The following is a 114050-nucleotide window of genomic DNA, read 5'->3' on the forward strand; positions in this document are numbered from 1 at the left end:
ACCGGCCCGAACCGGAACGTGCGCTGCACCGGTCCCTGACAGGGGCGGCCGCCGCCCTGGCGGGGCGGCGGCCTTCTCTCACCTCACCATGCCGTGCGGGTCGAGCACGTACTTACGGGCCGCGCCCTGGTCGAACTCCCGGTAGCCCTGCGGGGCCTGGTCCAGGGGAATCGGCGTGGCGTTGACGTTCTTCGCGATCTGCACCCGGTCATAGAGGATCGCCATCATCAACTGATGGTTGTACTTCATCACCGGGCACTGGCCGGTGACGAAGGAATGCGATTTCGCCCAGCCCATGCCGAGCCGCAGCGAGAGGGAACCGACCTTCGCCGCATCGTCGACGCCGCCCGGGTCGCCGGTCACATAGAGCCCGGGGACGCCGATCGCGCCGCCCGCCCGAGTCACGTCCATCAGCGAGTTCAGCACGGTCGCCGGCATCTCGGTCCCCGCGTCGCGCCCATGGCCGCGGGCCTCGAACCCGACCGCGTCGACGGCCGAGTCGACCAGCGGCTGCCCGATCGCGGGAGCCGCCCTGCCGAGGATCTGCTGCACCTGATCCACCGGGTCGCCCTGGGTCACGTTGATCGTCTCGCAGCCGAAGCTGCGAGCCTGCGCGAGCCTTTCGTCGTTGAGGTCGCCGACGATGACGACGGCCGCGCCGAGCAGGAACGCCGAGGTGGCCGCGGCCAGCCCGACCGGTCCGGCGCCGGCGATGTAGACGGTGGAACCGGTTGTCACACCCGCGCTCACACAACCGTGGTAGCCGGTCGGGAAGATGTCGCTGAGCATGGCCAGGTCAAGGATCTTCTCCAGCGCCTGGTCACGGTCGGGGAAGCGGAGCAGGTTCCAGTCGGCGTACGGCACCATCACGTACTCCGCCTGACCGCCGACCCAGCCGCCCATGTCGACGTAGCCGTACGCCGAGCCCGGCCGGTCCGGGTTGACGTTGAGGCAGACGCCGGTCTTGCGCTCCTTGCAGTTGCGGCACCGGCCGCAGGAGATGTTGAACGGCACCGACACGATGTCGCCGACCTTGGCGAACTCGACGTCCGGCCCGACGTCGACCACCTCACCGGTGATCTCGTGGCCGAGCACCAGGCCCTCGGGGGCGGTGGTCCGCCCACGGACCATGTGCTGGTCGCTGCCGCAGATATTGCTGACGACGGTCTTGAGGATCGCGCCGTGAGGTGTCCGGCGGCCCACGTTCATCTTGTTGACGCCGGGGCCGTCGCGCATCTCGTAGCCCGGGTAGTCGATCTCGCGGACCTCGACACGTCCGGGGCCCTGGTAGACAACCGCTCTGTTGCCCATGCTGCCTCCTTCGGTCACGGCCAGTCTTCACCGCAGAGTCACGCGAAGAGAACCGTCCGTAGTAGCGCATGCTGAACCACGCGCCGGCCATACGTCCCAGGTGGCATCCGGGATGCCTCCCCAGGGTGGATGACGCTTAGTGGTCCGCTCGACCAGAGTGGACGCGTGACCGGTTTCCGGAGTCGTGACGTGGCGGGCGCGTTGGCGCCGTGCTCGCTGCTGATCGCGTGGACGCGATGGGCCGCCCCGCACATGCCGGCCGGCCGGGCGATCGACGCGATCGCCTACAGCCTGGTCGCCGTCAACGCGGTGGCGCTCGCCTGCCGACGGGCCGCCCCGCGCCGGGTCCTGGCCGTCACCACGGTCGTCAGCACGGCCTACATGTTCCTCGCCTACCCTTACGGCCCGGCGTTGCTGCCGTTCGCGATCGCCGTCTACACCGTCGCCCGTCACCTACCGTGGCGCACCGCCGCGATCGCCGCCGGGGCCGCGCTACCGGTCCTCGCCTCGCACAACGTCAGCGACGGCGTGAACGTGAGCGACCTCCTCGGCGTCTTTCCCGCCAGCGGATGGGTGGTGATGCCGTTCGCCCTCGGCAGCACCCTCGCTCTGCGCCGCGCGTCGGTCGCCCGGGACAGGCGCGAGGCCATCGAACGCGGCGTCCATGAGGAGCGGCTCCGGATGGCGCAGGAGGTGCACGACATCGTCGGCCACGGTCTCGCCGCGATCAAGATGCAGGCCGACATCGCCCTCCACGTGCTCGCCAAGCAGCCGGGCGTGGCCCGCCCCACGCAGGAGGCGATCAGCACCACCAGCGCCCTGCGGATCAGGGTGACCAGCGCCTTCCGCGAGATGACGCCGCTCGACGGCGGCACCGGCATCGCCGGCATGTGTGAGCGCATCGCCACTCTCGGCGGCCGGCTCACCGCCGGCCCGGCGCCGGATGCCCGTTTCATCGTCGACGCCTGGCTCCCCGCAGTGGGCACCCCATGATCACGGTCCTGGTCGCCGACGACCAGAATCTGGTGCGGCTTGGTCTGCGCACCCTGCTGACCAGCGAAGACGACCTCACGATCGTGGGTGAGGCGGCCGACGGGCTGGCCGCCGTCGAGATGGCCGAGAAACTGCGGCCCGACGTGGTGCTGATGGACGTCCGGATGCCCGGCATCGACGGCCTGGAAGCCACCCGCCGCATCACGACCAGCGCGTTCCTGACCGCCACCCGGGTCATCGTGCTCACCACGTTCGAGCGCGACGAGTACGTCTTCGAGGCCTTGCGGCTCGGCGCCAGCGGATTCCTGCTCAAGGACATCCCGCCCGTCATGCTGCTCGACGCGATCCGCACGGTCGCCGACGGTGGCGCGCTGCTCTCGCCGTCGGTCACCCGCACCCTGGTTCGCGAGTTCGTCACCAAGGGCCCACGCCGGCTGATCCCCCACCCACGGCTCGACCGGCTCACCGACCGGGAACGCGAGGTGGTGACGCTGACCGCTGAAGGCCTGACCAACCACGAGATCGCCGGCCGGCTGGTGGTCAGCCCGGCGACGGCCCGCACCCACGTGAGCCGGGCGATGGTCAAACTGGGCGCCCGCGACCGGGCCCCAACTGGTGGTCTTCGCCTTCCCGTCAGGCCTGGCCTCGTGACAGCTCAGGAGGCCGCGCCGCGCAGGACCGCGTCGACCACGGTCTCGGCGAACTTCTCCTCCGGCACCCCCAGGTTCAGCCGCAGCATCGACTGCATCATCCCCGGCGCGGACAGCATCAGCTGCGTCATCTCGACGTCGAGGTCGGCACGCAGCTCGCCGGTCTCGACACCACGCCGCAGCACCTGGCGGGTCATCTCACGCCGGGGCTCGACGAATGCCTCATACATCCGGCCCAGCTCGGTGTCCTTGAGCAGTTCGGGGAGCAGGCAGGCGGTCACCTTGCTGTAACGCTGAGCGCGAGGTGTGCGGTGCGCCCGGACCAGGGCGATCAGGTCCTCCCGCACCGATCGGCCGGACGGTTCGGGCAGCGGCCCCTTCATCGCGCGGACTGCGTCGATGAGCAAAGCCTCCTTGTTGGGCCACCGGCGGTAGATCGTCGCCTTGCCGACGCCGGCCTTGGCTGCCACCGCCTCGATCGAGATGGCGGCGACGCTCTGCCCATCGCTCAGCAACGCCAGAACCGCGTCGAGGATGCTCTCGTCGGCTTGGGCGTTGCGGGGCCGACCAGCGGCTTTGCGCTCCTGGCCGGCCCCGGTGCTGGTGCTCATGGCGTTCATTGTTACCGAGCGGTTTACGCGTCGGCCAATTCCCGGCCCGGCACTTCAGCCGGACCCGCCGCCGTCGTGGGCGCCGAGGTGTCCGCCGGCCGCCTGCCTGGCAGCCAGAGCACCGCCACGAGGACGCCCAGCACAGCGAAGACGGTCGACCCGACAGCCGCGTAGTGCATCGCGGTGACGAACGCGGCGTTGGCCTCGTTCAGCAGCGCCGGCGCGGCCGGGCCCGCCTGGCCGGCCACCGCGTAGGCGCCGGCGATCGACTCACGGGCCAGGTCGGCGGCGGCTTCCGGCAGCCCCGCCGGCTCGGCCAGCCGGCTGCGGTAGACCGAGGAGACGACCGCGCCGAGGACCGCCACACCCAGTGCTCCGCCGAGCTGGCGGATCGTGTTGCTGATCGCCGAACCGACGCCGGCCTTCTCCCGCGGCAACGCCGACATGATCGCCTCGGTAGCCGGCGGCATCACGTTCGCCATGCCGACGCCTTGCACGAAGAACGCGACTGCGACCAGAGCGATCGGGGTTTCGATGCCGATGAACGTCCAGATGGCGAGACTGCTCGCGACCAGGATCAGACCGACGGTGCTGACCGCTTTCGGGCCGAACCGCTTGACCATCGAGGCGCTGGCCGGCGCGAAGATCATCTGGCCGAGCGCGAACGGGACGAAGAGCGCGCCCGAGGCGAGCGGACCATACCCACGGACCATCTGCAGGTAGAAGGCGCCGAAGAACATCGAGCCCATCGCTGCGAAGAAGACCAGGCCGATGATGCCGGTGGAGGCGGAGAACTGCCGGTTCGCGAAGAGGCGGACATCCAGCGACGGGAAGGCGATCCGGCGCTCGTAGAACACGAACCCGATGAGCACCAGCACGCCCGTGACGAGGGTGGACCAGGCGGCCGGCTCGCCGAAGCCGTCCTCACCGCCCTTGATCACACCGTAGGTGAGCAGGGTAAGGCCGACGATGGAGAGCAGAACGCCCAGCACATCGATCCGGCCCGGCTTCGGGTCGCGGGACTCCGGCACGAGCACGCCCACCAGCACCACACCGGCGATGACGATCGGCACGTTGATCAGGAAGACCGAACCCCACCAGAAGTGCTCCAGCAGCACGCCCCCGAGCACCGGCCCGATGGCGACGGCCAAGCCGACGGCGCCGGCCCAGACTCCGATGGCGCGGGGCCGCTCCCGCGGGTCGAAGACGTTCGCGATGATCGAGAGGGTCGCCGGCATGACGGCTGCCGCGCCGAGGCCCATCACCGCGCGGGCGGCGATGAGCTGGTCGGGCGACGACGAGTATGCCGAGATCAGCGACGCGACACCGAAGATGACGAGACCGGCGATCAGGCTGAGGCGGCGGCCCCACCGGTCGGCCAGGATGCCGGCGGTGAAGAGCAACCCGGCGAAGACCAGGGTGTACGAATTGATTGCCCACTCGAGTTCGCTCTGCGTGGCGCCGACCCCGCGGACCGGGTCAGCGATGGTGCTCATCGCGACGTTGAGCACGGTGTTGTCGAGCACGACCACCAGCAGGCTGATGACCAGCACTCCGAGAATCGCCCAGCGCCGGGGGTGCCCGGTCTGAGGTTGAGCTTGGGTCTTCATGAACGGCGTCCCCCGATACCTTTCCGAGACGGAATCGTTCCGTATCTCAGGGCAACCTATCGCCGCCCCCAGAAAAACGGAACGGTCTCGTATCGAAAGTGTCCCCGGTCACCCTGGTTACTTCTCCGCCTCGGCCCGCACTCAACCTCAAGCCCGTCCCGGTCGCCGCTCCACCCGGCCGGCTCTCACTCGGCCCGCACTCAACCTCAGACCGTCCCGGTCGCCGCTCCACCCGGCCGGCTCTCATCGTGCTCCCCCCTCGCAGCCCGGCCCGTGACCCCAGCTGGGCCGCCTCTTCCCGACGGCCCACCCCTCCCACCCCGGCACGGCCCTCCCACTCTCCACGCCCGCCTCCGGGATCCCGGCCCGCTTTCCCCGCACGGCACGGCCCTCCCACTCTCCACGCCCGCCTCCGGGATCCCGGCCCGCTTTCCCCGCACGGCACGGCCCTCCCACTCTCCACGCCCGCCTCCGGGATCCCGGCCCGCTTTCCCCACGCATGGTCGGCACGGGGCGGGGGCGGCGCAGCGGAAAAGGCAGGCCGAGTCGGCAAGGCAGTCGGACGGCCGATTCGGGCGAACGGGCGGGCACGCGTTTGGGTAGACGGACGGACGGGCTGGCTGGATGGCGGACGGCCAGGCGGACGGGCAAACGCCCGGGCAGACGAGCGGACGAGCGGACGGACGACCAGACCGCCAGGCCGGCGGACGGACGGCCGCGCGGGCAGGCTGGCGGACGGACGGCCAAGCGGGCAGACGGGACGGCCAAGCAAGTGGTCTGGCCAGGGCAGACCCGGAAGCGTGTCCAGACAAGGACGTCCCCGGCTGCGGCTGGCCGGGGACGTCAGGGGCGGAGCGGGTAGCCGGCGGCGGTCAAACGGTGACGCCGCCAGTGGTCGGGGCCGGTTCGGTGGTGGCGAGAGTGACACGCTGCGGCACCCGCACCCGTGGGATCGACGCTGCGCCCGCACCGGCGGTCGGCCGGGGCCGGCGCGGCTGGACGCGACCGGCACTGCCGCCACGCCCGGGGTAGATCAGCAGGCCATTGACCGGGTCGGGGACGGCGTCGAATGCGGCCCGGACAGCCGGCAACTCACGGAAGTCGGTCCAGGAGCCGGAGGAGAGTGAAGCATCCGAGGGACTGAAGGCGATCTCGAACAGGACGCCCCAGGAGAACGCCCGCCAGGTCCAGTCGCGGGCGCCGAAGGCGATGGCCCCGGAGACCATGATCTCCTCGTGCGTGTCGCGCCAGTGGGCCGCGGACGAGTGCGGCCCGTCCAGGACTTCGATTGACCACCAATGCAGGCTCATATCGACCACCATCGCGCCATCTAAGGTGACCCGATGCTACTGCCGCGCGGTGATCAGCTGGGCGATTCGGCACATCCGGCGGTGAAGTTGGCACCCGGCATGGCCGCAATGCCGGCAGCGGCCGCGACCTGGTCGAGCGGGCGCGTCGGCTGGGAAGACGTCCGGGAAGAGATCCAGGACGCCACAGTGGGCAAGGATCCGCCGGGGGGCGCGTCGGCCTCGGCGGACATCAACACGTCTGCGAACGCTTTCACCATCGCCCGCAGTAGATCAGGGATCGCCGATTCCAGACGATCGCGCAACAACGCGGGGACGCTCACACTCGATTCTGCGGCCATCGCAGTCTCTCCTTCGTAATCTCGACAATCCGAAGGATGTGCGGTGGCCGCCTCATTCATTCCGACAGTCCAGGTCATACACCACTTCGGTGGAGGTGACCGGCGGACGCCGACCGGGGGCACCGGAGCTACCCGGCCAGACGGCAACCCAGCCATGAGCCGCCCGGACAAGCGGCGACCCAGCCGAGGAGCAGTCCGGTCGGGAGGCGATCCGGCGGGGAACAGCCGGTCAGGAGACGACCCGACTGAGGAACCGCCAGCCGACCGGAAGGGTGCGTCGACGGGCGCACGGTGGCCAAGTCGACCCTGGCCAGCTGGTCGTGAGCGCGGTTTTCCAGCGGGTCGAGACGGTCCTCACCGCCAACTGCCAGAACTGGCCAAGATCGAACCTAGTTCGGGTGCTTCCCATGATCGCGGCCTCCTTCGCCGGTTGTAGATCTGCTGGCCGTGCGAATCCGCGGTCAAAACGGCCGTGAGACAGCGCTTCCGCACGGCCAGCAGATCAACTCACCTGAAAGCCAACAGGCGAAGGCTGGTGTCGCGCTTACACCGTTACCAAGGCGTTCCCGGCCAACCGACGACCCGGCCGGGAAACGTTGCGGTCAACGGCGACACCGCCGGAGAACGATCCGATCAATCGGCACGCTCGCCGCAGACCGGCCCAGCCCACAGCGACACCGCCGGGGAGCGTTGCGGTCAAACGGCGGGCCCGCCGCAGACCGGCTCGGCCAAGGAGGGACCCCGCCAGAGAACGGCCCAGCCAAAACAGCAAACCCGTCGAGGAACGGTCTGGTCAACGGTGATCCAGCCGAGGAGCGGTCCGGCTAAACAGCGACCTCCCCAAAGAAGGGTCCGGCCGGGCGGCGGTGCGGTTCGGTCAGGCGGCGGTGCGGCCGGAACGACCCGGCGGCAGGGCCGCATGCCGGGCCGGCAACCGGCGAGCCCGGCGGAGAGCGGGCCGCGCCGCGCTGGCCGTGCGCGCCTCCGGCAGTTGCGGGCCGGCCCAGGCCGGCAGGGCGCCGGGCGGGCTGAGGGTGCGGTCCGGCGGGATCCACAGTGGCTGTGGCGCGGACGGCGAACCCCACCACCGGAATGTGCCGTATCCCCGGACGAGCGGCGGCTGCAGGGCCGGCCAGTATGCCTCGGCGGGGATGGCGAGCCGCCAGGCCTCGGCGGGCATGAGAGCGAGCCCGGCGCGTGGCGGCGGCACCATGACAGTGCCGGGCCGGACGCCGATGGTCGCCGGTTCCTCGCCGGCCGGGGCGACGGCCGCGGGCGCCGAGGCGAGGACGATCGCCGAGCCGACGGTGACCAGGCCGGCGGCGAGGGCGGGCAGTTCCCATCCGGGACGGACGGTGTCGCCGATCAGGGTCAGCGCGATGATCGACGGCAGGACGACCTCGCCGGTCCAGTGGACGGCGGTGACCCGGCCGACCTCGCCGCCCTGCAGCGCGCTGGCGTAGAGGAGCATGCCGGTCAGGGCGAACAGGATCATCGTCCAGGTGACGGGCTCGGTGACGACGGCGACGACGGCGGTGGACGCCTGCCGCATCTCCTCCTCGGGGAACTGCAGGGCGCGGCCGGAGATCGCGGCGCCGCCGAGCGAGAACCCGCCGATCATGGCGATCAGCCCTGGCCTGCCGGTCTTGGTGGCGCCCCACCCGAGCAGCCAGAGGCACAGCAGCGCCGACACCAGGCCGATGCGGACCTGCATGGACGGCAGCATCTCGTGCTGCTGGCCGGCGGAGAGCGCGAGGACGCCGAGGGCGCCGGTGGTGCAGATGATGGCGGCGACGTCACGGCCGCGCAGTTTGGAGCCGAGGAACAGCCAGGCGGCGACCGCGGTGACGGCGAGCGAGCCGGCGAGGACCGACTCGACCACGTAGACGGCGAGGTGCTGGAGGGCGACGACCGCGCCGATCCAGGCGACGATGTCGAAGCCGATGCCGACCAGGTAGAGCGGGTGGCCGAGGGTGCTCGCCGTGCTGTGGCTGCGCTTGGCGCCGATCGCCTGGAGGATCGAGCCGATCGCATAGCTGAACGCGCCGAACACGGCCACACCCAGCGCGAACCAGCTCATGGAGGTCATCGCCAACCCCCACCAAGATCACGCTGAGTGGATCGATCGGTCACGCTCAGATCATATGACCGGAAAGAGATCCATGCGACCCCGTGTTCACCACCTCCGCAATCCGCCGCAGATCGCCCGGTCCACATCGGTGGTCGACGGGCAGGGTCAGCATCCGGTCGCCCAGGTCCGCGGCCTCGCGGTCGCCACTCCAGAACCCGGACCGGTCCTGCCGCCAGTGCACCGGCGCGAAGATCCGGTTGCCGGCCAGGAACGCCAGCAGCTCATCGCGCGCCCCGGCCGACGGGCACGTCAACTGCACCCGGAAACCCCCACCCCCAAGGATCTCGAAACCATCCGGGGTACGCCCGGCGAGCGCCGCCTCCACCTCGGCCCCGTTGCGGGCGCTTGCCGCCCGTACCCCGTTGATGTCTAGAAGCGCAAGCATCGCCGCGGTGAAGGCGGACGCCGGCGCCGCGCTGCCGAGAAGCTGGTGTTCGCCCTGCTGTTGCAGGGCGCGGAAGCGGTCCTTGGGCACCGGCCGCCCCTCCAGCCAGGCGGCCTTGAGCAGCATCGCCGCCAGTTTCAGGTCGGCGCCGGCGGACGTCGCACCGGACGGCTCCGGCAGGTCGAGCCCGCGCGGCGACCACAGCAGGCCGCCGTCCGGCAGCGGCAGCGTCTTGCGCAGCGAGGCGACCGCGTAGGCGGCCGTGCTGGCGCAGGCCCAGGTGCTGAACGGGTCGTGTGAGTGGTCCTCGATCACCGTGACGTCCGGGTGCGCCCGCATCCACGCGTCCCACGCCGTGCCGTCGTCGCGGCCGAACAGGTTCTGTGCGAGGACGACGTCGCCGCCGGTCACGCGCAGCGTCTCCCAGTGCGGCCCGCGCCGGTCCGGCAGGTGCCGGTACCAGGCGATCGGCGCCTGGTGGGCGAGCGTTTCGGCGACGCCCATGCAGAAGTAGGTGGGCACGTGCAGCCGCCCGGCCGGGGCGAGCAGCCGCAGCAGCGCGCTGAGCGCCCCGCACCCGGTGGCGAAGAGCTCCCGCCGGGCCGGCAGCCAGCCGGGCAGGCCGCCCCGCTCGGGATCGAGCAGGGCGGCCGGGTCCCAGTGGTACTCCGAGCCGATCTCGCGGGGCGGCTCAGGCGGCACGGCTGACCTCGTGCTGCGGCGCCGGTTGGGGTTGGGGTTGGGATTCGGCTGTGGCCCGGGTGATGTTGTGCTGGTCGACGTGGACCGGCGGCTCGCCCCGGTTCAGGGTGACCGCGGTCCGCCAGAGGATGCTCAGGTCGAGCCGGGGCGACCAGTTGTCGACGTACCAGCGGTCGAGTTTGAAGCGCTGCGGCCAGTCGATGTCGTCGCGGCCGTTGACCTGGGCCCAGCCGGTGATGCCGGGTTTGACCTCGAGGCGGCGGGCGTCCTCGGGTGAGTAGCCGGCGACCTGCGGGAGCACGTCGGGGCGCGGGCCGACCAGGTTCATCTGGCCGAGCATCACGTTGATCAGCTGGGGCAGCTCGTCGAGGCTGGTCCGACGCAGGAAGCGGCCGCACCGGGTGATCCGCGGGTCGTTCTCGACCAGGCCGAACGGGTCGTCGATGCCGAGTTGGGCGCTCATCGCGACCGCGTCGTGCACCATCGAGCGGAACTTCAGCATCCGGAACGGCACGCCGTCCTTGCCGGCCCGGTCCTGGACGAAGAGGACGCCCTTGCCGTCGGCCGTCCGGATCCAGGCGGCGAGAGCCAGCATCACGGGGCTGAGCAACAGGAGCATGACGAAGGCGATCAGCCGGTTGAGGCCGTTCCAGAGCAGGCGTTCGAGGTCCACGATTACCTCCGGGGAGAGAGCTAGAGCGACTCGACGGCGGGTCCGGTGAGGCGGTGCCGGGTGTCCAGCACGTAGCGCGCGTGTTCGAGGACCAGGTCCAGGTCGAAGTCGTCGTGGTCGGCGAGCAGGACCACGGCGTCGGCGGCGGCGATCTGGTCGGCGGTCAGCGGCACCCGCTCGACCCGGCTGTCGACGTGGGAGTCCTCGACGACATGCGGGTCGGCGGCCCGCACGACCGCTCCCATGTCCAGCAGCAGGGTGGCGACCCGCCGCGCCGGCGACTCCCGGGCGTCGCCGCTGTTCTTCTTGTAGGCGAGGCCGAGCAGCAGGACCGTGGCGCCGTTGACCGACTTGCGCCGCTGGTTGAGGGCGGCGACCAGGCGGCGTACGACGTAGTCCGGCATGTGGTTGTTGATGTCGTTGGCGAGTTCGACGAACCGGAAGCTCTGGCCGAGGGTCCGCTGCACCCGCCACGACAGATAGGACGGGTCGATCGGCAGGCAGTGCCCGCCGACGCCGGGGCCGGGCACGAACCGCATGTAGCCGAACGGCTTGGAGCTGGCGGCGCTGATCGCCTCCCAGACGTCGATGCCGAGGTCGTGGGCGTACACCGCGAGTTCGTTGACCAGGGCGATGTTGACGTGCCGGAAGGTGTTCTCGAGCAGCTTGGCCAGCTCGGCGACCTTGGGATCGGAGACCGGGACGGTCTGCTCGACGACGGAGGCGTAGAAGGCCTGGACCGCGGCGAGCGAGGCCGGGTCGATGCCGGAGACCACCTTGGGGGTGGTGACCAGGTTCCACTCCTTGTTGCCCGGGTCGATGCGCTCGGGGCTGTATCCGAGGTGGAAGTCGACGCCCGCGATCAGCCCGGAACCCTCCTCCAGCAGCGGCGCCACCAGCTCGGTGGTGGTGCCGGGATAGGTGGTCGACTCCAGCGCGACGGTCGCGCCCGGCCGCAGGTAGCGGGCCAGGGTGCGGGCCGAGTCCTCGATGTAGGTCAGGTCGGGGCTGCCGTCGCGCAGCGGCGTCGGGACGGCGATCACCGCGATGTCGAATCCGGCGCACGAGCGCGGGTCGGACGACGGGTGGAACGAGCCGTTCGCGAGGATCCGCTGGAGGGAGGCCGAGGAGACGTCGTCGACGTACGACTCCCCGGCGGCCAGTCGCTTGATCCGCTCGTCGTCGACGTCGAACCCGACGACCGTGTGCCCGACCTCGGCCGCGCGGACCGCGAGCGGCAATCCCACGTATCCCTGACCGGCGATGACGACCCGCATGGGCGTGCTCTCCTTACGACTCTTCTCCGACCGGAACTTGCGTCTGCGGTTCACGACCGCAGGCCCGGCGGGACGGCGACCGACTCGGGACGGCGCTGTTTGCCGGCGATGACGGGATGCGGCTTCTTGGGCAGGGCCGGGCTCGCGGAGAGCCAGTGCAGGACGGCGATCAGGTCCTCGCGCGGCGCCGACGCGTCGAGCAGTGAGAGGACGGCTCCGTCCAGCGGCGGCACCGGCGCCTGGGAGATCAGCGGATGGTTCGGCCGGTGGTCCGGCTCGCCCGGTCCGAGCAGGATCTCGGCGATCTTCTCGCCCGGGCGCAGTCCGGTGTAGACGATCTGGATGTGCTGCTCGGCGGCTTCGGCGATGCGCTTGGCGACGTCGGCGATCCGGACCGGCTCGCCCATGTCCAGCACCAGCACCTCGCCCTTGCTCTCCAGCGCGCCCGCCTGGACGACCAGCCGCACCGCCTCCTGGACGGTCATGAAGTACCGGTTGACGTCGGGGTGGGTGACGGTGATCGGGCCACCGGCCTCCACCTGCGCGGCGAACGCGGTGAGCACGGAGCCGCGGGAGCCGAGCACGTTGCCGAACCGGACGCTGCAGTAGGTGCCGGACGCCGCGGCGTCGGCGGCCGCGGTCAGCCGCTCGGTGATCCGTTTCGAGTAGCCCAGGACGCTGCACGGGTCGGCGGCCTTGTCGGTGGAGATGTTGACCAGCCGGTCGACGTTGTGCCGGATCGCGGTCTGCAGGATCTGGTACGTGCCGATGATGTTGGTCTTGAGCGCCTCGGACGGGTGCATCTCCAGCAGCGGCAGGTGCTTGAGAGCCGCGGCGTGGAAGACCACGTGCGGCTTGTGCTCGGCGAACACCTCGTCGAGGCGCTGCTGGTCGCGGATGTCGGCGACGACCAGGTTGCGGTCGTCGAGCATGCCGCGGCCGTCCAGGGAGAGCTGCACGGCGTGCAGTCCCGACTCGTCGCGGTCGAGCATGACCAGCTTCTCCGGGTTGAACCGGGCGACCTGCCGGCACAGCTCGGAGCCGATCGAACCGCCGGCGCCGGTGACCAGCACCCGGCGGCCGGACAGATAACCGGCGACCGCGGCCAGGTCGATGCCGACCTCTCGGCGGCCGAGCAGATCCTCGTGGCTGACCGGGCGGATGTCCTCGACCCGGACGGTGCGGCCGAACAGCTCGACCACCGGCGGAACGACCTTGAGGTCGACGTTGAGCGGCTGCGCCAGATCGGTGAGCTTGCGGATCAGGTCGGCGCTGGCGCTCGGAATGGCGATGACCACCGCCTCGGCGCTGAACCGGCGGACCACCTCGGCCATGTCGTCGCGGGTGCCGACGACCGGGACGCCCATCACCCGGAAGGTGCGCTTGGCCGGGTCGTCGTCGAGCAGGGCGACCGGCACGTACCGGCTGCGCGGGCTGCGCAGCATCGCCCGGATGACCTGGGTGGCGCCCTCGCCGGCGCCCATCACCACGACCCGGGCGCCGTGCTCCGGCGACGGCCGCAGGCGGCTGTCCTGCATGGAGCGGACCATGTAGCGGACACCGGCGGTGAGCACCAGCGCGATCAGCCCGGCGCCGATGATCGCCGAGCGCGGCACCAGCCGGCCCAGCACGGTGTCCAGGAGCAGGATTACGGGTGTGGCCACCGCGGCGGTCTTCACCAGTGCGGCGATCTCCTCGAAGCAGCCGTACGCCCAGCGGCCGGTGTAGAGGCCGAAGTGGATGCCGGCCGCGGTGTGCACCACCGCCGCGACCGCGGAGAGCGCGATGAGGCCGAAGAAGCCGACCTCGTTGATGTGGCCGTCGTGCCGGAGCAGCGTCGCGATCAGCAACGCGGCGGCCAGCGCCAGCGCGTCGATGACCGCCCGCGCGGCGCGGCCCGGCAGAGCCCGGCGGTACCACGGGACCGGGCTCGGGCCCGGGCCTGGCCACTCGCCGGGGGTCGCGTCGGCTCCTGTGCCGCCGGACGCGCGTCGCCGTACCTGCATGGATTCCCCCTCGTACGATGCCGGCGCAGCCGGCCGCGGATCCTTCGCTCGTGCAAGGCTGAAGTCGAGAACAAAGAAGAGCGAGCGCTGGCAAACGCATTCCCTCGGACAGTGAAATGCGGCCGCGACTCGCTTACGCAACGCCCCTTCCGGCCTTTCGCAAAATCAGCGTTCCAGTCGGAGAGAGCGGTTTACAGTAGCAATTGTCATACGGTACGTGAGGAATCCTCATTTTCACCGTTTCCGCGTGAGCAGGCCCTTGATCGGCATTTCCTTCAGATACTTTCGGGCGCCCGGCATGGCCATTCGGCGGAGGATGTCATACCGAGCGTGAGAACCTCTCGCCTTAGGCGTGACATCTGCGACTTCCGTCGCGACGCCGTTTCCGGCAGCGTCTTTACGGCGGGTTTCACAAGCGTTCTGTCGAGAATGCGACCGGGGGACAAAGAATGAGGGTGCTGCACGTCATCAGCACGCTGGGTCCGGGTGGGGCCGGGCACCAACTGCGGTTGCTGGTACGCCGGCTGCCGTACGAGAGCGAGATCGCGACACTGGGGCCGCCGGGCGCCGACGCGGAGATCATGGACGCGCGGGTGCACCGCGTCACCAGCACACGTGACCACGACCCCGCCGCGGTCCGGCGGCTGCGCCAGCTCATGCACACCGGCCGGTACGACATCGTGCACACCCACCTCTACCGGGCCTGCGTGCAGGGCCGGATCGCGGCCCGGCTGGCCGGGGTGCCGCACGTGGTAGCGACCGAGCACCACCTGGGCACCGAGGTCATCGAGGGGCGCCGGGCCTCCGCCGCCGTCCGCGCCCTCTATCTGGCCGGCGAACGCCTCGGCCAGATCACCATCGCCCCCTCCCCGGTGATCGCCGGCCGGCTGCGCGCCTGGGGGGTACCGGAGCGGCGGATCACCACGATCCCCAAGGCGATCGACACCGACGAGTTCCGGTACGACCCGGCACTGCGCGCCGCCGCCCGCGCCCGGCTCGGCATCGCGCCGGAGCTGCCGGTGATCGGCGGTGTCGGCCGGCTCGAACCGGACAAGCGCTTCGACCTGCTGATCCGGGCGATCACGGAGGTGCCGGAGGCGGTGCTTCTGCTGGCCGGCGACGGGTCCGCGCGGGCCGACCTGGAGCGGCTCGCACAGATCGAGGGCGTCGCCGACCGGGTGCTGTTCACCGGAGCGGTCACCCACCCCCGCGAGACGCTCTGCGCCATGGACGTCTTCGCCTCCCCCGGCCAGGCGACGTTCGGGCTGGCCACGCTCGAGGCGGTGGCCGCTGGGCTGCCGGCCGTCTACGGCTCCTGTGTGCCGCTGGAGGAACGCGCGGCCGCCCGCGCCGCGATCCGCGGCACGCACCGGCTCTCCCAGGACCGGGAGTCGCTGCCGCGGGCGCTGCGCGCCGAGATGCTGTGCCTCGCCGAACGGCGCGGCGCGCGGTTGCCGTCGCGATCAGCGGGCGTACGGTACGACGCCGATCATCTGGTCGCCTCGGTGGGCCGCCTCTACGAGGGGATCTCGGCCCGGCCGGTGCGGCGCCGGGTCATCGGGCCGCTGCTGACGTATCGCGGGCGGTTCGCACGGTTCGGACGAAAGAACAGCTTTCCACTGCCCGGCGGAAGTGTGCGGAACGCATGAGCCGCCGGAACCCCAGACAGCCGAGCCAGGTGCCGAGGGTGTTGGACATCAGGTCGTTGACGTCGGCCCAGCGGTTGCCGTCGACGGTGAACAGCATGACCAGCTGGATCGTCTCGATGGCGAGGCTGATGAGGAACCCGGTCCGCACCAGCCGGCGCTCCTCGCGCATCCCGAAGAGCAGATAGAGGAGCCCGGCCAGCGGCAACGTCATGATCGTGTTGAGCGCGAAGTCGAGCGGCCGCATCTCCAGCAGCGGGATGAACATGAACCGGTAGTGGTCGGGGTCGTAGTCGCCACCCCAGGCCATGTGCATCGGCAGCAACGTGGCGCCGAGCACGGCCACCGCGTACCACCCCGCGAACCAGCCCAGGAGCAGCCGGCCGGCGGTCAGCAGCCCCCGGCGGCGCAGAAACAGCCCAGTGAAGATCATCAGTGCCACGCCGAGGGGCAGGAGCACGGGCAGCGCCGGGATGTCGATCTGATGGGTTGGCATCCGTTTCCACGGTACCTTCGCCGGCGATTCTCAGCGGAGCCAGCCCTGCTTCCGGGCGATACGGATCGCATCGAGACGGTTACGCGCCCCGGTCTTGGAAATGATCGCGGAAAGGTAATTGCGGACCGTTCCGCCGGACAGATACAGCCGCCCCGCGATCTCCTTCACCGAGTCGCCTTCCGCCGCCAGGCCGAGCACCTCCAGCTCGCGTGTGCTCAGCCCGCGGTCGGTGTTGAGCGACGCCGCCTGCAGCATCGGCGACACCACCCGCTCGCCACGGGCCAGGCGCCGCACCGCGTCCGCCAGCATCGTCGGCGAGCTGTCCTTGACCAGGAAGTTCAGCCCCCCGTTCCACCGGCGCGGCGGGAGCATGCCGCGCTTGGACGGATCGCACAGCAGCAGCATCGAGCAGGACGGGATCGCGGTGTGCAGCGCGTCGGCCATCGGCAGGACCTGACTCACCATGTACTGCGTGTCGATCACGACGACGGTGGGCCACAGCTGCGCGGCACGCTGCGCCAGATCACCGTTGATCGGCAGGGTGTCCACGTAATGCATGTCCGGTTCGGTCTCGAGCAACGCTCTCACGGGGACACCGAAGTATCCCTCGTCTCTCACCACAACGACCCGGATCATCACACCACCTCGCCGATGGACGCCGGCGCCGGCCGGTTCGTCGACCTTCGCAGAACGTCGGACGCACTTACCTTTCTATCGCCCCGTGTCCATTCGGTGGACCTCGGGGCGACAGATCTTCCGGTGATCCAGGAAAACAGATGTCCTCCCAGTTCAGCGACGATCCGTGCCAATGAAGATCACCATTGGTCACACACATAACGTAACTGGCCGACGCGCTCTGCGCACCTGTCCATAGCCGATCGAACGAGTCAGGTATGCCGGATCAACTTAACGGGAGTCGGAAATTTCCTGGACATCGATCATTTACTCCTCGGAAACCTGGCGGATGTCCCGCTATATCTGGACCAAAGGTACCGGGAACTGATCGATTTTCGCCATTCCGATCACCTGAAAGTGATAACGGTTCCCCCTTCGCAACCGGACCGTTATGCCGCCCATTCTTGATCTTCGGAAAACGAGAAAACCTCATCCGACCGAAAACGATTATGTCCATCCCTCGCCCGAGTGGCTCACGGCCGCTCTCCTCCGGGGTGTACGGCCGCAGCGGCGTCCGGCCCGTGCCCGGGCTCACCGAACCGGCCCGGCGTCGCCGACGGAAACCGGGTCACCCCGGGCGCCGTCTTACCTGGTCCGGCACAGCAGCCGGCGGGGAGGCGGACGGTGGCACCGGCGCGGAGGCGGTTGCGGTCCAGTGCTGGGGCACACCGGCGCGCCAGTGCTGGGGCACACCGGCGCGGGACATGCCCGAAAGACGCGCCGGGGCCGTGCCCCGCGCGGGCCTCGCGGGGGACGGGCGGGACGGGATGAGTGCGGTTGACGGCTGCGCCGAGCGTACGAAAGCGGATTGATCGGCCCTTGAATTTCGGGCTGACAAGGCTTGCGCCGAGGATGTACGCTCCCCGGCAATGGATACCTTCGCGAATGGAACGGGGGTCTCGTTCACAAAAGGTGAGTGCTGATGCGCTCTCTTGCGGTGAACGGGAAGGCCCGTCTTCTCCACTGGCGGCGCGTGCGGAATTTCGCCGTGCCGGCCTCGATGATCGAAACTGCTACCGCCCGCCGGCTCGCCGGGGATTGGGCCGGGGCGTGCGCTGCCGCCCGCGTCGATGTGGATCTTGATTTCCGTGCGGTGACCCGTGCCCGTGGACGTGCGTTCGCGGGAGTCCTTCGTGCCGACCTGCGGCGGCTCGCACCTGACCTGCTGCGATGGCATCTGCCACGAGCCGCCGGGGACGGCCTGTTGCGGCCGGGCCTGACCCTGTCGCTGGCCCGCTACGCCGATCCCGGCCATGAGCTGCACCTGGTCGTCCGGACCGCGCCGGCCTGGGCGGACGCCGGGCAGCGGATCAGCCTGGCGTTGTGGGATTCCACTGCCGACGATCCGGGGCCGCACCCGCGGTCACGGCCCGACCGGCGGTTCCGGCTGGACCTGCATCAGCACCTCTGGGCCGCGGACCGCGTCGTGGACCTGCGCGAACGATGTGGCATCGCGCGCGGCTCGGGCTCGTCCCACGAGACGATGACGGCCGACGAGATGGGGGCCGGAGCGCGAGCTCCGGAAACCTGGACCACAGAAGCCTGGACCGCCGAGGCTCGGACCGCTGAGGCCTGGATGGCCGAGGTGCCGGCGAGTCACGGTTATGCCGTGCACCGGTGGCGGGCAGAGGCGGAGATCCTGCGCGTGGCCGACCGGTATGACGGGCCGGTCGTCGTCCGGCTCGGCGGCGGGCGTCGCCTGCTGCTGGACGAGGACGGCCGTGGCACCCGCTTCACCGACGCGCGGGAGAGGACGACGGGCGCGGTCCTGCCCTATGCGGCCACCTGTCTGCCGCTCGACCTGGAACTCCTTCACGCCGGGCTGATCGGCGTGGACGACCTTCACCCTCTCGTCGCGGAGGCGCTCACGGACGAGGCCTCGCCGGGCTTCGCGGAACCGCGGGCCACGACGAACGCCGAGACGCCACCGATCACCGTGGGATTCGCGGGGTCGCGCGCTGACCAGGGCGCCCGGCCGGGGACGCGCCGCCACGGCGAGACCCGCCCGCCGGGGGTGAGCGAGGGCGTCCGGCTGGTCGAGTGCTGCGGCCGGACGCACCGGCTCGCGCTCACCGACGGGGTCTTCGTGCCGCTCGACCACTCGTCCGAGGACCTGCGCCGGGAGGAACTGCTGGCTTCGCTCGGCGGGCCGCCGCTGCCGTGCCTGCGGGTGATCGCCTCCGAAGCACGCAGCCCGGATCGCCTCGACGAGATACGGGCCCGGCTGGACCACGGTGATCACGCCGGCGCGCTGGCCATCGTCGAGGCGCTGCTCGGGCCCGGGGCCCGGCTGCCGGACGGCCCGTTGCTGGACGCTTTCACTGATGCCACCGAAGCCCGGATCACGCACGGCCTCTACCGCGCCGGGCTGACCACACGTGTCCCGGCCTGGGCGAACGCCCGGGTGCCGGCCTGGTTGCGGGTCGCGCCCCACCTGCGGTCGGCCCGCACCGGCCGCACCTGCCGCTCCAGCCGCGACGGGCGGCCCCACCGCGCCGGACGCACCGGGCGGGCCGGGCGATCCGGCCGGGTCAACGGGGTCCGGCGCGCCTGCCGGGCCGAGCGCGCCGACCGGGCCGGCCGGCGGGGACGGCATCACCGGCTGCCGAAGTGGGCCGTCGCAACCTCGTGACCGGGACGTTCGCCCCGCTTCGTGCGGGTGCCCTCCCCCGCACACCCTCCTCCGTGGCCGCCGTGCGGCCACCCGTCTCCCCCAAGGTGATCGACGTGATGCTGACCGACCCCACCCTGCCCGCCGCCGCCGAACTGCTCGCGCTGCTCACCACCACCGGCACCGAACCACGGCCGGACCACCAGCTCGAAGCCCTCGCCCTGGCCGTCGCCGCCGACCTGCCGGTGCTGCTCTGGGGCGAACCGGGCATCGGCAAGACAGCCACCCTCAACCAGCTCGCCGACGGCCTCGGGCTGCCGCTCACCACGGTGATCGCCAGCGTGCACGAGCCGTCGGACTTCGCCGGCCTGCCGGTCGTCGGCGACGACCCGGCGGTGCAGGGTGTGCCGATGGCGCCGCCGGACTGGGCGGTGAAGCTGGTCCGGACCGGGCACGGCCTGCTGTTTCTGGACGAGCTGTCGACCGCGCCGCCGGCGGTGCAGGCGGCCCTGCTGCGGGTGGTCCTGGAGCGGCGGGTCGGCGCGTTGCGGCTGCCCGACGGAGTACGGATCGTGGCCGCCGCCAATCCACGGTCGTCCGCCGCCGACGGGTGGGAGCTGAGCCCGCCGCTGGCCAACCGGTTCGTGCACCTTCAGTGGGCTTTCGAGCACGACGTGGTGGTCCGCGGCCTCGGCGGAACCTGGCCCCGGGCCACGCTGCCCCGGCTCGACGCGGCGGGACTGCCGCAGGCGGTCGCGCGGGCACGGCGGGCGATCTGCGGATTCCTGGAGGCACGGCCGACGCTGGTGCACCGGTTGCCGGACAGTGAGACCCGCCGGGGCGGGCCGTGGCCGTCACCGCGCAGCTGGGACATGACGTTGCGGCTGGTCGCGTTCGCCGTCGCCGCCGGCACGTCCCGCGAGGTGCTGTCGATGCTGGTCCGCGGCACGGTGGGCGACGGGCCCGGCCTGGAACTGCTGGCCTTCATCGACCGGATGGACCTGCCCGACCCGGAGTCGCTGCTCGCCGACCCCGGCTCGGCGATCCTGCCGGAACGCGGCGACCTGCGGCAGGCGACGCTCGACGGTGTGGTCGAGGCGGTCCGTAAGCGGCCGGAGCGGGCCCGCTGGGACGCGGCCTGGGCGGTGCTGGTGCGGGCGCTGGAGACCGGCGCTCCCGATCTGGTGGTGGTGCCGGCGTCCACTCTGGCCTCGCTGCGCCGCGACGACTGGTCGGTGCCGGCGGCGATCGAACGGCTCGCCCCGGTGGTGACGCTCTCCCGGCGGGTGGGTGCGAGCCGATGACCACCGTGGAAGCTCCCCGGCGGGCGGAACTCTCGACGGAGCAGGCGGAGAAGCTCTATGCCGCGCGGCTGTTCGCCGCACAGAAGAGGCCCTATCTGGCGACGGCGCTGTTCGCGTTGAGACCGATCGTGTCGTGGAGCGTGCCGACGATGGCGGTCGACCGGTTCTGGCGCTGCTATGTCTCCCCCGCCTTCGTGACCGTCACCCCGATGCGGGAGCTGGCCGCGGTCTGGGTGCACGAGGTCTCCCACCTGCTGCGTGACCATCACGGCCGGGGCGAGCGGCTGGCGGCGGCGAAGGACCTGACCGAGCCCGGCGACCGGTTGCGGATGAACATCGCCGCGGACCTGGAGATCAACGACGACGCGTACGGCGACGGCCTGCCCACTCCCACCGGGGCGCCCCATCCGGGCATGCTGGCGCTGCCGGCCGGCCGGCTCATGGAGGAGTACCTGCCGCAGATCTCGATCCGCCGGTACTCCCGGCACCTGATCTGGCTGGACTGCGGCAGCGGCGCCGACGGTCTCGACCGGGCGTGGGAACTCGGGCCGGACGGCGCGCACGGCCTCGACGAGCAGGAACGAGCCCTGGTCCGCCACCGGGTGGCGCAGGGCATCATCGGCCACCCGGGCAGCGCCCCGGCCGGCTGGCGACGCTGGGCGACGAAAGTGGTCCACCCGCCGCAGCAGTGGCGGCGGCTGCTCGGCGCCGCGATCCGGTCGGCCGCGTCGGCTCCCGGCGTCGGCGAGGACTACGTCTACAGCCGCCCGGCCCGCCGGTCGGCGAGCCTGCCCGGGGTGATCCTGCCGAGCCTGCGGCGCCGCCCACCCCGGGTCACCGTGGTCGTCGACACCTCCGGCTCGGTGAGCGACAGCGAGCTCGGCAGCGCTCTCCTGGAGGTCGCCGCGATCGCCCGCGCGGTCGGCGGCGGGCGCGACATGGTCCGAGTGCTGTCCTGCGACGCCGCCACGCACGTCGCGGGCCCGGTCTGCGCCGCCGAGGGGATCTCGCTGATCGGCGGAGGCGGCACCGACATGCGTTCGGGGCTCGACCAGGCCCTCACCGCCCGTCCGGCCCCCGACGTGGTGGTGGTCCTGACCGACGGCCAGACTCCGTGGCCGGGCCGGAAGCCGCCGTGCCGGACGGTGGTCGGCCTGTTCCGCCGGCCCGTCCACGTCGACGAGGACAACCCCGACTACCACCCGGAAGGTCCGCCCGACTGGGCCCGGGTGGTCACCATCGGCTGACTCCTCGCCGTGCCGCAGACGCGCCGCCAGGCGGCTCACCCGCGACGATCCACCGGGATCGGCCGCGGGGATCGGGGGGCCGCCTGGTGGCGTCACATCACCAGGCGCTGGTGCGGGCCGGCGAGGACGGCGGCGCCCTCGTCCACGCCGAAGGGCGGAGCACCGGCCCGCACTCCGGTAGCCGACCGCTTCGAGCCGTCGCCCTCGACGGAACAGGCGAGGCCGCCCGGCAGCGGTGGCCGGGCGGCCTCGTGGTCAGGCCGGGGCGGGACGGCCCCGGACGGTCAGTGCAGGACGACCGGCGGGGCGGTGGCGCCCTTCTCCGCGTCGGCGAGGTGGACCACCTCGCGCTTGCGGGGCAGGAACAGCGCCGGGACCAGGGTCAGCGCGGTCAGGACGAAGCCGACCACGAACGTGGTGGCGAACGAGTCGGCGGCGAAGTCCAGGCCCCGCTGCAGCAGGCCGGGGTCGGGGATGGTGGCCGCCACCTTCGGGTCCATCTGGGCGGCGATCGCGAGCCCGGCCTCGGTGATCGGGTCGCCGGTCACCGGGTTGGTCATCCCGGGGATGGCGGGCGACTCGTTCAGCCTGGAGGTCAGGATCACCGACATGACGGCGCCGCCGACCGAACCGGCGATCTGCTGAAGGATGTTCAGCAGGGTGGAGCCGCGGGCGACCTCGTGGTTGGTGAGGGTGCGCAGCGCCGACGTCATGATCGGCATCATGGTGCCGCCCATGCCGAGGCCCATCACGAACAGCGAACCGCACAGCAGGACGTAGGACGTGTCCGTGTCGACCTGGGTGAACGTGAAGAACCCGGCCGCGATCAGCAGCAGCGCGAACGGCACGGTCCGCCCGACCGGCACCTTGTCGGCGAGCATGCCCGCGATCGGCATGGTCACCATGGCGCCGATGCCCTGCGGCGCCATGAGCAGGCCGGCGTGCAGCGTCGACTCGCCGTGGATCTGCAGGAAGTAGCTCGGGAAGAGAAGGCCCGCGCCCATGAAGGCGACGGTGAAGACGGAGAGCGTGATGGACGCGACCGTCAGGTTGCGGTTGCGCAGCAGCCGCAGGTCGAGCAGCGGGTGCCTGGGCTTGAACGAGTAGAGGACGAACCCGATCACCAGCAGGCCGCCGGCGAGCATCGGGATCCACACCTTGTTCGCTGTGATGGTCTGCTCCTCGGGCAGCGTCGAGACGCCGTAGAGGAAGAGCGCGAGGCCCGGCGAGAGCATGAGCATGCCGATGAAGTCGAACGACTCGGACGGCTCGGGGTTGTCCTTCGGCAGCACGATCTGGGCATAGATCAGCGCGATCACACCGATGGGCAGGTTGATCAGGAAGATCCATTCCCAGCTGTACGAGTCGATCAGCCAGCCGCCGAGGATCGGGCCGCTGATCGGGCCGAGCAGCATCGGGATGCCGAGGACCGCCATCAGCCGGCCGATCCGCTCCGGCCCGGCCGCCCTCGTCATGATCGTCATGCCGAGCGGCATGAGCATGCCGCCGCCGAGGCCCTGGAGAACCCGGTAGGCCACGAGCTGGCCGATGTTGTCGGCGGTGGCACACAGCACGGAGCCGAGGGTGAACAGCAGGAGCGCGGTCATGTAGAGCCGTTTGGTGCCGAACCGGTCGGCGGCCCACCCGGAGAGCGGGATGACCGTGGCGAGGGCCAGCGTGTAGCCGGTCATCGTCCACGCGACCTCGGCATAGGTCGCGTTGAACACGGTCTGGAACGTCGGGATCGCGACGCTGACCACGGTCACGTCGAGGATCGACATGATGGCGCCGAGGACGACTACCCCGGCGATCTTGAGAACGGCGCCGTCCAGCTTTGCCGGCGCCGCCACGGGTTGACTCTTCACAGCATCTCCACAGGTAGGGCGGCCACGGGGAGCCTAGCGACGGGGTACGACGCCCACCTGAGATTTATCGTCGCCACCGGAATCTCCCGGCCCGGATCGGCGCGCACCTGCCGAAGCGAGTATTCCCAGGCCATTGGCGGTCCAGTGCAGCACGAACGGGGCGATGAGACCCCCGCCGACCTCCCGCAGGAAGCTGAGAACAAACCCCGCGAGGGTGGTGAACGCCACTTCTGCCGGGGCGGGCAGATGCCACAGCCCGAACAGAACCGCCGTCACCACGTAGGCCCAGACCGCTCCGTGATCATGATAGAGCAGGGTCCACAGCACTCCGCGGAACGCGATCTCCTCGAAGATCACCGTCGCGAGCGGCACCCCGAGCAGCGCCTTGCGGACCGGGTTCGGATGGTTGCGGGCGCCGAGAGCCCGGCGCGCCGCGGGGATCAGCAGCGCGATGCCGTATCCCGCCGCGACGATCAGGAACGCGACCAGCGCGTACCCCCAGCCGGCCCGGGTGAGGCCCACCTCATCGGGCGTGAGCCCGGAGACCGCGACCAGCAGAGCCGCGGCGAGCGGCCCGGTGAAGGGTTGCGCCCGGGCCGGGCCGCGGCGGTTCCAGACGCGGACCGCCACCATGATCAGCAGAACTCCGGCGATGACCACACGTAGACGTTAATCGCTGGACGCGGGTACGGGGCCTCTCTACGGTTGGCGCATCATCGCGACCCGGAGAGGAGACACGGCCATGCGCTACCGCACCGCCGTCGTCATCCCCGTGTCGCGTTTCGAGCTGATCCTCGTGTCTGGTGTGCCCGGCTCCGGCTGCGCCACCGGGGCTGGTCGCTGCCTGTAACAGGCGCAGTCCACCGTCCGATCAGACTCGAAAGACCTCAGAGACATGCATGCCCAGAAGATCCGGAACATCGGCATCCTCGCCCACGTCGACGCCGGCAAGACCACCCTCACCGAGCGGATCCTGTTCGCCACCGGCACGACCTACAAGACCGGTGACGTGGACAGCGGCAACACCGTCACCGACTTCGACCCCCAGGAACGGGATCGTGGCATCACCATCTTCGCCGCGGCGGTCAGCTGCGACTGGGCCGGCCACCGGCTCAACCTGATCGACACGCCCGGCCACGTCGACTTCTCCGACGAGGTCGAGCGGTCGCTGCGTGTCCTGGACGGCGCGGTCGCCGTCTTCGACGGCGTCGCGGGGGTGGAGCCGCAGTCCGAGAGCGTCTGGCGGACCGCGGACCGGTACGGCGTACCCCGCATCGCCTTCGTCAACAAGCTCGACCGGCCGGGCGCCGACCTGGAAGTGGCCGTGGCCTCAATCCGGGACCGGCTCGACGTGACGCCGCTGGTGGTGCAGATGCCGATCGGCCGTGAGGGCGACTTCGCCGGTGTGGTCGACCTGGTCGACCAGCCACCGCCTGCGATGAGGGAGGCCCGGCGGAGGCTGGAGGAGGCGGTCGCCGAGCTGCATCCGGCAGCCTTGGAAGAACTGGGCGACATGTCCGACTCGACGCTCAAGGATGCCATCCGGGACCTGACCCGAGCGGGTACGGCCGTGCCCGTCCTGTGCGGCTCGGCCTACCGCGACAAGGGTGTGGAGCAGTTGCTCGACGCGATCGTCGACTATCTGCCCGCGCCGGCTGGCGACCCGGAGAAGGATCCCGTCGCGCTCGTCTTCAAGAAGCGGGACCGGCTCACCTACCTGCGCGTCTACGACGGAACGATCACGAAGGGAGATGTCGTGTGGGACGCGGGCTCCGGCCGTACCGAGAGGATCTCCCGCATCCTCCGCGTGCAGGCCGACCGGAACACCGACGTCGACCGGGCGGTCGCCGGCGACATCGTCGCCGTCACCGGGCCGAAGTCGGCCCGGACCGGCGCGACGTTCTCCACCAGGCGGCGCCCGGTGGTACTGGAGGCGCCCCGGGTGGCCGAGCCCCTGGTCTCGGTCGCGGTCGAGGCCCGCACACCGGCCGGCGCACAGCGTCTGCCCGGCGCCCTCGCGGCGCTCGCCGTCGAGGATCCGTCGCTGAGCGTGCGCACGGACCCGGAAACCGGTCAGGTCCTGCTGTCCGGCCTGGGCGAGTTGCACCTGGAGGTGGCCGTGGAGAAGCTGCGCCGGACGACCGGCCTGGAGATCACCACCGGCCGCCCGCAGGTCGCTTTCCGCGAGGCCGTGACCAGCGGCGTCACCGGATTCGTCCACCGGCACGTCAAACAGGACGGTGGCGCGGGCCAGTTCGCGCACGTCGTGCTGGACGTCGCGCCACTCGACGGCACGGGCTTCGTGTTCGTGTCGGCGGTGACCGGCGGCCGGGTGCCGGCCGAGTTCGTACGTGCCGTCGAGGCCGGCTGCCGAGATGCTCTCACCGACGGTGACCATCCGGTGGTCGGCCTGCGGGTGACGCTCGCCGACGGTCAGACCCACGTGAAGGATTCGTCGGAGATGGCCTTCCGGGCGGCCGGCCGGTTCGGGCTCCGCGCGGCGCTGCGTGCCTGCACGCTCACCCTGCTGGAACCGGTCGCCGAGGTCACGGTCAGCGCGCCTTCGGACACGCTCGGCGCGGTGCTCGGCGATCTCGCCGCGCGTCGCGGTCAGGTCACCGATTCATCGGTACGCACGGTGACGGCGACCGTGCCGCTGGCGGAGCTGTTCGGGTACGCGACCCGGCTGCGCAGCCGCACGCACGGCCGGGGGACGTTCACCAGCCGCCCGGCCGGTTACCGCCCGGCGGCGTGAGCGAGGGGCGGGCCCGGGATCACTCCCGGGCCCGCCCGTTCGCCTGATTTCACGCCAGGTCGGCCTGATAGAGCAGGCTGCGGTGCGTCGGCCGGTAGCCGAGCCCCTCGTTGACCCGCCGCATCGCCGCATTGCTGTCCGCGGTGTCGGCGAGCAGCCCCGCCAGTTCCGGGAACCGGGCCCGGACGTGCGCGATCTGCTCCGCCTTCATCCACCGGGCCAGCCCACGCCCGCGGTGTTCCGGCATCACCCCGGTGCCGTAGTGCTGGCCATCGCCGGTCCCGGCCCCGGCCACCACCACCTCGGTGAACCCGGCGATCTCCCCGTCCGCCGCGATCGCCGCGGTGGTCAGCAGGATCTCGCCGCGCGCGGCCACCGCCTCGGCGACCCAGTGCAGCCGGGCCACGTCCCACACGTCCGGTTCGAAGGCGGCGTCGTCCATTGGCATGTCGTCCATCGCGACCCGGGACCGGGCGTAGGTCTCCGCCCACTCGTCCGGGACGGTGCCCTCCCAGTGCACGAGCCGGTAGCCGCTCACCGCCTCATGCGGGGAGGGGGTCAAGGAGAGATCCAGGCGGGTGTACGTCAACGCCAGCACCCGCCGCAACCCGGCCGCCGCACAGAACGCGTCGCCGTCGGACCCCTCCCGGACCGGTTCGCCGAGCAGCGCTGTCAACCCGCGCCGGGTGCCCGCGTCGATCGCCTCTCGCAGCAGCCGCGTCCCGACCCCGGCCCGGCGTTCGGCCGGATGCACGCTGATCCGCAGATCGGCGGTCCCGCCGGTGGGCGGCACCCGCAGGAAGGCGGTCCCGAGCGGACGGCCGTCGCCACCTTCGGCGATCCATGCCGGAGAGTCGTTGTCGGGGTTCACGAGCGCGGTGACACGGAAGATCATGCGACGCATTGTCACCTACGTGATACGAACGGGTGCCATCATTTTTGGATGCGTTCAACGGTGGCAGCGGTGCACGACGTGGTGACGAGGCTTCAACCGATCGACAATCTCGAAGGCGAACACCGCGGGCACACGCTCGGCTGGCTGCGCGCGACCGACGACGTCTACCGCCGCGTCAAGCCGGCCGAACCACCCCGGCACCTGGTGTCCTACGTGGTCCCGGTCGACCCGGCCGACGGCGGTGTCCTGCTGGTCGAGCACGTCAACGCCGGCCTGTGGCTGCCACCTGGCGGGCACGTCGAAGTCGACGAGGACCCGTCCGTCACCGCGGCCCGCGAGATCGAGGAGGAACTCGGCGTCGTCGCCGCGGTGTCCGGCGCTCCCCTCTTCCTGACCGTCACCGAGACCGTCGGCATCGACGCCGGCCACACCGACGTCAGCCTCTGGTACGTCGTCGAACTCTCCCGTGACCAGGTTCTGAAACCGGACACCGGCGAGTTCCACAGCGTCCGGTGGTGGACCCGCGACGAGATCGCCGCGGCCGACCCGAAACTGTTCGACCCGCACCTCTCGCGGTTCTTGAGGAAGCTGCCTATCTGAGCACCCGATAGGTCAGGTGGGTGACGCCCCGGCTCTCGATCACCTCGGGATCGCTGAGCCGCACCGGCGTCACCACCTGCGCCCCGAAGAAGGCGGTCCCCTCGCCGAGCAGCACCGGCACCAGCGACACGGTGATCTCGTCGAGCAGCCCGGCGTCGAGGTACTGCCGGGTGAGCGTGGGCGTGGACACCGACACGGCCCGGTCCCCCGCTTCCTTCCGCGCCGCCTCCAGCGCGGCGATGGCATCGGTGTAGAAGGTGGTCCGCGAATCCTCCCGCGGCCAGCCGCCCGGCACCGAATGACTCACCACGAAGACCGGACATCCCGCCGGATGCCTTCCACCCCATCCATCGGTACGGTCGAACAGCCGCCGTCCACAGATCAGCGCCCCCGCCTCGCCCAAGGTCGTCCGCAGGAACCGCTCGCTCTCCTTGGTCACATGGACCACCCAGCGCGGATCCGCGGTCGCCACCTCGACGGCGCCGTTCTGGTACCAGCCGAACAATTCGCTCACGCTGTCGTTCTCATCCGCGACGAAGCCGTCCAACGACATGGACAGAGCAGCGACGACCTTGCCCATGGCAGGCCTCCTCAAGCGCATCCCTCCCCGCAGGTTTCCTCCTCCGGGCGGTTCACGCAAGCCATTCATGAAAGCATTCCCCCTGCTCAGGCCTTCGCGCGCAAGCCTGGAGGGTATGTACTCCCCGCGGACGACGTACTGCGGAGGCGACGGGACGCGAACCCGCCGGGCGCGTGCCCCGCCCCGTCGGGACGATGCCAGGCGGCTTTCCTCAAGTCCGCCGTGGCATTGCCGATGTTTGTCGTGGAACGCCGTTTTCCGCCCTGCTCAGGGGAGTTCGGAGATGCTCGCTGCGCCAGCAGGCCGGCACGGGGTTCACCCTGCCCTCGGCGCGGACCCACGGGACGTCACCGACCACGGGTTCACGCTGATCGAGGTGCTGGTGTCCCTCGCGCTGATCGGCACGATGATGACGGCGCTGGTTCCCTTCCTGGTCCGATCGGTCACCGTCGCGGAGGAGGAGCGCACACGGCAGGTCGCCGTCCAACTCGCCACCGACGCGATCGAGCGCGCCTCCGCGGTGACCGGCGCCGCGGCTCTCACCGGGCGCGGCTACGCCGCGGCGAAAGCCCAGTGGGACGCCGTGTACGCCCCGGCGGCCACCGCCTACGCCGATGCGGTCCGGCCATACCTGGCGACCATGAGTCTCGGTAACCCGGCGAGCGTGTCGGCGGCCGCGAAGGCCTCCTGGTTCGCATGGGATCTCCAACTTTCCGGCAGCTCCACGGCCGGCGCGACGGCGGGACTGCCGACGGCGCCCGTCGACGTGCTGCTCGGCGGCGTCACGTACCGGCAGAACTGGTACCTCGGAATCTGCCGTCAGCAGCTCGGCTCTAGCGGCCCCTGCGTCAGCCCCGACGGCCCCGACCCCTCTCCGGCCCGGGCCGATGTGCCCTTCCTGCGGGTGGTCGTCGCCGTCACCTGGCCCGGCCGGACCTGCCCCGGCAACGTGTGCACATACGTGACGTCGACCCTGACGAGCATCACTGAGGACCCGGTCTTCAACCTCAACCGGCCGTCGCCGATCGCACAGGGTCCCGGGGCGCAGACGAGCTACGCCGGGCTGGCCATCAGCGGGCTGCAACTCACCGCCACGGGCGGTCAGCCCGCGCTGACCTGGGCCTTCACCGGCCTGCCGCCCGGCCTGTCCGGGTCCGCCGGCGGGCTCGTTACCGGCACCCCGGCCGACCCCGGCACGACCAGGAAGTACACCGTCACCGCGACGGTCACCGATCAGCTCGGCCGCAACTCGACGGCGACGTTCGACTGGACGATCATTCCCCCGCCGGTGGTCGCCAAGCCCGCCGACCAGATGACCCGTGCCGGCACGGCAGCGTCGCTGCCCATGACCGTCACCGGCGGGGCCGGCCCGATCGCCTGGTCCGCCACGGGTCTGCCGGCCGGCCTGTCGATCGACGTGTCCACCGGCGTGATCTCCGGTACGCCGACGGCGTCCAGCCCGCTCACCAGTTCCGTGACCGTGACCGCCACCGACGCGGTCGGACGTGCCAGCACGGTGACCTTCAAGTGGAGTGTGCTGGTCTTCACCGTGCCGGCGCTGGCGCCGCGCACCGACTCTGTCCGGGACCTCGTCTCGTTCTTCGTGCCCGCGCCCACCGGGGGGAAGGCGCCGTACACCTACCGGATGGTGGACTTCCCCGGTGAGGGTTCCGGCGAGATCTCCATCAATCCGTCCACCGGCGAGATCTCCGGCAAGGTCTGGTACGGCAACCGTTACTTCACCACCGTCTACGTCAAGGACGCCACCGGCGCGGAGACCAGCACGACGTTTCTGTGGAACGTGCTGGTTCCCAAGTCGGGCGACCTGTCGATCAGCATTCCCGACCCCGCCAATCCCGACCAGACCAGCAGGGTGGGGCAGGCCGTCACGCTGAGCGGCTACGCCCCCACCGGAAGCAACAGCTCCTTCGCCTGGTCGGCCAAGGGCCTGCCGCCCGGCCTCGGCATCACCACGCAGAACAACCGTGGCGTGATCACTGGTTCGCCGACCACGCCGGGCACCTATCGAGTGACCCTTCACTGCCAGGACTCGAACTACCTCAAGGCGACCGTGATGTTCGACTGGACGGTGACGCCGTGACGCGCCCACCACGGCTTCCAACCAGCGACGACGCCGGTGTCACGCTGGTCGAGGTCATGACGGCGATGGCCCTGTCCGGCGTCGTGATGGCGATCTTCACCACCGCGATGATCCAGGTCTACCGAGCCGTCGACGCCACCGAGAACGTCAGCGTCAGCCAGACCCAGTTGCACCTCGTCTTCCGGTTCCTGGACCGCGAGATCCGCTACGCGTCCGGCGTCACCGAGCCGAACACGACCGCCGTCGGCGGGGCCTGGTACGTCGAATTCCTCGGCACCGACCCGGCCGCGGGCGGGCCGGCCTGCCACCAGCTGCGCCTGGACGGCTCAGGGGTGCTGCGACAACTGACCTGGACGCCCGGCTCGCCGCCCGGGGCGGGCGCCGCGGGACGCACCCTGGCCTCGAACCTCGCCTTGCCCGGCGGCACCGTCGCGGCGCCCTTCACACGACTCACTCCGCATCCGGAGCCGACCATCACCCCGACGGCCGGCCCCGTTCTCGTGCCGGACTACCAACGTCTGAGGGTACGGCTGACCGCGCGCTCCGGCACCGCCACGTCGCAGTCGGACGCCACCTTCACCGCGCTCAACACCTCGCGGGACACCACCGAGCCGAGCGTCTGCATCGAGGGGCGGCCGGTCGCATGACCTGGATCACGCGACGCCGCCGGCCGCGGCCCGGCCCGCGCGACGAAAGCGGTTCGCTTCCGCTCGCCATGCTGCTCACCCTGGTCGGCATGTCGTTGAGCGCCATCCTGGTGCCCATCGTGTTCGACCAGATCGTCGCCACCCGGACCAGTGCGGACCGGTCCCTGGCGCTGCACGCGGCCGAGGCCGGCCTGCACACCGCGATGGGACACATCCGGGCCGCCGCCGACGGCACGGGCGCCGGTGATCTCCCCCTACTGCCCGCCGACCCGCTGACCGGCAGCATCGGTCCGGGCGGAAGCCAGCGCTACCGGGTCACCGTCAGCTACCGCAACCTCGACGGCGCCCCGCTCACCGCCCTCACGGCCCAGCCGACGTCCGCGGTCATCGTCTCCACCGGCATCGCCGCGCCCACCGGTTCCTTCGATGTCGGCACGGCCGGCAGCCGCACGCTCCAGGCCACCTACTCGTTCCGGTTGTCCAACCAGACTATTCCCGGCGGCCGCATCCACGTTCGCAGTGCCAGCATCGACCTCTGCCTCGACGCCGGCTCGACGCGGCCGACCGCCGGCACCCCGGTCACCATGCAACGGTGTGCCGAGGGCTCAGCGCGTCAGATCTTCGCCTACAACCCCGACCTCACGCTGGTCCTGCTGTCGTCCAGGAGCGAGTCCAACACGCTGGGCATGTGCCTGGACGCCGGCTTCCCCCACGTCAGCGGCGCTCTGGTCGTGCTCCAGCAGTGTTCCGCGACCAGCCCGCCTCCGCCCCGTCACCGGTGGAGCATCAACGACTCCGCCAACCTGATGGGCACCAGCGACGGGACATACCTCGACGGCTACTGCTTCAACGTGCAGAACCCCGATTTCACGGGCAGCCGGGTGGTGCTCTCCAACATCCGGTGCAACAGCGGTTACGACAACGAGCAGACCTTCCAGCCGGACCCCGCGGTCGGGGCCGGAGCCGCCGGACCGGCCACCAGGCAACTGGTCAACTATCAACAGTTCGGACGCTGCCTGGACATCACCGACTGGTATCTCGGCACCACCTATCTGATCGCGTGGCCCTGCAAACAGGCGCCCGACCCGTCGACCATCGGGTGGAACCAGAAGTGGACCCTGCCCACGCCGAGCCCCGGCAGCCACAGCAGCACCGGACGCATCTACGCCACCGTCGACGGCACCGACTACTGCCTGCGCAGCCCGCGCCAGCCCGGCGGCTATCCGGTCCTCGGCGCCTGCAGCAGCACGTCCGTCCCCGCCGACATGACCTGGACCGTCTTCGGCGCCACCGGCGTCTACGCGACCAGCTTCCGGATCGTGGACGGGGCCGGCCTGTGCCTCGCCCCGGTGGACCCGGTCAAGTCGCCGACGCTGGTCTACACCGGGTCCTATTCCGGGCCGCCGATCAGCCGGATCGTCATGCAGGCCTGCGACGCTTCCGGCTGGCAGAAGTGGAACGCTCCCGCGGACCTGTCGAAGCCGCTTCCGCTCACGCAGATCACCGAGCGATAGGCGACAACCCCGTCATCGGTCTGCCCGCCCGGCGCCTTGAGCTGCTTCAGCGGCTCGCGGACACCCTCGCCGGCCGGGTTTCCGGTCGATGTCCGAGCGCTGATCATCGCCCGGACGGCAGCGAGCGCGTCCCGGCGGCACGTCACCGCCGCCCGGCGCGTTGCTCGTAGCGGTCGCCATGGCCGCGGCCGCCGGCGCCGCGGTCCTCGGGTGCGCCGGCGGCGGGGCCGTCGGCGTCCCGGCCGTCGGCGCTGCCGCGCTCACCGCGGGCTCGGCTTGCGGCCCGGGACGCCCGGGGCCGCTCTGCAGGATCACGGTGGTCACCACGGCCATCACCGCGGCGGCGCCCACGGCGAGGACGAGCGGCCGTATCCGCGACGAGCGACGGCCACGAGGACCGGTGAGTGCGGAGAACATGTGGGTCGGCGCGGGCACCGTGGCGATGACGCGCGCCGGCCGTGGACGGGCCGCCTCCGTCGACCGGGCCGGCCCAGGATCGAGGTTCAGCCGTTCCAACGCGGCCCGCACCCGGCCCGGGGTCGCCGGGCGGTCGGCCGGATATTTCCCCAGCAACGCCTGCAGCAACCCGTCGAGCTCCGCCGGGATCCCGTCCCGGACGGTGGAGGCCGGCGCGGCCGTCCGTTCCACGTGCTGCCAGGCGATCTGCATCGGGCTGTCACCGGTGAACGGCGGGCGGCCGGTCAGCATCGCGTACAGCACGCAGCCCAGGCCGTACAGGTCGGTGCGTGCGTCCACCGCGCTGCCGGTGACCTGCTCCGGCGCCATGTACGCGCTGGTGCCGATCATCTGCGCCGGTCCGGTCAGCTCCCCCTGATCGATCCCGGCCACTCGGGCGAGGCCGAAGTCGCAGACCTTCACCCGGCCGCCGTCGCCGAGCAGGATGTTGGCCGGTTTCACGTCCCGGTGCACCACGCCGGCCTCCGCGGCCGCCTCCAGGGCAGCGCACACCTGGACCGCGACGCGGACCGCCTCGGCGATCTCCATGGGCCCCTCGGCGAGGCGCTGCGCGAGGCTGCGGCCCTCGACGAGTTCCATCACCAGGAACTTCATGCCGTGATCGGCGCCGACATCGTGCACGGCCACGATGTTCGGGTGCGACAGACCCGCCACGGTCCGGGCCTCCCGGCCGAACCGCACCGGCAACGACCAGTCGGCCGGCCCCACCGGGTGCAGAATCTTGACCGCCACCGCGCGCCCCAGCCACCGGTCGAGTCCCTGCCACACCTCGGCCGTGCCGCCACGGCCCAGCAACGACCGCAACTCGTACCGATCACTCAAGACGCGTCGCCACACCGAGCCACCCTGACACAACCGGTGCCGGCCTGCCCCGTCAGTCACCCGCACGCGTCAGCGTGGAACGCCGGCTCCTCCGCCCGCGGAAGAACGTCGCTCTCCACCTGAGGCGACGGCTCTCCGACGTCGTCCACCGGCCGGAAGAGGATGACCGAAATCGTTTGCCAAGCGCCGGCGTGATGACCATGATCCATTAAGATGACTACATACAGCGAGCTCTTGGCCTTACACGACCAGCAGGTTCGGGGCAGCATCGCCTCACGGCTACCCGACAACTGGAAGCCGTCATGGGACGGCCCCGTCCTGCAGATCACCACCCCCGCGCGGGGGCTCGCTTTCGCCCAGGATCTCGACGGCCTCAGCGTCGAGGAACTGGATTCGCTCATCGAGCGCGCGCGAGACCGCTCCGCGGCGCACGGGCAGGCGATCGAGTGGAAGACCTACGGCCACGACCGTCAGGACCTCCCCGAGCGGCTTCGGCTGGCGGGGTTCGCACCGGAGGACCAGGAAACGATCGTCATCGGCCAAGCGACCGACCTGACCGGCGCCGGGGAGGTTCCCGACGGCATCACCATCCGCGCCACGACGGACCTCAGCGACCTGCGTCGCATCGCGGCCATGGAATCCGAGGTCTGGGGCGTCGACTGGTCCTGGCTGGCCGACGACCTGCTCGACCGCATCCGATCGGCCCCGGACAACATCGTCGTCCTCGTGGCGGAGGCCGAGGGCGAGGTGGTCTCGGCTGCCTGGCTGGCCGCCTTCCCCGGCACCGAGTTCGCCGCGCTGTGGGGCGGCTCCACCTTGGCGCCATGGCGCCGGAAGGGCATCTACCGTGCGCTGGTCGCCCGCCGCGCACAGATTGCGTCTGAGTGGGGCGTCAAATACCTCATGGTCGACGCTTCCCCGGACAGCAGCCCGATCCTTCAGCGCCTGGGTCTGCACCCGGTCAGCACCACGACGCCATGGGTATGGAGTCCGGCCACCTGACGGGGATGCGCTCCTCCCGGCCGATCGAGGATGCGGTTCTTCTGTGCTGGTGCCGGGTGCCGTGCGGAACGGGGTGCCGTGCGGCAGTCGGCCAGGCCCCCGTCCGATGCCGCACACCCGGCAGCGAGGCCATGGCATTCACCCACCAGAATGTCCCGCATGACGGAGAGCCAGGCGATCGGTACAGCGCCTGACGACTACGACGCGTTGCATCGTGCGGCGCAGAACAGTCCTTCGCTTCACCAGCTCTGGGCACGGGCGATGGCCGACGAGTATCCCCTCGCCCCGAGAACGCGGCGGCGCTGCGTGCCGAGCTCGGCGAGCGGGTGGCCGGGAACCTGATGCTGGAGGCCGAGCTCGCCCTCGCCAACGGCTTTCCCGAGCGGCAGGCACAGTTGCTGGTGCTGCGCCGCCGCTGAACCGTCGGGTCGGCGGGATTCGAACCCGCGACATCTCGCTCCCAAAGCGAGCGCGCTGACCAAGCTGCGCCACGACCCGTGGTGTTTCCGTGCCGCCGGGTGGTTTCGAACCACCGGCCTCCGCCTTATGAGGGCGGCGCTCTGGGCCTCTGAGCTACAGCGACGTGAGCGGAGAGCGGGAGATTCGAACTCCCGGCAAGGGTGATCACCCCTGCTGCGGATTAGCAATCCGCCGCCTTAGGCCACTCGGCCAGCTCTCCATCGTGGACCCGGCCGGACTCGAACCGGCCACCTTCCGCTTGCAAGGCGGACGCTCTCCCTGATGAGCTACGAGCCCTTGCGTACCCGGAGAGGGATTCGAACCCCCATCCTCCGCACCCTGAATGCGGCGCCTCTGCCAGTTGGGCTACCCGGGCCTGTCTCACTGCGTGCCCTCGGCGCGATTCGAACGCGCACCGTCCAGGTCCTCGGCCTGGTGCCTCTGCCTGTTGGGCCACGAGGGCGGTGAAGCTGCGAGCGGAGGACTCGAACCCCCACTTCCGCGTCCAGAGCGCGGCGTGCTGCCATTTGCACCAGCTCGCATCCGGTTCGCATGCTGGCCGTCGCTCAGGCGTGCCACGGCGTGCGGATGGCACGCCGGGGATACGGCTGGGGCGACGGCCGTCGACGTCGAACCGAGAGTGGCTACCGGGCTTCGAACCCGGGACCTCCGCCATGGCAAGGCGGTGCTCTACCCGCTGAGCTACAGCCACATGATCAAATTGACAAGCGTCCCCGGAGAGATTCGAACTCCCGACCCCCGGATCCGTAATCCGGTGCTCTATCCGCTGAGCTACGGGGACATGTCGTCCGCTGTGAAATTGTCAAAGAATGCGGAGCACGGGCAGCAGGAATCGAACCCATATCTGCCGGATCCGGAAAGCCGGTGCTCTTCCTGTCGAGCTGCACCCGCAAACGAGAAACGCCGCCTGCTTCCGGTTTCGGAAGGGGGCGGCGCGAAGATCGCTAGCTGGATGCTAGCTGCGCCACCGGCCCAGACGTCGGCTCGGACCACTCAGACTCGGAGAGCCTAGGCCGCTCAGACTCGAAGAGCTGAGGCTGCTCAGGCTCGACGAGCCGGGACCACTCGGGAGTTGGGCCGGGGAACTCGGGAGGACCATGAACCGCTGCCACATCTGCTTGCCGGACATCGTCTTCCCCCTCTGCCTCCCGCCTCCCGGGGACGTCCCGGTCGGTGCTGAGGACAAACATAGGCAACGGCCGGGCGCCCGTCCATCGAATTAATCGAGGAAACTGGAGCACATGGGGTACCGGGTTCTGGCCGAGGTCACGATGGCAGTGCATTTCCTGTTCATCGTGTTCGTGGTGTTCGGCGGATTCCTGGCGTGGCGGTGGCCGAAAGCGATCTGGTCGCACCTGGCCGCGGCCGCCTGGGGCCTGTGCATCGTGCTGTTCGATCTGAACTGCCCGCTGACCTACGTGGAGGACTGGGCACGGCAGAGGACCGGCGAATCCGGGCTGAGTCACGGTTTCATCGACACCTACCTGACCGGCGTGATCTATCCCGAGCGCTTCCTCGACGAGGTGCGGCTGCTGATCGCCGCAGTGGTCGCCGTCTCGTACGCGGGCGCCGTCCATCGAGCGCGGACGCGGTTCAGGCGGGGCTGACGCCGCCGGGGTGTCCCGGTCCGGGGAGTGGGCGCCGGTTCTGGAAGGCCGCACCGGCGCGGGCCGGTGCGGCCCCGGCGAGCCGCCTCGGCCCGGTGACGGGACCCCACCCCGCCCGCGCCGGTCAGTCCAGGAGTGAGTCCTTCGGGCCGGGGCTGCCGGCCGGGTACTCCAACAGCGGCACCGTGCCCGCACGCCAGGCCGTGAGGACCGGCTCGACGATGCGCCAGCACTGTTCGACGGTGTCGGCCCGTACCGACAGGGTGGGATCGTCGTCGAACACGCCGCGCAGGACTTCGCCGTACGGCGGGAGGTCTCCCGCGCCGAAGTCGGCCTCCAGGGTGACCGGGTCGAGCACGAAGGGATCGCCCGGGCCGTTGATGTTGAAATCGAGGGCCACGTGGTCCGGGCCGAACCCGATGCGGAGCCGGTCCGGCTGGTCGTGTCCGTGCAGCCCGTCCGGGACGCGGGGCGGCCGCTTGAAGGTGATCACGGCTTCCTTGCGGCTGTCGCCGACGGCCTTGCCGGAGCGCAGGCGGAACGGCACGCCGGCCCATCGCCAGGTGTCCACCGCCAGGACCAACTCGGCCAGGGTCTCGGTGCCGCGGTCCGGGTCGACGCCGGGCTCGTCGGCGTACGACGGCAGCCGCCGCCCGTCCAGCTCACCGGCCGTGTAGCGGGCCCGCTGGCTGCACTGCGCCGGATCGTCGCTCCACAGCCGGGTGGCCCGCAACACGTCGGCCTTGCGGTCCCGGAACTCGGCCGCTGCCAGGGTGAACGGCGCCTCCATCGCGAGCAGGGCGAGGATCTGCAGCAGGTGGCTCTGGATCATGTCGGCGAGGGCGCCGGCGTGGTCGTAGTAGCCGGCCCGGTTCTCCAGCGCCAGGTTCTCGTCGAAGACGATCTCGACCGACTCGACGTGGGTGGCGTCCAGCACCGGTTCGAAGATCCGGTTGGCGAACCGCAGGCCGAGGATGTTGAGCACGGTCGACTTGCCGAGGAAGTGGTCCACCCGGTGCACCTGTTCCTCCGGAACGAGGCGGTTGATCAGCCGGTTCAGTTCGGCGGCCGACTCGCTGCCGGTGCCGAACGGCTTCTCCAGCACCAGCCGGGTGCCGTCCGGCAGGTCTACGTCCAGCAGCGCTTCGCAGGCGCGGGCGGTGACGGCCGGCGGCAGCGCGAAGAAGATCGCCACCTTGCCGCGCGCCTCCCCGAGCAGGCGCCGCAGGTCGTCGGTGTTCGTGACGTCGGTCCGCACGAAACGGGCCCGGTCGGCGACGTCCGACGCGGCCGGGGCGGCGCCGGCCGGAGGTGTCGGCTCACCGGCCGACCGGGCGGCGGCTCTCGCGCCGCGGGCGCCGAACGAGTCGTGGACGCGCTGCCGCCAGCGCGCGTCGTCCCAGTCGTCGGTGGCGGCGCCGATCAGGGTGAGGCCGGGCACGTGGCCGGCGGTGAGCAGCGCGCCGAGCCCGGGCAGCAGCAGCCGGCCGGTCAGGTCCCCGGTCGCGCCCAGGATGATCAGGGTCTGGTCCGTCATGGACGGTGGGTACCCGCCGAGGCCGGACGGTACTCGACCTCGGGGCGGCCCGGTCCGCCGTACCGGGGGCTGCGGACGACCCGGCCGGCCTCGGCGAGGTGTTCCAGGTAGCGGCGGGCGGTGACCCGGGACGTGCCGGTGCGTGCGGCGACCTCCGCGGCGGACAGCCCGGCCGGTTCCGCGGACCGCAGCGCGGCCAGGGTCAGGTCGAAGGTCGACGCGTCGAGTCCTTTGGGGAGCGTGTCCGGCGGGGCGCCGCGCAAGGTGGCGAACACCCGGTCCACCTCGTGCTGGGCGGCGACCTCGGCCGATCCGGCGAGCTGGCGGCGGTACTGGGCGTACCGGTCGAGTTTGTCGCGGAACGCCGCGAAGGTGAACGGCTTGAGCAGGTAGTGGGTCACTCCGAGGGCGACCGCCTGGCGGATCATGGCGATGTCCCGGTTCGAGGTGACCGCCAGGACGTCGGTGCCGCTGCCCGCCGCGCGCAGTGCCCGCGCGATCTCCAGACCGTGCTTGTCCGGCAGGTTCAGGTCGAGCAGCACGAGATCGATCGGTCCGGCGCGGAGCAGGCTCATCGCCTCCCTCGCGGTCATCGCCACACCGGCCACCACGAAACCCGCGACCTTCTCGGTGTACGCCCGGTGCGCTTCCGCGATCAGCGGCTCGTCGTCGACCACCAGGACGCGGATGGGTTCCTGAGGACTCATGCCGGCACCGGCAGCCGGACGGTGAGGACCGCGCCGCCGCCGGGGGCGGTCTCGATGACGTAGCTGCCGCCGTACCGCTCAGCGACTTGCCGGACCAGGGACAGGCCGATGCCGTGGCCGTCTCCCTTGGTGGACCAGCCGCGCCGGAAGGCCGCGGCGGCCTCGTCCGGGCGCAGCCCCGGGCCGTTGTCGGTGACCCGGACCAGCACCTCGCCGTTCTCCTCGCGGACCAGCACCCCGACCCGGCGCGGCGCGGGCGAGCCGCCGACCGCCTCGAGGGCGTTGTCGATCAGGTTGCCGACGACGGTGAGCAGGTCACGGCCGGCGACCGGGCTGCCGGTGAGACGAGACTCGGTGTCCACGGTGAGTTCCACGCCGCGCTCGCCCGCCTGGGCCGACTTGCCGAGCAGCAGGGCGGCCAGGGCCGGCTCGTCGACGGCGCCGACGACCTGGTCGGTGAGCTGCTGGGCGAGGGCCAGCTCCTCGGTGGCGAGCCGGATCGCGTCGTCGGTACGGCCGAGTTCGACCATGGTGAGGACGGTGTGCAGCCGGTTGGCGGCCTCGTGGGCCTGGGCGCGCAGAGCCTCGGTCAGGCCGCGGACCGAGTCGAGTTCCCCGGTCAGCGCGCGCAGCTCGGTGTGGTCGCGCAAGGTGAGCACCGTTCCGAGGACCCGCCCGTCGAACCTGGTCTCGCGGCGATTGGCGACCAGGACCCGGTCGCCGACGAGCACCGGCTCGTCCACCATGGGCCGTTGCTCGCTGATCAGGCCGGACACCTCGGGCGGCAGGCCGGGCGGGCCGTCCCCGGTCGCGCCGAGCAGCCGCCGCCCCTCGTCGTTGATCAGGGTCACCCGGCCGTCGCGGTCGACGACGACGAGGCCCTCGCGGACGGCGTGCAGGACGGCGTCGTAGTACTCGTACATCCGGGTCATCTCGGCCGGGCCGAGGCCGTGGGTCTGCCGGCGCAGGCGGCGGCTGAGCAGCCAGGATCCTCCGGCGGCGAGCAGCAGGGCGACGCCGGTGGCGGCGCCGACCAGGGGAAGCTGGGCGATCAGGCCACGGTTGATCGTGTCGGTGGTGATGCCGACCGAGACCAAGCCGATGATCGTGCCGTCGCCGGGCGCGCGGACCGGGACGACGGTGCGCCACGAGTCGCCGAGGCTGCCGCGGTACTCCTCGACGACCATGCCGCCGGCCAGCGCGTCCGCGACCGTGCCGGCGAACGGGAGGCCGATCAGCTCCGGGCTCGGATGGCTGTACCGGGTGCGGTCGGGCGCCATCACCACGACGAAGTCGATGTCGGTGGCGCGGCGGATGGCTTCGGCGTACGGCTGCAACGTCGCCGACGGATCGGGGCCGCGCAGCGCGCCGGCGACCGCGGGCGAGTGCGCGATGGTCTGGGCCACGGCGGTGACCTCAGCGATCGCGGCGTTGCGGGCGTCCTGGCGGGCGAGCAGCACCGCCCCGGTCGTACCGATCGCCACGAGCAGCGTCACCACCAGCACCTGCAGAGCGAACAGCTGCCGGGCGATACTCCAGCGTCGAGCCAAACCGGGGCCTCGTTTCGTTTCCTACGGGTGAACAGAATGACCGTAACCGTGATTGCGGCTGAGACCCAGGACACATTCTCGGCATGACTACCGCTACCGCCCCGGTCAAACGGGACCGCACCCACTACCTGTACCTGGCGGTCATCGTGGCCGTCCTCCTCGGCATCGCCGTCGGCCTGATCGTGCCGGACGTGGCGGTCGAGCTGGAGCCCATCGGCAAGGGCTTCGTCAACCTGATCAAGATGATGATCAGCCCCGTCATCTTCTGCACGATCGTCCTGGGCGTCGGCTCCATCCGCCAGGCGGCCAAGGTCGGCAAGGTCGGCGGCATGGCCCTCGGGTACTTCATGACGATGTCCACCATCGCCCTGGCGATCGGCCTCGTCGTCGGCAACCTCGTCAACCCCGGCGCCGGCATGCAACTGGACGCCTCGGTCGCCGCGGCCGGGCAGAAGGCGGTGGGCACGGAACCGGCCAAGAGCACCGCCGAGTTCCTGCTCAGCATCATCCCCACCACCCTCGTCTCCCCGTTGACCTCCGGCAACGTACTGCAGACCCTGCTCGTGGCGCTGCTCGCCGGGTTCGCCCTGCAGACGCTGGGCGACAAGTCGGAGCCGGTGCTGCGTGCCATCGGGACGTTCCAGCGGCTGGTCTTCCGGATCCTGGCGATGCTGATGTGGCTGGCCCCGATCGGCGCGTTCGGCGCGATCGCCGCGGTCGTCGGCAAGACCGGCGTGGATGCGCTGATCAGCCTCGCCCAGATCATGCTCGGTTTCTACGTCACCTGCGCGATCTTCGTCTTCGTCATCCTGGGCGCGCTGCTCTGGCTGGTCGCCCGGATCAACATTCTGAGCCTGCTGAAGTACCTGGGCCGGGAGTTCCTGCTGATCGTGTCGACGTCGTCGTCGGAGTCGGCGCTGCCGCGGCTGATCGCCAAGATGGAGCATGTCGGGGTGAGCCGGCCGGTGGTGGGCATCACGGTGCCGACCGGGTACTCGTTCAACCTGGACGGGACGGCCATCTACCTGACCATGGCGTCGCTGTTCGTGGCGCAGGCGATGGGCGACCCGTTGACGATCGGTGAGCAGATCTCGCTGCTCCTGTTCATGATCATCGCTTCGAAGGGCGCGGCCGGGGTCACCGGCGCCGGGCTGGCCACGCTCGCCGGCGGCCTGCAGAGCCACCGCCCCGACCTGGTCGACGGCGTCGGCCTGATCGTCGGCATCGACCGCTTCATGTCCGAGGCGCGGGCGCTGACCAACTTCGCCGGCAACGCGGTCGCCACGGTTCTGATCGGCACGTGGACCAAGGAGTTCGATCGCGAGCGGGCCAAGCTGGTCCTCGCCGGCGGTGACCCGTTCGACGAGGAGACCATGCTCGACGACGACCACGGCACCCCGTCGGCCAAGCCGGAACGCGCGCCGGAGCCGGCCGTCTAGACCGGATCCGGTGGCGCGTCAGGGCTGTCTCAACGGGCGTTGAGGCAGCCCTGACGCGTCGCCCGAGAAGATCCGGCCGGCTGTCAGCGCGCCTGCGTGCGGACCCGACGGCCGATCACCCCGGCGCCGATGCGGGACCAGGTCTGGTCGAGGTACGCCGCGCTGGGCGCCGAGACATGGCAGACGCTGGTTGATACGGCGACGCGTGAGCCGGCCGGGTGGACGGACACGTGTGCGGGCCGTGACAGCGGGCGTGCCAGCGCGATGTGCGGACCGTGCCAGCGTGGCCCGGCAGTCTCCGGGACATGACGACCGAGGATCTGGTGGTGCGCGCCGAGGGGCTGCGCAAACGGTTCGGGAAGACACAGGCGCTCGACGGCGTGGACCTGTCGATGCGCCGCGGCACCGTGCTGGGAGTGCTGGGGCCGAACGGCGCCGGGAAGACGACCGCTGTCCGGGTCCTGGCGACCCTGCTGCGCCCGGACTCCGGCAGCGCCTTCGTGGCCGGGGTCGACGTGTTGAGGAACCCGCGAGAAGTGCGCCGGCGCGTCGGGCTGACCGGCCAGTACGCGTCCGTGGACGAGGACCTGACCGGCGTACAGAATCTGGTGCTGATCGGGCGTCTCCTGGATCTGAGCGGGAGGGACGCGCGGCGCCGGGCCGGCGAGCTGCTGGAGTGGTTCGATCTGACGGAGGCCGCGCAGCGGCCGGCGAAGACGTACTCGGGTGGCATGCGCCGCCGCCTGGACCTGGCGGCGAGCCTCGTCGGCCGCCCCGAGGTGATCTTCCTGGACGAGCCGACCACCGGCCTCGACCCGGCCAAGCGCGAGGACATGTGGGGCGTCGTCCGCACCCAGGTCACCAGCGGCGCGAGCGTGCTGCTGACCACGCAGTACCTGGAGGAGGCGGACGCGCTCGCCGACGAGATCGTGGTCGTCGACCACGGCCGGGTGATCGCGCACGACACCCCCGACGGGCTCAAGCGGCGCGTCGGAGGGCAGACGCTGCGGGTCCGCCCGTCCGACCCGTCCCGCCTGCCGGACGTGCTGCGCCTGCTCGACGCGGTGGCCGCGCGAGGCACATCGGCGAGCCTGGACGAGGCCGCCGGATCCCGGCCGGGCGCGGCGTCGGTGCCGGTGACCGGTGACGAGGCGCTGGGCGGGCTGATCCCGGCGCTACGGGCCGACCGGATCGAAGTGACCGAGCTGGCGCTGCACCTGCCCAGCCTGGACGAGGTCTTCCACTCCCTGACCGGCCGCCGGAAGGCCGACGACCTGCCGGACGGCACGAGAGCCGGCGACCTGCCGGGCCCCGCGAAAGCTGAGGAAATGGTATGAGCACGATGACCCTGACACCCGTCACCCGCCCCGCCGGTGGCGGCGTCACCGCCCTCGGCCGGCACTCCCTCGCCCTGGCCCAGCGCAGCCTGATCAAGACCACGCGCACGCCCGAGGCGCTGATCGACGTCACCATCCAGCCGGTGATCTTCCTGCTGCTGTTCACCTATCTGTTCGGCGGCGCCATCGCGGACGGCAACCGTCACGCGTACCTGCAGTTCCTGTTACCCGGCATGCTGGCGCAGTCGGTGGCCATGGGCGGGATGGCGCTCGGGCAGAACCTCAACGCCGACATCGAGAAAGGCGTCTTCGACCGGTTCCGTTCGCTGCCGATCTCCCGGGCCGCACCCTTGGTCGGCGCGGTGCTGGCGGACGTCGTCCGATACCTGACCGTGTGCGTCGTGATGCTCGGCTTCGGCACGATCGTCATGGGTTTCCGGGTCGAGACCGGTGTGGTTCCGACCCTGGCCGCGGTGGCCCTGTCGATCGCCTTCGGCCTCTGCTTCTGCTGGATCTCGGTCTGGGTGGGCATGCTCGCCCGCAGCTCCGGAGCGGTCCAGGGCATCATGTTCCTGCTGGTGCTGCCGCTGTCCTTCGGCAGCGACGTGTACGTGCGGACCGACACGCTGCCCGAGGTCGTGCAGTCGTTCGTGGCGGTCAACCCGATCACGCCGCTGGTCGCGACGATCCGCGGGCTGCTGACCGGCGGGCCGGTCGCCGGGCCTCTGACGACCACGCTGATCTGGATGGCCGGGCTGCTGGCGGTGTTCGTGCCGCTGGCGCTGCGGGCCTACGCGCGCCGCGCGTAACGCCTTCAGGACGGCAGGGCGAGCCGCGCGGGGTCGACGAGACGCCGCGCGGCCGCCGATTCGGCGGTCCAGCCGGCGGCGTACGCCTGCCCGAACGCCTCCTCCCCCAGCGCCGACCTGGCCTGCGCGGCCACCGCCGCCACGTTGAGGTCGGTGTGATCGTGCGATCCCCGCAGCCGGGACGCCGCGCCGAGCAGCAGCGCCGCGTCGCGCGGCCGCCCGCGCAGGGCGGCGAGCCCACCGGCGTTGACCGCTACCATGGCCAGGATCGGCATGTCGCCGGTCTGGAGGGCGGCCGGATAGGCGATCGCGAGCGCCTTCTCCGCGGACTCCGCGTCGCCGTGGCGCAAGGCCAGCAAAGCCCGGATGCTGTGGACGATGGCACAGCCGTGGTCGCCGCCCATCAACGGGAACCCGTCGCGGTCCGGCCCCAGCCCGCCGGCCGCGCGGGTGATCAACTCGTGGGCCCGGTCGAGGTCGCCCAGCCACACCAGCGTGCCCGCCTCCAGGGCGTCCATCAGCAGCAGCATCTCCCGGATCCCGGACCGGCTGGCGCGGGCCCGGGCCGCGGCGAGCGCGGCGGTGGCCTCATCCGGCTCGCCGCGGCGCATGTGCAGGTCGGCCCAGCGCATGTCGATGAAGATCTCGTCGGCGATGTCCAGCGAGCCGAACTCCCGGGCGAAGCCGCGTGCGGCTCTGAGGTCGGCGAGGGCGCCGTCGAGGTCGCCGTCGTACTGCCGGGTCAGGGCGCGCAACGGCAGCACGGTGGCCTGCCCCCACCGGTCGCCGAGCGCGCGGAACCCGTCGAGCGCCGCGGCCACGTCCCGGCCGAGCTGGTCGAGGTCGCCGTTGTTCTCGGCGATCTGGGCGCGGAACAGGTGGGCCAGCGCGGACATCCAGGGGTCCGGCCCGTCGACGAACTGATCGATCCGGCGCGCGGCGAGGTCGCTCTCGCCGGCGTGGTGCAGAACCACGGCGGAGATGACGCCGGCCGGGCCGGGCAGCGTCCGATGCCCGGCGAGCCGGTGGGCGAGCTCGCGGAGCCGCTCGGTGCGCCGCTCGGCGGTCTCGCTCCGCAGGCCCGGCTCGCCGGCGGTGTGGTTGATGACCAGCACCGCCTCGGCGCAGTCGGCCACCGCCGGGTCCACGTGGCCGGGGACGGCGAGCGCGGCGCGCAGCCAGTACGCCGCGTCGGCGGTCCGGCCGAGCATCTGCCAGTACCAGCACAGCTCCATGGCGAGCGAGACCGCGGCCGGCGCGTCTCCGGCATCGCAGAGGTGGCGCAGGGCGGCGAGCACGTTGTCGTACTCGGCGCGCAGCGCCCGCAGCGCGCCGACCTGTTCGGCGGTGCGCAGCCGCGCGTCGTGGTCGGTGACCAGCGCGGCCATGTGCCGGGCGGCCAGGTCCCGGACGTCGTCGAGGACACCCTGCTCGGTGAGGCGTTCGATGCCGTACTCACGCAGGGTCTCCAGCATGCGGTACCGGCCGCCGGCCGGCACGAGCTGCAGCAGCGACCGGTCGACCAGGGCGGCGAGCAGGTCCGGAACCGACCCGGCGGCGACCGGGGTCCCGGCGGTCACCGCGGCCGCCGACGACGCGGTGACGCCACCGGGCAGGACGGCCACCCGTTCGGCCAGGATCCGCTCGTCGTCGGCGAGCAGGTTCCAACTCCAGGCGATCACCGCGCGCAGTGTGCGGTGCCGAGGCTGGGCGGTGCGGCTGCCGGTGGTGAGCAGCCGGAACCGGTCGGAGAGCCGGTCCGCCAGCTCGGACAGGCCCAGCGTGCGCAGCCGGGCGGCGGCCAGTTCCAGCGCCAGCGGCAGGCCGTCCAGGGCGCGGACGATCCGCACCACCTCGGCGACCGTGCCGTCGTCGACCGCGAAGCCGGGCCGCACGGCCGCCGCGCGCTCGGCGAACAGCCGCACCGCCGGGGCCCGGATCGCGTCGGACGGGGTGTCACCGGCCTCCGGCAGGCCGAGAGGACCGAGCGGCACGAGCGACTCGCCGTCGATCGCCAGCGGCTCCCGGCTGGTGGCCAGCACCCGCAACAGCGGGCAGCGCACGAGCAGCGCGCTGAGCAGGTGCGCGACCGCGTCCACCAGGTGTTCGCAGTTGTCGACGACGAGCAGGATCTCCCGCCCGTACAGCCGGTCGGCGATCACGTCGAGGTCACCGCGGCCGTCCGGGCGGACCCGGCCGGCGTTCTCGAACAGCGCCGAACCGCGCAGTCCCGCGGACGCCACCACCGCCGCGCCCACCTTGGCGGGCTCGGTCACCGACGCGAGATCGACCAGCCAGACGCCGTCGCGGAAGTCACCGGCACGCCGGCGCGCGGCTTCCACCGCGAGCCGCGTCTTCCCGGCCCCGCCCGGCCCCAGCACGGTCACCAGTCGCCCGGTGGCCAGCAGCGCGTCGATCCGGGTGAGGTCGTCGGCCCGGCCGACGAAACTGGTCAGCGCGGCGGGCAGGTTGTTCGACGGCGGCGGCCTGTCCTCGCTCGCGGGCGGAACGACCGGAGACCCCGGCGGTGACACGGCCGGGGCACCGCGCAACAGCCGCAGGTGCCGCTTCCGCAATGCCGCGCCCGGGTCGGCGCCCAGCCGGTCGGCGAGATGCTCCCGGATCCGCTCGTAGACGGCCAGCGCGTCGGCCTGCCGCCCCTGCCCGTCGAGCGCGTCGATCAGCAGCGCCGCGAGCCGCTCGTCGACCGGATGCTCGGCGAGCAGTCCGGTCAGCCGGGCGGCGGCCTGCCCGGGCTCGCCCATCGCCAGTTCGGCCTCGGCCAGGTCGGCGGCGGCCTGCACGACCGTCTGCGTGAGCCGGGTGGCATAGGCGGGCGCGATCTCGGCCAACTCGGCGGCGACCGGCCCGCGCACCAGGCCGGCGGCCTCGCCGAGCGGCCCGGCGGCGCCGGCGGGGTCGCCGGCCCGCAGTCGTTCCCGACCGGCCGCGGCGAGCCGCTCGAACAGGCCGGCGTCCACGTCACCAGGCTCGACGGCCAGGCGGTACCCACCCTCGGTCTGGGTGACGGTGTCGCCGCCGCCGAGCAGCCGCCGGAGCCGGGAGATCAACGACTGCAGGGCGTTGGCCGGGTCGGCCGGGCGCTCGTCCGGCCAGAGCGCGTCGGCGAGCAGGCCCGGCGGGACGGGGCGGCCACCGGCGACGGCCAGGCGGGCGAGCAGGCCGCGCAGGCGGGTGCCGGGCACCGGCACGCCGGTGTCGCCCCGCCGCACCCGCAGCTCCCCGAGCAGAGCGACCCGCAGCCGCTCGGTGTCCACGCTCACGCCACGATCCTCCCCCGTGGGCGCCACCCGGCCCAAATCGGTTTCGGCCGGCTGTCCGCGCTGGATCCGCCGCCGGTGGAACAGCCCTGACGGCCGGCCGGGGCCGAGGCTCGCCGGGCTCAGTTCTCCGCGGCGTAGGCCTCGACCTTGGCGGTGTCCCCGGCGACGATCAGGACGGCGTTCTCCGGGACGGTGGTCTCCGGCCGGGCGTACACGAAGTCCTCGCCGGGCCGTTTGGTGCCGACCACCGTGACCCCCCATTTGGTGCGCAACCCTAGGTCGGCGAGGGTGCGCCCGGCGGCGCCGTGCGGCGCGCGGACCTTGGCGATGGCGAAGCCGTCGTCGAACTCGATGTAGTCGAGCATCCGGCCGCTGATCAGGTGGGCGACCCGCTCGCCCATCTCGGACTCGGGGAACACCACGTGGTCGGCGCCGACCGACGACAGGATCTTGCCGTGTTTGACGCTGGTGGCCTTGGCCCAGATCTCCGGCACACCGATCTCGGCGAGGGTGAGCACGGTCAGGACGCTGGTCTCCAGGTTGGTGCCGATGCCGACGACGGCGCGCCCGAACTCGTGCACGCCGAGCTGGCGCAACGCCTCCTCGTCGGTGGAGTCGGCCTCGGCGACCTGGGTGAGCCGGTCCGACCAGTCCTGCACGATCCGCGGATCGGAGTCGACGCCGAGCACCTCGTACCCGAGATCCAGCAGCGCCTCGGCCACCGCGCCGCCGAACCGGCCGAGGCCGATCACCGCGACGTGTCCGCCGTGGGAAGGTCTGTCGTCAGCCAACGAGGGGTCTCTCCTCCGGATAGCGGTAGTGCCGGCGGCGGGTGTTCAGCGCGATCGCGGTGCCGACCGCGATGGTGCCGACGCGGCCGACGAACATCAGCACGACCAGGACGAGTTGCGCCGCGGGCGGAAGGCTGGGCGTGATGCCGGTGCTCAGCCCGACCGTCGCGAACGCCGACGTGACCTCGAACAGGGCCCGGTCGAACGGGATGCCGTCGGTCAGCGCGTCCAGGGCGACGGTACCGGTCGCGACCAGCGCGACGCCCATCAGGGCCACGGTCACGGCCTGCCGCTGGGTGGTCTCGGCGATGCGGCGTTTGCGGATCACCACATCGGGCTCGCCGCGGATCTCCGCCCAGATCACGTAGGCCAGCAGCATGAACGTGGTCAGTTTGATGCCGCCGGCGGTGCTGGCGCTGCCACCGCCGATGAACATCAGCCCGTTGGTCACGGCGATCGTCTCGCTGTTCATCCGGCCCAGGTCGACACTGTTGAAACCGCCGGACCGGGTCATCACGTCCTGGGTGAACGCGGCGAGGATCTTGCCCGGCGTGCTCAGCGGGCCCAGCGTGCCCGGGTTGCGCCACTCGAACACCAGAAAGATCAGAAATCCCACGGCCGTGAACAACAGGCTTCCGGTCACCGTCAGCCAGGTGTGGGTCGACCAACATCCGGGGGTACGCCACTCGCGTGCCAACTCGAACAGGACCGGGAAGCCGATCGAGCCCGCCATCACGCCGAACGCCAGGGGCAGGCAGATCCACGGGTCGGTGACGAACCGGACCAGGCTGTCCGGGTAGAGGGCGAATCCGGCGTTGTTGAACGCCTGGACCGCGTGGAAGACCGCCTCCCACAGGGCGCGGCCGAACGAGTAGTCGTACCCGAGCCAGAACCGCCACGTGAGCACGACGGCGATGGCGCTCTCGAACGCCAGCATGACCATCGCCACCCGGAAGAGGATGCCGCGCAGGTTGGCGCCGAACAGTCCGGCGCTCTCGGTCTGCGCCAGCAGCCGGCTGCGCAGGCCCAGCCGGCGCGACACCAGCAGGCTGAGCAGGGTGGCCATGGTCACGATGCCGAATCCGCCGATCTGCGACATCACGGTCAGCAGCACATGGCCGAAGGTCGACCAGTAGGACGGCGTGTCCACCACCGCCAGGCCGGTGACGCAGACCGCGGAGGCGGCGGTGAACAGCGCGGTGACGAACGGCGCATGGCCGGGGTCGGCGCGGGCCGCCGGCAGCATCATCAGCCCGGTCCCGATAACGATCAGGCCAAGAAATGCGAGCGGCACGACACGGGCCGGATGCCGCAAGGGTGATCGCACCGCTGAGTCATATCACCCGTCGGACCTCTTCAAACGTTGAGGGCCCCGTGTTCGATCAAGGCCCACGCCGCGGCCGCGAAGGCGCCGGCGCACGTGATCGTGCGCACCAGGTTCCACCGCACCCACGGTGTGAAGAAATCGGCCCGCTGCGCGGCCGGATCGGCCAGGTCCGCGGGGTCGCCGGCGTCGTTCAGCCGGTTGTTCAGGGGGATGTTCACGGCGAACGTGACGGCCAGGGTCACGCCGTAGAGCATCAGGGCTCCCAGCAGCGGAAAGGCCACAGCGGGACGGTCGATGCTGAGGACGGCGGCGACCGCCGTCGAGACCAGCGCACCGACGAAGATCATGCCGAACAGCGGGTTCAGGATGGCGATGTTGATGTTCCGCATGGCGTCGACTGCGGCACGGTCTTCGGCCCGGCGCAGGCCCGGCATCACCGAGCCGGCGAACGCGTAGAACAGCCCGGCCATCAGCCCGAGCGTGACGACACTGAGCAGCAGGACGGCGGTGCGCACCGGCTCTCCCGATCGACTGGTTTCGGTTGACGGGGCGGGCCCGCCCCGTGCCGCGACGGTACGATGTGCGGACAACCGCGGACCCACCGCCACCCCGGCGGGCGGCAATGCGACGGTTGACACGTTGCGGTTGGTAACCGGATTTCATCAACTCCGGTTATCCTCCTCCGCCGGGGAGGACAACATGAAACTCGTACGAGGTATCGTCGCCGGCGTCATGGTCGCCGCGCTCGGTGCCGGGCTCGTCGCGTGTGGGCCGATCGGCGCGCTCCATTCGCGGCCGGTCGAGGTCGGTGGTGAGTCGGAGGCCTCGCTGGAGGGGTCCGTCGGCTTCAGCATTCCGTTCGGCGGCGGCAAGGGCGACGTCAACGTGTCGTTCGCGCGGGAGCCGCTGCCCGCCGACAGGCCGGCTCCGCCCGGGGTCGTTCTGGTCGGCGACATGATCAAGCTCGACATCGAGGGTGAGGTCGTCCGCGGCCGGATCAGCATCGACTACGGCGAACTGCCCGCCGGGGTGCGGCCGGAGCTGCTGAACATCTACGCCTGGTCCACCGAGCTGGGCGACTGGGTCGCGCTGTCCGGCAGCGTCACCGACGCGGTCGAGCGTGCCGTCTGGGCCGACACCGTCCTGCTCGACAGCTTCGCGCTGGGCACGTGGCAGGTCGCGTCGGGCGCCGCCGGTGACACCATCACGACCGGCACCGGCATGACCCTCCCGATCAAGCCGGACACCGTCCGGCACTACTGGCTGTACACCCGGGCGGCCGCCGTCTCCTCTCTGGCGAGCACCCTGGAGCACCTGACCGGCGCGCCGGAGACCATGGCGTGCGACCCGAAAGCGGCGAACGTGACCGTCAGCGCCGTCTCCAGCCCGGCCGGACGGGTCGACGCCTGCGTGCTCACCGAAGCCGGCAAGCAGCTGGTGCGCGTCCGCAACCGGTTCCCCTTCCCGATGGTTCTGCAGCTGCCGAAGGACGGCCGGGTCCGCCCGGTGGTGGACACCACCGCGGCCGCCGGCGCCCCGGACACCTTCGACGGAATCCGCAACACCGTTCTGACCTACCTGAACGGCTCGGTGGCGGTCGGCGGCGGCCAGACCGTCACCCTGGAGGTCCAGCCCGGCACGGGCGGCCCGGTGCAGCTCACCGGGCGCCTGGACTGGTCGGCGATCGCTCTGGACTCCGGCCTGCGCCAGCTCGAACTGCTGGTGCCCACCAGCGGGGCGCTGCGCCCGGCCACCGCCGAGGCGCTGATCCAGGCGCACGGCGAGTTCGGGGCGGCGGCCGTGAAGGATCTGGCCCGGGGCGAGGTCGGCACGCCGGCCGTCCAGGCGCTGCTCCAGAAGGCCGGGTTGTCGGAGTCCGCCCACAGCGTCGGTGACGTGTTCGAGTACAGCTCGTGTGTGCTGGAGCGCCTCCCGACCGTCGCCGGCGCCGACCGGGACGTGCTGGGCGGTGTGAAGACGGCCGGGCCGACCGTCACGCTGGTCGTCACCGACTGCCTCAACGCGATCCTCGACAGGTACCTCCCGGCCGGAAACGGCGCGTCCGGGTCGCTGCTGGACGTCCTTAAGACGACCACCGCGACGGTCCACGAGGCGATCCCGAAGGCCGACCGCAAGACTCCGGCCGGACCGGTCACGGTCACCGTCACTGCTCGCTGACGCCACCCGCACGCCGTACGCCCCGGCCTCGTCCCGCAACGGACGAAGCCGGGGCGTTCGCGTGGTGGGGCCGCTCGCGCCGAGAGGTATCCAACCCATACCTCTCGGCGCGGCGCGGTCGGGTCAGTACGCTCCGAACGTGTCGTGGGTGATGTAGGTGCCGGTCGGCGGGGTGACCGCGCTCCGGTTGGCGAAGGTCTTCTCCCATTGCGCCACGGTGCCGTCGGCGTTCTTCACGATGTACTGGAACTCGACGTAGGTGTTCGGCGGCAACTCGACGCTGCCGGTCCAGTTCGGGAAGGTGCCGCTGGTGGTGTTCAGCGGCACGGCGGCGGCGGGGTTCCAGGAACCCAGCGCGGGGATGCTGCCGACGACGTAGACACGCTGGCCCCAGGCGGTGAAGCCCGCGGTCACGTTGAACGTCGCGACGACGGGCGCGACGCGCAGGGTGCTGACATCGCTGACGGCGACCTCGGTGCTGACGGGGGTGGCGGCCAGGGCCGGACCGGCGACGCCCAGGGCACCGGCGATCAGGGTGGTGGCGACGACTCCGGCGCGGACTGCGTTACGCATGACGTTCCTCTCGAAAGAACCTGAAAGATTCAGCAAGTTCTTGCTGAACCGGGCTCCACATTGGCCGGATAGCCATCGAAACTCAAGAGAATTTGTCCGATTTCGCGAGTCAGGAACAGTTCGCCTGCAATGCCTGCAGACTCCTGAACTGCATAAATATTTCACCACTACGCCACAATTCCCTGCTACCGAAATCGCCAAGTATTGAAACTTCTTGCAATGACGGCGACGGATCAGGGAAGGATGGCGCGGAGTTCGGCGATGTGTTTGACGCGTTCGGCCCGGGTCGGGGCCAGCGGCGACGCCAGCAGGGTGGTCACGCCGGCGGCGGCCAGGGCGTCGAGGCGGCGGCGGATCTCGTCACGGTGTCCCACCAGCGACGTGGCGGCGACCAGATCGTCCGGGACGGCGGCGACGGCCTCGGCTCGCCGCCCGCTCAGGTACAGCTCCTGAATGCGGGTGGCCTCGTCGGCGTAGCCGTACCGGCGCACCAGATCGTTGGAGAAGTTGCGGCCGCGGGCGCCCATGCCGCCCAGGTAGAGAGCGAGTTGCGCGCGGTGCCGCTGCAGCAGGGCGGGCTCCGGGGCGGCCAGGACGAAGGGCACGGGCACACTCACGTCCAGCGGCCCGAGATCGGGCGAACGCCGTGCCAGCCCGTCGGCGAGCGCGTCGGCGAAGACACGGGCGGAGGCGCGCGGGTCCAGCCACAGCGCCTGCCATCCGTCGGCGATCTCGGCGGCCAGAGCGACGTTGCGGGGGCCCATGGCGGCCAGCAGCACCGGGATCCGCTCCCGGACCGGGTGGTTGATCAGTTTGAGCGGTTTGCCGTACTCGCCCGGCAGGGGGATCCGGTAGTGCGATCCTTCGAACACCAGCGTCTCGCGGCGCCAGACGCGGCGGCAGATCTCGACGATCTCGCGGGTGCGGGCGACCGGCGCGTCGTAGCGCACACCGTGGAAGCCCTCGATCACCTGCGGACCGGAGGCGCCGAGGCCCAGGCTGAACCGGCCGCCGGACACGTAGTCGAGTCCGGCGGCGGTCATCGCGGTCAGCGTTGGAGTGCGAGTGTAGAGCTGCATCACACCGGAGGCCAGACCCATCCGCCGGGTTCTCGCGGCGAGATATCCGAGCTGGCTGACCGCGTCGAAGCTGTAGGCCTCGGGCACCACGACCAGGTCCGCGCCGGCCTCCTCGAACTCGGCGACCTCGTCGACGGCCTCGGCGAACCCCTCGCCGCTGTAACCGAGCTGAATCCCGAGCCGCATGGTCAGTCGTTGACGATCACTTGGCGGATCACGTCGCCGCTGCCCAGAGCGACCAGCGCCTCGTCCACCTGGTCCAGGCGGAGCCGACGGCTGATCATGCCCTCGATGTCGAGGCGGCCGGCCCGCCACAGCGCCAGCAGGCGCGGGAAGTCGCGGTGCGGCTCGGCCGAGCCGTAGAGCGACGGCAGGATCCGCTTGCCCTCGAAGAGCAGCTCGAACGGGCTGAACTCGACCTGGTCCTCGGCGCGGCCGGCGCCGACGACGATCACGGCGCCGCCGCGGCGGCAGGCGGTCCAGGCGGTGCGCAGCGTCTGCGGTACGGCCACCACGTCGAAAGCGTGGTCGAAGCCCTCCGGAACCACCTCCATCTGCAGGTCGCTCAGCTCGTCGGGGCCGGCCGTGTGGGTGGCGCCGAACCGCCGGGCCAGCTCGTGCCGAGCGGGCACCGTGTCGACGGCGACGATGACGGCCGCCCCGGCGAGCCGGGCGCCCTGGATCGCGGCGATGCCGACCCCGCCGCAGCCGATCACCACGACGGTGTCGCCGGGCCGCACCTGGGCCGTGTTGATCACCGCGCCGACACCGGTGGTGACGCCGCAGCCGATCAGGGCGGCCACCTCGTACGGCACGTCGTCGTCGATCCGCACGGCGCCGGCCCGGGGCACCACCATCTCCTCGGCGAACGAGCCGCACCCGGCCATGCCGAAGACGGGCAGATCGCCGGCGCTGAACCGGGGCATCACGTAGCCGGCCATCACGTGCGTCATGCACAGGTAGGGCTCGTTGCGCCGGCAGTGCGTGCAGGCGCCGCAGGCGGGCAGCCAGTTGACCGCGACCCGGTCGCCGGGTGCGAGATCGTCGACGCCGTCGCCGATCTCGATGACGTCGCCGGCGGCCTCGTGGCCGAGCACCGCGGGCACGGGCTGGGGCAGGCCGCCCCGCATGGCGGACAGGTCGGAGTGGCAGACGCCGGAGGCGCGGACCCGCAGGCGCACCTCGCCGGGGCCTGGACCGATGACGGTGACGTCGTCGCGGAGGTCGAGTTTCTCGTCCCCGATCGTGTGCAGCACGGCCGCGCGCATACCGGTACCCCCTCAAAAGTAGAACGCGTTCTACGCTAACCACGCGGGGTGCACCAAGCAAGCGTTTGGTGACGGGACATAATCGGCCGGTGACGAATGCGAAAAGCCCGTCCGAGCGGCGCGCGCATCTGGTTCGGCTGGCCGGGGACCTCTTCGCCGAGAAGGGGTTCCGGGCCACCACGGTGCGGGAGATCGCCGACGCCGCCGGGATCCTGTCCGGAAGCCTCTACCACCACTTCGACTCCAAGGAGTCGATCGGGGACGAGATCCTCAGCGCCTTCCTCGAAGACGTCCTGGCTGGTTACCGGGAAGCGATACGGGAGACGGCCGACCCTCGGACCGCGATCGAGCAGATCGTCCGGTCCAGCACCGCCACGCTGGGCCGGCACCGCGCCGCGCTGACGATGCTGCAGAACGACTGGAACTACTTCAGCGGGCAGCCCCGGTTCGCGTACCTGCGCACCGCCATGAAGGAGATCGAGCAGACCTGGATCGACCAGTTGGAGCGCGGCAAACAGACCGGGCAGTTCCGGGCCGACCTGGACGCGCGCCTGACCTACCGGCTGCTCCGCGACATCCTCTGGCTGCCCACCTCGTGGCGGCCCTCGGCGACCTGGAGCACCGAGCAGATCGTCGACGGTCTGCTCCGACTCCTTTTCGACGGCATCACGGTGCCGTAGCCTCCCAAGCAAGCGCTTGGTCTCCGCCGGTTGTCCACTCGGCCGGCCGGAGAAACCCTGCACCGGGAGGACGCGATGGGGCGGCTGGACGGCAAGGTTGCACTGATCACCGGCGGGGCGCGCGGCATGGGCAAGGCCCACGCCCGGCACTTCGCCGCCGAGGGGGCACGCGTGGTCATCGGCGACGTGCTCGACGACAAGGGCCGGGCGGTCGCCGACGGCCTCGGCGCCGACAGATGCCGATTCGTGCACCACGACGTGACCAGCGAGGACGACTGGTCGGCGGCCGTCGAGGCGACCGTCGCGGCGTTCGGCCGGGTCGACGTGCTGGTCAACAACGCGGGCATCCTGCGGCACGCGCCCGTCACCGAGATGGACGCGGCCGAGTTCCGGCAGGTCATCGAGGTGAACCTGGTCGGCACGTGGCTCGGCATCCGCCAGGTGGCGCCCGCGATGGTCAGCGTCGGCGGCGGCTCGATCGTCAACATCTCGTCCATCGAAGGATTCGCCGGGGCGGCCGGGCTCTCCGCGTACAGCGCCAGCAAGTTCGGCGTCCGCGGCCTCACCCGGTCGGCCGCGCAGGAACTGGGGCCGCTCGGGATCCGGGTCAACTCGGTGCACCCCGGTGGCGTGATGACGTCGATGGCGCTCGCCGCGGCACAGACCATGACCGGCGTCGACCCCGGCGGGTTCCTGAAATCGCTGCCGATCGCGCGGTTCGCCGAACCGGTGGAGATCTCCCGGCTGGTCGCGTTCCTCGCCTCCGACGAGGCGTCCTACACGACCGGCGCCGAGTTCCTCGCCGACGGCGGCCTGCTCAGCGGCCCGGGGTACTGATCATGGGAAGCCTGGACGGGCGGGTCGCGATCGTGACCGGGGCCGGGCAGGGGCTCGGGGCGGCCGAAGCCCGCGCTCTCGCCGCCGCGGGAGCGCGGGTGGTCCTCAACGATCTTCCCGGGCCCGCGCTGGACGCGGTCGTCGAGCGGATCCGGGCCGCGGGCGGCGAGGCCGCCGCCTGCCCCGGCGACGTCGCCGACTGGGCGGGCGGCGAAGCCCTGGTCACGACCGCCGTCGAGCGTTTCGGCGGCCTCGACATCCTGGTCAACAACGCCGGCGTGCTGCGCGACCGGATGGTCTTCTCGATGTCCGAACAGGAGTGGGACACCGTCATCCGGGTCCACCTGCGCGGCCACTTCGTGACCACCCGGTTCGCCACCGCCTACTGGCGCGACCGCAGCAAGGCCGACGGCCGCCCGGCCTACGCCCGGATCGTCAACACCGCCTCCGAGGCGTTCCTGCTCGGCTCGGCCGGGCAGCCCAACTACGCGGCCGCCAAGGGCGGCATCGTCTCACTCACCCTCGCCACCGCCCGCGGATGCGCGAGATACGGGGTACGGGCTAACGCGATCTGTCCACGAGCACGCACCGCCATGACCGGCGACCTGATGGGCCCCGCCCCCGACGGGCCCGACCCGATGGCGCCGGAACGGGTCGCCCCGCTGGTCGTGCACCTCGCCGGGCCGGCCGGCGAACGGATCACCGGCGAGGTGTTCGTGGTGCACAGCGACGTGGTCGCGGTCCTCGGGCCGCCCACCGTGCGGGCGGCCTTCCACGCGGCGACCGGCCACTGGACGGCGGCCGAACTCGACGCGGCGCTGGGCACCCTGTTCGCCGAGGAGCCGCCCCGGCCCGGATTCGTCTGCGAGGAGACACTCCCTCTGGCGGCGGCCACCTTCGGCGAGCCGTCATGAACCATCGGGAGACGGTCACGATGACACCCGGCGAAGTGGGGGCGCTTCTGGCGTACGCCCGGAAGGTCCAGATCGCCACCATCAACCCGGACGGGACGCCGCACCTGGTGACCATGTTCTTCGGTCTGGCCGGAGGCCGGATCGCGTTCTGGACCTACCGGACCTCGCAGAAGGCTCGCAACCTGGCCCGCGACCGGCGGCTGACCTGCCTCGTCGAGGACGGCGAGGACTACTTCGCCCTGCGCGGCGCCCAGGTCAACGGCGTGGTCGAACCGATCGACGATCTGGCCGGCGTCACGGAGGTGGGTCGCCTGATCGCCGCGCGGATGCCGGACGTGCCGCCGGACGCCCTCGACGCGTACGTCACGCACGCCGCCCGGAAGCGGACCGCCTACCTGGTCGAACCGGTGCGGGTGGCCAGCTGGGACCACCGCAAGCTCCTGCCCTGAGAAAGGGAGCCGTCGCGGTGCCCGGGACGCCGTTCTCCACCGAGGACGACGCGGCCCTCAAGCCCGCGTACGAATCGGCGGAGAACTCCCTGACGGCCGGCCCCGGAAACGGTCATAGACTGATCGCCGGCCGATCGAGGAACGGGGAGGACCGTCGTGGCAGCTACACCCGCGGGCCGGCCCCGTGACCCCGAGGTCGACGAGCGGATCACCCGCGCGGCGGCCGAGGTCTACGGCGCCGAGGGCTGGGCGCGGTTCTCCGTCGACGCCGTCGCCCGCCGTGCGGGCGTCGGCAAGGCCTCGATCTACCTCCGGTGGCCCAACAAGGAGGCGTTGCTGGCGGCCGCGCTCGCCACCCGCCTCGCCGGCGTCCGGGACATCGACACCGGTTCGGTACGCGACGACCTCGTCGCCCTGGCCGGTCAGGTGCTGCACGCCTTCCTCGACGAGTCCGGCGGGGCGATGCTGCGGCTGATGCTCGAGGTGGAGAGCCTCCCGGCCGGGCAGGAACACCTCGACCGGTTCCTGCAGTCCCAGGCGGCGGCCGCCCGGGCGATCGTGCACCGCGGCATCGACCGGGGGCAGCTCAGCGGGGACACCAGCGTGACCCTGCTGCTGAACACGATCAGCGGGGGCGCTCTCAACCACGCCCTGACCACTCCGGCCCGGTTGCGGGCCAAGGTCGCGGCCGGCGCCGACCGCTACGCCGAGGAACTGGTCGACTTCGTGCTGGCCTCGGTCACCGTTCCCAGTTGACGCCGGCGGGCTGCGGTCACCGGTCCAGGCTGACGGCGGCGACCAGGCGCGGGTTGCCGTCCGGGCCGGGCCGGTAGGCCAGGTCGCCGGAGCGAACCAGCAACTCGACGTGCGCGGCGGTCTCGGCGACCGCGCCGACGAGCATCGGCCCGATTTCGGCCCACGGCCGAGACCAGGTCAGAGCGCTCGCCACCTCCCAGATCGTCGCGGAGCCCAGCCGGTCGACGGCGGCCATGATCTCCCGGCACCGCTCCCGGTGGTGCTGGTCGAGCTCGGCGGCCCGCGCCGCGATGCCACGGAACCGCCACTCGTGGCCGGGCAGCGCCTCGCAGTCGTCATAGGCGGCGACCTTCTCCAGCGACTCCAGGTATCGCCCGAGCGGGTCGTCGCCACCGCTGATCTGCAGACCGATGTTGGGGCTGATCCGGGGCAGCACATGGTCGCCGGTGAGGAGCATCTGCGCGTCGGCGTCCAGCAGGCACAGGTGGCCGGGGGTGTGCCCGGGTGTCCAGATCGCCCGCAGACGGCGACCGGCCAGCGGAACCAGGTCGCCGTCGTCGAGCATCACGTCCGCGTCGGCGAGCGGAGCGAACAGCACGTCGACCGCGGCGCCGAAGACGCCCAGCAGGCCGGCGATCTCGGCTTCCGGCACGTGCAGGTCACGCAGGAAGCCGCTCAGCGCCACGCTCGGCTCGGCGGCGCGGTCCCGCAGCATCGACTCCCGCTCGGCCGGGTGCATGGCCACCCAGGCGCCGGAGGCGTCCCGCAGGCGGGCGGTGAGGCCGTGGTGGTCGGGGTGCACGTGGGTGAGCACCACGCCGGTCACGTCGGCGGCGGTCGCTCCCGCGACCGCCAGGCCGGCTGCCAGGGCGTCCCAGCCGCGGTCGCTGTCCCAGCCGGGGTCGACCACGACCAGCCCGTCGTCGCCGGGGATCAGATAGCTCAACGTGTAGCGGAGCGGGTTCTTCGGGATCGGCACCGGAACGGACACCACGCCACCGGCGAGCTTCTCCACCGGCGGCATGGTCTTGGCCTGCCAGGAGGCCTGCTGCACGTTCATCCCGAACCCCTTTCCTAGACGGAAGCCGTCTAGGAAAGCGACGATATCGTGAACGCCACCCGTTCAGCAATCACCCACCCCAGCCGTAGCCCACGCACCCCGAACCGCCGCCGCGACACGCCCGGCGACGGCTGAGGGCTGGCGTCACAGTCGGGCAGGGGTGGGGTGGGCGGCTACATCATCTCCTCGGTGGTGGGGATGAGGACCGTCTTGAGTTCGGTGTAGGCCTCGATGGAGGTGCGCCCACCCTCACGGCCCAGCCCGGACTGGCCGAAGCCACCGAAGGCCGCATGCGGTTCGAGCTGGTAGCCGTTGACGCCGACGGTGCCGGCCCGGACCGCTTTGGTCAGGCGCATGGCCCGCTTCACGTCGCTGGTCCAGACCGTGGCTGCCAGGCCGTACGTGGTGTCGTTGGCGAGGCGGACCGCCTCGTCCTCCTCGGTGAACGGGACGACGGCCAGGACCGGACCGAAGATCTCCTCGCGGGCGATGGTGGCGTCGTTCGTGACGTCGGCGAAGAGGGTGGGCTGGACGAAGTTGCCGGCCGCGAGTTCGCCGTCGGGGCGGCCGCCGCCACAGACGAGGCGGGCGCCCTCGGTGCGGCCGCTCTCGATGTAGCCGAGGACCCGGTTCAGCTGCCGCTCGTTGATCAGCGGCGAGGCGGTGGTCTCCGGGTGGAACGGGTCGCCGTAGGTGACCAGGGCAGCCATGCCCTCGGCGATGGCGAGGAACTCGTCGTAGACGTCGCGGTGCACCAGGGCGCGGGTGTGCGCGACGCAGGCCTGGCCGGACAGGCCCATGGTGACGGTGCCCATCGTGGTGGCGGCGGCCGCGTAGACGTCGGCGTCCGGGAAGACCAGGGACGGGCTCTTGCCGCCGAGTTCGAGGCTGGTGCGCTTGATGCCGTTCGCGGCGGCGGCGAGCACCTTGCGGCCGACGCCGCGGCTGCCGGTGAAGGTGATCTTGTCGACCAGCGGATGGTTGATCAGGGCGTCGCCGGTGGACTCGCCGGGGCCGGTGACCACGTTGAGGACGCCCGGCGGCAGGCCGGCCTCCTCGAGGATGCGCACCAGGCGCAGCGCGGAGAAGGTGGCGTACTCGGACGGCTTGAGCACCACGGTGCAGCCCATGGCCAGGGCGGGGGCGAGTTTCTGGGCGGCCAGCAGCAGCGGGCCGTTCCACGGGATGACCGCCGCGACCACACCGATCGGCTCCCGCAGGGTAAGCACCAGGTGGTCGCCGCCCTGATAGCCGGGAAGGGTCTCGCCACCGAGTTTGTCGATCCAGCCGGCGTGGTGGTCGAAGACGTCGGCGACGCACTCGACCGACATCGCGTACGTCTCCCCGAAGCTCACCGGCACCCCGTTGTCCAGGGCGACCAGGGTCTGCAGCTCGTCGGCGTGAGCGCGGATCCCGTCGGCGATCCGGCGCAGCACCCGGATGCGCTCCTTGGCGCGGGCGCGCGGCCACGGGCCCTCGTCGAAGGCGGTGCGCGCGGCCCGCACGGCGGCGTCCACATCGGCGGCGGTGGCGATGGCGAACGTGCCGACCTCTTCAGCGGTGGCGGGGTGATGGTGGCTCCAGGTGCGCCCGTCGGCGGCCGGGCGCCACCCGCCGTCGATCAGCAGCTCACCGCCGGCCAGGCCGACCTCGTCACGCTTCGCCTTGATCGACAGCACCATGGCGCACCTCCAGGAAATTGGAACGCGTTCTATTTCTGCGCACGGTACGCCGTGTCCCGGAGGTCCGCCAGATATGCCGGCCACTCGCCGCCGCCGTGCACGGCCAGGGACGCGCCGCTGATGTAGCCGGCGAGCGGGGAGGCGAGCAGCAGACAGGCGCTGGCCACCTCCTCGGCGGCGGCGGGGCGGCCCATCGGCACGGTGCGGGAGACCAGCTCCGGGGTCACCGCGGAGGCGACCGGGCCGACGACGAGGCTGTTCACCCGCACCCTCGGCGCCCATTCGGCGGCGAGACTGGTGGCGAGGTGGTGCAAGCCCGCCTTGGCGGCGCCGTAGGCGGCGGTGCCCGGCGACGGCCGGGTGCCGCTGACACTGCCGATCATGAGGATCACCCCGCCGGTGGCCTGCTCACGCATGACCGCGTTGGCCGCCTGCGAGACGTGCAGCGGAGCGATCAGGTTCAGCTCGATGACCTTGGCGTGCAGTCGTGGCGACGCTGACGCGGCGGGCGCCTCGGGGCCGCCGCCGGCATTGTTGATCAGCACATCGAGCCGCCCGAACCGGTCGGCCGCGGTCTTGATCAGCATCGCGGCCTGGGCCGGGTCGCGCACGTCGGCCCGCACCACGCCGGCGTCCGTGCCGGAGGCGGTGCGGCCGCACACCAGGACGTCGGCGCCGGCCGCCCGGAACGCCCGGGCGATGCTGGCGCCGATGCCGCGGGTGCCGCCGGTGACCACCACGGCCCGGCCGGCGAAGTCGAGAGGGTCCATACCCGTCGATGCTAGCCACCCAAGCAAGCGCTAGGTTAGCCTCGCAGTCGTGGCGATTGAAGTGCGGCACGGCGCGGTCACCGAGGTGGTGATCGATTTTCCTCCGGTCAACGCGGTGCCGGCGGCCGGCTGGCATGCCCTCGCCGAGGCCGTCACCACGGCCGGGGCCGATCCCGAGACCCGGGCGGTGGTGCTCGCCGCCGACGGCCGCGGCTTCTGCGCCGGAGTCGACATCAAGGAGATGCAGCGCACGGCCGGCCACGAGGCGCTGCTCGCCGCCAACCGGGGCTGCGCGGCGGCGTTCGCGGCGGTGTACGACTGCCCGGTCCCGGTGATCGCCGCCGTGCAGGGGTTCTGCCTCGGCGGCGGGGTGGGCCTGGCCGGCAACGCCGACCTGGTGGTGGCCTCCGACGACGCCACCTTCGGGCTGCCCGAGGTCGACCGCGGGGCGCTCGGCGCGGCCACCCACCTGGCCCGGTTGGTCCCCCACCAGTTGATGCGGACGATGGTCTACACCTGCCGACCGGTCACGGCGTGGGAGCTGCACCGGTTCGGCACGGTCCTCGAGGTGGTCCCGCGCGCCGGGCTGCGGCGGGCCGCGCGCCGGGTGGCCGGTGAGATCGCGGCCAAGGATCCGGTGGTCATCCGCCGGGCCAAGGAGTCGCTGAACGGGATCGACCCGATCGACGTGAAGCGCTCCTACCGGTTCGAGCAGGGCTTCACCTTCGAGCTCAACCTCAACGGCGCCGGCGATCGCGCCCGCCAGAGATTCGTGGACGGCGGCTGAGAAGGGAGGGCGGCCAGTGGACAGGGTCGTCAGCATCGAGGACGTGGCCGGTGAGATCCGCGACGGCATGACGGTCGGGATCGGCGGGTGGGGGTCGCGCCGCAAGCCGATGGCCCTGGTCCGGGCGATCGCGCGGTCCGGCCGCAAGGATTTGACGCTGGTCACCTACGGCGGGCCGGACGTCGGCGTCCTCGTCGCCGCCGGCTGTGTCCGCCGGGTGGTCACCGGGTTCGTGTCGCTGGACAGCATTCCGCTCGAGCCGCACTTCCGGCGGGCCCGCAGTGCCGGCACGGTTCTCCTGACCGAGTACGACGAGGGAATGCTCTACTGGGGGCTCCTCGCGGCCGCGAACCGGCTGCCGTTCCTGCCGATCCGCGCCGGCCTCGGCTCCGATGTCCTGCGTGTGAACCCGGAGCTGCGGACGGTCCGCTCCCCCTATGCCGACGGCACCGAGCTGGTCGCCATGCCCGCGATCACGCTCGACGTCGCGATCGTGCACCTGAACCGGGCCGACGCCCACGGCAACGGGCGATACCTCGGCCCCGACCCGTACTTCGACGACCTGTTCTGCCTGGCCGCGAAACGCCGGTTCGTCACCTGCGAGCGGATCGTCAGCACCGCGGCTCTCATCGAGTCGGGCCCGCCACAGACCCTGCTGGTCAACCGGTCGATGGTGGACGGCGTGGTGGAGACCCCGCACGGCGCCCACTTCACCAGCTGTGTCCCCGACTACGACCGGGACGAGGCCTTCCAGCGCGAGTACGCGACCACCGACTGGGAGACGTTCCGGACCCGCTATCTCGACGGCGACGAGGCCGGCTATCAGAAGGCGGTAGCCCGGTGACCGGCCCGGCGACCCGGGCGGAGACCTGCGTGGTGGCGTGCGCCGAGGCGTGGCGTGGCGACGGCGCGGTCCTGGCGAGCTTCGCGGGCCTGATCCCCCAGCTCGCCGCCCGGCTGGCCCAGCTCACCTTCGCCCCCGATCTGCTGGTCAGCGACGGTGAGGCCACCCTGCTGCGGGACGGGCAGGTGGAGGGCTGGCTGCCGTACCGGTCGGTGTTCGCGATGGTCGCGGCCGGCACCCGGCACATGATGATGGGCGCGAGTCAGCTCGACCGCCTCGGCAACCAGAACATCTCCTGCGTCGGCCCCTGGGAACGGCCGAAATCTCAGCTCCTGGGCGTGCGCGGCGCTCCCGGCAACACGGTCAACCACCCGGTCAGCTACTGGATCCCCCGGCACTCGCCGCGGGTCTTCGTCGAGCGCGTCGACATGGTGTCGGGCGTCGGCCACGATCGCGGCGCCCACGAGATCCGCCTGGTCGTCACCGACCTCGCCGTCCTCGACTTCGCGACCCCCGACCGGTCGATGAGGCTGCGCTCGGTGCATCCCGGCGTCACGGTGGACGAGGTCGTCGCCGCCACCGGCTTCGCCCTGAGCATCCCCGATGACGTGCCGGAGACCCGCGAGCCGTCCGCCGACGAGCGGCGACTGATCCGCGAACACCTGGATCCGCGGGGCCTGCGGGAACGGGAGATCGCATGAGGACCGCGCTCACCGAGCTGCTCGGCTGCCGGCACCCGATCGTGCAGACCGGGATGGGCTACGTCGCCGGCGCCCGGCTGGTCTCCGCGGTCGCCGAGGCGGGCGGGTTCGGCATCGTCGCGTCGGCGACCATGAGCCTCGATCAGCTCCGCGACACGATCCACGAGATCAAGAGCAACACCGCGAATCCCTTCGGCGTCAACGTACGGGCGGACGCGCCCGACGCGGCGGCCCGCATCGACCTGCTGGTCCGGGAGAACGTCCGGCTCGCCTCGTTCGCTCTCGCCCCGGACCGGGACCTGATCCGCCGGTGCGCCGACGGCGGAGTGCTGACCATGCCGTCGGTCGGTGCGCTCCGGCACGCCGAGAAGGTCGCCGGGTGGGGTGTGGACGCGGTGCTGGTGCAGGGCGGGGAGGGCGGCGGCCACACCGGGCCGGTGCCCACCATCCTGCTGCTGCCGCAGGTGGTGGACGCGGTGGACATTCCGGTGGTGGCGGCCGGCGGGTTCTTCGACGGGCGCGGGCTGCTGGCCGCCCTCGCCTATGGTGCGGCCGGCATCGCGATGGGCACCCGGTTCCTGCTCACGTCGGACAGTCCGGTCGGGGTACGGGTGAAGCAGCTCTACCTCGACGCCCCGGTGACCGGGACCGTGGTCACCACCAGCGTGGACGGGGTGCCGCACCGGGTGCTGCGTACGCCGTACATCGAAGGTCTCGAAAGATCGGGAAGGGTGAGCGCGCTGCTGCGGGCGACCCGGCACGCCGTCGCGTTCCGGCGTCTCGCCGGGCTCTCCTGGCCGGAGCTGGCGCGGGCCGGGCGGGCCGCGCGGCACGGACGGCGGATGAGCTGGGCGCAGACGCTGATGGCGGCGGGCACGCCGGTGCTGTTGCGCACGGCGATGGTGGACGGGCGGCCGGAGTTCGGGGTGATGTCCGCCGGCCAGGTCGCCGGGCTGATCGACGACCTGCCGTCGTGCGCCGAGCTGATCACCCGGATCATGAAAGAGGCCGATGAGGGGCTGGACCGGCTCACAGCCGTTCGATGATCGTCACGTTGGCCTGGCCGCCGCCCTCGCACATGGTCTGCAGACCGTACCGCCCGCCGCATCGTTCCAGCTCGTGCAGCAGGCCGACCATGAGCCGGGCGCCGGTTGCCCCGAGCGGGTGGCCGAGCGCGATCGCCCCGCCGTTGACGTTGACGCGTGCCGGGTCGGCGCCGGTCTCCCGCAGCCAGGCCAGCACGACGCTGGCGAAAGCCTCGTTGACCTCGAAACGGTCGATGTCGTCGACGGTGAGCCCGGTCCTGCGCAGGGCGTACGCGGTCGCCGGGATCGGCGCGGTGAGCATGAGCACCGGGTCGTCGCCGCGCGCCGAGACGTGGTGGATCCGCGCGCGAGGGCGGAATCCGTGGTCGCGGACCGCGCGGTCGTTGGCGATCAGCAGGGCGGCGGCGCCGTCGGCGATCTGGCTGGCCACGGCCGCGGTGGTGACCCCGCCGTCGCGCAGCGGCCGCAGCGCGGCCATCTTGGCGGCGCTGGTGTCCCGGCGCGGGCATTCGTCGCTTCCGGAACCGGCGATCTCGGTCGCGAACCTCTGCCCGTCGACCGCCCGGACGGCCTTCTCGTGGCTGCCCAGCGCGAACCGCTCCAGTTCCTCGCGGGTCAGGGACCACTTGGCGGCGATGTCGTCGGCGCTGCGGAACTGGGAGACCTCCTGGTCCTTGTACCGGTTCGCCCAGCCGTCGCTGCCCTGGTAGGGCCCGTCCGGAGCCATCGCGCTGCCGATCGGCACCCGGCTCATGTTCTGCACTCCCCCGGCCACGATCAGGTCGGCCGTGCCGCTCATCACCGCCTGGGCGGCGAAGTGCACGGCCTGCTGGGACGACCCGCACTGCCGGTCCACGGTCACGCCGGGAACGTGTTCTGGAAGCCCCGCCGCCAGCCACGCCGTCCGGGCGATGTCGCCGGACTGGGGGCCGACCGTGTCGACGCAGCCGAAGACGACGTCGTCGACGGCGGCCGGGTCGGCCCCGGCGCGGTCGAGCAGCTCTGTGATCACGCCCGCGCCCAGATCAGCCGGATGCACGGCGGCGAACGCGCCGCCGCGGCGACCGACCGGGGTACGCACCGCGCCGACCAGATAGGCCTCCACTGTTGACGCCCTCCCCCACTGTCGCTTCACTAGTAGAACGTGTTCTAACTTGCCGTTCTAACGTACCGGGATCGGGGCGGGACATGCACGTCGGATTCACACCGGCACAGGAGAAACTGCGGGCGTCGTTACGGGAGTACTTCGCCTCGCTCATGACACCCGCCCTGCGGGCTTCGCTCACCGACCCCACCGGGGAGTACGGCGACGGCGCCGCCTACCGGCAGATCGTGCGGCAGCTCGGACGCGACGGGTGGCTCACCATCGGCGGCCGGCCCCGCCTGGAGCAACTGATCTTCGCGGACGAGGCGGCGCTGGCCGGGGTGCCGGTGCCGTTCCTGACGCTCTACACGGTCGGGCCGACGATCGCCCGGCACGGATCGGCCGAGCAGCGCGCCACCCTCGTGCCACGGATCGAGGCCGGTGAGGTGCATTTCTCGATCGGCTACTCGGAGCCGTCCGCCGGCACCGACCTGGCGTCGCTGCGGACGAGAGCGGTCCGCGACGGCGACGACTACGTGATCACCGGGCAGAAGATGTGGACCAGCCTGATCCAGTACGCCGACTACGTGTGGCTGGCCTGCCGCACCGATCCCGACGCGCCCCGCCATAAGGGACTGTCGATCCTGATCGTGCCGACCGACGCCCCCGGCTTCTCCTGGACGCCGGTGCGGACCGTCGCCGGGCCGTCCACCAGCGCCACCTACTACGACGACGTGCGCGTGCCGGTGACGGCGCTGGTCGGCGAGGAGAACCAGGGATGGCGGCTGATCACCGACCAGCTCAACCACGAGCGGGTCGCGCTCACCTCGGCGGCGCCGCTGCAACGGGCGCTGCGGGAGGTCCGGGACTGGGCGGCCACGACCGGCGCCCTCGACCGCGAGTGGGTGCGGCTGCACCTGGCCCGGGTGCACGCCAAGACCGAGGCCCTGAAGCTGTTCAACTGGCGCGCCTGCGTGCAGGACGGCGCGCCGGCCGCACCACTCGCCTCCGCCGGGAAGGTGTACGGAACCGAACTGGCGATCGAGGCGTACCGGCTGCTCATGGAGGTGATCGGGCCCGCCGCGACGGTGCGGGAGGGATCGCCGGGTGCGGTGCTCGCCGGACGGATCGAGCGCATGTACCGGGCCTCACTGATCCTCACCTTCGGCGGCGGGGCCAACGAGGTGCAGCGCGACATCATCGCGGCCGGCGCGCTCGGCCTCCCGATCAAGCGATAGGAGCCGGCCGTGGACTTCTCGTTGAGTGACCCGTCGAAGGAGCTGGCCGGGCTGACCCGCGATCTCGCCGCCTCCGGGCGGCCCCTCTGGCCGGCCCTCGCCGAGTCGGGGGTGCTCGCCGCCGCGCTGCCGAAACGGGCCGGCGGCGAGGGTTACGGGCTGCCCGAGCAGTGCGCCGTCCTGATCGAGCTGGGCCGGGCCGCGGCCGACGTCCCCTACCTGCCGTCGATCGTCGCCGCGGCCTCGGCGATCGCCCATTTCGGCACGGACGAGCAGGTCACGTCCTGGGCCGCGCCCGCCGGCCGGGGCGAGCTGATCCTCACCGTCGCCCGTCCCGGCTCCACCCCGGCGGCCACCGAGGCCGCGCTGGTCCTGGTGCCCGGCCCGGACGGGGTCCGGCTGGCCTCCCGGAGTTCGGTGCAGGCCCAGGAGGTGTCCGGCAGCCCCGGCGCGGGCCTGGTCGCCTGCGATGCCGACGGTCCGATGATCGACGCGGCTGCCTGGCTGCGGACCCGGCTGACGATCGGCACCTGCGCGCTGCAGCTGGGCATCACCGAACGCGCGCTGGAGATGACCGCCGCCTATGCCCGGGAGCGGATCCAGTTCGGCCGCCCCATCGGCTCGTTCCAGGCGGTGTCGCAACGCCTGGCCGACGCGTGGATCGACGTGGAGGCGCTGCGACTGGCGCTCTGGCAGGCGGTGTACCGGCCGGAGCCCGCCGAGGTCGCCACCGCCGGATTCTGGGTGGCCGAGGCCGGGCACCGGGTGCTGCACGCCGCCGTCCATGTGCACGGCGGCGTCGGCATCGACATGGACCATCCGCTGCACCGGTACTTCCTGGCCGCCGAACACCACGAGTTCTCGCTCGGCGGCGCCACCGCCCAACTTCTCGACCTGGCCGAGGTGCTGACGTGAAATTCACCCTGGGAATCGCTCTGAGCCCGCTCGACCAGCTGACCGAGCTGGCCCGTACCGCCGAGGAATGTGGATTCGCCTCGATCGCCTTGCCGGACTCGCTGTTCTATTCGGAGCACGTCTCCGCGGACTACCCCTACACGCCGGACGGCAGCCGTTTCTGGAACGCCGACACGCCCTGGCCCGACCCGATGGTGGCGGCCGGCGCGATGGGGGCCGTCACGTCGCGGATCCGCTTCTACACCCAGGTCCTCAAACTGGACCCGCGGAACCCGCTGTTGCTGGCCCGGCAGATCGGGACGGTCGCGGTGCTCACCGGCAACCGTTTCGGCCTCGGTGTCGGTCTGGGCTGGTCGCCGGAGGAGTCGCACTGGTGCGGCGCCCCCTTCAAGGACCGCGGCGCCCGCGCCGACGAGGCCATCGAGATCATCCGCCGGATCCTGGCCGGCGGCATGGTGTCCTTCCACGGCAAACACTTCTCGTTCGAGAAGCTGCAGATGAGCCCGGCGCCCACCGAGCCGGTCCCGTTCTACGTCGGCGGCCACTCCGAGCCCGCGCTGCGCCGGGCCGCCCGGATCGGCGACGGATGGTCGTCCGCGATGATCCGATTCGACGATCTGCGGGCCACGATCGACCGGCTCGCCTCGTTGCGCGCCGAGTACGGCCGGGCCGGACTGCCCTTCGAGATCCAGTCGGTCTGCATCGACCGGCCCGGCCTCGACGGCTTCCGGCAGCAGGCCGAGATCGGCGTGACCGACGCGATCGTGGTGCCGTGGCGGCGCTTCGACGCCCCGATCGAGGAGAAACGCGACGCTCTCCACCGCTTCGCCGAGAAGTTCATCACCAAAATGCCATGACGCCGGTACGCCGGGCGCCCGCGCTCGGTGAATCGCCGTCGCGACAACGCGGTGCGGTCGCTGCCGTCAGCTCACCAGCCGTGCAGCACCAGCGGCTCGCCGCGTCCCACGGCCGCCAGGGCCACGGCCACATAGTCCACGAGATCGGACGGCAGCGCCCGGTCGTCGGCCCACCGCAGCTCACTGCACTTGTCCGGCTCGGCGATCCCGGGTTCGCCGTCCCACCGGTCCACGGAGAAGAACAGGTGCAGGTACTCCCGGTCCCCGTCGTGCTCGGGGGCCGCGTGCATCAGCAGCGCCAGCCGGCAGCCACCCGGGTCGGCGTCGATCCCCAGTTCCTCGCGCAGCTCCCGCACCAACCCGGTGACGGCGTCCTCGCCACCGTCGAGGTGGCCGGCGGGCAGGCTCCACTGCCCGTCCCGATAGCCGGTGCCATTGCGGCGCATCAGCAGCATCCGCTCCCGGTCGCGGAGGATCCCATAGACGGCGACAGCGGCTCGGAACGGCTCGAAAGGCACCGCGGAACCCTATCGCCACCGTCCGCGCTCCTCCGGGGGAACCACCGGAAGCGGGGCGGAGGGCAGCCGGAACCCCCCGCGGCCAGGCATGATCACCGGGTGAGCACCATCATCAAGTTCTTCGTCGCCGCGGACGACACCATCGCCGCCGGTGTCATGCAGGCCGGTCCGGGCCCGGACCTGGCGCCGGTCACCTACGGCAACTTCGACGTCTGGTCGGCGCTGGAGGAGTGGGAGAGTTTCCTGCTGCGGCGCGACCTCGCCGAGATAGTCGCGGACGGTGGCCCCATCGAGGTGGACGAGGACGACGACATCGTGGTCCTGCGGGTTCCCCCGGCGTTCACCAGGGCACTCGCCGACGCTGACGAGGTGACCCTGGACGACACGGCCGGCCGGTGGAACGCCAAGGGCGAGATCGACCGGGAACTCGCGCGGGAGATCGTCGGCGCGGTGGCCACGCTGGCCGCGACCGCGGTGCGTACCGAGGGCTCGCTGTACTGCTGGGTCTGCTGATCGAGAGCCGGCCCCGGCCGCCTCGTGGAACGCCAGGCCGGGCGGGGCGGGGCCGGCGCCGCCGGATGCCGGCCGGCTGGGCGGGGCGGGCACCGCCGGATGCCGGCCGACTGGGCGGGGCGGGCACCGCCGGATGCCGGCCGACTGGGCGGGGCGGGCACCGCCGGATGCCGGCCGACTGGGCACAATGAACCGGTGAGACGGCCGAGTGGACGCGTGATGGTCGGTGCCGCCGTGGTGACGGTCGTACTGCTGGTGGCCGCCGCGGGCGGGGCCGCGTGGTGGCGGTGGGACACCCAGCGCCAGCCACGCGTCGACGACGTGGTCACCGACATGAACACCGCCGTCGCCGACGCCGTCGCGGCCGCCGGCGAGGACGCCGCGGTCGCCGTCAGCCCGGTGGTCGCCGCCGCTGACTGCCGGCTCGGGCCCCTGCGGCCGGGCAAGATCTTCACCGGTAAGGCCGATCTCTACACCGACCCCGGTGGTGAGGATGCTCTGATCACCACGATCGAGCGGAATCTGCCGCCCCGCTACGCCGCCGGCCGGGGCACCGCAGTCGCGGGCGTGCGGCCACTGCAGGCTGACATCGGCACGGTCACCCTCTCGGTGCGGCGGTTGAGCCCGGGCTGGCTCGCCGTCACCGCCCGCAGCCGGTGCAGCCTGGGCGCCGCCACCGAACCAGCCGCGCCCACCGGCGCCGCACCGGGGATCACCGCCGTGACGCAGCTGTTGGCGGCCGCCGGCACCCGGCCCGCCGGCATCACGGAACAACGCCTGCGCTGCACGACCGGCGACATCGTCACCATCTCGGCGGTCAGCGAACGCACCGACACCGGCGACCTCACCGACCGGCTCGCCCCGGCCCTGCCTTCCACCGCCCGCCGGTTCACCACCGGCGACGCCAACCGGATCAGCTACCGCGACGGACCGGTGTCGGTCATCGTCGCCTCCTCCGACGACGGCACCGCCATCACCGCCCAGCACACCACCGGTTGCTGAGCGCGGGGACGACACCGGCCCGCGCGGCGTGGGCGGCTACGGGCGGTCAGGGTTCGGGCCCGGCGGGACGGAGTCCGGCGCCGGGGCGAGGGCGGAAAAGGAGATGGTGATGGTGGTGCCGCCGCCCGGGGTGTCGGTGATATCGATCCGGCCGTGGTGAACGCGCACGATCTGGCTGCAGATGGCCAGGCCGAGCCCGTAGCCGGGGATGTCGCGGTGCAGGCGCACGCACGGCAGCAGAACCTCGGCGCGGCGTGCGGCGGGGATGCCGATTCCGTTGTCGCATATCTGCAGACACCAGCCGTCCGGCGTTTCGCCGCCTCCGACGGCGATGCGGCACGCGCGCTGCGGGTCGCGGAACTTGAGCGAGTTGGTGATCAGATTGCGTACGAGAAGACGCAGGTGGTTGGGATCGGACTCGACGGCGGGCAGGTTGCCGACCTCGACGCTCGCGCCGGCATTGCTGATCTCCTGGCGAAGTTCGCCGACGATCTGCATCATGAGGCCCGGCAGGGCGACCGGGCAGTGCAGCTTCTCGGTGCCGATGCCGGCGTAGACGGCCAGGTCGGTGAGGGCGAGGTTCAGGCGTTCGGCGGCACGGGCGATGGTGTTCACGTCGGCGACGACCGTGTCCGCGTCGCTGTCGAACGCGTCTTCGGCCAGCAGCGAGGCGGTGCCGGTGATGGTCATCAGCGGACTGCGCAGATCGTGCGCGACCGCGCCCGCGAACTTCGCCAGCGCCTCGTGTGCGCGGTCCAGTTCTTGCCGGGTCTGCTCGCGTTCGGCGGCCAGCCGCACGAGTTCCCGGGTCCGGCGGCGTAACTCGAGCACGTCGATCACCAGGGTGGCGAGGTCCCCGAAACCGGTCTGCTGGGCCGGGGTCAGAGTACGCGGCTGATAGTCGTACAGGCACAGGGTGCCCAGCACGTGCCCGGCGCGGCCACGAAGCTGGGTGGCGGCATAGAACCGGACGTTGTCGATGACGCCGGTGACGAACGGGTTCTCGGCGAAACGTGGATCGGTGCGGGCGTCGGCGGCCATGACGGGACCCGGGCTGACCGCGGTGACCGCGCACAGGCTGTCCTCACGCCGGTGCACCGACTTCTCGTAACCGACGGCGGCGATCTGTACCTGCCGGTCCGGGGTGAGCACATTGATCATGGCGGTGGGCACTTCACACAGGTGTGCCGCCAGCGCGACGATGGCGTCGAGGTCGGGGATGTCGTCACCATCGAGCACGGCATACGCGTCCAGTTCCGCGGTCAGTTCACGTTCTTGTCCGCGACCTTCGCCCGAGGGCTGGATCAACGTTTGCGTGCCCATTCTCTGACCGCCTTCCGGGCCAGTGACGTCCCGGTCCTTGAGCTCACCGTAAACCCGCGTGATCGATCGAGTCGCCCAATCGGCCGGGGTGGTGAGCACTTGCGCCGGGAGCGTGTGCGAACCGGCATTTTTCGATCAGGAAGTTCCTGCTCGTTTCGACCCCATGGGTGATTTCCCGGAAGTCCGATTTCGGCAATCATTGCGGGAGATTGCGCGGCATCAGGCATCGGGCGTCGCGGCCGGGGCAGGGGGTAGGTGCCGGGTTGATGGATGCTTCGCGCTCGGCAGCCGGCAGCGATCCGGCTGGGGATCCGGAACATCAAGCTCGTGACGGATCCACCACGACGGCCGCACAGTTGGTGGAGGTGCACCGGTTGGCGGTGGCGGGCCGGGAGCCGGAGATCGCCCGCGACGTCGGGCATCGAGCAGCCAGGGTGTGGCTGCGCACGTCACGGTTCGCCGACGTCGCGGCCCTCGCGCGGGCCACGCTGACTCTGGGGCCGGACGCGGCCGCCCTCTACGACCTGGGCTGGGCCCAATCCTCCACCGGCCGGCCGTGGGACGCCCTCGCCTGTTACCGACAGGCCCTGGACCTGTACCGCGAGGCGTGCGACCGCCTGTACGTCGCAGCCACCCTCAGCAACATCGGCCTGGTGTACGACAACCTGGGTGACCGGCAGCAGGCCCTGAGCTACTACCAGCGAGCCGTGCCCATCCTGCGGGAGGCCGGCAACCGCGCCGGCGAGGCGACCGCCCTCAACAACATCGGCGCCGTGTACGACCACGTGGGTGACCGCCGGCAGGCTCTCACCTACTACCAGCAGGCCCTGCCCATCCGGCGGGAGGTCGGCGACCGCCCGGGCGAAGCAGTCACCCTCAACAACATGGGGAGCGCGTACGACAAGCTGGGGGACCGGCAGCAGGCCCTCACCTACTACCAGCAGGCCCTGCCCATCGCGTGCGAGGTCGGCGACCGCGGCGGCGAAGCGATCACCCTCAACAACATCGGCATGGTGTACGACAACCTCGGTGACCGCCAGCAGGCCCTCACCTACTACCACCAGGCCCTGCCCACCATGCGGGAGATCGGCAACCGCGCCGGCGAAGCAGCCACGCTCGGCAACATCGGCATGGTGTACAACAACCTGGGTGACCACCAGCAGGCTCTGACCCATTACCACCGAGCCCTGACCACCATGCGCGAGATCGGCAACCGCGCCGGCGAAGCGACCACGCTCAACAACATCAGCGTGATCCGGTTCCGGCAGGGTGATCTCGCCGGCGCGAAGGACGCGCTGGACGAGGTGCTGGAGATCCTCCGCGCGACGGGTGATCGCGGATCAGAGGCGACGGCGCGTTTCAATATGGCCCTCCTTTCGTCACGAATGGCGCGGGCGGATGAAGCCGTCGCATTCCAGCGCCAGGCCATCGCTCTGGCCGAGCGGACGAGGCACCCGGAGCTGGACCAGATGCGAGCGTTTCTCCTTCAACTGGAACAGATGACGAAAGGTCAGGCGATGGTCACTGCCACTGTCGAGGTGTCGGGAGCGTCCTCCGCGCATTGGGCCGCGGAACTGCACGCCACGCTCGCCGCGAACATCCGGCCGGGCGAGAACGTGTCGCCGGTGGAGGTGCAGCGATCCGCCGAATTGGTGATCGCCGTCATCGGGCTCGTGTTCGCGGGCGTCGACACGGCCAAGACGATCTGGGATTGGTGGCACTCCCGCCGGCCGGACGGCGCCACCGTCACCATTCTGCTCAGTGACGGCACCCGGCTCGACGTAGCCGATGTCAGCCACGCCGAGCTGGAGATCATCATCCAGCGGGCCCTGTCGCAACGCTGAAAGCAGAGCTGATCCGGTGGGCCAGATGAACGTCTTCGACCTGGAGATCTTCGAACAGACCTCCAGCTACTGCGAACTGCGCCTGTCCACCGGTACGGGCCCGCCGATGACCCGTGGCCTGGACAAGGCCGCCGTCGACCGGCTGATCGAGATCGTGGAACGCGATTACAGCCGGCACGCCATCGCCCAGCGGGTGTTCGGGTCACCGCAGTTGACCGATCTCGGCAAGAGGCTGTTCGCCTTCCTCGACGGCGACGAACGATGGCTGGCCCCGATTCTGCGTCACCCGCACGGCGCCACCTTGCGTGTCACGGCGCACGCGCGGCTGCGGCACCTGCCATGGGAACTGCTCGCCGAGAACGGCTCGTACCTGACCGTCTCCGCCCGCGCGCCGCTGCTACCGGTCCGGGTCACCGGCGCCGGCGCCACCCGCACGGCTCCCGCGAACCGGCCGCTGCGGGTGCTGTTCATGGCCAGCTCCCCGGAGGGCGTCGAGCCCGTGCTCAATTATGAACGGGAGGAGGCGGCCATCCTGAAGGCGACATCGCGCGCCGCCGCCGAACTGGTCGTCGAGGAGAGCGGCACCCTGGATGGGCTCCGGTTCCTCAGCCGTGACTACGGCGAGGGATATTTCGACGTGCTGCATCTGAGTGGGCACGCCACCATCGCCCCGGACGGGCAGCCCACCTTCCTGGCGGAGAACGAGATCGGCGGACTCGCCACCGTCACCGCCGACCAGATCGCCCAGGCCATGTTCGGGCATTGGCCCCGCCTGGTGTTCGTGTCCGGTTGCCTGACCGCGAACTCCCCCGACGGCGGCACGTTCCCGTCCATGAGTGAGAGTCTGGTCCGCGCCGGAGCCCCCGCCGTCCTGGGATGGGCGCTGCCGGTCGGCGACAACTCCGCGACCGACTTCGCCGCCGCGCTGTACCGGACCCTCGCCGACGGTGGGCCCCTCGACCGGGCCGTCGTCGAGGCCCGCCGGCATCTGTACACCGCCAAGAGCAGCGGCTGGCACCTGCTGCGCGTCTACGCCGACCAGTCCCCGCTGGCCCCGATGGTTTCGCCCCGGCTCGCCACGGGCCGGGCCTTGATCCACGCTCGCAGCGCCGACCAGGAATTCCTGGATCCACAGAATCCGTTTTCCCGGGTCGCCTCCCGGGCCACGTTCGTCGGACGACGACGCGTCATCCAGCGCTGCCTGCGCACCCTCGAAAAAGCCCGGGGCGACGGCGGCGCCGAGGCCCTCGTCCTGCACGGCATGGGCGGCCTCGGCAAGAGCAGCCTCGCCTCCCGGCTGCTGGAACGCATGCCGACCCACCAACGCGCCGTCTGGTACGGCCGCGTCGACCTGACCAAGTTCCGGGAACTCACCACCAAGATCATCTTCCCTGCCGTGGAACAGCAGATCGAGGCGGCCAAGCTGCTCGACAACAACCAGGCTCCCCTCCTTGTCCGTCTGCGTCACCTGCTGCACGTCGACGGTCCCCTGGGCCAGACCCCCTGCCTGTTCGTGTTCGACGACTTCGAGGAAGGCAACCTCGACGCACGCGACGACGGTCATGTGCTCTCCAGCGAGATGGCCGGCATCCTCCCCGCCCTGCTCGGCGCCATCCGCGACACCGGCAGCCCCAGCCGGGTCCTCATCACCAGCCGCTACCGGTTCCCGGCGCCTGCCGGGACCACCGTCGTCGTCGAGTCGTTGGAGAGCCTCACCAGCTTCGAGCAGGCCAAGAAGATCGCGAACCTGTCGAATCTGGGGCCCCGCTCTCCCGTCGACCCCGGCATCCGGGAACGTGCCATCGAGGCCGCGGCCGGCAACCCACGACTGCTCGACTGGCTCGACCTGATCGCCGCCGACACCACCCTCGACGTCGACGGCCTCATCACCGCCATCGAGAACGAAGCCGACCGGTTCCGCCGGGAGACCATCCTCGCCACGAAGCTCCTCAGCGCACAGGACCCCGAGCTGCAGAAGATGCTCGCCAAGGTCAACGTCGTCGAGCTGCCCGTCCCCGCCGAGACCGTGCAAGCCATCCACGACCACCCCGACGCTGCCGGCCACGTCAGACGGGCCGCCCAGCTCGGCCTGATCGAGGAGGGCACCGACCCGCGGACCGGCCGACCACGCTACTTCGTCTCCAACGTCCTGCGCCCCCTCATCCGCCCCCTGCTCACCGACGACGAATACACCCAGGCCTGCGCCGCCGCCGCCCGTTCCCTTCACAGGCTCTGGGTCACCGCCCCTGCCTCGACGAATCCCACGTCATGACGACCCCACGGCTCGCCCCGATCAGTCGAAGACGATCACGGCTCGGCCGGTGAGTGATCCGGCGGCGAGTTTCGCGTACGCCTCGTCGATCTCGCCGAACCCGAACTCCTCGACCTGGTTGTGGATGAGGCCGGCGCCGGCCAGGGCGATCACGTCCTGGGCGTCGGCGATCGATGAGCCCTGGAAGGTGAACACCTCGCCGTCGCGGGGCAGCGTCGAGAACCAGGGCCCGCGCAGCTTCCCGCCCGCCGAGCCGACCAGACCGTACGCCCCGCCGGTGCGGACCGCGGCGATTCCGGCCGCGATCGTCTCGTCGGCGCCGACGAAGTCGAGCACCACGTCCGCCTTGATCTTCTCCAGTGACGGGACGGCGGAGTGCGCGCCGACCGAGGAGGCGAACGAGCGGCGTGCGGGCAGCGGGTCCACGGCGACGACCCGTGCCGTGGTCAGCACTCGCAGGAACTGCACGGCGAACGCCCCCAGGCCGCCCGCGCCGAGCACGACGGCCGTGCCGCCGGCGGGCACGCGGGGCAGCGCCCGCCGCACCGCGTGATAGGCGGTGGCTCCGGCGTCGGTGAGCGGCCCGGCGTGCCGGGGATCGAGGTCTCCCAGCGGCAGCAGCGCCCGCCGGTCGCTGACCAGTACGAATGGCGCGAGCCCACCGTCGCGGCCGTATCCGCGCCCGGTGAGCCCGCGCGGGCATCCGCTGTCCTGACCTCGTACGCAGTACCGGCAGGCGCCGCAGGACGCCGGGGAGACCAGCGCCACCGGTTCGCCGGTGTCGGCGATCCAGCCGGCGGTCTCGTGGCCGAGGGTGAACGGCATGTTCCAGCCGAGCGCCTCACCCGTGGCGGCCGGGATGTGCCGCATGGTCAGGTCGGACCGGCAGAGTCCGCAGCCGGCGACCCGTACCAGCACCTCGCCGGGGCCGGGTGAGGGTTCGGGGACGGCAACGGTCTCCGGCGGTGCACCCCAGGTCGTCATCCGATACGCCAGCATGCCCTCCAGAGTGGAACGTGTTATCGCAGCCAGTCAATGGGAGATTGACCAAAAACTAGAACGAGTTCTATTGTGTGGTCGTGCTGACGAGACCGTTCGCGGACGCCATCGGCGAGGCCGAGAAGATCATCACCACGGCCCCCCACGTCCACGGCGAGCAGGACCTCGCCGAGGGCTACGACTACCTGGCCGGCAGCATCCGCGCCTCGGTGCAGATGGCCTGGGCCTACCAGCGGGACTTTCCCTATTTCATCCGCTCCACCGGCCCCTACACGAAACTCGGCCTGGACAATCCCGACACCCTCTACTTCCATGCCTGGCTGCGCGACGACGCCGAGTACGTCGTCACCGGGGTCCGCGGCACCACGGCCGACCTGAGCTTCCAGATCCTCGACGGCGACTACTCACCGGTCCGGGTGCCGGACAGTCTCACCGCCTTCGACGACCGGGAGATCGAGATCGCGCCCGACGGGTCGTACGAGATGAGGCTGGGAGCGGGCCTCAAGAAGGGGATGCTGGTGGTGCGGGAGGTCTTCAGCGACTGGGCCGCCGAGCGGCCCGGGATGCTGCGCATCCAGCGCGCGGACCGGATCGGCGCCGCCCCGCCGCCGCCCACGGTCGACGCGATGACCAAGCGGTACGGCGTAGCCGGCAAGATCCTGATCAGCCGGTTGCACACCTTCCTCGCCTTCGCCGAGCGGTTCTACCTCGGCCTGCCGGTCAACACGCTCACCGCGCCGCGGCCCACCCCCGGCGGGCTGTCCACCCAGTACTCCTCGGTCGGGCACTACGACCTCGACGACGACCAGGCGATAATCGTCACCGTGCCCGCCGGCGACGCCCCCTACCTGGGCGTCCAGTTGGGCAGCATGTGGTACGTCTCGCTCGACTACATCAACCACCAGACCAGCCTGACGCGCGACCAGGCCCGGACCGACCCGGACGGCATGATCCGGTACGTGATCAGCGAGCGGGACCCGGGTGTCGCGAACTGGCTGGAACGGACCGGGCACCGTCGTGGATACGTGCAGTTGCGCTGGCAGCGGCTCTCCCGCGAGCTGACCGCCGACGACGGGCCCCGGGTGGAGATCGTGGCCGTCGACGACCTGCCGAAGCGGTTGCCGTACCACACGCCGATCGGCCCGGAGGCGTGGCGGGAACGGATCGCCGCCCGGCAGGCCGCCGTCGCGGCCCGGATGCTGGGCTGACCCGGTGCTGCTCGCGGAGAAGGTGGTGCTGGTCGCCGGGGTCGGGCCGGGGCTCGGGCAGGCTGTCGCGCTGCGGGCCGCCCAGCAGGGCGCCGCGGTCGTGCTCGCCGCCCGTACCCCGAAGATCCTGGAAGATCTCGCCGGGAAGATCGGTGACCGGGCGCTGGCCGTGCCCGCCGACCTCTCCGACGAGACGGCGGTGCGGCGGCTCATCGACCGGGCGCTCGAGGCGTTCGGGCGCATCGACGTGCTGGTGCACAACGCGTTCACGATGCCGCCGATGCGCAGCCTCGGCAAAGTCGATCTCGACGATCTGCGGGCCGGGCTCAATGGGAACGTCCTCACCGCGTTGCGCGTGATCCGGCTGGCCACGCCCGCCCTGATCGAGTCCCGGGGCGCGGTCGTGGTCGTCAACTCGGCGGTGCTGCGGCACTCCCGGCGGCCGTTCGGGCCCTACAAGGTCGCGAAGGCGGCGCTGCTGGCGGCGACCCAGAACCTGGCGAGCGAACTCGGGCCGAAGGGGGTACGGGTCAACTCGGTCGCCCCCGGCTGGATCTGGGCCGACCAGTTGCGGGGCTGGTTCGAGTTCCAAGCCGCGCAGCGGGGCGTGCCGGCCCGGCAGATCTACGACGAGGTGGCCGCCACCATCGACCTGCGGCGGCTGCCCGAACCCGACGAGGTGGCCGACGCGATCGTGTTCCTGGCCTCCAGCCTGGCCCGGGGCGTCACCGGAGCCTGTCTCGACGTCAACTGCGGGGAGTTCCACCATTGACCACCACATCACGCACCGACGTCGGCACCGTCGCCGACCTGCGCTCGTCGGCCTCCCGGCTGACCGGCCTGGACGACTTCGGCAGCGGCGACGACTACCTCGACGGGCTTGCGGTGCTGCTCCGGTCGTACGCCGAAGAGGCGGCCCTGACCCCGGCCGGCAGCAAGCGGACCCGCGGCCTGCTGCGTGGCGCCCTGGCCTCCCGCCTGATCGCCGAGGCCGCGTGGCGGCAGTTCCCGGAGCACGCCGCCGCGCGGCTTCCGCGCCCGGTGTTCGTCACCGGGCTGCCGCGCACCGGGACCACCGCCCTGCACCGGCTGCTCACCGCCGACCCCGCCCATCAAGGGCCGGAGCTGTGGCTCACCGAGGTCCCGCAGCCGCGCCCGCCGCGCGACACCTGGCTCTCCCACCCCATCTTCGTCGCTCTCCAGGAGGCCTATCGCGGCGCCGGCCTCGACGGGGTGCACCACATGGGCCCGGACCAGGTCGAGGAGTGCTGGCGGCTGCTCTGCCAGTCGATGACCTCGGTGTCCTTCGAGTGCACGGCGCACATCCCGTCGTACTCGGCGTGGCTCGCGCAGCACGACTGGACCGCCGCGTACCGGCGGCACCGCCGCAACCTGCAGCTGATCGGCCTGCACGATCAGGATCGCCGGTGGATTCTGAAGAACCCCAGCCACCTGTTCGCCCTGGACGCCCTGCTCACGGTCTATCCGGACGCGGTGGTGATCCAGACCCACCGGGACCCCCGGACCGCCATCGCGTCGGTGTGCAGCCTCAACGCCCGCGCCTCGGCCGGCTGGTCGACGGTCTTCTCCGGCCCGGTCGTCGGCAAGGCGCAGCTGTCGCTGTGGTCACGAGGGCTGCGGCGCTTCCGCGCCGACCGCGCCCGGCACGATCCGGCCCGCTTCATCGACGTCCGCTACGAGGACTTCGTCGCCGCGCCGCTGCGCACCGTCGAGACGATCTACGACCGGCTGGGCGCCCGGCTGACCGGTCCGGCGCGGTCCGCGATGACCGCGCTGCACACCGGGACCATGCGGGGTCCGGCCAGACCGGCACACACCTACGACCTCGCTTCGTACGGCCTGACGACCGCCGACGTGGAGTCCGCTTTCGAACAGTGACCGTGGATCCGCCGCGCTACCGTGCCTCCTGTGTGGATCAGCGAACGTGGTTCCTCCGACCGGGTGCTGACCGGCGTCGCCGCGCTGCTCGCCGCCGCCTTCGTCCTCGCCCCGGCGCCGCTGGCGGCGATTCGGCCGGACGGCGGTTTCGCCGGCCAGGGGCAACTCGCCGGCGCACTGCGGGCGGCGTTCGCCGAGTTCTGGCGGTCCGGCGGCCAGTCGTTCTCGCCGAGCCTGACGAGTGTCGTCGACTACTGGCTCCGCTACCACCTCGTCAAGGCGGTGACGGCGGCGCTGCTGTTCGCCGTGCTCGCCGTGCTCGGGGCCCGTCTCTGGAAGGCCTTCACGCGGGGCGCCGGTCTCGGGGCGGGCCGGCGGGCCGCTCTCGCCTCGGCCGGTGTCGCGGTGACCGCGCTCGCGCTGTTCTCCCTCGCGCTGGTGATGGCGAACGTCCAGGGTTCGGTGACACCCTTCGCCTCCCTGCTGCCGATGCTGCTGGACGGCCCGGGCGGCGGCGAGTCCACCGCGACGCTCGACCAGGTCCGGCAGCGGCTCGCCGACGGCGGCCAGGCGTCCCCCGCCCTTCAAGTGATGATCGACGACTTCGCCCGGTACCACGTGGCGATGGCGGTGATCGCCGGTGTCGTGGCGGCCGGCATCACCGCTCTCAGCGTGCTGTTGTGGCGGCGGTTCGCGGCCACGGCGCGCACCGAGCGCCGGACCCGCCGGGTGCTCGCGTCGTTCGGCGTCGTCACCGCCCTGTTGCCGTTGGTCGCCGGCCTGATCGCGGTGGCGAACACGACGACCGCGCTCGACCCGGCGCCGGCCCTGCTGGCGTTCTTCGAAGGCGGCTGGTAACCGGCACGCGCCGCAGCCCGCCACCCGGCGGGCCACTTGCTCGTCACGCGCCGTGGGCCGGCACGACCCGCCGGGCCTGAGCCCGCCAGGGAGCGAGCTCGCCGATCGTCATCCCGACATCGCCGAGGATGCCACGCAGCGTGCCCGCCCCTGCAGCATGTCGCGGCCACGGGGTCGCCGCTGCTGCCTGGCTTCCGGAAAAAGTCGCTTGACCTCAACCACGGATGAGGTGGGAGGTTCGGGTCATGAGCATGGAATTCGCGGCTTGGAACTCGATGTACCACGTCATGAACCAGCAGGACGACAAGCGGCCGTTCTCCAAGGCCACGTTACGGCGGATCCTCGCGCTGGCCCGGCCACAACGGCGGGCGCTCACCGGGTTCCTGGCGCTGAGCGTGGTGACCGCCATCCTGGCCGTGGCGACACCGGTGCTGGCCGGCCGGGTCGTCGACGCCATCGTCGAAGGCCGGGAACAGCGCCTGGTGATGTGGCTGGCCGCCGGGATCGCGGTGATCGCGCTGACCGAGGCCGGTCTGGGACTGGTGCAGCGATGGCTGTCGGCCCGGCTCGGCGAAGGCCTGATCCTCGACCTGCGGACCAAGGTGTTCGACCACGTGCAGCGGATGCCGGTGGCGTTCTTCACCCGCACACGCACGGGGGCGCTGGTCAGCCGGCTCAACAACGATGTGATCGGGGCGCAGCGGGCGTTCAGCGACACCCTGTCGGGAGTCGTCGGCAACCTGGTCGCGCTGGTGCTCACACTGGTGGTGATGATCGGCATCTCGTGGCAGATCACCATGCTGTCGCTGCTGCTGCTGCCGGTGTTCGTGCTGCCGGCGCGCCGGATGGGCGGGCGGCTGGCCGGCCTCGAACGGGAAGCGGCCGAGCACAACGCGGCGATGAACACGCAGATGACCGAACGCTTCTCGGCGCCGGGAGCGACGCTGGTCAAACTCTACGGAAACCCGGAAGCCGAGTCGGCCGAGTTCGCCGCCCGGGCCCGGCGGGTCCGCGACATCGGAATCCGTACGGCGATGGCGCAGTGGGTGTTCCTGACCGCCTTGACGTCGGTGTCGGCGGTCGCGATCGCGCTGGTCTACGGGCTGGGCGGGTTCTACGCGCTGCGCGGTCAGCTCGACCCGGGCGCGGTCGTCGCCCTGGCCATCCTGCTGACCCGGCTGTACGCGCCGTTGACGAGCCTGGCAAGCGCCCGCGTCGAGGTGATGAGCGCCCTGGTCAGCTTCGAGCGGGTGTTCGAGGTGCTGGACCTGAAACCGCTGATCGAGGAGAAGCCCGGGGCGCGGCCGGTGCCGGACGGGCCGGTGGCGGTGGAGTTCGACGACGTGCGGTTCGCCTATCCGTCCGCCGACAAGGTGTCGCTGGCCTCGCTGGAGGAGGTCGCGACCCTGGACACCCGCGGAGGTGAGGAGGTGCTGCACGGCATCTCGTTCCGCGCCGAGCCGGGACAGATGGTCGCCCTGGTCGGTTCCTCCGGCGCGGGCAAGTCGACCATGGCGAGCCTGCTGCCACGGCTGTACGACACCGGCGCAGGGGCGGTGCGGCTGGCCGGCGTCGACGTCCGCGACCTGTCCTCCACCTCGCTGCGGCAGACCCTCGGCATGGTCACCCAGGACGGGCACCTGTTCCACGAGTCGGTCCGCGCCAACCTGCTGCTCGCCCGCCCCACCGCCACCGAGGACGAACTGTGGGACGTGCTGCGCCGCGCCCGCATCGCCGACCTGATCGAGTCGCTGCCGGACGGCCTGGACACGGTCGTCGGCGAGCGCGGGTACCGCCTCTCCGGCGGCGAACGGCAACGGCTCACCATCGCCCGGCTGCTGCTGGCCCGGCCCCGCGTCGTCGTCCTGGACGAGGCCACCGCGCATCTGGACTCGACGTCCGAGCAGGCGGTGCAGGCCGCGCTCGGTGAGGCTCTGGCCGGGCGGACCGCCGTGGTGATCGCACACCGGCTGTCCACGGTCCGGGCAGCCGACCAGATCCTGGTCATCGAGGACGGACGGGTGGTCGAGCGCGGCACCCACGCCGAACTGCTCGCCGTCGGCGGCCGTTACCAGGAGCTGTACCGCACCCAGTTCAGTGAAGGACCGCCGCCCGCCGTGTCGCTGGGGTGATCAGCCGCTCGGCGCGGGCGCGTTCACCGCTCGACGTCTCCCAGCCCAGGTCGGCGACCAGCACGATCGCCCGACCGGTCCGGGCGACGGCCACGTAGGTGTGGTGGGTGACCCGATCGTCGACGTGCTCCCAGGTCTGCGTCCAGCGCATCGTCAGCGTGTCCGTCCCGGACTTCTCGAGCCGCCAGTTCGGGCAGTCCCGGACGGCGGCGCGCAGCCGCCGCAGGTAGCGTTCGGCGGCGCCGGCGGGGTGCTGGGCCACGTACTCCAGGACGACCACCGGGGCCCGGTCGGCGTCGACGATCGCGGAGACGGCGCGATCGGCGGCCGGCTTCGGGGCGCGCATGCCGCACGGCCGGGGCGGGCGCAGCGCCGGCCAGCTCTCGGCGTCCGCCTCGCGGGTCTCGGCGCCACCCAGATCGGCCGGCCGCAGCATGGCCTCGTCCGGGATGCCGGCGTCCCGGCCTGCCGGCCGGGGCACCGCCCCGACGGAGACACCCGTGGCCTGGGCGGCTGCCCGCGGCATCGCCCCGGAAGGGACGCTCACCGTCCGGCCCACCACCCGCGGCATCGCCTCGGCAGCGACACTCGCGGGCCGACCAACCGCCCGCGGCGCCGCCTCGGCAGGGACGCTCGCTAGCCGGGCGACCTGCCGCGGCGTGGCGTCAATGGTGCCCTCGGCATGGGCGGCCGGAGCGGTGGCGACTCCCCCCGCGATCACGGCCAGTGCCGCGGCCAGGAAAGACCGGAAGACGAACATGCCACCCCCAACGATCGGCTCGCTGAATTCGACCCTACGCTCCGGCGCTTTGCGGATTCGTGTGTTAGGTTGGGCGTGTTGCAGTTTTGATTTCTAGAGACGTTTCCTGACGCCTGAAGGGCATCCGAGCCCCTCAGGCGTTTTTCGTCGGGCCCGGTTCCCCGGGTGGTCTTCAAGACTGTGACGCGGAGTTCCGCGCGGTGCGGCGCTCCACATGCTTGCGAGGAGAAAATCATGGCCACCGGTACCGTGAAGTGGTTCAACAGCGACAAGGGCTTCGGCTTCATCACCCAGGACAGCGGCGGCCCCGACGTGTTCGCCCACTTCTCGGCAATCGCAACGAGCGGTTTCCGCACGCTCGAGGAAAACCAGCGCGTGGAGTTCGAGGTCTCGCAGGGCGCGAAGGGCCCGCAGGCGGAGAACATCCGCACGATCTGACGAACCGCCGCCAGAGTCCGGGCCGGGAATGATCACTTAGCCGCCCGGAATTCCCTCTGGTGACGAAGAATCGAGAGCGTGTGAAAGTCAGGTCCGGTTCGGATCAGACTTTCACACGCTCTTCTTCGTTAGTTCACCTTTTCCGGAGTCCGAGCGCCGCCGTTCACCGTCGCCTTAGCCGTGGCCTGAACAGCACCCGGCATACCCGCTCCGACGCCCCCGCTCCCCCGACCAAGCACCGTCATAGCGCCGGCCCAGCACCCTCCAGGCGAGCACTTCCCCTCCCCGCCGATCCCGCCCGCCGGCCCGCCCCAGTCGGTCGGCCAGCACGGACCCAGGCCAGCCGTCGCTCAGACGTGCTGTCCGCCGCTGATGAGATGTCTGAGCTACGGCTGGGGCGGAATGGCCGCATGCTTTAAACTGTCGAGTTGAAACGATGGGCCGAACCGAAAGGACGCCGCCGATGCCGCTGGCCGATCTACCTTCCGCCGAGCGCCACCGCCAGATCTCCGCCGACTTCACCGCCCGCGTCGAGGGCGCCAAGGACTGGGACGCCCCCGCCCCGGTGGCCGGGTGGACCGCCCGGGACGTGGTCCGCCACCTCGTCGAGTGGCTGCCAGGTTTCCTCGCCTCCGGCGCCGGGGTCGAGCTGCCGAAGGGTCCCAGCGCCGACGACGACCCCGTTCAGGCCTGGCATACGCACAACGACGCCGTGCGGGAACTGCTCGACGACCCGCAAACGGCCGGTCGCGTCTTCACCAACCCGCACATCGGCGAGCTTCCGCTGGACCAGGCGATCGACCGCTTCTACACCACCGACGTCTTCATGCACACCTGGGACCTGGCTCGCGCCACCTCGCAGGACGACCGGCTCGACCCCGGCCTGTGCGCCGTCCTGCTGGCCGGGATGGAGCAGATGGAGGAGATCCTCCGCATGTCCGGCCAGTACGGCCCGGCCGTTCCCGTCCCGGCCGACGCCGGCCCGCAAGACCGCCTGATCGGCTTCATCGGCCGCGACCCTCACTGGACCCCAGCCTGAGGCCACGGCACGCTGGGCTCCGGGCTGAGACCGCGGCACGCCGGGCTCCGGGCTGGGCGGCCTCGGCCGTGACCCGCCGTGGCCTGCGACGCGACCAGCTCAGAGGAGTTTGTGCAGGCGTACGAGCGTCTCGTCCGCCTCGGTGACGAGATCGGTGAGCACCTCGGCGACCGGCCGCACCTCGTTCATCCGCCCGACGATCTGCCCGACCGGCATCGGCACGACCGTCGGGTCCCCGGACGCCATCAGGCGATCGTGGGCCTGCGACACCAGCAGATTCTGCAACGGCATCGGCAGCGGCGCCGGCGCCTCCCGATCCGACCAGGCCTCGGTCCAGCGGTTGCGGAGCAGCCGGGCCGGTTTACCGGAGTAGACCCGGCTGCGGACCGTGTCGCTGGACGACGCCCGCAGCAGGGCTTCGCGCAGCGCCGGCCCGCTCTGGTACTCCGTGGTGCCGAGCCAGACCGAGCCCATCCAGACGCCGCGGGCGCCGAGCGCGAGGGCGGCGGCGATCTGACGGCCGCTGCCGATGCCGCCGGCGGCCAGGACCGGCACGTCCACCGCGTCCACGACCTCGGGCACCAGCACCATGCCTGCGATCTCGCCGGTGTGGCCGCCGGCCTCGTACCCCTGGGCGACCACCAGGTCGACTCCGCTCGCGACGTGGCTGCGGGCGTGGTCGGCGCGGCCGGCCAGGGCGGCGACGAGCAGGCCGCGCTGGTGGGCCTGGGTGATGACGTCGGCCGGTGGTGGGCCGAGCGCGTTGGCGATCAGCCGCACCGGGTGGTTGAGGGCCACCTCGACGTGGCTGCGGGCGACCGAGTGCAGCCAGCCGAGCACGCCGGGCCGGGTGGACGCGGCGTCGAGCGGTGGCACGCCGAGGCGCAGCAGAGTGCTCTCGACGAAGTCCCGGTGTCCGGGAGGGATCATCTTTCCCAGGTCGTCGGGCAGACCTTCGGTGGGAACGCTGCTGGGCATGACGACGTCGACGCCGTAGGGGCGGCCGCCGGTGGAGTGGTCGAGCCAGGTGAGCACGGTGTCGAGTTCGGCGGCGTCGTTGAAGCGGACGCAGCCCAGCACGCCGAGCCCGCCGGCCCGGCTGATCGCGGCGACGACGTGCTCGGACGGGCTGAAGCCGACGATCGGGTGCTCGATGCCGAGCAGGTCGCACAGGTCAGTCCGCATCGTTCTCCCTCACGTACGTGTGCGCCCACCGGTAGTCGGCTTTGCCGCTGATGGTGCGGGCGATCCGGTCGACCAGCCAGACGGACCGGGGCACCTTGTATCCGGCGATCCGCTGCCGCACGTGGGCGTCGAGTTCGGAGAGGTCCAGCACGGCGGACGGCCGGGGTTGCACGAGGGCGGCCACCTTCTGCCCGAGCAGGTCGTCGGGCACACCGATGACCAGGGCGTCGAACACGTCCGGATGGGATTTGAGGGCGCCCTCCACCTCTTCGGGGAAGACCTTCTCGCCGCCGGTGTTGACGCACGTGTTGCCCCGGCCGAGCAGGGTGATCGTGCCGTCCTCCTCGAGCCGGGCCAGGTCGCCGGGGATCGCGTAGCGGACCCCGTCCACCTCGGTGAGCAGCGCGGCCGTCTTGACCGGATCGTTGCGGTAGCCGAGCGGCAGGTGGCCGCCCCGGGCCAGCCGGCCGATCACCCCCGGCGGCGCCTTGTTGCCGTGGTCGTCGATGACGATCGTGTCGGGGCCGGGCATCACCCGGGGGCCGTCGACGGCGCCGCCTTCCACGTCGGCGACGACGCCGAGGCCGGTGAACCCGGTCTCGGACGCGCCGATCGCGTCGGTGACCAGGACGTCCGGCAGCGCCAGGATGTACTGCCGTTTCACCGACGGCGAGAACAGCGCGGCACTCGACGAGATCGCCATCAGGGACGATCCGTCGTAGCCGCCGGCCAGGTAGGCCTCGATGATCGGCCGGGCCATCGCGTCGCCGATCAGCACCACCACGTTGACCTGGCGGCGTTCGATGGTGCGCCACACCTCGTCGGCGTCGAAGTGCGGCAGGAAGACGACCGTGTCACCGCCGAAGAGGGAGGCCAGGGCGGCCCACTGCGCGTTGCCGTGGATCAGCGGGGCCAGGCAGAGCCGCGTCATCCGCGGCATCTCGGCGCCGCGGCGGCTCTGTGCCCACTCGTCCTCCAGCGGGATGCCGGACATGAAGTCGATGCCGCCGCCGAGGACCCGCCAGGCGTCCTCGTGCCGCCACATCACACCTTTGGGGTATCCGGTGGTGCCGCCGGTGTAGAGCAGGTAGATGTCGTCACCGGAGCGCGGTTCGAAGTCGCGGTCCGGTTTACCGACCGCCAGCGCGTCCTCATAACTGACGCCCGGAATGTCCGCGACAGTGCCGTCCGGCAGGGCGATCGTGGTCTGCGGAGTGGCCCGCACAGCCTTGACGCGGGCCGAGAACCCACGGTCATGGATCAGCGCGGACAGTGAAGCGTCCTCGAACAGATACTGCAACTCGTTCTCGACGTAGCGATAGTTGACGTTGACGGCCACGGCACGGAGCTTGTACACGGCGATCATGGCCACCAGGGCCTCGATCGAGTTGCCCGCGTACAGCCCGACGTGGGCGCCCTTGCCCACTCCTCGACTTTGCAGGAAATGGGCCAATCGGTTGGCGCTCTCCTCCAGCTCCGCGTAGGTGATCTCACGCTCGCCGCAGGCCACCGCGACGCGATCTCCGAAGGCATCGACCGCGTGCTCGAACAGGTCCGCAATATTGGCCGCCATCAACGCAAAGTAGAACCTGTTATCGTTCCGAGGCAAGACTTGTGCAGCAGAAGGGAAACCGGGTGGACGCCCTCGTCGAACAGCGCGGTCCGATCCTGATCGTCACGATGAACCGGCCACGGGTCCGCAACGCGCTCTCCCCCGAGATGCTCGCCGTCATGCGCGACGCCTGGGACCGTGCCGACACCGACCCGGAGATCCGGGTCGTGATCCTCACCGGGGCCGGCGGCGCCTTCTGCGCCGGCGCCGACCTGCGCGCCATGACCGGCGATCACCCCGGAGACGGCTTCCGCAACGGCGGCGTCGACCTCTCCCGCATCGACGCCCTGCTCAAAGGCCGCCGCCTGACCAAACCGCTGATCGCCGCCGTCGAGGGCGCGGCCGTCGCCGGCGGCACCGAAATCCTCCAGGCCACCGACGTCCGGGTGGCCGGCGAGAGCGCCCGATTCGGCGTCTCCGAGGCGCGCTGGGGGCTGTTCCCGCTCGGCGGCTCCGCGGTCCGCCTGCCACGCCAGCTGCCCTACACCGTCGCCGCCGAACTGCTGCTCACCGGCCGCCACCTGACCGCGGCCGAGGCGAAGGAGATCGGCCTGATCGGCCACGTCGTCCCCGACGGCCAGGCCCTCACGGAGGCGCTTTCGCTGGCGGAGACCATCGCCGCCAATGGGCCCCTGGCGGTCCAGGCGATCCTGCGCACCATCCGCGAGACCGAGGGCCTGCCCGAGAACGACGCCTTCGCCGTCGAATCGCGCATCGGCATGGAGGTCTTCACCTCCGACGATGCCAAGGAAGGCCCGAGGGCCTTCATCGAGAAGCGGAAACCCCAGTTCAAAGGCATCTAGATGGCGTACGGCCAGGCGGCCCCACCGAAGATCTGACCGTCCCGCACCACCACGCGACGTGGGCGCCACACCGGACCGCAGCGCCCCCGCCGGGCTGCTGCCCACGCACCGGCTGCCCGCTCGAGGGCCCGCGGAACCGGTGTGCCCGGCCCCGACGTGCGGGGGCCGGGCACACGGGACTGCTGTGGACCGTACGAACTAGGCCTTGCAGTTCTTCTTCTTGTTCCAGGCCTTGACGGCGGCGGCGGGGCTCTTCTGGCCGCCCTTGCGCCACGAGGTCAGGTATGTCGCGGGCCAGACCACGCCCCGGCGGACCTTCCAGTCGCCGGTCTTCTTGCACGACGGCGAGATGCCGTAGTGCACGTGGCAGACGCCGCTGGAGTTGCCGGTCTTGCCGACCTTGCCGACCTGCTGGCCGACCTTGACGCGGACGCCCTTCTTGAGGCCGGCCGACACCACGCTCAGGTGCGAGCCGTAGTAGCGGACACCGTCGTCACCGAGGATCGAGACGAACTTGCCGCCGTTGAGCGGGCCGTCCGGCTTCTTCTTGCTGTACCGGTCGACCCGGCTGATCTCCAGCACCACGCCACTGGTGGTGGCCAGGAACGGCTTGCCGCAGGCGGCGAAGATGTCCGTCGCCGGGTAGCCCGAGTGGGTCTTGTGATACGAGACGTTCTTCCCCTTCACCGGGAAGGCGTACTTGTGCTTGGCAGCCGCCGCGACGGCGGTCACCGTCGTCGCCGCGGCCAGTTCGATCTGCGCGGGAGCCGTTTCGACCGCCGGCGCCGGCGCGGACACCGGGTCCGCGGGCGCCACCGGGGGTTCACCGGCGCCGCTTCCGGCCAGCACGGCCAGAGCGGTGAGCCCGGTCAGGTAGGGATGGAATCGCATCGCGCCACCTTAGGCAGACAGTGCCAGCCGCGCTGTCCCCACCCCAACCCACCCAGCCGTAGCGGGCACGCGTCGAACGGGTGCCTTGACGTTTGTGGGCTACGGCTGAGGTGGTGTCGCTCCGGCTGGGACCGACTCGGGCCGGGGGCGGGGTGGGTGGGTCAGATCGCTCGGTCGCGGCCGGACCAGTAGGGGGCTCGGAGGAGGCGTTTGTACAGCTTGCCGTTGGGGTCGCGGGGCAGCGCGGTCACGTAGTCGACGGTACGGGGCAGCTTGAAACGGGCCAGACGGCCGCCGAGGAAGGCGAGCAGCTCGGTGGTGAGGGCGGGGCCGGGGGTGACGCCGGGCGCCGGCTCGACGACCGCCTTGATCTCCTCGCCCCACTCGTCGTGCGGAATGCCGAAGACCGCGGCGTCGGCGACGGCGGGGTGGACGGCCAGCTCGTTCTCGATCTCCGCCGGGTAGACGTTCACGCCACCGGTGATGATCACGTCGCTGGCCCGGTCGCACAGGAAGAGGTAGCCGTCCTCGTCGAGGTAGCCGATGTCGCCGACGGTGAACATGCGGTCCCGCCACGAGGCGCGGGTCTTCTCGGCGTCGCCGTGGTACTCGAAGGTGGCGTCGCCCATCTGCAGGTAGACGGTGCCGGGCTCACCGGGCGGCAGGTCCTTGCCGTCATCGTCGAGGACCCGGACCCGGGAGCCGGGCCAGGCGCGGCCGACCGAGCCGGGGCGGGCCAGCCACTCGGTGGCGTTGATCAGGGTGCCGCCGCCCTCGGAGGCCGCGTAGTACTCGATCACCACGGGACCGAACCAGTCGAGCATCTCCCGTTTCACCGGCTGCGGGCAGGGCGCCGCGCCGTGGATCATCGCGCGCATCGAGGAGACGTCGACCTGCGACCGGAACGACGACGGCAGGGCGAGCAGGCGGCGGAACTGGGTGGGAACCATGTGGCTGTGGGTGACGCGGTGCCGTTCGATGAGACGCAGGAACTCCGAGGCGTCCCAGTGGTCCATCACCACGACGGTGTGGCCGAACTGGAGCGAGATGACCGCGAAGTTCATCACGGCCGTGTGGTAGAGCGGCGAGCAGCACAGATGCACGTGGTCGTCGAAGGGGCGCAGCCCGAAGAGGCCGAAGAACCACAGCGAGACCGGCGCCACCTGGTCCGGGTCGAGGCCGGGCAGCGGGCGGCGCACCCCTTTGGGGCGGCCGGACGTGCCGGACGTGTAGACCATGAGCGCGCCGAGCGTACGCGGCGATGGTCTGCCTGATCCGGACGTGCCGAGAGTGTCCAGGGAGCGGAAGCCGGGGATGCCGCCGGCCGCGAAGCAGGCCGCGCCGGGAAGGGCGGCCTCGGCGGCGGCGTCGCGTGCCAGGTCGGTGAAGCGTGCGTGCGAGAGGAACGCGCGGGCGCCGCTGTCGCGCAGGATGTAGCCGAGTTCGGCGGCGGTGAGATGCCAGTTCAGCGGCACGACGTGCAGGCCGATCTGGACCGCCGCGTAGTAGGCGGTGAGGATGTCGGCGCCGTTCGGCAGGAGCAGGGCGACGGTGTCGCCGGCGCGGAGCCCGGCGTCGTGCAGGCCGCGCCCGATCCGGTCGGCCTCGGCGGCCAGTTCGCCGTAGGTGAGTGTGCGGCCGCCCGGCTCGACGATGGCCGTGAGCTGCGGGCGCTCGGCCGCGATGTTCCACATCCCGATGCCGGTCATGCCGTGACTCTATAACTCGTTCCATCGATAAAAAAGCCGTTGCCACCGCGTTCTTGCCCGGCAAAGTTGCAACGTGTTTCACTCAGTCTCGTGGATACGCTCTCAGCGCCGCTCACCATCGCGTTCGACTACACGCGCTCGCTCGGGCCGGTGCTGGGCCGGTTCATGGCGGGGCTGCGCGAGCGGCGGGTGCTGGGCGGGCGGACCTCGGACGGTCGGGTGCACGTGCCGCCGCTGGAGTACGACCCGGTGACGCTCACGCCGGTGACCGACCTCGTCGAGGTCTCCCCCACCGGGACCGTGGTGACCTGGACCTGGACCGATCATCCTCGCGAAGGACAGCCGCTGGACCGGCCGTTCGGGTGGGCGCTGATCCGGCTCGACGGGGCGGACACCGCGCTGCTGCACGCGGTCGACGCCGGGTCGGCGGAGGTCATGCGCACCGGGATGCGGGTGCGGATCCGGTGGGCCGTGGACCGGACCGGCCACATCAACGACATCGAGTGCTTCGAGCCCGGAGACGGCCCGCCGGCGCAGGATGCGAGGGACGGACAGCCGGCACAAACGGCGAGGGACGGACCGCAGGCGCAGACGGCGAGGGAACCCGTCACGATCATGACTACGCCGATCCGGCTGCACTACCGGCACACCACGTCGGCCGAGGAGGACGGATACCTGCGGGCACTCGCCGACGGGCGGATCATCGGGCAGCGCTGCCCGGCCTGCCGGAAGGTCTACGTGCCACCACGGGTCTGCCCGGCCTGCGGGATCGCGCCGGACGAGGTCGTGCCGGTCGCCGACCGTGGCACGGTCACCACGTTCTGCGTGGTCAACGTGCCGTTCGCGGGGCAGCGGCTGACACCGCCGTACGTCGTCGCGCAGGTGCTGCTGGACGGCGCGGACATCCCGGTGCCGCATCTGATCCTCGGCGTTCCGGCCGAGGCGGTACGGATGGGGCTGCGGGTGGCGGCCGTCTGGCGGGACCGGTCCGCGTGGGCGACGACCCCGGAGAACATCGACCACTTCGAGCCGAGCGGCGAGCCGGACGCGCCCTACGAGTCGTTTGCCGAACACCTATGAACGAGGTCGCGGTCATCGGGTTCGCGCGGTCGGATCGATCGGTCACGACCAGCGGGGTGGAGACGCTCGTCCCGGTCTTCGAGCAGGCGCTCGGGCAGGCCGGTCTGGGGCGGCGCGAGATCGACTTCTGGTGCTCCGGGTCGTCGGACTATCTGGCCGGGCGGGCGTTCTCGTTCGTCAGCGCGGTCGACGCGATCGGGGCGGTGCCACCGATCTGCGAGTCGCACGTGGAGATGGACGCGGCCTGGGCGCTGTACGAGGCGTACGTCAAGATCCTGGCCGGGGAGGCGGAGACCGCCCTGGTGTACGGGTTCGGCAAGGGCACGGCCGGCGAACTGGACCGGGTGCTGGCGCTGCAACTGGACCCGTACACGGTGGCGCCGCTGTGGCCGGACGCGACCGGGGTGGCGGCGTTGCAGGCCCGGCTCGCACTGGACGCCGGGATGTTCAGCGAGCGGGACATGGCCCTGGTGGCGGCGCAGCGGGAGGAGGCCTCTTGCGTGGAGGCGTTGCTCGATCGCCCGTACACCTCCATGCCGTTGCGCGAGCACGACGCCGCGAGAGTCGCGGACGGGGCGTCGGCCGTGGTCCTGGCCGCGGCCGACCGGGTGCGCGGAAGGCGCGCCGCCTGGATCTCGGGGATCGCGCATCGCGTCGATCCGCAGGGGCTCGGCGAGCGGGACCTGACCGCCGTGCCGTCGGCGACCGGCGCCGCACGCGCCGCGGGCCTGGGCGCGGACGTCGACGTGGTGGCGTTGCACGCCCCGTTCACCCATCAGGAGCTGCTGCTTCTGCGGGCGCTGGGGTTGCCGCGGTCGACGCGGCGATGCCCCTTCCCGGCCCATGCCATGTTCTCGGCCGGCCTGTCGCGGATCGGCGCGGCGGCCGGGGAGGTCATGTCGGGACGCGCCGCGACCGCCGCCGCTCATGCGACGAGCGGCCCGGCGTTGCAGCAGAACCTCGTAGTCGTGCTGGAGGCGTGATGCGGCGGGCGGCAGTGCTCGGGACCGGGCAGACGCGACACGGGACCCGGCGGACCGATGTGTCGATGACCGGGCTGTGCCGGGAGGCGATCGACCGGGCGCTGGCCGACGCCGGAACGGACTGGTCACAGATCGACGCGGTGGTGCTGGGGAAGGCCCCGGACCTGTTCGAGGGCGTGATGATGCCGGAACTGTTCCTGGCGGCGTCGATCGGCGCCGCCGGGAAGCCGCTGCTGCGGGTGCACACCGCCGGTTCGGTGGGCGGGGCCACGGCGATCGTGGCGACCAGCCTGGTGCGAGCCGGAGTGCACCGGCGGGTGCTGGCGGTGGCGTTCGAGAAGCAGTCGGAGTCGAACGCCATGTGGGCCCTGTCGATCCAGCCGCCGTTCAGCGCGCCGATCACCGCGGGCGCGGGCGGGTACTTCGCGCCGCACATCCGGTCGTACATCCGCCGTTCCGGCGCACCCTCGCACATCGGGGCGATGGTCGCGGTGAAGGACCGGCGCAACGGCGCCCTCAATCCCTACGCGCACCTGCGGCAACCCGAGATCACGCTGGAGTCGGTGCAGGAGTCGCGGATGCTGTGGGACCCGATCCGGTTCGACGAGACGTGCCCCTCGTCGGACGGCGCCTGTGCCGTCGTGATCGGGGACGAGGCGGCGGCCTCGTCCAGCGATCGCCAGGTGGCGTGGATCAGGGCGACGGCCATGCGGACCGAGCCGACGTTCTACTCCGGCAAGGATCACGTCAATCCGCGGGCGGGGGCCGAGGCGGCCGCCGCTCTCTGGGCGGCGGCCGGGATCAAGGATCCGCTGAACGAGGTCGACGTCGCCGAGCTCTACGTGCCCTTCTCGTGGTTCGAGCCGATGTGGCTGGAAAATGTCGGATTCGTCAGACCAGGGCAGGGCTGGAAGTTCGTCGAGTCCGGCGAGACTTCCCGGGACGGCTGCCTGCCCGTCAATCCGTCCGGTGGGGTGCTCTGCTCGAACCCGATCGGCGCGTCCGGGCTGCTGCGCTTCGCCGAAGCGGCGATGCAGGTGATGGGCCGGGCCGGTGAACACCAGGTGACGGGCGCCGCGACGGCGCTCGGCCACGCCTACGGGGGCGGATCTCAGTTCTTTTCGATGTGGGTGGTGGGGAGAAACCCGTGAGACGTCGAACTCTGCTTCAGGCCGGTGCACTCTCCGTGGGCGCGGTCGCCTTCGAGAGGGTCCCCGCGCTCCAGGGCCGGACCGCGATCGTCATCGGCAGCGGGTTCGGTGGTGCGGTCGCGGCGTACCGGCTCGCGCAGGCCGGCATGGTGGTGACGGTTCTCGAACGGGGCCGGCGCTGGACCGTGGACGGCTCCGGCGACACCTTCTGCACGATCGGCGATCCGGACTGGCGGTGCGCGTGGTTCGCCGACCGCCCGCCCCTCGGACTGGACGTCAGCAAGACGATCACGCGCGGCGCCGGGCTGATCCAGAAGCACGTGGGCGACGGCATCCAGGTGATGTGCGGGGCCGGGGTGGGCGGCGGGTCGCTGGTGATCGGCATGTTCATGCCGCAGCCGCGGCGGCAGGACTGGGAGACCCTCTATCCCGCCGAGCTGCCGTACAGCGTCTTCGAGAACACCTACTGGCCGCGCGCCCGGCAGAACATCGGCGCCTCGGTCATCCCCTCCGACATTCAGAATCACGCGTCGTACGCCGGAGCCCGCGCCTGGCTCGCCTACATCGCCGAGTTCGGCCGCACCCCGGTGCCCGTCCCGTTCGGGGTGGACTGGAACGTCATCCGGGACGAGCTGGCGGGCCGGGCGCCGGCCTGCCACACCATCGGCGAGGGACCGTTCGGCAGCAACTCGGGCGCCAAGAACAGCGTCGACAAGACCTACCTGGCGTGGGCCACCGCCACCGGCAACGCCCGGGTGCTCCCGCTGCACGAGGTGACCGAGATCCGTGAGGTGTCCGGCGCCGATCGGTTCGAGGTGGCGTGCCGGCAGATCGACGATCGCGGCGGCGTGCTGTCCACACCGGTGTTCGCGGCCGAGTTCGTGTTCCTGGCCGCCGGTTCGCTGGGAAGCACGTCACTGCTGCTCACCTCCCGGGCCCGCGGGCGGCTGCCCCGGCTCACCGGCAGCGAGGTGGGCAAGGGCTGGGGCAACAACGGGGACTTCCTGGTGGCGCGGCTCAACCTGCGCAAGACCGTCGGAAGCGCGCAGGGCGGGCCGGGCAACGTGAAGTTCTACGACGACTCGAACCCGTATGCCCGCGCCGCGATGGCCTGGGAGTCCGCCCCGATCCCCTCCTGGCTGCCGTCGAGCACCGCGCACCTGATCACCAGCCTGGCGCCGGAACGCGGGGAGATCCGGTACGACGCGGCCACCGGGACCGGCAAGGTGCACTGGCCGTACGGGGAGATGGCCACGTCGTCGGACAAGGCCGGGCGGGACCTGGCGACCCGGCTGTGGTGGCAGACCGAGGGCTCGAAGGGGTCGCTGCTGACCGGACTGCCGTCCTACGACCGGAACACCGGGATGGGACTGGGGTCGCGCAACACGTACCACCCGCTCGGCGGCCTGGTGATGGGCAAGGCCACCGATTTCGGGGGCAGAGTCGCCGGGTACCCGAATCTGTACTGTGTGGACGGCGCGTTGCTGCCCGGCTCGACGTGCCTGGCCAACCCGGCCCTGACGATCACCGCGAACGCCGAGCGCTGTCTGGACCTCTTCCTCGCCGCGCACGCCTGACTCATTTCTGCAACAAACCTGCAAATGGATTCCGTTGACGTGCATATCTGGGCGGTGGCAGATTCCAACTCGGAATCCGTTCCCCCCTGGCGATCCGCCGGACCATCCCCAACGTTGCTTTGTGCCGCGGTTCGCAAATGTGAACCGCGGTCGGCGCATCGTGTCCGGCGGATCCATTCGCGACAAGGAGTAATCCCCCATGTCCCGCACACTCCGGGGCCGCACGCTGCGCCGATCCCTCGGCGCGGCAGGTCTTTCCGGCCTGGTGGCGGCCGGCCTCCTCCTCTCCATCGGCACGGCTGAGGCAGCCACGCTCTTCAGCGCGAACTTCGAATCCGGCGCCGGCGGATGGTCGAAATCAGGCGGCACCTGGTCCGTTGTCAGCGATGGCACCCAGGTTCTCCAGCAGTCCGACACCGCGAACGTCCGGGCCCGGCAGTTCGCCGGCGACACGTCGTGGACGAACTACTCGGTGCAGGCGAGAGTCAAGGCGACCGCGTTCCGCTCCACCTCCGGGGTGGTCGCGCTGACCGCCCGGGCCGCCGGGGCGACGAAGATGTACCGGCTGTCGCTGACCGGCGGCAACCGGGTCCAGTTGGAGACGATGAACGGCAGCGCCGTCACGGTCCTCGGCGGTCTGAGCCAGACCATCTCGCCGAATACGTTCTACACGCTCAAACTCACCGTCAGCGGCAGCACGATCAGCGGCTCGGTCAACGGCACGAGCGTGGGATCGGCCACCGACAGCACCGTCGCCGCCGGGCGGATCGGGCTGCTCACCGAATACGCGGCCGGCCGTTTCGACGACATCGTGGTGGATGACGGGGTTTCCACACCCACGTCGCCGTCGCCCTCGATCTCGGTCAGCCCCTCGCCCTCCACCAGCGTCCCGCCGTCCTCCAACGCCCTTTACGTGGCCCCGGGCGGCACCGACGGCGCGGCCGGCACCATCGCGGCGCCGACCACGCTGACCTCGGCGATCGGCCGGATCACCGCGGGCGGGACGATCTATCTGCGGGGCGGGACCTACGCGTACGCGTCGACGGTCACCATCCCGCCCGGCAACAACGGCTCGTCCGGGGCGCTCAAGACGATCGCCGCCTACAACGGCGAGAAGCCGGTGCTGAACTTCTCCGCGCAGGCCGAGGACCCGGCGAACCGGGGCCTCGCCGTCAACGGGAACTACTGGAAGATCTACGGCGTCACCGTCGAACGGGCCGGCGACAACGGCATCTTCGTCGGAGGCAGCAACAACATCCTGGAGCGGACGATCACCCGCCACAACCGCGACACCGGCCTGCAGCTGTCCCGGATCCTCTCCACCACCCCGAGCTCGCAGTGGCCGGCCAACAACCTGATCCTCAGCGCCGAGTCGCATGACAACGCCGACTCCGACGGTGAGGACGCCGACGGCTTCGCCGCCAAACTGACGGTCGGCCCGGGCAACGTCTTCCGGTACGCGGTCGCGCATCACAACATCGACGACGGCTGGGATCTCTACACCAAGACCGACACCGGCCCGATCGGCGTCGTCACCATCGAGGACTCGCTCGCCTACAACAACGGCACGCTCAGCGACGGCTCGCAGGCCGGCAACGGCGACCGCAACGGCTTCAAGCTCGGCGGCGAGAACATCGGCGTCAACCACGTCGTCAAGCGGACCGTCGCCTACCGCAACGGCAAGCACGGGTTCACCTACAACAACAACCCGGGCTCGATGACGATCTCCAGCAACCTCAGCATCGACAACACCGAGCGCAACTTCAACTTCGACGCCGGTACGTCGGTGTTCCGCTCCAACACGTCCTGCCGCGGTGGCAGCGGCACCAACGACCGGATCATCGGCAACACGGACGCCACCAACCAGTTCTGGTCCGGCTCGAACGGCTCCCGCTGCGCCTCCTACAGCGGCGCCCTCGGCTGGTCGTTCGCCGCCGACGGCCGCCTGGCTCTGACCCTCGGCGGGCGTGCCGTCACGCTCTGAGCATTGTCGGGGGGGGCCAGCCGCCCGCCTGCCGTCACGGCGGGCGGGCGGCCGCTTCCGTGCCCGGGCCGATCACGACATCCGCGCGTCACGGCCACCATTTTGTGGGTACTTGGCAGCGCGGCGGGCCGGTACGAAGCTGGACAGCGGAAGCCGGAACGGCCGGCTCGTCACGAAAGCGGTGGATTTCCGGTGAGTCTCTCCAGACGGCGATGCCCCCAGTCGGACAACGGCTCCAGAGCGTCGGCCAGGTCCTGACCGAAGGCGGTCAGGGAATAGTCGGTTCGCAGCGGCACACCGGGATGCACCTCGCGGTGCACCAGGCCGTCGGACTCCATCTCGCGCAGTGCCTGGGTCAGTACCTTCTCGCTCAGGCCCGGCACCTGCCGCCGCAGATCGCCCGGACGGCGTGGCCCGGACTCCAGCAGCCAGAGCAGAGTCGTCTTCCACTTGCCGTCGATCACGGCGATCGCCGCGGTCACCCCGCAGACGTTCGTGTCCAGCGCACGGACGCGCGTCATCTCATCCCTCTCGCTCGATCCCTCACGCCTGAGGATCGATGCCTCATGTCCCGGCTCGATCATCACGCTCTTGGAGAGTCCTACATGCCGTCCAACGAAAAGTCTGTCACCGTTCTGGGCCTGGGTCCGATGGGGCGTGCCCTCGCCGGCGCGTTCCTGAACGCCGGAGCACGGGTCACCGTCTGGAACCGGACCCCCGGCCGGGAGGGGGACCTCACCGAACGCGGCGCGACCGTGGCCCGGTCGGCGGACGAGGCCGTCGCCGGCGCGGACCTGACCGTGGTGTGCGTGGTCAACTACGACGCGGCGGACAGCGTCCTGCGCCGGGAACCCGTCACCGCCGCGCTCCGGGGGCGCACCCTGGTCAACCTCACCGCCGACACCCCGGCACGGGCCCGGGACACCGCCGGGTGGGCGGGCCGGCACGGCATCGGCTACCTGGACGGGGCGATCATGACGCCGGCCGCCACCGTCGGGACGCCCGCCGCCGTCTTCCTGCACAGCGGACCGGACGACCTCTACCAGCGGCACCGGCCGGTGCTGGAACTCCTCGGTGGCACGCACACCCACCTCGGCACGGACATCGGGCGGGCGGCGGCGTACGACCTCGCGCTGCTGGACGTCTTCTGGACCGCGATGACGGGTTACGCGCACGCGCTGGCGCTGGCCGAGGCGGAAGGGATCACCGCCGGGGAACTCGCGCCCTTCGCCGCCGGCATCGCGGCGATCCTGCCGCCGATCTTCGCCGACTCCGCCGCGAACGTGGACAGCGGCGACTTCTCCGGCCACGACAACCCGATCACCTCGGCGGCCTCGTCGATGGCCCACATCGTCGAGGCGTCCAAGGCGCACGGCATCGACGCCGGTGTCATGCGCGCCGCCGCGGGCCTGGCCGACCGGGTCATCGGCGAGGGCCACGGCGCCGACGGTTTCATCCGCGTCGCGGAACTGCTGAGCCGCCGCTGACGATGGGGGCCACCCGGCATGGCGCCTACGCCGCGGTGACCGTCACGGTGCCCGGCTCACCGGCCGCCTCGGCGCCGTACCGGCGGAAGGTGCCCTTACCGGCGTTCTTCGCCCGGTACAGCGCCGAGTCCGCGCGCTGGAGCAGCCGGTCGAGGTCATGACCGCCGCCGTGGCACACCGCGACGCCGATACTGGCCCGTACCCGGTGCTCGCGGTCGGCGAGCGTCATGGGCATGCCGATGCCGTCCAGCAGGCGCCGGGCGATCTCGTCGGCCTGCTCGGGGGCGGCGAGGTCCGGCAGCAGCACCACGAACTCGTCCCCGCCGAGCCGGGCGGCGGTGTCGCCCGGCCGCAGCGCGGCGCCGAACCGGCCGGCGACCGTGACCAGCAGAGCGTCACCGGCGGCATGCCCGAGGGTGTCGTTGACGAGCTTGAAACCGTCGAGGTCCAGGAGAAGGACGGCCGTGCACCGGCCGTCCGGCGCGGAGGCCAGCTCGGCCTCCGCCACGGTGTGGAACGCCACCCGATTCGGCAGTCCGGTCAGGGCGTCGTGGTGGGCCTGGTGGTGCAGGCCGGTCATCAGCCGGCGAATGGTGACCAGCATCAGGAGCTGACGCAGCATGGCCATCGTGATGGCCGCGAGCAGCAGCCACATCACCAGCGGAGGGAGGGTGCCGGTGCGTACGTAGACCCGGATCACCTCGACCACGGCGAGGACCGCCGGAACATAGGGCAGCAGCGGCCAGACACCGGAGAACACCTTCCGGCCCGTGCTGTCGGCCACCGGCAGCGCCGTCCGGCTGGACAGCGCGATGAGCAGCGCCGCGACGAGATAGCCCGCCCCGGCGCCGGTGGCGTGCCAGGGCAGTCCCTCGGCCCGGTTGTAGACCGCGATGATGGCCGTCACCGCGAACGTGCCGAGCCCGCCGGAGAGCAGGCGCAGCGCGTAACCGTTGGCGGTGGGCGCGGTGCGTGACATGAGGACCAGAGCCACCGCCGCGCCACCGATCTCCAGGGCGGCGGTCGTCAGGAACATCAGGCGTGTCGCCGGAGCGAGGGCGGCCACCACCTCGGAGAGGACGAGCTGCCAGGCCAGGAGCAGTAACGCGCCGCCGACGGTGGCCACGTCCAGAACGACGGTCAGTCGTGCCATCACGCCGGACATCGGAGGGGACACCAGCAGCAGCGCGACGATCGCGACGGCGGCCGCGCCCAGCGACAGCAGATCGGGCAGGTTCGGCGTCGACGGGGCACGGCCCAGGATCGCGTCGGCGGTGTAGAGCGCGTATGACGCGGCGAGGAGGCCGGCGGACAGGCCGCCGACGGCCCAGCCGGCGCACAGGCGGCCCCGGGCCCGGCGAGCGAGCCGCACGAAACCCGCCACCGCGAAGCAGCCCGCCACGGCGACCGGGACGCTTCCCACGACCAGGCCGGCGCGGTGCGGAATCTCCGGCAGCGCCGTTTGCAGCACCAGGCCGGCGACCAGGATGGCGACCAACCGGGGCCAGATGCGATAGCTCATTCACGTCCTCCGCGGACCCTATCGGCATGGCACAGGCGCACTTGAGTGGCGGCTGAGGGAGGTCACACCGGTCCCTCCTTGTAGGGTCGGCCGGTGCGGATACCCACCGATCTTGAGATCCGGGCCCTTCACGAGCGCTTCGCGCCCTCGCCGGAAGCCTTCGAGCTGGTGTGGACGCACTGCGAGATCGTCTGCCGGATCGCCGACCAACTGCTCGCCGCCGACGGCCACGGCCTGGACGCGGCACTGGTCCGCGCCGGGTGCCTGCTGCACGACATCGGCGTGTACCGGCTGGACCCGGACGAGCACTATGTGCGGCACGGCCTGCTCGGATATGAACTGCTGGACGAGACCGGCCTGCCGGAGACGCTGCGCCGGTTCTGCGCGCATCACACCGGGGTCGGCATCACCCGTGACGACGTGCTGCGGCAGCGGCTTCCGCTGCCACCGTGCGACTACCTCGCCGAGACCGGCGAGGAGGAGCTGGTGATGTACGCGGACAAGTTCCACAGCAAGAGCACCCCACCGAGGTTCCTCACCGCCGCCACGTTCGCGGACCGGGTCAGCCGTTTCGGCCCGGACAAGGTGAAACGATTCTCCTCACTGGTGGACCGGTTCGGCGAGCCCAGCCTCGCTCCGCTCGCCGCCGAATACGGCCATCCGATCACCTGACGCGGGGAAGTGGCGCGCCAGTCTCCGCGCTCCCGCCTGGAGGATCCTGGTGAACTCGGCCTCGCCGAGTTCACTGCCGACGATGTAGGCCAGCACGTCTCCCTGGGCGATCACGGCCGCACGGACACCCTTGGTCCGGTCCTCGCCGCTGCCGAACAGATCCTTGGCCGAGGCGCTCCCCAGCACGACGGTGACCGAGGCGTCGCCGAGCCGCGGCAGCGGCCAGCGCGTCATCCCCGCCGGGCACCGCTGGAGCTCGTCGGCACGCGACGCCACCACCGCACGGCCGGTCTCGGAGCCGGTGGCGCCGATCATCGTCTGCACCGATGCGGCCTCCGGCCCGCCGGCGGAGAAGGCGGCATGGACGTACTCGACGTCGTTACCCGCCGGAGGCTGTGGGCCCTTGCACCGGTTCCAGGCGGAGAAGTCGTTGTCGCCGCGTCCCGTCCCGGTCTCACCCGCCGTCATGCCGTCAGGAAGGTCGTCGACCGTCAGCAACGCCTTCCGCATCCGGTCCGCAGACGGCGGTTCGCCGGGCGCGGCCGCGGCCGGTGCGCTCAGCCCGAACGTCACCATGAGGGTGCACGTCAGCGCCGCCCGGAGAATGGTCCACATCACCTCACGGTAGGCGAGGCGATGCCGTTGACCAGTGGAAACCGGCAGACCTGCCTGTTCGCGGTCCCCGCCCCTCGCCGCCAGCCGTAGCTAACGCCCGCCACAGCGCCCCGGAAGAACACCTGCCCTACGGCCGAGCCGACCAGGACCGGACAACCGCGAACTGTGGCTCATCACCAGACTCACCCACTTGTTGTTGTCTGCATTCTCGACGTCATGCAGCTCGCGCTCGAGATCTGGCCAGCCGTCGACAGGCGACGGGCGGACCGCGCCCGGGCGCGCCAGCCGCTTCGGCCCGGATCGGCAGCGATCATGCACCGTGCTCGCCCTGCCCGGCACGACCGCAAGAAGCGTGCGGTGCGGTTGGCGGGCGGGTGAGCGTCCAAGGTCAGCGGTAGCGGACCGGGAGGTGCTTGATGCCGTTGATCCAGCCGGAGCGGAGGCGTTCGGCCGGGCCCGCGAGGGTGATGCCGGGCATGTGGTCGGCGATGGCGTTGAAGATCAGATCGATCTCGAGGCGGGCGAGGTTCGCACCGAGGCAGAAGTGGGCGCCGCTGCCGCCGAAGCCGAGGTGCGGGTTGGGGCTGCGGTTGATGTCGAAGGTGTGCGGGTCGGTGAAGACCTCTTCGTCGTAGTTGGCGGAGCCGTAGAACATGGCGACCCGCTGGCCTTTTCGGATCGGCTGTCCGTTCAGGACGGTGTCGTGCAGGGTGGTGCGCTGGAAGGCGTTGACCGGGCTGCCCCAGCGGACGAATTCGTCGACGGCGGTGCGGGGCCGGGTGGCCTTGTACGCCTCCCACCGGTCGGGCTGCGTGAGCATGCCGAGCATGCCGTGGGAGATGGCGTTGCGGGTGGTCTCGTTGCCGGCGACGGCGAGCATCAGGACGAAGAAGCCGAACTCGTCGACCGACAGGTGTGAGCCGTCGATCTCGGCGTTGACCAGGGTGGTGACGATGTCGTCGCGCGGGCAGGTCTGGCGTTCGTCGGCCATCTGCATGGCGTAGCCGAGCAGGCCCGTCGCCGATTCCATCGGGTCGGCGCCGTTGAACTCGGGGTCGTCGTAGCCGATCATCGCGTTGGACCATTCGAAGACGTTGCGGCGGTCGTCCTGCGGGACGCCGAGCAACTCGGCGATGGCCTGCAGCGGCAGTTCGCAGGCGACCTCGGTGACGAAGTCGCCCGCATCGCCGGCGGCAGCCGCGGTGACGATGCGCTCGGCGCGGCTCTGGAGAGCGCCGCGGAGACTGTTGATCGCGCGCGGCGTGAAGCCACGGGAGACGATGGCGCGCTGTTTGGTGTGCTGCGGCGGGTCCATGTTGAGCATGATGGCCTGCTGCATCTCGATGTCGTCGCGGGTCATGTCGGACTGGAACCGGACGATCGCGGTGTTCTCCCGGCTGGAGTAGACGTCGCTGTTGCGGGACACGGTCATCACGTCGGCGTGCCGGGTGACGGCCCAGTAGCCCTCGTCGTCGAAGCCGGCGCTGCCCCGCTCCTGCGGGATCCAGCAGACCGGCTCGTCGCGCCGCATCTCGGCGAACTCGGCGTGCGGGATGCCGCCCACGTAGATGTCCGGATCGGTGGGGTCGATGCGGGTACGCGGCTCGGCCACGGCTCCTCCTCCAGCAACAAGTTCTACCGATTCAAACACGTGATCATCGACATTTGGTAGGTTCAATCGAGAACAGGTTCTACTTGGAGGTCGTCTTGGGCGCACCGGTGATCGTCGATGCGGTCCGCACCCCGATCGGCAAGCGCGGCGGGTGGCTGTCCGGGCTGCACGCGGCCGAACTGCTGGGTGTGGCACTGCGCCGGGTGGCTTCGGGCCACGACGTCGAGCAGGCGATCGGCGGCTGCGTGACCCAGGGCGGCGAGCAATCCAACAACATCACCCGGACCGCGTGGTTGCACGCCGGCCTGCCGCATACCACCGGGTGCACCACGATCGACGCGCAGTGCGGTTCGGCGCAGCAGGCCGCACACCTGATCGCCGGGCTGATCGCCACCGACGCGATCACCGTGGGCGTGGCCTGCGGGGTCGAGTCGATGAGCCGGGTGCCGCTGCGCGCCAACCTCGGCGCCGCCGGACTCCCCCGGCCCGCCTCCTGGACCCTCGACCTGCCGAACCAGTACGTGGCGGCCGAACGGATCGCCGAGCGCCGCGGTTTGAGCCGGGAGGACCTGGACCGGTTCGGGGTGCGCTCGCAGGCCTTCGCGGCGCGGGCCTGGGCCGAGGGCCGGTTCGACCGCGAGGTCGTCCCGGTGCTCGACGCGACCCGTGACCAGGGCCTGCGGGAGACCACCTTCGAAGGGCTGTCCGCGTTGAAGACGGTGCTGCCGGACGGGCGGCACACGGCGGGCACCTCGTCACAGATCTCCGACGGGGCGGCGGCGCTGCTGCTGATGGACGCCGGCCGGGCGCGCGAGCTGGGGCTGCGCCCGCGGGCGCGGATCGTGGCGCAGTGCCTCGTCGGCGCCGAGCCGTACTACCACCTGGACGGGCCGATCGCGGCCACCGACCGGGTCCTGGCCCGGGCCGGCATGAAGATCGACGACCTGGACCGGTGCGAGGTCAACGAGGCGTTCGCCAGCGTGGTCCTCTCCTGGATGGCCGTGCACCGCGCCGATCCGGACCGGGTCAACGTCAACGGCGGGGCGATCGCTCTCGGCCATCCGGTCGGCAGCACCGGCGCCCGCCTGCTCACCACCGCACTGCACGAACTGGAGCGGTCCGACGGCACGACGGCGCTGGTCACCATGTGCGCCGGCGGAGCGATGTCGACCGCGACGATCATCGAACGACTGTAGAGGAGGCGCCAGCCATGGTTCCGTTCAAGTTTCTGCTGCTCAGCGCGGTGGTGGCGGCTGTGCTCGCCGCTATCGGCGTCACGACGATGATGGCGGCGCTCAATCCCAGCGCCACCGAGATCGCGCAGAACGCCGCCAACAACGACCCGCTGATCCCGCCGGACTTCTACGGCAGCCGATAGGCCGCAGGCCCCCAGGGCGCCGGTGGCGGCGATGCCCCACCGGCGTCCTGGGCTGCGCCCTCGTCGCTCGGCCTGAGCCGGCGGCGACGCGAGGACGAACGCGGCGGGGAAGAACGCCGAGAGGGTACGGGCCGCGCCCTCGTCACCGGCACGAGGACCCGGCCGTCATCGGCCGGGCCCCGGTGCGCTTCGGCTTACGGCACGGGTGTCGGCAGCGGCCGGGACGGGGCGGCGGCGACCCGGCGCCCGCCGCGGGGCCCGGCTCCGGCGGCGATCAGCAGGCCGGCGGCGATCAGGACCAGCCCGAGGACGGCCAGGCCGATCGGCACGACCACACCGAGCAGGCGCAGCTGATCGCGGCCGCGTGCCGCCTCCGACCGGACCGCGTCGAGGGTGGCCTGGTCGTACTGCAGGTCGGCGTCGAAGATGACGACCCGCTCACCGAGGTTCGGCACCAGTTCCCGGTGCTGCTGCTCCCGGTATCCGACGATGGCGCCGGTCATCGGCTCGACCCAGATCGTGCGGGTGGCCCGGTAGGAGATAGCGCCGCCGGTCGAGCCGGGAGCGAGGAACCCGAGCAGCGCGGCGAGGCTCTGCGCGTCCATCGGCGCCTGCTGGTCGGGGACCTGCTGCTGGAACCGGTACGTGGGCAGGCCGTTGTACTCCTCCTCGGCCTGGTACTCCATCGGCAGCACCCGGTGCAGGGTGGAGTCCCAGTAGTCGTAGGCACGCTTCTCGGTGCCGAACGGGAAGAGGTAGAGATGCCCGGCGAACGCCACGTTGCCCGGGGTGCAGGGGGCCTTCTGCTCGACGTGGCACTGGCCCTCCCACGGCACGGCCTCACCGGACCGGCGGTCGAGGGCGATCCGGCTCTCCGAGCTGTTGATCATCTCGCCGGTGTCAATCCGGTTCGTGGAGTGGTACACGTTCCAGATCAATGTCTCGCCGTCGAGCTCGGCCGCGGCGCGGAAGTCGGGCTTGATGCCGGTGGTGGAGCGCAGCCCGGCGCTCTCCACGACCACCTGCGGGGTGCCGTTGGGCAGCATCTTGGCCTGCACGAAGGAGGCGCTGGCGGCCTCCACCACGACGTCCGGCGGCACCAGGTCGAGCGGCACCTTCCGCTGGGACGGGACGATGACCCAGGCGAGGGCCATCGCGAAGAGGAGGCAGAGTATGCCTAGACCGAAGAGTGCCGAGCCGGTGATCCGCCTCATCGCGTCCCCCCAGGGGTCCTTCGAAAAGTAGAACGCGTTACAATCTACTGCTCCGTAACATCGTTGGAAAGCCCTACGGGTGCTGGCTGCTCACCGCGATCACCTCGCCGGTCAGATAGGACGCGTAGTCGCTGGCGAGGAACGCCACCACGGTCGCCACCTCCCACGGCTCGGCGGCCCGCCCGAACGCCTCCCGCGCGGCGAGCATGTCCAGTTCCGCCTCGCTGATCACCTTGGCCAGGAACGGATGGGCGGCCAGGCTCGGCGCGACCGCGTTGACCCGGATGCCGTGGGCCGCGACATCCAGAGCCGTGCACCGGGTGAAGGCCATCACCCCCGCCTTCGCCGCCGCGTAGTGGGCCTGACCGGCCTGCGCGCGCCACCCCAGCACCGAGGCGTTGTTGACGATCACCCCTCCCCCGCCCTGCGCGATCATCTGCCGCAGCGCGGCCCGGGTGCAGCGGAAGGTGCCGGTCAGGGTGACGTCCAGGACCAGGGCCCACTCCTCGTCGTCCATCTCGGTGACCGGCCGGTTCCCGCCCAGACCGGCGTTGTTGACCAGGACGTCGATCCGGCCGTACCGGGCGACCGCGCCATCGATCAGCCGCCGCACCGCGGCCTCGTCGGTGACGTCGCACGGCACCGCCCACACCCGGCCCGGGTAGCCGAGGGACAGCAGGTCGCGGGTCTCGCCGAGCCGTCGCTCGTGGCTGTCGCCGAGGACCACACGCGCGCCCTCGTCCAGGCAGCGGCGGGCCACCGCCGAGCCGATGCCGGTGCCGGCGGCCGCGGTCACGACGACGACCTTGCCGGTCAGGAGCCCGTGCCCGGCCGGGCCGGTCGGTGCCGTCATCCCCGGGCCTGACGGGGAAGCCCGAGCACCCGCTCGGCGACGATGCCGCGCTGGATCTCGTTCGAGCCGCCGTAGATGGTGTCGGCCCGGCTGAACAGGAAGTACCGCTGCCAGCGCTCGGCCGCGTCCGGTCCGGGGTCGCCGCTCGCGAGGACGTCCACGGCCAGTTCACCGAGACCCTGCCGCCAGCGGGTCCACAGCAGTTTGATCACCGAGGCGGCGAACGGCGTCCCTTCGTCGAGGCTGCGCAGGGTGTGCGCCCGCAGCACCGAGAGGTCGATCCAGGCGCGGGTCAGCCGGTCACGCAGCGCCGGGTCGGCCGCCGCCCCGGTGCGCCGGGCCACCGCGACCAGGTCGTCCAGATCGCGTTGGAACCCGATCTGCTGACCCACCGTGGCGGCGCCGCGCTCGAACGCGAGCGTGGCCATGGCGACCCGCCACCCCTGGCCGGGCTCGCCGACGACCAGGCCGGCCTCGGTGACCGCGTCGTCGAAGAACACTTCGTTGAACTCGCTGTCGCCGGTGAGCTGGCGGATCGGGCGGACCGTGACGCCCGGCTGCCGCATCGGCACGAGCAGATAGGACAGTCCGGCGTGGCGCGGGCCGTCCCCCGCCGGCGAGGTGCGGGCCAGGACGAAACACCAGTCGGCGACGTGGGCCAGGGACGTCCACACCTTCTGGCCGGTGATCACCCACCGGTCGCCGTCGAGCCGGGCCCGGGTGGTGACGCCGGCCAGGTCGGAGCCGGCGCCCGGTTCGGAGTAGCCCTGGCACCACAGCTCCTCGGCCGCGGCGATCGCGGGCAGGAAGCGCCCACGCTGCTCGGGCGTGCCGAGGGCGATCAGGGTGGGGCCGACCATGGTCGTACCGATGTGGTCGACTCGGCTCGGGGCGCCGGACCGGGCGTACTCCTCATGGAAGATCACCTGCTCGGACAGCGACGCGCCCCGCCCGCCGTGAGCCACCGGCCACGCCAGCGTGGTCCACCCGCCGGCGGCGAGCCGCCGGGCGAAGGCGAGCCGCCGCTCGAAGTTCTCGTTCTCGCGGCCGGGCCCGCCGGCTCCGCGCACGTCGTCGGTCACGTTCTCGGAAAGCCATTTACGAACCTCGATACGGAAGTTCTCGGCCACTGGCGTCACCTCCCGGCTCACGCGTAGGCTCACGCTACCGACCAAGCACTTGCTTGGTAAAGCCTTGGAGGTCCGATGGAGACCATTCCGGCGGCGGTGGCGCGGGCGGCGCGCGACTACGGCACCGAACCCGCGCTGGTCGACCCGTTCGTGCGCCGGTGGAACTTCGCCGAACTGCACGACGAGGTCCGCACCGTGGCCCGCGCCCTGATCGCCTCGGGGATCCAGGCGGGCGACCGGGTCGCGCTGTGGGCGCCGAACAGCGCGCGGTGGATGCTGGCCGCGCTCGGCGTCAGCTACGCGGGCGCCGTCCTGGTGCCGGTGAACACCCGGTTCACCGGCGCGGAAGCCGCCGATGTCATCGTCCGCAGCCGGGCGCGCGGCCTGATCGTCACCGGGCCCTTCCTCGGGGTGGACCGGCTGGCGTCGCTGCCCGCGCCGACGCTGCCGCCCTTCGTGCTGCCGCTGCCGCACTGGGACGCCTTCCTCGACCGGGCCTCCCTGGTGCCCGCCGCACTGGCGGACTCCCGAGCAGCGGCGGTCCGCGAGGACGACGTCAGCGACATCCTCTTCACCTCCGGCACCACCGGGCGCAGCAAAGGCGCGATGAGCGCGCACCGGCAGTCCCTCGGCGTGGCCCAGGCCTGGGCGACGATCGGCGGACTCGGTGTCCACGACCGGTACCTCGTGGTGAACCCGTTCTTCCACAGCTTCGGTCTCAAAGCCGGCATCCTGGCCTGCCTGACCAGCGGGGCGACCGTGGTGCCGCAGGCGGTGTTCGACGTGCCGCGCACCCTCGACCTGATCGGGCACGAGCGGATCACCGTGCTGCCGGGGCCCCCGACCCTCTACATCGGGCTGCTCGACCATCCGGCCCGGGCCGGGCTGGCGCCGACGTCGCTGCGACTGGCCGTCACCGGGGCCGCGACCGTGCCGCCGGCGCTGGTCGAGCGGATCCGCGCCGAGCTCGGGTTCACGACGGTCCTGACGGCGTACGGCCTGACCGAGGCCGTGGTGGCGACGATGTGCCGGCCCGGGGACGACACCCGGACGGTGGCGTACACGTGCGGGCGGGCCGCGGCCGGTTTCTCGGTCCGGATCAGCGAGAAGGACGGTGAGGTGCTGTTGCGCGGGCCCAACGTGATGCTCGGATACCTCGACGACCCGGTCGCCACCGCGGACGCCATCGACGGGGACGGCTGGCTGCACACCGGCGACGTCGGAACCCTCGACGAACGGGGCAACCTGACGATCACCGACCGGCTCAAGGACATGTACGTCTGCGGCGGGTTCAACGTCTATCCGGCCGAGGTGGAGCGGGTGCTCGCCGAACTGCCCGCGGTGGCCGAGTCGGCGGTCGTCGGAGTGCCCGACGACCGGCTCGGCGAGGTCGGCCGGGCGTACGTGGTGGCCCGTCCCGGCCACGAGCTGACCGCGGAGGCGGTGATCGGCTGGTGCCGGGACCGGCTCGCCGGATACAAGGCGCCCCGATCGGTGGAGGTGCTGCCGGAACTGCCGCACAACGCCGGCGGAAAGGTCCTCAAATACCTGCTGCGGGAGCGGTCATGAACGACATCGTGCGCTACGAGCGGCGCGGGCCGGTCGCGCTCGTCACCATGAACCGGCCGCGCTACCGGAACGCGCAGAACTCGGCCATGACGTACGCCCTCGACGACGCCTTCACCCGCGCCGTCGACGACGACGACGTGTCGGTGATCGTGCTGGCCGGGGCGGGCGACCACTTCTCCGCCGGCCACGACATCGGCACACCTGAGCGCGACGCCGACACCCCGTTCCCCCGGCGGGCCGTCACCTGGTGGGACCACACCACCCGAGACGGCGCCGACCGGCGGTACGCCCGGGAGATGGAGGTCTACCTGGGCATGTGCCGGCGGTGGCGGGAGATCCCGAAACCGTCGATCGCCATGGTCCAGGGAGCCTGCGTGGCCGGTGGGCTGATGCTCGCCTGGGTGTGCGACCTGATCGTGGCCGCCGAGGACGCGTTCTTCGCCGACCCGGTGCTGCGCATGGGGATCCCCGGAGTGGAGTACTTCGCCCACCCCTGGGTGGTGGGCCCCCGCTTCGCGCGGGAGATGCTGTTCACCGGGGACCGGTTCGGGGCGCGGCGGGCGTACGAGATCGGCATGGTCAACCGGGTCGTGCCGCGAGACGCGCTGACCACCGAGACCCTCGCCCTGGCCGCGCGGGTCGCCGCCATGCCGGCGTTCGGGCTCGCCCTCGCCAAGCGGGCGGTGAACCTCTGCGAGGACCAGATGGGCATGCGCGCCGGAATGGACGCGGTGTTCGGGCTGCATCACGTGGCGCACTCGCACAACGCCGAGGTGATGTCCGATCCGCTCGCCGGCCTGGACGCGGCGGCCATGAAGAAGGCCGCCGAGTGAACCTCGACCTGGACGACGCGGCCGTCGCGTTCCGCGACGAGGTGCGGGCGTGGCTGGCCGCCAACGTGCCGGCCACTCCCCTGCCCGGCGTGGACACCCCCGCGGGCAGCGTCGCCCACCGGGAGTGGGAGCGGCGGTTGGCGGGCGCCGGCCTGGCCGCGGTGTCCTGGCCCGTCGAGTACGGCGGCCGGGCCGCGCCACCGCTGCACGCGCTGCTGTTCGACGAGGAGTACCACGCGGCCGGCGCGCCGGTGCGGATCGGCCAGAACGGGCTGTTCCTGCTGGCGCCGACCCTGCTGACACACGGGACGGCCGGCCAGTGCGCGCGCGTGCTGCCCCCGATGGCCGGTGGCGCCGAGGTGTGGGCACAGGCCTGGTCGGAACCGGAGGCCGGCAGCGACCTCGCCTCGTTGCGCTCCGCCGGGCGGCGGGCCGACGGCGGATGGCTGCTGTCCGGTCAGAAGACGTGGAGTTCCCGGGCCGTGGTCGCGGACCGGGCGTTCGGCCTGTTCCGCACCGACCCGTCGGCACGCCGTCATCACGGGCTGACCTATCTGATGTTCGACCTGCGGGCGCCGGGCGTCACGGTCCGGCCGATCCGGCAACTGGACGGCGGCGCCGGCTTCGCGGAGATCTTCCTGGACGACGTGTTCGTGCCCGACGACGACGTGATCGGCGCGCCCGGCGACGGCTGGCGAGTCGCCATGAGCACCGCCGGGCACGAGCGTGGCCTGTCGCTGCGCGGGCCGGGCCGCTTCACCGCCACCGCCGCCCGCCTGCTCCGGCTCTGGTCGGCCACGAACCCCGATCCCGCCGCCGCGCCGCCCGCACCGGCGGACGCGGTGGTGGACGCCTGGATCGGGGCTCGGGCCTACCGGATGCAGGCCTACGCCTCGCTCGACGCGGAAGTCGCGCCCAGCACCACCAAGCTGTTCTGGTCGCACCTCGACGTCCGGCTGCATGAGACAGCGCTCGACGTGCTCGGGCCGCTCGCCGAAGTGGACCCGGACTGGACCGGCGGGTATCTGTTCTCGCTGGCCGGGCCGATCTATGCGGGCACCAGCGAGATACAGCGGGACATCCTCGCCCAGCGGGTGCTGGGACTGCCCCGGGAACCGCGATGAGGCTGGCCCCCTCGGCGGAGCAACGCCGGTTCGCGGACGTCCTGCACCAGATGCTGACCGGCGCGGATCTGCCGGGGGTGTCGGCGGCGTGGGCGAACGGGGACGTGGGGCCGGGCCGGCGGCTGTGGACGGCGCTGGCCGACGCCGGGGTCACCGGTCTGCTGGTGCCGGAGCGCTGGGGCGGGCTCGGCGCCGGGCCGGACGACCTGGTGATCGCCTGCGAGGAACTGGGACACCACGCGGTCCCGGGACCGATCGCCGAATCGATCGCCGCGGTGCCGGTGTTGCTGGCCGGGCGGCCGGCGACGGCCGGGACGGAGCCGGACGCGATGGCGGACAAGTGGCTGCCCGAACTCGTGGCGGGCCGGGCGGTCGCCTCGATGGCGGCGCCGCCGTGGCTGCCTCTCGCCGCGGACGGCGACGCCGCCGACCTGATCCTGC

At 71.4% G+C, this 114050-nt stretch carries 98 protein-coding genes, 9 tRNA genes and 2 pseudogenes (1 of these 109 running past the window's edge); 55 read left to right on the forward strand and 54 right to left on the reverse strand.

Going from position 1 to position 114050, the window contains the following annotated elements; all coding sequences use genetic code 11:
• Positions 1-78: 78 nt before the first annotated feature.
• A complete protein-coding gene (fdhA, locus tag QLQ12_RS01615; RefSeq protein ID WP_282756647.1) occupies positions 79-1311 on the reverse strand; it encodes a formaldehyde dehydrogenase, glutathione-independent in 1233 nt (410 codons plus the stop codon).
• A 165-nt stretch (positions 1312-1476) separates the two neighbouring features.
• Here fdhA and QLQ12_RS01620 point away from each other — a divergent pair, with 165 nt between their 5' ends.
• Together QLQ12_RS01620 and QLQ12_RS01625 are read left to right on the forward strand one after the other, a co-directional pair.
• Entirely contained in the window at positions 1477-2304 is an 828-nt protein-coding gene (locus QLQ12_RS01620; protein WP_282756649.1) for a histidine kinase, read from the forward strand.
• A pseudogene (locus tag QLQ12_RS01625) lies at positions 2301-2955 on the forward strand (response regulator transcription factor). Before QLQ12_RS01620 ends, QLQ12_RS01625 begins: the two are co-directional and overlap by 4 nt.
• A gap of 4 nt (positions 2956-2959) precedes the next feature.
• On the opposite strand, the gene QLQ12_RS01630 reads toward QLQ12_RS01625, so the two are convergent.
• From QLQ12_RS01630 to QLQ12_RS01640, 3 genes are all read right to left on the reverse strand, one after another.
• Positions 2960-3574 (reverse strand): TetR/AcrR family transcriptional regulator, encoded by a 615-nt coding sequence (locus QLQ12_RS01630; protein WP_328518248.1) that lies wholly within the window; start codon positions 3572-3574, stop codon positions 2960-2962.
• A gap of 14 nt (positions 3575-3588) precedes the next feature.
• Entirely contained in the window at positions 3589-5175 is a 1587-nt protein-coding gene (locus QLQ12_RS01635; protein ID WP_282756653.1) for an MFS transporter, read from the reverse strand.
• A gap of 872 nt (positions 5176-6047) precedes the next feature.
• On the reverse strand, positions 6048-6485 hold the full coding sequence (locus tag QLQ12_RS01640) for a hypothetical protein (RefSeq protein WP_282756654.1): 438 nt from the start codon (positions 6483-6485) through the stop codon (positions 6048-6050).
• Positions 6486-6518: 33 nt separating this feature from the next.
• On the opposite strand from QLQ12_RS01640, the gene QLQ12_RS01645 reads away from it, so the two are divergent.
• A complete protein-coding gene (locus QLQ12_RS01645; protein ID WP_282756656.1) occupies positions 6519-6842 on the forward strand; it encodes a hypothetical protein in 324 nt (107 codons plus the stop codon).
• Positions 6843-7700: 858 nt separating this feature from the next.
• On the opposite strand, the gene QLQ12_RS01650 is transcribed toward QLQ12_RS01645, so the two are convergent.
• Genes QLQ12_RS01650 through QLQ12_RS01670 form a run of 5 tightly spaced genes read right to left on the reverse strand, consistent with a single transcriptional unit; the run spans position 7701 to position 13997 of the window.
• Entirely contained in the window at positions 7701-8912 is a 1212-nt protein-coding gene (locus QLQ12_RS01650) for a hypothetical protein (RefSeq protein ID WP_282756657.1), read from the reverse strand.
• Between the two features lie 46 nt (positions 8913-8958).
• Positions 8959-10041: a hypothetical protein gene (locus tag QLQ12_RS01655; RefSeq protein WP_282756658.1), complete on the reverse strand. Its 1083-nt coding sequence runs from the start codon at positions 10039-10041 to the stop codon at positions 8959-8961.
• On the reverse strand, positions 10031-10714 hold the full coding sequence (locus QLQ12_RS01660; protein ID WP_282756660.1) for a sugar transferase: 684 nt from the start codon (positions 10712-10714) through the stop codon (positions 10031-10033). The genes QLQ12_RS01655 and QLQ12_RS01660 overlap by 11 nt, the downstream gene beginning before the upstream one ends.
• 20 nt (positions 10715-10734) lie before the next feature.
• Positions 10735-11991: a nucleotide sugar dehydrogenase gene (locus QLQ12_RS01665; protein ID WP_282756662.1), complete on the reverse strand. Its 1257-nt coding sequence runs from the start codon at positions 11989-11991 to the stop codon at positions 10735-10737.
• 50 nt (positions 11992-12041) lie between these two features.
• Complete coding sequence (locus QLQ12_RS01670; protein ID WP_282756663.1) at positions 12042-13997, reverse strand: nucleoside-diphosphate sugar epimerase/dehydratase; 1956 nt, start codon at positions 13995-13997, stop codon at positions 12042-12044.
• Between the two features lie 449 nt (positions 13998-14446).
• Here QLQ12_RS01670 and QLQ12_RS01675 point away from each other — a divergent pair, with 449 nt between their 5' ends.
• The gene (locus QLQ12_RS01675; RefSeq protein ID WP_282756665.1) at positions 14447-15646 is read left to right on the forward strand and encodes a glycosyltransferase; all 1200 of its coding nucleotides are present in this window, start codon (positions 14447-14449) and stop codon (positions 15644-15646) included.
• Here the strand turns inward: QLQ12_RS01675 and QLQ12_RS01680 are convergent.
• Both QLQ12_RS01680 and QLQ12_RS01685 read right to left on the reverse strand, forming a co-directional pair.
• Positions 15552-16139: a VanZ family protein gene (locus QLQ12_RS01680; protein WP_282756667.1), complete on the reverse strand. Its 588-nt coding sequence runs from the start codon at positions 16137-16139 to the stop codon at positions 15552-15554. The two genes, QLQ12_RS01675 and QLQ12_RS01680, sit on opposite strands and share 95 nt — an antisense overlap.
• A gap of 30 nt (positions 16140-16169) precedes the next feature.
• Positions 16170-16727, reverse strand: a complete 558-nt coding sequence (locus QLQ12_RS01685) for a response regulator transcription factor (RefSeq protein ID WP_282756669.1) — start codon at positions 16725-16727, stop codon at positions 16170-16172.
• Positions 16728-17736: 1009 nt separating this feature from the next.
• On the opposite strand from QLQ12_RS01685, the gene QLQ12_RS01690 reads away from it, so the two are divergent.
• The 3 genes from QLQ12_RS01690 (at position 17737) to QLQ12_RS01700 (ending at position 21976) form a co-directional block, all read left to right on the forward strand.
• Complete coding sequence (locus QLQ12_RS01690; protein WP_282756670.1) at positions 17737-19446, forward strand: hypothetical protein; 1710 nt, start codon at positions 17737-17739, stop codon at positions 19444-19446.
• Positions 19447-19544: 98 nt separating this feature from the next.
• Positions 19545-20729, forward strand: coding sequence for an AAA family ATPase (locus QLQ12_RS01695; RefSeq protein ID WP_282756903.1), 1185 nt, complete (start codon positions 19545-19547; stop codon positions 20727-20729).
• Entirely contained in the window at positions 20726-21976 is a 1251-nt protein-coding gene (locus QLQ12_RS01700; protein ID WP_282756671.1) for a vWA domain-containing protein, read from the forward strand. The genes QLQ12_RS01695 and QLQ12_RS01700 overlap by 4 nt, the downstream gene beginning before the upstream one ends.
• Before the next feature lie 284 nt (positions 21977-22260).
• Here the strand turns inward: QLQ12_RS01700 and QLQ12_RS01705 are convergent, their stop codons facing one another.
• Both QLQ12_RS01705 and QLQ12_RS01710 read right to left on the reverse strand, forming a co-directional pair.
• The gene (locus tag QLQ12_RS01705; protein ID WP_282756673.1) at positions 22261-23841 is read right to left on the reverse strand and encodes a DHA2 family efflux MFS transporter permease subunit; all 1581 of its coding nucleotides are present in this window, start codon (positions 23839-23841) and stop codon (positions 22261-22263) included.
• A gap of 33 nt (positions 23842-23874) precedes the next feature.
• The gene (locus tag QLQ12_RS01710; RefSeq protein WP_282756674.1) at positions 23875-24501 is read right to left on the reverse strand and encodes a CPBP family intramembrane glutamic endopeptidase; all 627 of its coding nucleotides are present in this window, start codon (positions 24499-24501) and stop codon (positions 23875-23877) included.
• Between the two features lie 235 nt (positions 24502-24736).
• Between QLQ12_RS01710 and QLQ12_RS01715 the strand changes: the two genes are divergently transcribed.
• A complete protein-coding gene (locus QLQ12_RS01715; protein WP_282756675.1) occupies positions 24737-26596 on the forward strand; it encodes an elongation factor G in 1860 nt (619 codons plus the stop codon).
• Between the two features lie 49 nt (positions 26597-26645).
• On the opposite strand, the gene QLQ12_RS01720 is transcribed toward QLQ12_RS01715, so the two are convergent.
• A complete protein-coding gene (locus QLQ12_RS01720; protein WP_282756676.1) occupies positions 26646-27491 on the reverse strand; it encodes a GNAT family N-acetyltransferase in 846 nt (281 codons plus the stop codon).
• 48 nt (positions 27492-27539) lie between these two features.
• Between QLQ12_RS01720 and QLQ12_RS01725 the strand changes: the two genes are divergently transcribed.
• Entirely contained in the window at positions 27540-28091 is a 552-nt protein-coding gene (locus QLQ12_RS01725; protein ID WP_282756677.1) for an NUDIX domain-containing protein, read from the forward strand.
• Here QLQ12_RS01725 and QLQ12_RS01730 read toward each other — a convergent pair.
• The gene (locus QLQ12_RS01730) at positions 28084-28671 is read right to left on the reverse strand and encodes a dihydrofolate reductase family protein (RefSeq protein ID WP_282756679.1); all 588 of its coding nucleotides are present in this window, start codon (positions 28669-28671) and stop codon (positions 28084-28086) included. The two genes, QLQ12_RS01725 and QLQ12_RS01730, sit on opposite strands and share 8 nt — an antisense overlap.
• A 283-nt stretch (positions 28672-28954) precedes the next feature.
• On the opposite strand from QLQ12_RS01730, the gene QLQ12_RS01735 reads away from it, so the two are divergent.
• From QLQ12_RS01735 to QLQ12_RS01745, 3 genes are read left to right on the forward strand one after another with little or no spacing between them, the layout of a single operon-like run.
• Positions 28955-30772 (forward strand): putative Ig domain-containing protein, encoded by a 1818-nt coding sequence (locus QLQ12_RS01735; RefSeq protein WP_282756680.1) that lies wholly within the window; start codon positions 28955-28957, stop codon positions 30770-30772.
• Positions 30769-31419 carry a prepilin-type N-terminal cleavage/methylation domain-containing protein gene (locus tag QLQ12_RS01740; protein WP_282756681.1) on the forward strand — a complete coding sequence of 217 codons (651 nt, stop codon included), beginning with the start codon at positions 30769-30771 and terminating at the stop codon, positions 31417-31419. The genes QLQ12_RS01735 and QLQ12_RS01740 overlap by 4 nt, the downstream gene beginning before the upstream one ends.
• Complete coding sequence (locus tag QLQ12_RS01745; RefSeq protein WP_282756683.1) at positions 31416-32933, forward strand: RICIN domain-containing protein; 1518 nt, start codon at positions 31416-31418, stop codon at positions 32931-32933. The genes QLQ12_RS01740 and QLQ12_RS01745 overlap by 4 nt, the downstream gene beginning before the upstream one ends.
• Before the next feature lie 12 nt (positions 32934-32945).
• On the opposite strand, the gene QLQ12_RS01750 is transcribed toward QLQ12_RS01745, so the two are convergent.
• The gene (locus tag QLQ12_RS01750; protein WP_282756684.1) at positions 32946-34232 is read right to left on the reverse strand and encodes a serine/threonine-protein kinase; all 1287 of its coding nucleotides are present in this window, start codon (positions 34230-34232) and stop codon (positions 32946-32948) included.
• A gap of 213 nt (positions 34233-34445) precedes the next feature.
• On the opposite strand from QLQ12_RS01750, the gene QLQ12_RS01755 reads away from it, so the two are divergent.
• On the forward strand, positions 34446-35234 hold the full coding sequence (locus QLQ12_RS01755; protein WP_282756685.1) for a GNAT family N-acetyltransferase: 789 nt from the start codon (positions 34446-34448) through the stop codon (positions 35232-35234).
• 423 nt (positions 35235-35657) lie between these two features.
• On the opposite strand, the gene QLQ12_RS01760 is transcribed toward QLQ12_RS01755, so the two are convergent.
• The 9 genes from QLQ12_RS01760 to QLQ12_RS01800 all read right to left on the reverse strand — a co-directional run bounded on the left by QLQ12_RS01760 (position 35658) and on the right by QLQ12_RS01800 (position 36495).
• Positions 35658-35732 (reverse strand) — tRNA-Pro (locus QLQ12_RS01760).
• Positions 35733-35743: 11 nt separating this feature from the next.
• Positions 35744-35817 (reverse strand) — tRNA-Met (locus QLQ12_RS01765).
• A 5-nt stretch (positions 35818-35822) separates the two neighbouring features.
• Positions 35823-35913: transfer RNA gene (locus tag QLQ12_RS01770), tRNA-Ser, on the reverse strand.
• A gap of 4 nt (positions 35914-35917) precedes the next feature.
• Positions 35918-35990: transfer RNA gene (locus tag QLQ12_RS01775), tRNA-Ala, on the reverse strand.
• A 5-nt stretch (positions 35991-35995) separates the two neighbouring features.
• Positions 35996-36069 (reverse strand) — tRNA-Leu (locus QLQ12_RS01780).
• Between the two features lie 13 nt (positions 36070-36082).
• Positions 36083-36156 (reverse strand) — tRNA-Leu (locus tag QLQ12_RS01785).
• 7 nt (positions 36157-36163) lie between these two features.
• A tRNA-Gln gene (locus QLQ12_RS01790) sits at positions 36164-36235 on the reverse strand.
• Positions 36236-36332: 97 nt separating this feature from the next.
• Positions 36333-36405 (reverse strand) — tRNA-Gly (locus QLQ12_RS01795).
• A gap of 17 nt (positions 36406-36422) precedes the next feature.
• A tRNA-Arg gene (locus tag QLQ12_RS01800) sits at positions 36423-36495 on the reverse strand.
• A gap of 460 nt (positions 36496-36955) precedes the next feature.
• On the opposite strand from QLQ12_RS01800, the gene QLQ12_RS01805 reads away from it, so the two are divergent.
• The gene (locus tag QLQ12_RS01805; RefSeq protein ID WP_282756686.1) at positions 36956-37321 is read left to right on the forward strand and encodes a DUF2784 domain-containing protein; all 366 of its coding nucleotides are present in this window, start codon (positions 36956-36958) and stop codon (positions 37319-37321) included.
• Positions 37322-37445: 124 nt separating this feature from the next.
• Here QLQ12_RS01805 and QLQ12_RS01810 read toward each other — a convergent pair whose 3' ends face one another.
• From QLQ12_RS01810 to QLQ12_RS01820, 3 genes are read right to left on the reverse strand one after another with little or no spacing between them, the layout of a single operon-like run.
• Positions 37446-38858 (reverse strand): glucose-6-phosphate dehydrogenase, encoded by a 1413-nt coding sequence (locus QLQ12_RS01810; protein WP_282756687.1) that lies wholly within the window; start codon positions 38856-38858, stop codon positions 37446-37448.
• Entirely contained in the window at positions 38855-39565 is a 711-nt protein-coding gene (locus QLQ12_RS01815) for a response regulator (RefSeq protein ID WP_282756689.1), read from the reverse strand. Before QLQ12_RS01815 ends, QLQ12_RS01810 begins: the two co-directional genes overlap by 4 nt.
• A complete protein-coding gene (locus QLQ12_RS01820; protein WP_282756691.1) occupies positions 39562-41115 on the reverse strand; it encodes a sensor histidine kinase in 1554 nt (517 codons plus the stop codon). The genes QLQ12_RS01815 and QLQ12_RS01820 overlap by 4 nt, the downstream gene beginning before the upstream one ends.
• 83 nt (positions 41116-41198) lie before the next feature.
• Here QLQ12_RS01820 and QLQ12_RS01825 point away from each other — a divergent pair, with 83 nt between their 5' ends.
• From QLQ12_RS01825 to QLQ12_RS01835, 3 genes are all read left to right on the forward strand, one after another.
• A complete protein-coding gene (locus QLQ12_RS01825; protein WP_282756692.1) occupies positions 41199-42554 on the forward strand; it encodes a cation:dicarboxylate symporter family transporter in 1356 nt (451 codons plus the stop codon).
• Positions 42555-42859: 305 nt separating this feature from the next.
• Positions 42860-43891: an ATP-binding cassette domain-containing protein gene (locus QLQ12_RS01830; protein WP_282756693.1), complete on the forward strand. Its 1032-nt coding sequence runs from the start codon at positions 42860-42862 to the stop codon at positions 43889-43891.
• Entirely contained in the window at positions 43888-44700 is an 813-nt protein-coding gene (locus QLQ12_RS01835) for an ABC transporter permease (RefSeq protein ID WP_282756695.1), read from the forward strand. Before QLQ12_RS01830 ends, QLQ12_RS01835 begins: the two co-directional genes overlap by 4 nt.
• A 5-nt stretch (positions 44701-44705) precedes the next feature.
• Here the strand turns inward: QLQ12_RS01835 and QLQ12_RS01840 are convergent, their stop codons facing one another.
• The 4 genes from QLQ12_RS01840 to QLQ12_RS01855 form a co-directional block, all read right to left on the reverse strand.
• Positions 44706-47984, reverse strand: a complete 3279-nt coding sequence (locus tag QLQ12_RS01840; protein ID WP_282756697.1) for an AfsR/SARP family transcriptional regulator — start codon at positions 47982-47984, stop codon at positions 44706-44708.
• Positions 47985-48103: 119 nt separating this feature from the next.
• Positions 48104-48775: a potassium channel family protein gene (locus tag QLQ12_RS01845; RefSeq protein ID WP_282756705.1), complete on the reverse strand. Its 672-nt coding sequence runs from the start codon at positions 48773-48775 to the stop codon at positions 48104-48106.
• Complete coding sequence (locus tag QLQ12_RS01850) at positions 48768-50102, reverse strand: TrkH family potassium uptake protein (protein ID WP_282756707.1); 1335 nt, start codon at positions 50100-50102, stop codon at positions 48768-48770. Before QLQ12_RS01850 ends, QLQ12_RS01845 begins: the two co-directional genes overlap by 8 nt.
• A 29-nt stretch (positions 50103-50131) precedes the next feature.
• On the reverse strand, positions 50132-50617 hold the full coding sequence (locus QLQ12_RS01855) for an anthrone oxygenase family protein (RefSeq protein WP_282756709.1): 486 nt from the start codon (positions 50615-50617) through the stop codon (positions 50132-50134).
• Positions 50618-50801: 184 nt separating this feature from the next.
• On the opposite strand from QLQ12_RS01855, the gene QLQ12_RS01860 reads away from it, so the two are divergent.
• Entirely contained in the window at positions 50802-52280 is a 1479-nt protein-coding gene (locus tag QLQ12_RS01860) for a hypothetical protein (RefSeq protein ID WP_282756710.1), read from the forward strand.
• Positions 52281-52403: 123 nt separating this feature from the next.
• Here QLQ12_RS01860 and QLQ12_RS01865 read toward each other — a convergent pair whose 3' ends face one another.
• The 3 genes from QLQ12_RS01865 to QLQ12_RS01875 form a co-directional block, all read right to left on the reverse strand.
• Complete coding sequence (locus QLQ12_RS01865) at positions 52404-52853, reverse strand: CBM20 domain-containing protein (protein WP_282756712.1); 450 nt, start codon at positions 52851-52853, stop codon at positions 52404-52406.
• Positions 52854-53086: 233 nt separating this feature from the next.
• The gene (locus tag QLQ12_RS01870) at positions 53087-54118 is read right to left on the reverse strand and encodes an LLM class F420-dependent oxidoreductase (protein ID WP_282756714.1); all 1032 of its coding nucleotides are present in this window, start codon (positions 54116-54118) and stop codon (positions 53087-53089) included.
• 2 nt (positions 54119-54120) lie between these two features.
• Positions 54121-55200, reverse strand: a complete 1080-nt coding sequence (locus tag QLQ12_RS01875) for a Zn-dependent alcohol dehydrogenase (protein ID WP_282756715.1) — start codon at positions 55198-55200, stop codon at positions 54121-54123.
• 89 nt (positions 55201-55289) lie between these two features.
• Between QLQ12_RS01875 and QLQ12_RS01880 the strand changes: the two genes are divergently transcribed.
• The 5 genes from QLQ12_RS01880 to QLQ12_RS01900 all read left to right on the forward strand — a co-directional run bounded on the left by QLQ12_RS01880 (position 55290) and on the right by QLQ12_RS01900 (position 58836).
• On the forward strand, positions 55290-55880 hold the full coding sequence (locus tag QLQ12_RS01880) for a TetR/AcrR family transcriptional regulator (RefSeq protein WP_282756716.1): 591 nt from the start codon (positions 55290-55292) through the stop codon (positions 55878-55880).
• 75 nt (positions 55881-55955) lie between these two features.
• The gene (locus tag QLQ12_RS01885; RefSeq protein ID WP_282756904.1) at positions 55956-56717 is read left to right on the forward strand and encodes a glucose 1-dehydrogenase; all 762 of its coding nucleotides are present in this window, start codon (positions 55956-55958) and stop codon (positions 56715-56717) included.
• A 2-nt stretch (positions 56718-56719) separates the two neighbouring features.
• Positions 56720-57631 carry an SDR family NAD(P)-dependent oxidoreductase gene (locus QLQ12_RS01890; protein ID WP_282756718.1) on the forward strand — a complete coding sequence of 304 codons (912 nt, stop codon included), beginning with the start codon at positions 56720-56722 and terminating at the stop codon, positions 57629-57631.
• Positions 57628-58080 (forward strand): pyridoxamine 5'-phosphate oxidase family protein, encoded by a 453-nt coding sequence (locus QLQ12_RS01895; protein WP_282756720.1) that lies wholly within the window; start codon positions 57628-57630, stop codon positions 58078-58080. The genes QLQ12_RS01890 and QLQ12_RS01895 overlap by 4 nt, the downstream gene beginning before the upstream one ends.
• A 156-nt stretch (positions 58081-58236) precedes the next feature.
• On the forward strand, positions 58237-58836 hold the full coding sequence (locus tag QLQ12_RS01900; RefSeq protein ID WP_282756722.1) for a TetR/AcrR family transcriptional regulator: 600 nt from the start codon (positions 58237-58239) through the stop codon (positions 58834-58836).
• A gap of 16 nt (positions 58837-58852) precedes the next feature.
• Here the strand turns inward: QLQ12_RS01900 and QLQ12_RS01905 are convergent, their stop codons facing one another.
• The 3 genes from QLQ12_RS01905 to QLQ12_RS01915 all read right to left on the reverse strand — a co-directional run bounded on the left by QLQ12_RS01905 (position 58853) and on the right by QLQ12_RS01915 (position 62348).
• A complete protein-coding gene (locus QLQ12_RS01905) occupies positions 58853-59896 on the reverse strand; it encodes an MBL fold metallo-hydrolase (RefSeq protein ID WP_282756724.1) in 1044 nt (347 codons plus the stop codon).
• 173 nt (positions 59897-60069) lie between these two features.
• Positions 60070-61578, reverse strand: coding sequence for an aldehyde dehydrogenase family protein (locus QLQ12_RS01910; protein WP_282756726.1), 1509 nt, complete (start codon positions 61576-61578; stop codon positions 60070-60072).
• Between the two features lie 29 nt (positions 61579-61607).
• Positions 61608-62348, reverse strand: coding sequence for an SDR family oxidoreductase (locus QLQ12_RS01915; RefSeq protein ID WP_282756728.1), 741 nt, complete (start codon positions 62346-62348; stop codon positions 61608-61610).
• A 49-nt stretch (positions 62349-62397) separates the two neighbouring features.
• Here QLQ12_RS01915 and QLQ12_RS01920 point away from each other — a divergent pair, with 49 nt between their 5' ends.
• Genes QLQ12_RS01920 through QLQ12_RS01935 form a run of 4 tightly spaced genes read left to right on the forward strand, consistent with a single transcriptional unit; the run spans position 62398 to position 65726 of the window.
• A complete protein-coding gene (locus tag QLQ12_RS01920) occupies positions 62398-63135 on the forward strand; it encodes an enoyl-CoA hydratase family protein (protein WP_282756729.1) in 738 nt (245 codons plus the stop codon).
• Between the two features lie 16 nt (positions 63136-63151).
• On the forward strand, positions 63152-63979 hold the full coding sequence (locus tag QLQ12_RS01925; protein WP_282756731.1) for a CoA transferase subunit A: 828 nt from the start codon (positions 63152-63154) through the stop codon (positions 63977-63979).
• Entirely contained in the window at positions 63976-64680 is a 705-nt protein-coding gene (locus QLQ12_RS01930) for a CoA-transferase subunit beta (protein ID WP_282756732.1), read from the forward strand. Before QLQ12_RS01925 ends, QLQ12_RS01930 begins: the two co-directional genes overlap by 4 nt.
• Positions 64677-65726: an NAD(P)H-dependent flavin oxidoreductase gene (locus QLQ12_RS01935; RefSeq protein WP_282756734.1), complete on the forward strand. Its 1050-nt coding sequence runs from the start codon at positions 64677-64679 to the stop codon at positions 65724-65726. Before QLQ12_RS01930 ends, QLQ12_RS01935 begins: the two co-directional genes overlap by 4 nt.
• On the opposite strand, the gene QLQ12_RS01940 is transcribed toward QLQ12_RS01935, so the two are convergent.
• Positions 65710-66831, reverse strand: coding sequence for an acetyl-CoA C-acetyltransferase (locus tag QLQ12_RS01940; RefSeq protein WP_282756736.1), 1122 nt, complete (start codon positions 66829-66831; stop codon positions 65710-65712). The genes QLQ12_RS01935 and QLQ12_RS01940 overlap by 17 nt on opposite strands.
• Before the next feature lie 83 nt (positions 66832-66914).
• Between QLQ12_RS01940 and QLQ12_RS01945 the strand changes: the two genes are divergently transcribed.
• The 3 genes from QLQ12_RS01945 to QLQ12_RS01955 are packed head-to-tail and all read left to right on the forward strand — an operon-like array spanning position 66915 to position 69820.
• Complete coding sequence (locus QLQ12_RS01945; protein ID WP_282756739.1) at positions 66915-68048, forward strand: acyl-CoA dehydrogenase family protein; 1134 nt, start codon at positions 66915-66917, stop codon at positions 68046-68048.
• A gap of 21 nt (positions 68049-68069) precedes the next feature.
• A complete protein-coding gene (locus QLQ12_RS01950; protein WP_407651393.1) occupies positions 68070-68963 on the forward strand; it encodes an acyl-CoA dehydrogenase family protein in 894 nt (297 codons plus the stop codon).
• On the forward strand, positions 68960-69820 hold the full coding sequence (locus QLQ12_RS01955; RefSeq protein WP_282756743.1) for a TIGR03619 family F420-dependent LLM class oxidoreductase: 861 nt from the start codon (positions 68960-68962) through the stop codon (positions 69818-69820). Before QLQ12_RS01950 ends, QLQ12_RS01955 begins: the two co-directional genes overlap by 4 nt.
• 71 nt (positions 69821-69891) lie before the next feature.
• Here the strand turns inward: QLQ12_RS01955 and QLQ12_RS01960 are convergent, their stop codons facing one another.
• Positions 69892-70338, reverse strand: coding sequence for an NUDIX hydrolase (locus QLQ12_RS01960; RefSeq protein ID WP_282756745.1), 447 nt, complete (start codon positions 70336-70338; stop codon positions 69892-69894).
• Positions 70339-70437: 99 nt separating this feature from the next.
• On the opposite strand from QLQ12_RS01960, the gene QLQ12_RS01965 reads away from it, so the two are divergent.
• Together QLQ12_RS01965 and QLQ12_RS01970 are read left to right on the forward strand one after the other, a co-directional pair.
• Positions 70438-70851 carry a hypothetical protein gene (locus QLQ12_RS01965; protein ID WP_282756747.1) on the forward strand — a complete coding sequence of 138 codons (414 nt, stop codon included), beginning with the start codon at positions 70438-70440 and terminating at the stop codon, positions 70849-70851.
• 195 nt (positions 70852-71046) lie between these two features.
• Positions 71047-71853, forward strand: a complete 807-nt coding sequence (locus QLQ12_RS01970; RefSeq protein ID WP_282756749.1) for a hypothetical protein — start codon at positions 71047-71049, stop codon at positions 71851-71853.
• 36 nt (positions 71854-71889) lie between these two features.
• On the opposite strand, the gene QLQ12_RS01975 is transcribed toward QLQ12_RS01970, so the two are convergent.
• Complete coding sequence (locus QLQ12_RS01975) at positions 71890-73176, reverse strand: GAF domain-containing sensor histidine kinase (protein ID WP_282756751.1); 1287 nt, start codon at positions 73174-73176, stop codon at positions 71890-71892.
• 266 nt (positions 73177-73442) lie between these two features.
• On the opposite strand from QLQ12_RS01975, the gene QLQ12_RS01980 reads away from it, so the two are divergent.
• Positions 73443-75020, forward strand: coding sequence for a tetratricopeptide repeat protein (locus QLQ12_RS01980; RefSeq protein ID WP_282756753.1), 1578 nt, complete (start codon positions 73443-73445; stop codon positions 75018-75020).
• A gap of 25 nt (positions 75021-75045) precedes the next feature.
• Positions 75046-77292, forward strand: coding sequence for a CHAT domain-containing protein (locus QLQ12_RS01985; RefSeq protein WP_282756754.1), 2247 nt, complete (start codon positions 75046-75048; stop codon positions 77290-77292).
• 21 nt (positions 77293-77313) lie between these two features.
• Here the strand turns inward: QLQ12_RS01985 and QLQ12_RS01990 are convergent, their stop codons facing one another.
• Positions 77314-78291 (reverse strand): alcohol dehydrogenase catalytic domain-containing protein, encoded by a 978-nt coding sequence (locus QLQ12_RS01990; RefSeq protein ID WP_282756755.1) that lies wholly within the window; start codon positions 78289-78291, stop codon positions 77314-77316.
• 80 nt (positions 78292-78371) lie between these two features.
• Here QLQ12_RS01990 and QLQ12_RS01995 point away from each other — a divergent pair, with 80 nt between their 5' ends.
• The 5 genes from QLQ12_RS01995 to QLQ12_RS02015 all read left to right on the forward strand — a co-directional run bounded on the left by QLQ12_RS01995 (position 78372) and on the right by QLQ12_RS02015 (position 84388).
• On the forward strand, positions 78372-79499 hold the full coding sequence (locus tag QLQ12_RS01995) for a hypothetical protein (RefSeq protein WP_282756757.1): 1128 nt from the start codon (positions 78372-78374) through the stop codon (positions 79497-79499).
• A 4-nt stretch (positions 79500-79503) separates the two neighbouring features.
• A complete protein-coding gene (locus QLQ12_RS02000; RefSeq protein WP_282756758.1) occupies positions 79504-80271 on the forward strand; it encodes an SDR family oxidoreductase in 768 nt (255 codons plus the stop codon).
• Positions 80268-81398 carry a sulfotransferase family protein gene (locus QLQ12_RS02005; protein WP_282756759.1) on the forward strand — a complete coding sequence of 377 codons (1131 nt, stop codon included), beginning with the start codon at positions 80268-80270 and terminating at the stop codon, positions 81396-81398. Before QLQ12_RS02000 ends, QLQ12_RS02005 begins: the two co-directional genes overlap by 4 nt.
• A 30-nt stretch (positions 81399-81428) precedes the next feature.
• Positions 81429-82256 (forward strand): hypothetical protein, encoded by an 828-nt coding sequence (locus QLQ12_RS02010; RefSeq protein WP_282756760.1) that lies wholly within the window; start codon positions 81429-81431, stop codon positions 82254-82256.
• Positions 82257-82501: 245 nt separating this feature from the next.
• On the forward strand, positions 82502-84388 hold the full coding sequence (locus tag QLQ12_RS02015; protein WP_282756761.1) for an ABC transporter ATP-binding protein: 1887 nt from the start codon (positions 82502-82504) through the stop codon (positions 84386-84388).
• Here the strand turns inward: QLQ12_RS02015 and QLQ12_RS02020 are convergent.
• Positions 84351-85148 carry a hypothetical protein gene (locus QLQ12_RS02020; protein WP_282756762.1) on the reverse strand — a complete coding sequence of 266 codons (798 nt, stop codon included), beginning with the start codon at positions 85146-85148 and terminating at the stop codon, positions 84351-84353. The two genes, QLQ12_RS02015 and QLQ12_RS02020, sit on opposite strands and share 38 nt — an antisense overlap.
• A 234-nt stretch (positions 85149-85382) precedes the next feature.
• Between QLQ12_RS02020 and QLQ12_RS02025 the strand changes: the two genes are divergently transcribed.
• Positions 85383-85586: a cold-shock protein gene (locus QLQ12_RS02025; protein ID WP_282756764.1), complete on the forward strand. Its 204-nt coding sequence runs from the start codon at positions 85383-85385 to the stop codon at positions 85584-85586.
• Between the two features lie 463 nt (positions 85587-86049).
• The gene (locus tag QLQ12_RS02030) at positions 86050-86625 is read left to right on the forward strand and encodes a TIGR03086 family metal-binding protein (protein WP_282756766.1); all 576 of its coding nucleotides are present in this window, start codon (positions 86050-86052) and stop codon (positions 86623-86625) included.
• Between the two features lie 99 nt (positions 86626-86724).
• Here QLQ12_RS02030 and QLQ12_RS02035 read toward each other — a convergent pair whose 3' ends face one another.
• Together QLQ12_RS02035 and QLQ12_RS02040 are read right to left on the reverse strand one after the other, a co-directional pair.
• The gene (locus tag QLQ12_RS02035; protein WP_282756767.1) at positions 86725-87810 is read right to left on the reverse strand and encodes an NAD(P)H-dependent flavin oxidoreductase; all 1086 of its coding nucleotides are present in this window, start codon (positions 87808-87810) and stop codon (positions 86725-86727) included.
• Complete coding sequence (locus QLQ12_RS02040) at positions 87800-89383, reverse strand: acyl-CoA synthetase (protein WP_282756769.1); 1584 nt, start codon at positions 89381-89383, stop codon at positions 87800-87802. The genes QLQ12_RS02035 and QLQ12_RS02040 overlap by 11 nt, the downstream gene beginning before the upstream one ends.
• 62 nt (positions 89384-89445) lie before the next feature.
• On the opposite strand from QLQ12_RS02040, the gene QLQ12_RS02045 reads away from it, so the two are divergent.
• Positions 89446-90225, forward strand: a complete 780-nt coding sequence (locus tag QLQ12_RS02045) for a crotonase/enoyl-CoA hydratase family protein (protein WP_282756771.1) — start codon at positions 89446-89448, stop codon at positions 90223-90225.
• A gap of 198 nt (positions 90226-90423) precedes the next feature.
• Here QLQ12_RS02045 and QLQ12_RS02050 read toward each other — a convergent pair whose 3' ends face one another.
• Both QLQ12_RS02050 and QLQ12_RS02055 read right to left on the reverse strand, forming a co-directional pair.
• Entirely contained in the window at positions 90424-91116 is a 693-nt protein-coding gene (locus tag QLQ12_RS02050) for a M23 family metallopeptidase (RefSeq protein WP_282756772.1), read from the reverse strand.
• A 161-nt stretch (positions 91117-91277) separates the two neighbouring features.
• Positions 91278-92825, reverse strand: coding sequence for an acyl-CoA synthetase (locus QLQ12_RS02055; protein ID WP_282756773.1), 1548 nt, complete (start codon positions 92823-92825; stop codon positions 91278-91280).
• A 90-nt stretch (positions 92826-92915) separates the two neighbouring features.
• On the opposite strand from QLQ12_RS02055, the gene QLQ12_RS02060 reads away from it, so the two are divergent.
• From QLQ12_RS02060 to QLQ12_RS02080, 5 genes are all read left to right on the forward strand, one after another.
• Positions 92916-93905 (forward strand): OB-fold nucleic acid binding domain-containing protein, encoded by a 990-nt coding sequence (locus QLQ12_RS02060; protein ID WP_282756774.1) that lies wholly within the window; start codon positions 92916-92918, stop codon positions 93903-93905.
• Positions 93902-94888 carry a lipid-transfer protein gene (locus QLQ12_RS02065; protein ID WP_282756776.1) on the forward strand — a complete coding sequence of 329 codons (987 nt, stop codon included), beginning with the start codon at positions 93902-93904 and terminating at the stop codon, positions 94886-94888. The genes QLQ12_RS02060 and QLQ12_RS02065 overlap by 4 nt, the downstream gene beginning before the upstream one ends.
• Positions 94888-96039: a thiolase domain-containing protein gene (locus QLQ12_RS02070; protein WP_282756778.1), complete on the forward strand. Its 1152-nt coding sequence runs from the start codon at positions 94888-94890 to the stop codon at positions 96037-96039. The genes QLQ12_RS02065 and QLQ12_RS02070 overlap by 1 nt, the downstream gene beginning before the upstream one ends.
• Positions 96015-97616, forward strand: coding sequence for a GMC family oxidoreductase N-terminal domain-containing protein (locus QLQ12_RS02075; RefSeq protein ID WP_456049078.1), 1602 nt, complete (start codon positions 96015-96017; stop codon positions 97614-97616). The genes QLQ12_RS02070 and QLQ12_RS02075 overlap by 25 nt, the downstream gene beginning before the upstream one ends.
• 199 nt (positions 97617-97815) lie before the next feature.
• Positions 97816-99600 carry a cellulose-binding protein gene (locus QLQ12_RS02080; protein ID WP_282756780.1) on the forward strand — a complete coding sequence of 595 codons (1785 nt, stop codon included), beginning with the start codon at positions 97816-97818 and terminating at the stop codon, positions 99598-99600.
• Positions 99601-99770: 170 nt separating this feature from the next.
• Here the strand turns inward: QLQ12_RS02080 and QLQ12_RS02085 are convergent, their stop codons facing one another.
• A complete protein-coding gene (locus QLQ12_RS02085; RefSeq protein ID WP_282756782.1) occupies positions 99771-100121 on the reverse strand; it encodes a winged helix-turn-helix transcriptional regulator in 351 nt (116 codons plus the stop codon).
• A gap of 84 nt (positions 100122-100205) precedes the next feature.
• On the opposite strand from QLQ12_RS02085, the gene QLQ12_RS02090 reads away from it, so the two are divergent.
• The gene (locus tag QLQ12_RS02090; protein ID WP_282756784.1) at positions 100206-101087 is read left to right on the forward strand and encodes an NAD(P)-dependent oxidoreductase; all 882 of its coding nucleotides are present in this window, start codon (positions 100206-100208) and stop codon (positions 101085-101087) included.
• A gap of 25 nt (positions 101088-101112) precedes the next feature.
• Here the strand turns inward: QLQ12_RS02090 and QLQ12_RS02095 are convergent, their stop codons facing one another.
• A complete protein-coding gene (locus tag QLQ12_RS02095; RefSeq protein WP_282756785.1) occupies positions 101113-102609 on the reverse strand; it encodes a GGDEF domain-containing protein in 1497 nt (498 codons plus the stop codon).
• Between the two features lie 93 nt (positions 102610-102702).
• Here QLQ12_RS02095 and QLQ12_RS02100 point away from each other — a divergent pair, with 93 nt between their 5' ends.
• The gene (locus QLQ12_RS02100; protein ID WP_282756787.1) at positions 102703-103281 is read left to right on the forward strand and encodes an HD domain-containing protein; all 579 of its coding nucleotides are present in this window, start codon (positions 102703-102705) and stop codon (positions 103279-103281) included.
• Here the strand turns inward: QLQ12_RS02100 and QLQ12_RS02105 are convergent.
• Complete coding sequence (locus tag QLQ12_RS02105) at positions 103210-103896, reverse strand: hypothetical protein (protein WP_282756789.1); 687 nt, start codon at positions 103894-103896, stop codon at positions 103210-103212. The genes QLQ12_RS02100 and QLQ12_RS02105 overlap by 72 nt on opposite strands.
• Positions 103897-104284: 388 nt before the next feature.
• A complete protein-coding gene (locus QLQ12_RS02110; protein ID WP_282756790.1) occupies positions 104285-105508 on the reverse strand; it encodes a cytochrome P450 in 1224 nt (407 codons plus the stop codon).
• Positions 105509-105603: 95 nt separating this feature from the next.
• On the opposite strand from QLQ12_RS02110, the gene QLQ12_RS02115 reads away from it, so the two are divergent.
• Both QLQ12_RS02115 and QLQ12_RS02120 read left to right on the forward strand, forming a co-directional pair.
• Positions 105604-106704 (forward strand): steroid 3-ketoacyl-CoA thiolase, encoded by a 1101-nt coding sequence (locus tag QLQ12_RS02115; RefSeq protein WP_282756791.1) that lies wholly within the window; start codon positions 105604-105606, stop codon positions 106702-106704.
• Between the two features lie 14 nt (positions 106705-106718).
• Positions 106719-106886, forward strand: coding sequence for a hypothetical protein (locus QLQ12_RS02120; RefSeq protein ID WP_282756792.1), 168 nt, complete (start codon positions 106719-106721; stop codon positions 106884-106886).
• Between the two features lie 194 nt (positions 106887-107080).
• Here the strand turns inward: QLQ12_RS02120 and QLQ12_RS02125 are convergent, their stop codons facing one another.
• The 3 genes from QLQ12_RS02125 to QLQ12_RS02135 form a co-directional block, all read right to left on the reverse strand.
• Entirely contained in the window at positions 107081-108100 is a 1020-nt protein-coding gene (locus tag QLQ12_RS02125) for a DUF3068 domain-containing protein (protein ID WP_282756793.1), read from the reverse strand.
• 73 nt (positions 108101-108173) lie between these two features.
• Positions 108174-108953, reverse strand: a complete 780-nt coding sequence (locus QLQ12_RS02130) for an SDR family oxidoreductase (RefSeq protein WP_282756794.1) — start codon at positions 108951-108953, stop codon at positions 108174-108176.
• Positions 108950-110116 carry an acyl-CoA dehydrogenase family protein gene (locus QLQ12_RS02135; protein ID WP_282756795.1) on the reverse strand — a complete coding sequence of 389 codons (1167 nt, stop codon included), beginning with the start codon at positions 110114-110116 and terminating at the stop codon, positions 108950-108952. The genes QLQ12_RS02130 and QLQ12_RS02135 overlap by 4 nt, the downstream gene beginning before the upstream one ends.
• A gap of 42 nt (positions 110117-110158) precedes the next feature.
• On the opposite strand from QLQ12_RS02135, the gene QLQ12_RS02140 reads away from it, so the two are divergent.
• The 4 genes and pseudogenes from QLQ12_RS02140 to QLQ12_RS02155 form a co-directional block, all read left to right on the forward strand.
• Entirely contained in the window at positions 110159-111652 is a 1494-nt protein-coding gene (locus QLQ12_RS02140; RefSeq protein WP_282756796.1) for a FadD3 family acyl-CoA ligase, read from the forward strand.
• The gene (locus QLQ12_RS02145) at positions 111649-112485 is read left to right on the forward strand and encodes an enoyl-CoA hydratase (protein ID WP_282756797.1); all 837 of its coding nucleotides are present in this window, start codon (positions 111649-111651) and stop codon (positions 112483-112485) included. The genes QLQ12_RS02140 and QLQ12_RS02145 overlap by 4 nt, the downstream gene beginning before the upstream one ends.
• A complete protein-coding gene (locus QLQ12_RS02150; protein WP_282756798.1) occupies positions 112482-113609 on the forward strand; it encodes an acyl-CoA dehydrogenase family protein in 1128 nt (375 codons plus the stop codon). Before QLQ12_RS02145 ends, QLQ12_RS02150 begins: the two co-directional genes overlap by 4 nt.
• A pseudogene (locus QLQ12_RS02155) lies at positions 113606-114050 on the forward strand (acyl-CoA dehydrogenase family protein) (its annotated part continues 554 nt past the right edge of the window); the annotation flags it as partial. The gene QLQ12_RS02150 and the pseudogene QLQ12_RS02155, both read left to right, overlap by 4 nt.

This window comes from Actinoplanes sandaracinus (genome assembly GCF_030009775.1).
In the GTDB taxonomy this organism is placed as follows: domain Bacteria; phylum Actinomycetota; class Actinomycetes; order Mycobacteriales; family Micromonosporaceae; genus Actinoplanes; species Actinoplanes sandaracinus.

Bases quoted from the DNA above. Each gene is read 5' to 3' on its own strand.
- fdhA (WP_282756647.1), bottom strand. From the start codon at position 1,311: ATGGGCAACAGAGCGGTTGTCTACCAGGGCCCCGGACGTGTCGAGGTC.
- QLQ12_RS01630 (WP_328518248.1), bottom strand. From the start codon at position 3,574: ATGAACGCCATGAGCACCAGCACCGGGGCCGGCCAGGAGCGCAAAGCC.
- QLQ12_RS01635 (WP_282756653.1), bottom strand. From the start codon at position 5,175: ATGAAGACCCAAGCTCAACCTCAGACCGGGCACCCCCGGCGCTGGGCG.
- QLQ12_RS01640 (WP_282756654.1), bottom strand. From the start codon at position 6,485: ATGAGCCTGCATTGGTGGTCAATCGAAGTCCTGGACGGGCCGCACTCG.
- QLQ12_RS01645 (WP_282756656.1), top strand. From the start codon at position 6,519: ATGCTACTGCCGCGCGGTGATCAGCTGGGCGATTCGGCACATCCGGCG.
- QLQ12_RS01650 (WP_282756657.1), bottom strand. From the start codon at position 8,912: ATGACCTCCATGAGCTGGTTCGCGCTGGGTGTGGCCGTGTTCGGCGCG.
- QLQ12_RS01665 (WP_282756662.1), bottom strand. From the start codon at position 11,991: ATGCGGGTCGTCATCGCCGGTCAGGGATACGTGGGATTGCCGCTCGCG.
- QLQ12_RS01670 (WP_282756663.1), bottom strand. From the start codon at position 13,997: ATGCAGGTACGGCGACGCGCGTCCGGCGGCACAGGAGCCGACGCGACC.
- QLQ12_RS01675 (WP_282756665.1), top strand. From the start codon at position 14,447: ATGAGGGTGCTGCACGTCATCAGCACGCTGGGTCCGGGTGGGGCCGGG.
- QLQ12_RS01680 (WP_282756667.1), bottom strand. From the start codon at position 16,139: ATGCCAACCCATCAGATCGACATCCCGGCGCTGCCCGTGCTCCTGCCC.
- QLQ12_RS01690 (WP_282756670.1), top strand. From the start codon at position 17,737: ATGCGCTCTCTTGCGGTGAACGGGAAGGCCCGTCTTCTCCACTGGCGG.
- QLQ12_RS01695 (WP_282756903.1), top strand. From the start codon at position 19,545: ATGCTGACCGACCCCACCCTGCCCGCCGCCGCCGAACTGCTCGCGCTG.
- QLQ12_RS01700 (WP_282756671.1), top strand. From the start codon at position 20,726: ATGACCACCGTGGAAGCTCCCCGGCGGGCGGAACTCTCGACGGAGCAG.
- QLQ12_RS01715 (WP_282756675.1), top strand. From the start codon at position 24,737: ATGCATGCCCAGAAGATCCGGAACATCGGCATCCTCGCCCACGTCGAC.
- QLQ12_RS01720 (WP_282756676.1), bottom strand. From the start codon at position 27,491: ATGATCTTCCGTGTCACCGCGCTCGTGAACCCCGACAACGACTCTCCG.
- QLQ12_RS01725 (WP_282756677.1), top strand. From the start codon at position 27,540: ATGCGTTCAACGGTGGCAGCGGTGCACGACGTGGTGACGAGGCTTCAA.
- QLQ12_RS01730 (WP_282756679.1), bottom strand. From the start codon at position 28,671: ATGGGCAAGGTCGTCGCTGCTCTGTCCATGTCGTTGGACGGCTTCGTC.
- QLQ12_RS01735 (WP_282756680.1), top strand. From the start codon at position 28,955: ATGCTCGCTGCGCCAGCAGGCCGGCACGGGGTTCACCCTGCCCTCGGC.
- QLQ12_RS01745 (WP_282756683.1), top strand. From the start codon at position 31,416: ATGACCTGGATCACGCGACGCCGCCGGCCGCGGCCCGGCCCGCGCGAC.
- QLQ12_RS01755 (WP_282756685.1), top strand. From the start codon at position 34,446: ATGACTACATACAGCGAGCTCTTGGCCTTACACGACCAGCAGGTTCGG.
- QLQ12_RS01805 (WP_282756686.1), top strand. From the start codon at position 36,956: ATGGGGTACCGGGTTCTGGCCGAGGTCACGATGGCAGTGCATTTCCTG.
- QLQ12_RS01810 (WP_282756687.1), bottom strand. From the start codon at position 38,858: ATGACGGACCAGACCCTGATCATCCTGGGCGCGACCGGGGACCTGACC.
- QLQ12_RS01815 (WP_282756689.1), bottom strand. From the start codon at position 39,565: ATGAGTCCTCAGGAACCCATCCGCGTCCTGGTGGTCGACGACGAGCCG.
- QLQ12_RS01825 (WP_282756692.1), top strand. From the start codon at position 41,199: ATGACTACCGCTACCGCCCCGGTCAAACGGGACCGCACCCACTACCTG.
- QLQ12_RS01830 (WP_282756693.1), top strand. From the start codon at position 42,860: ATGACGACCGAGGATCTGGTGGTGCGCGCCGAGGGGCTGCGCAAACGG.
- QLQ12_RS01835 (WP_282756695.1), top strand. From the start codon at position 43,888: ATGAGCACGATGACCCTGACACCCGTCACCCGCCCCGCCGGTGGCGGC.
- QLQ12_RS01860 (WP_282756710.1), top strand. From the start codon at position 50,802: ATGAAACTCGTACGAGGTATCGTCGCCGGCGTCATGGTCGCCGCGCTC.
- QLQ12_RS01865 (WP_282756712.1), bottom strand. From the start codon at position 52,853: ATGCGTAACGCAGTCCGCGCCGGAGTCGTCGCCACCACCCTGATCGCC.
- QLQ12_RS01870 (WP_282756714.1), bottom strand. From the start codon at position 54,118: ATGCGGCTCGGGATTCAGCTCGGTTACAGCGGCGAGGGGTTCGCCGAG.
- QLQ12_RS01875 (WP_282756715.1), bottom strand. From the start codon at position 55,200: ATGCGCGCGGCCGTGCTGCACACGATCGGGGACGAGAAACTCGACCTC.
- QLQ12_RS01885 (WP_282756904.1), top strand. From the start codon at position 55,956: ATGGGGCGGCTGGACGGCAAGGTTGCACTGATCACCGGCGGGGCGCGC.
- QLQ12_RS01890 (WP_282756718.1), top strand. From the start codon at position 56,720: ATGGGAAGCCTGGACGGGCGGGTCGCGATCGTGACCGGGGCCGGGCAG.
- QLQ12_RS01895 (WP_282756720.1), top strand. From the start codon at position 57,628: ATGAACCATCGGGAGACGGTCACGATGACACCCGGCGAAGTGGGGGCG.
- QLQ12_RS01905 (WP_282756724.1), bottom strand. From the start codon at position 59,896: ATGAACGTGCAGCAGGCCTCCTGGCAGGCCAAGACCATGCCGCCGGTG.
- QLQ12_RS01910 (WP_282756726.1), bottom strand. From the start codon at position 61,578: ATGGTGCTGTCGATCAAGGCGAAGCGTGACGAGGTCGGCCTGGCCGGC.
- QLQ12_RS01915 (WP_282756728.1), bottom strand. From the start codon at position 62,348: ATGGACCCTCTCGACTTCGCCGGCCGGGCCGTGGTGGTCACCGGCGGC.
- QLQ12_RS01935 (WP_282756734.1), top strand. From the start codon at position 64,677: ATGAGGACCGCGCTCACCGAGCTGCTCGGCTGCCGGCACCCGATCGTG.
- QLQ12_RS01945 (WP_282756739.1), top strand. From the start codon at position 66,915: ATGCACGTCGGATTCACACCGGCACAGGAGAAACTGCGGGCGTCGTTA.
- QLQ12_RS01975 (WP_282756751.1), bottom strand. From the start codon at position 73,176: ATGGGCACGCAAACGTTGATCCAGCCCTCGGGCGAAGGTCGCGGACAA.
- QLQ12_RS01980 (WP_282756753.1), top strand. From the start codon at position 73,443: ATGGATGCTTCGCGCTCGGCAGCCGGCAGCGATCCGGCTGGGGATCCG.
- QLQ12_RS01985 (WP_282756754.1), top strand. From the start codon at position 75,046: ATGAACGTCTTCGACCTGGAGATCTTCGAACAGACCTCCAGCTACTGC.
- QLQ12_RS01990 (WP_282756755.1), bottom strand. From the start codon at position 78,291: ATGCTGGCGTATCGGATGACGACCTGGGGTGCACCGCCGGAGACCGTT.
- QLQ12_RS02015 (WP_282756761.1), top strand. From the start codon at position 82,502: ATGAGCATGGAATTCGCGGCTTGGAACTCGATGTACCACGTCATGAAC.
- QLQ12_RS02020 (WP_282756762.1), bottom strand. From the start codon at position 85,148: ATGTTCGTCTTCCGGTCTTTCCTGGCCGCGGCACTGGCCGTGATCGCG.
- QLQ12_RS02025 (WP_282756764.1), top strand. From the start codon at position 85,383: ATGGCCACCGGTACCGTGAAGTGGTTCAACAGCGACAAGGGCTTCGGC.
- QLQ12_RS02030 (WP_282756766.1), top strand. From the start codon at position 86,050: ATGCCGCTGGCCGATCTACCTTCCGCCGAGCGCCACCGCCAGATCTCC.
- QLQ12_RS02035 (WP_282756767.1), bottom strand. From the start codon at position 87,810: ATGCGGACTGACCTGTGCGACCTGCTCGGCATCGAGCACCCGATCGTC.
- QLQ12_RS02040 (WP_282756769.1), bottom strand. From the start codon at position 89,383: ATGGCGGCCAATATTGCGGACCTGTTCGAGCACGCGGTCGATGCCTTC.
- QLQ12_RS02050 (WP_282756772.1), bottom strand. From the start codon at position 91,116: ATGCGATTCCATCCCTACCTGACCGGGCTCACCGCTCTGGCCGTGCTG.
- QLQ12_RS02055 (WP_282756773.1), bottom strand. From the start codon at position 92,825: ATGACCGGCATCGGGATGTGGAACATCGCGGCCGAGCGCCCGCAGCTC.
- QLQ12_RS02065 (WP_282756776.1), top strand. From the start codon at position 93,902: ATGAACGAGGTCGCGGTCATCGGGTTCGCGCGGTCGGATCGATCGGTC.
- QLQ12_RS02070 (WP_282756778.1), top strand. From the start codon at position 94,888: ATGCGGCGGGCGGCAGTGCTCGGGACCGGGCAGACGCGACACGGGACC.
- QLQ12_RS02080 (WP_282756780.1), top strand. From the start codon at position 97,816: ATGTCCCGCACACTCCGGGGCCGCACGCTGCGCCGATCCCTCGGCGCG.
- QLQ12_RS02085 (WP_282756782.1), bottom strand. From the start codon at position 100,121: ATGACGCGCGTCCGTGCGCTGGACACGAACGTCTGCGGGGTGACCGCG.
- QLQ12_RS02090 (WP_282756784.1), top strand. From the start codon at position 100,206: ATGCCGTCCAACGAAAAGTCTGTCACCGTTCTGGGCCTGGGTCCGATG.
- QLQ12_RS02095 (WP_282756785.1), bottom strand. From the start codon at position 102,609: ATGAGCTATCGCATCTGGCCCCGGTTGGTCGCCATCCTGGTCGCCGGC.
- QLQ12_RS02105 (WP_282756789.1), bottom strand. From the start codon at position 103,896: ATGTGGACCATTCTCCGGGCGGCGCTGACGTGCACCCTCATGGTGACG.
- QLQ12_RS02120 (WP_282756792.1), top strand. From the start codon at position 106,719: ATGGTTCCGTTCAAGTTTCTGCTGCTCAGCGCGGTGGTGGCGGCTGTG.
- QLQ12_RS02125 (WP_282756793.1), bottom strand. From the start codon at position 108,100: ATGAGGCGGATCACCGGCTCGGCACTCTTCGGTCTAGGCATACTCTGC.
- QLQ12_RS02130 (WP_282756794.1), bottom strand. From the start codon at position 108,953: ATGACGGCACCGACCGGCCCGGCCGGGCACGGGCTCCTGACCGGCAAG.
- QLQ12_RS02140 (WP_282756796.1), top strand. From the start codon at position 110,159: ATGGAGACCATTCCGGCGGCGGTGGCGCGGGCGGCGCGCGACTACGGC.
- QLQ12_RS02145 (WP_282756797.1), top strand. From the start codon at position 111,649: ATGAACGACATCGTGCGCTACGAGCGGCGCGGGCCGGTCGCGCTCGTC.